At 41.1% G+C, this 115343-nt stretch carries 118 protein-coding genes and 1 tRNA gene (1 of these 119 running past the window's edge); 80 read left to right on the plus strand and 39 right to left on the minus strand.

Going from position 1 to position 115343, the window contains the following annotated elements:
* Positions 1–51: 51 nt before the first annotated feature.
* The 4 genes from B2727_RS07730 to B2727_RS07745 all read left to right on the plus strand — a co-directional run bounded on the left by B2727_RS07730 (position 52) and on the right by B2727_RS07745 (position 2782).
* Positions 52–444, plus strand: a complete 393-nt coding sequence (locus B2727_RS07730) for a DUF2007 domain-containing protein (protein WP_033134719.1) — start codon at positions 52–54, stop codon at positions 442–444.
* Positions 445–550: 106 nt separating this feature from the next.
* Positions 551–898, plus strand: coding sequence for a GFA family protein (locus tag B2727_RS07735; RefSeq protein WP_004802593.1), 348 nt, complete (start codon positions 551–553; stop codon positions 896–898).
* A gap of 22 nt (positions 899–920) precedes the next feature.
* Positions 921–1484 carry a DUF4256 domain-containing protein gene (locus B2727_RS07740; RefSeq protein ID WP_033134718.1) on the plus strand — a complete coding sequence of 188 codons (564 nt, stop codon included), beginning with the start codon at positions 921–923 and terminating at the stop codon, positions 1482–1484.
* A 134-nt stretch (positions 1485–1618) separates the two neighbouring features.
* On the plus strand, positions 1619–2782 hold the full coding sequence (locus B2727_RS07745; RefSeq protein WP_004802595.1) for an acyl-CoA dehydrogenase family protein: 1164 nt from the start codon (positions 1619–1621) through the stop codon (positions 2780–2782).
* A gap of 60 nt (positions 2783–2842) precedes the next feature.
* On the opposite strand, the gene B2727_RS07750 is transcribed toward B2727_RS07745, so the two are convergent.
* From B2727_RS07750 to B2727_RS07770, 5 genes are all read right to left on the minus strand, one after another.
* Positions 2843–3580, minus strand: coding sequence for a hypothetical protein (locus B2727_RS07750; protein WP_033134717.1), 738 nt, complete (start codon positions 3578–3580; stop codon positions 2843–2845).
* A gap of 17 nt (positions 3581–3597) precedes the next feature.
* The gene (locus B2727_RS07755; RefSeq protein ID WP_005149651.1) at positions 3598–4215 is read right to left on the minus strand and encodes a DUF6915 family protein; all 618 of its coding nucleotides are present in this window, start codon (positions 4213–4215) and stop codon (positions 3598–3600) included.
* Positions 4216–4334: 119 nt separating this feature from the next.
* Complete coding sequence (locus tag B2727_RS07760; protein WP_033134716.1) at positions 4335–4844, minus strand: GNAT family N-acetyltransferase; 510 nt, start codon at positions 4842–4844, stop codon at positions 4335–4337.
* Between the two features lie 21 nt (positions 4845–4865).
* Complete coding sequence (locus tag B2727_RS07765) at positions 4866–5249, minus strand: DUF2750 domain-containing protein (protein ID WP_033134721.1); 384 nt, start codon at positions 5247–5249, stop codon at positions 4866–4868.
* Between the two features lie 11 nt (positions 5250–5260).
* Positions 5261–5860, minus strand: coding sequence for a TetR/AcrR family transcriptional regulator (locus B2727_RS07770; protein WP_033134715.1), 600 nt, complete (start codon positions 5858–5860; stop codon positions 5261–5263).
* Positions 5861–6055: 195 nt separating this feature from the next.
* Between B2727_RS07770 and B2727_RS07775 the strand changes: the two genes are divergently transcribed.
* From B2727_RS07775 to B2727_RS07800, 6 genes are all read left to right on the plus strand, one after another.
* Positions 6056–7864, plus strand: a complete 1809-nt coding sequence (locus B2727_RS07775; RefSeq protein ID WP_033134714.1) for an acyclic terpene utilization AtuA family protein — start codon at positions 6056–6058, stop codon at positions 7862–7864.
* A gap of 10 nt (positions 7865–7874) precedes the next feature.
* Complete coding sequence (locus B2727_RS07780; protein WP_016162545.1) at positions 7875–8750, plus strand: SDR family oxidoreductase; 876 nt, start codon at positions 7875–7877, stop codon at positions 8748–8750.
* A gap of 2 nt (positions 8751–8752) precedes the next feature.
* Complete coding sequence (locus tag B2727_RS07785) at positions 8753–10366, plus strand: acyl-CoA carboxylase subunit beta (RefSeq protein ID WP_004802603.1); 1614 nt, start codon at positions 8753–8755, stop codon at positions 10364–10366.
* Positions 10367–10480: 114 nt separating this feature from the next.
* Positions 10481–11641 (plus strand): acyl-CoA dehydrogenase family protein, encoded by a 1161-nt coding sequence (locus B2727_RS07790; RefSeq protein ID WP_167250062.1) that lies wholly within the window; start codon positions 10481–10483, stop codon positions 11639–11641.
* Between the two features lie 10 nt (positions 11642–11651).
* Positions 11652–12482, plus strand: a complete 831-nt coding sequence (locus B2727_RS07795; protein WP_033134712.1) for an enoyl-CoA hydratase/isomerase family protein — start codon at positions 11652–11654, stop codon at positions 12480–12482.
* An 81-nt stretch (positions 12483–12563) separates the two neighbouring features.
* The gene (locus tag B2727_RS07800; protein ID WP_033134711.1) at positions 12564–14522 is read left to right on the plus strand and encodes an acetyl/propionyl/methylcrotonyl-CoA carboxylase subunit alpha; all 1959 of its coding nucleotides are present in this window, start codon (positions 12564–12566) and stop codon (positions 14520–14522) included.
* A 31-nt stretch (positions 14523–14553) separates the two neighbouring features.
* Here B2727_RS07800 and B2727_RS07805 read toward each other — a convergent pair whose 3' ends face one another.
* The 10 genes from B2727_RS07805 to B2727_RS07850 all read right to left on the minus strand — a co-directional run bounded on the left by B2727_RS07805 (position 14554) and on the right by B2727_RS07850 (position 22428).
* Entirely contained in the window at positions 14554–15027 is a 474-nt protein-coding gene (locus tag B2727_RS07805; protein ID WP_033134710.1) for a hypothetical protein, read from the minus strand.
* Between the two features lie 116 nt (positions 15028–15143).
* Positions 15144–16073: a lipase secretion chaperone gene (locus tag B2727_RS07810; RefSeq protein ID WP_033134709.1), complete on the minus strand. Its 930-nt coding sequence runs from the start codon at positions 16071–16073 to the stop codon at positions 15144–15146.
* 12 nt (positions 16074–16085) lie between these two features.
* Positions 16086–17429: a sphingomyelin phosphodiesterase gene (locus tag B2727_RS07815; RefSeq protein ID WP_033134708.1), complete on the minus strand. Its 1344-nt coding sequence runs from the start codon at positions 17427–17429 to the stop codon at positions 16086–16088.
* Between the two features lie 358 nt (positions 17430–17787).
* Positions 17788–18207 (minus strand): roadblock/LC7 domain-containing protein, encoded by a 420-nt coding sequence (locus B2727_RS07820; protein ID WP_004652554.1) that lies wholly within the window; start codon positions 18205–18207, stop codon positions 17788–17790.
* Positions 18208–18229: 22 nt separating this feature from the next.
* Positions 18230–18772: a GTP-binding protein gene (locus B2727_RS07825; RefSeq protein ID WP_004802616.1), complete on the minus strand. Its 543-nt coding sequence runs from the start codon at positions 18770–18772 to the stop codon at positions 18230–18232.
* A gap of 8 nt (positions 18773–18780) precedes the next feature.
* Positions 18781–19749 (minus strand): hypothetical protein, encoded by a 969-nt coding sequence (locus B2727_RS07830; RefSeq protein WP_004802619.1) that lies wholly within the window; start codon positions 19747–19749, stop codon positions 18781–18783.
* A 154-nt stretch (positions 19750–19903) separates the two neighbouring features.
* Entirely contained in the window at positions 19904–20263 is a 360-nt protein-coding gene (locus B2727_RS07835) for a hypothetical protein (RefSeq protein ID WP_004802620.1), read from the minus strand.
* A gap of 387 nt (positions 20264–20650) precedes the next feature.
* Complete coding sequence (locus tag B2727_RS07840) at positions 20651–21313, minus strand: hypothetical protein (protein WP_033134445.1); 663 nt, start codon at positions 21311–21313, stop codon at positions 20651–20653.
* Between the two features lie 15 nt (positions 21314–21328).
* On the minus strand, positions 21329–21754 hold the full coding sequence (locus B2727_RS07845; protein ID WP_004802623.1) for a ClpXP protease specificity-enhancing factor: 426 nt from the start codon (positions 21752–21754) through the stop codon (positions 21329–21331).
* 14 nt (positions 21755–21768) lie between these two features.
* The gene (locus B2727_RS07850; RefSeq protein WP_005206356.1) at positions 21769–22428 is read right to left on the minus strand and encodes a glutathione S-transferase N-terminal domain-containing protein; all 660 of its coding nucleotides are present in this window, start codon (positions 22426–22428) and stop codon (positions 21769–21771) included.
* Positions 22429–22554: 126 nt separating this feature from the next.
* On the opposite strand from B2727_RS07850, the gene B2727_RS07855 reads away from it, so the two are divergent.
* Positions 22555–22953: a hypothetical protein gene (locus B2727_RS07855; RefSeq protein ID WP_033134446.1), complete on the plus strand. Its 399-nt coding sequence runs from the start codon at positions 22555–22557 to the stop codon at positions 22951–22953.
* A gap of 64 nt (positions 22954–23017) precedes the next feature.
* Here B2727_RS07855 and rpsI read toward each other — a convergent pair whose 3' ends face one another.
* Positions 23018–23404, minus strand: coding sequence for a 30S ribosomal protein S9 (gene rpsI, locus B2727_RS07860; RefSeq protein ID WP_004775642.1), 387 nt, complete (start codon positions 23402–23404; stop codon positions 23018–23020).
* A gap of 12 nt (positions 23405–23416) precedes the next feature.
* Complete coding sequence (gene rplM, locus B2727_RS07865; RefSeq protein WP_004802631.1) at positions 23417–23845, minus strand: 50S ribosomal protein L13; 429 nt, start codon at positions 23843–23845, stop codon at positions 23417–23419.
* Positions 23846–24112: 267 nt separating this feature from the next.
* On the opposite strand from rplM, the gene B2727_RS07870 reads away from it, so the two are divergent.
* The 36 genes from B2727_RS07870 to B2727_RS08045 all read left to right on the plus strand — a co-directional run bounded on the left by B2727_RS07870 (position 24113) and on the right by B2727_RS08045 (position 56813).
* Positions 24113–24742 carry a hypothetical protein gene (locus B2727_RS07870; RefSeq protein WP_033134447.1) on the plus strand — a complete coding sequence of 210 codons (630 nt, stop codon included), beginning with the start codon at positions 24113–24115 and terminating at the stop codon, positions 24740–24742.
* Between the two features lie 77 nt (positions 24743–24819).
* Positions 24820–25788 carry a 4-hydroxythreonine-4-phosphate dehydrogenase PdxA gene (pdxA, locus tag B2727_RS07875; RefSeq protein ID WP_033134448.1) on the plus strand — a complete coding sequence of 323 codons (969 nt, stop codon included), beginning with the start codon at positions 24820–24822 and terminating at the stop codon, positions 25786–25788.
* 31 nt (positions 25789–25819) lie between these two features.
* Entirely contained in the window at positions 25820–26632 is an 813-nt protein-coding gene (gene rsmA / locus B2727_RS07880; RefSeq protein WP_004802636.1) for a 16S rRNA (adenine(1518)-N(6)/adenine(1519)-N(6))-dimethyltransferase RsmA, read from the plus strand.
* Positions 26633–26637: 5 nt separating this feature from the next.
* Positions 26638–27477 carry a symmetrical bis(5'-nucleosyl)-tetraphosphatase gene (locus B2727_RS07885; RefSeq protein WP_033134465.1) on the plus strand — a complete coding sequence of 280 codons (840 nt, stop codon included), beginning with the start codon at positions 26638–26640 and terminating at the stop codon, positions 27475–27477.
* A 156-nt stretch (positions 27478–27633) separates the two neighbouring features.
* Positions 27634–28905: a glycosyltransferase family 4 protein gene (locus tag B2727_RS07890; RefSeq protein WP_033134449.1), complete on the plus strand. Its 1272-nt coding sequence runs from the start codon at positions 27634–27636 to the stop codon at positions 28903–28905.
* Positions 28906–28943: 38 nt separating this feature from the next.
* Complete coding sequence (locus tag B2727_RS07895) at positions 28944–29495, plus strand: phosphatase PAP2 family protein (RefSeq protein WP_033134450.1); 552 nt, start codon at positions 28944–28946, stop codon at positions 29493–29495.
* 96 nt (positions 29496–29591) lie between these two features.
* A complete protein-coding gene (gene iscX, locus B2727_RS07900; RefSeq protein ID WP_004652532.1) occupies positions 29592–29792 on the plus strand; it encodes a Fe-S cluster assembly protein IscX in 201 nt (66 codons plus the stop codon).
* 107 nt (positions 29793–29899) lie between these two features.
* On the plus strand, positions 29900–30331 hold the full coding sequence (gene ndk / locus B2727_RS07905) for a nucleoside-diphosphate kinase (protein ID WP_004652531.1): 432 nt from the start codon (positions 29900–29902) through the stop codon (positions 30329–30331).
* A 121-nt stretch (positions 30332–30452) separates the two neighbouring features.
* Positions 30453–31688, plus strand: coding sequence for a 23S rRNA (adenine(2503)-C(2))-methyltransferase RlmN (gene rlmN / locus B2727_RS07910; protein WP_005206346.1), 1236 nt, complete (start codon positions 30453–30455; stop codon positions 31686–31688).
* Between the two features lie 17 nt (positions 31689–31705).
* Complete coding sequence (gene pilW / locus B2727_RS07915; RefSeq protein WP_004802644.1) at positions 31706–32512, plus strand: type IV pilus biogenesis/stability protein PilW; 807 nt, start codon at positions 31706–31708, stop codon at positions 32510–32512.
* Positions 32503–33297 (plus strand): helix-turn-helix domain-containing protein, encoded by a 795-nt coding sequence (locus B2727_RS07920; protein WP_004802646.1) that lies wholly within the window; start codon positions 32503–32505, stop codon positions 33295–33297. Before pilW ends, B2727_RS07920 begins: the two co-directional genes overlap by 10 nt.
* A 22-nt stretch (positions 33298–33319) precedes the next feature.
* On the plus strand, positions 33320–34435 hold the full coding sequence (gene ispG, locus B2727_RS07925; RefSeq protein WP_004802647.1) for a flavodoxin-dependent (E)-4-hydroxy-3-methylbut-2-enyl-diphosphate synthase: 1116 nt from the start codon (positions 33320–33322) through the stop codon (positions 34433–34435).
* Positions 34432–35724: a histidine--tRNA ligase gene (gene hisS / locus B2727_RS07930; protein WP_005206344.1), complete on the plus strand. Its 1293-nt coding sequence runs from the start codon at positions 34432–34434 to the stop codon at positions 35722–35724. Before ispG ends, hisS begins: the two co-directional genes overlap by 4 nt.
* Positions 35725–35753: 29 nt before the next feature.
* Positions 35754–36452: a YfgM family protein gene (locus tag B2727_RS07935; RefSeq protein ID WP_004802650.1), complete on the plus strand. Its 699-nt coding sequence runs from the start codon at positions 35754–35756 to the stop codon at positions 36450–36452.
* Complete coding sequence (gene bamB / locus B2727_RS07940; protein ID WP_004802651.1) at positions 36452–37594, plus strand: outer membrane protein assembly factor BamB; 1143 nt, start codon at positions 36452–36454, stop codon at positions 37592–37594. The genes B2727_RS07935 and bamB overlap by 1 nt, the downstream gene beginning before the upstream one ends.
* Before the next feature lie 176 nt (positions 37595–37770).
* The gene (gene der / locus B2727_RS07945; RefSeq protein WP_004802653.1) at positions 37771–39180 is read left to right on the plus strand and encodes a ribosome biogenesis GTPase Der; all 1410 of its coding nucleotides are present in this window, start codon (positions 37771–37773) and stop codon (positions 39178–39180) included.
* A gap of 250 nt (positions 39181–39430) precedes the next feature.
* Positions 39431–40045 (plus strand): beta-ketoacyl synthase chain length factor, encoded by a 615-nt coding sequence (locus tag B2727_RS07950; RefSeq protein WP_005206342.1) that lies wholly within the window; start codon positions 39431–39433, stop codon positions 40043–40045.
* On the plus strand, positions 40030–40851 hold the full coding sequence (locus B2727_RS07955; protein ID WP_085942831.1) for a lysophospholipid acyltransferase family protein: 822 nt from the start codon (positions 40030–40032) through the stop codon (positions 40849–40851). The genes B2727_RS07950 and B2727_RS07955 overlap by 16 nt, the downstream gene beginning before the upstream one ends.
* On the plus strand, positions 40835–41095 hold the full coding sequence (locus B2727_RS07960; protein ID WP_005206340.1) for a phosphopantetheine-binding protein: 261 nt from the start codon (positions 40835–40837) through the stop codon (positions 41093–41095). Before B2727_RS07955 ends, B2727_RS07960 begins: the two co-directional genes overlap by 17 nt.
* A gap of 11 nt (positions 41096–41106) precedes the next feature.
* Positions 41107–41355: an acyl carrier protein gene (locus B2727_RS07965; protein ID WP_004802664.1), complete on the plus strand. Its 249-nt coding sequence runs from the start codon at positions 41107–41109 to the stop codon at positions 41353–41355.
* Complete coding sequence (locus tag B2727_RS07970) at positions 41352–41903, plus strand: septation protein IspZ (protein WP_033134451.1); 552 nt, start codon at positions 41352–41354, stop codon at positions 41901–41903. Before B2727_RS07965 ends, B2727_RS07970 begins: the two co-directional genes overlap by 4 nt.
* A 6-nt stretch (positions 41904–41909) precedes the next feature.
* The gene (locus tag B2727_RS07975; protein ID WP_033134452.1) at positions 41910–43583 is read left to right on the plus strand and encodes an AMP-binding protein; all 1674 of its coding nucleotides are present in this window, start codon (positions 41910–41912) and stop codon (positions 43581–43583) included.
* A gap of 10 nt (positions 43584–43593) precedes the next feature.
* Complete coding sequence (locus B2727_RS07980; protein ID WP_005206337.1) at positions 43594–44334, plus strand: glycosyltransferase family 2 protein; 741 nt, start codon at positions 43594–43596, stop codon at positions 44332–44334.
* A complete protein-coding gene (locus B2727_RS07985; protein WP_033134453.1) occupies positions 44334–45266 on the plus strand; it encodes an acyltransferase in 933 nt (310 codons plus the stop codon). The genes B2727_RS07980 and B2727_RS07985 overlap by 1 nt, the downstream gene beginning before the upstream one ends.
* A 25-nt stretch (positions 45267–45291) precedes the next feature.
* Positions 45292–46833: an HAL/PAL/TAL family ammonia-lyase gene (locus B2727_RS07990; protein WP_033134466.1), complete on the plus strand. Its 1542-nt coding sequence runs from the start codon at positions 45292–45294 to the stop codon at positions 46831–46833.
* Between the two features lie 9 nt (positions 46834–46842).
* Positions 46843–47271, plus strand: a complete 429-nt coding sequence (locus tag B2727_RS07995; RefSeq protein WP_004802675.1) for an acyl-CoA thioesterase — start codon at positions 46843–46845, stop codon at positions 47269–47271.
* Positions 47264–47941: a LolA family protein gene (locus B2727_RS08000; RefSeq protein ID WP_033134454.1), complete on the plus strand. Its 678-nt coding sequence runs from the start codon at positions 47264–47266 to the stop codon at positions 47939–47941. Before B2727_RS07995 ends, B2727_RS08000 begins: the two co-directional genes overlap by 8 nt.
* Positions 47916–50228: an MMPL family transporter gene (locus B2727_RS08005; protein ID WP_004802678.1), complete on the plus strand. Its 2313-nt coding sequence runs from the start codon at positions 47916–47918 to the stop codon at positions 50226–50228. Before B2727_RS08000 ends, B2727_RS08005 begins: the two co-directional genes overlap by 26 nt.
* A gap of 25 nt (positions 50229–50253) precedes the next feature.
* Positions 50254–51543 (plus strand): NAD(P)/FAD-dependent oxidoreductase, encoded by a 1290-nt coding sequence (locus B2727_RS08010; RefSeq protein WP_033134455.1) that lies wholly within the window; start codon positions 50254–50256, stop codon positions 51541–51543.
* Position 51544: 1 nt separating this feature from the next.
* Positions 51545–52099, plus strand: a complete 555-nt coding sequence (locus tag B2727_RS08015) for a DUF3261 domain-containing protein (RefSeq protein WP_033134456.1) — start codon at positions 51545–51547, stop codon at positions 52097–52099.
* Positions 52096–53289: a beta-ketoacyl-[acyl-carrier-protein] synthase family protein gene (locus tag B2727_RS08020; RefSeq protein WP_033134457.1), complete on the plus strand. Its 1194-nt coding sequence runs from the start codon at positions 52096–52098 to the stop codon at positions 53287–53289. Before B2727_RS08015 ends, B2727_RS08020 begins: the two co-directional genes overlap by 4 nt.
* Positions 53290–53721, plus strand: coding sequence for a 3-hydroxylacyl-ACP dehydratase (locus B2727_RS08025; protein WP_033134458.1), 432 nt, complete (start codon positions 53290–53292; stop codon positions 53719–53721). It begins immediately after the preceding gene.
* A 14-nt stretch (positions 53722–53735) separates the two neighbouring features.
* Positions 53736–54461: a 3-ketoacyl-ACP reductase FabG2 gene (locus B2727_RS08030; RefSeq protein WP_033134459.1), complete on the plus strand. Its 726-nt coding sequence runs from the start codon at positions 53736–53738 to the stop codon at positions 54459–54461.
* Positions 54461–55684 carry a beta-ketoacyl-ACP synthase gene (locus B2727_RS08035; protein WP_033134460.1) on the plus strand — a complete coding sequence of 408 codons (1224 nt, stop codon included), beginning with the start codon at positions 54461–54463 and terminating at the stop codon, positions 55682–55684. Before B2727_RS08030 ends, B2727_RS08035 begins: the two co-directional genes overlap by 1 nt.
* Before the next feature lie 18 nt (positions 55685–55702).
* Positions 55703–56137: a hypothetical protein gene (locus B2727_RS08040; protein ID WP_033134461.1), complete on the plus strand. Its 435-nt coding sequence runs from the start codon at positions 55703–55705 to the stop codon at positions 56135–56137.
* A gap of 22 nt (positions 56138–56159) precedes the next feature.
* A complete protein-coding gene (locus B2727_RS08045; RefSeq protein ID WP_033134462.1) occupies positions 56160–56813 on the plus strand; it encodes a 4'-phosphopantetheinyl transferase family protein in 654 nt (217 codons plus the stop codon).
* Positions 56814–56835: 22 nt separating this feature from the next.
* Here the strand turns inward: B2727_RS08045 and B2727_RS08050 are convergent, their stop codons facing one another.
* A complete protein-coding gene (locus B2727_RS08050) occupies positions 56836–58302 on the minus strand; it encodes an NCS1 family nucleobase:cation symporter-1 (protein WP_033134463.1) in 1467 nt (488 codons plus the stop codon).
* A gap of 192 nt (positions 58303–58494) precedes the next feature.
* Here B2727_RS08050 and B2727_RS08055 point away from each other — a divergent pair, with 192 nt between their 5' ends.
* Entirely contained in the window at positions 58495–59208 is a 714-nt protein-coding gene (locus B2727_RS08055; RefSeq protein ID WP_241345109.1) for an aspartate/glutamate racemase family protein, read from the plus strand.
* A gap of 121 nt (positions 59209–59329) precedes the next feature.
* Here B2727_RS08055 and secF read toward each other — a convergent pair whose 3' ends face one another.
* The 7 genes from secF to queA all read right to left on the minus strand — a co-directional run bounded on the left by secF (position 59330) and on the right by queA (position 67075).
* Positions 59330–60298 (minus strand): protein translocase subunit SecF, encoded by a 969-nt coding sequence (secF, locus tag B2727_RS08060; protein ID WP_005322364.1) that lies wholly within the window; start codon positions 60296–60298, stop codon positions 59330–59332.
* A 10-nt stretch (positions 60299–60308) separates the two neighbouring features.
* On the minus strand, positions 60309–62210 hold the full coding sequence (gene secD / locus B2727_RS08065; RefSeq protein ID WP_004802699.1) for a protein translocase subunit SecD: 1902 nt from the start codon (positions 62208–62210) through the stop codon (positions 60309–60311).
* Positions 62211–62261: 51 nt separating this feature from the next.
* Positions 62262–62591, minus strand: coding sequence for a preprotein translocase subunit YajC (gene yajC, locus B2727_RS08070; RefSeq protein ID WP_004802702.1), 330 nt, complete (start codon positions 62589–62591; stop codon positions 62262–62264).
* A gap of 108 nt (positions 62592–62699) precedes the next feature.
* Positions 62700–63830: a tRNA guanosine(34) transglycosylase Tgt gene (tgt, locus tag B2727_RS08075; protein WP_005206304.1), complete on the minus strand. Its 1131-nt coding sequence runs from the start codon at positions 63828–63830 to the stop codon at positions 62700–62702.
* A 399-nt stretch (positions 63831–64229) separates the two neighbouring features.
* Positions 64230–64799, minus strand: a complete 570-nt coding sequence (locus B2727_RS08080; RefSeq protein ID WP_004802705.1) for a LemA family protein — start codon at positions 64797–64799, stop codon at positions 64230–64232.
* A 31-nt stretch (positions 64800–64830) separates the two neighbouring features.
* Positions 64831–65859, minus strand: coding sequence for a hypothetical protein (locus tag B2727_RS08085; protein ID WP_241345110.1), 1029 nt, complete (start codon positions 65857–65859; stop codon positions 64831–64833).
* A 178-nt stretch (positions 65860–66037) separates the two neighbouring features.
* Positions 66038–67075 (minus strand): tRNA preQ1(34) S-adenosylmethionine ribosyltransferase-isomerase QueA, encoded by a 1038-nt coding sequence (gene queA / locus B2727_RS08090; RefSeq protein ID WP_241345111.1) that lies wholly within the window; start codon positions 67073–67075, stop codon positions 66038–66040.
* A 180-nt stretch (positions 67076–67255) separates the two neighbouring features.
* Between queA and B2727_RS08095 the strand changes: the two genes are divergently transcribed.
* From B2727_RS08095 to B2727_RS08155, 13 genes are all read left to right on the plus strand, one after another.
* Positions 67256–67342 (plus strand) — tRNA-Leu (locus B2727_RS08095).
* 188 nt (positions 67343–67530) lie between these two features.
* Entirely contained in the window at positions 67531–68901 is a 1371-nt protein-coding gene (locus B2727_RS08100; protein ID WP_125297719.1) for a tyrosine-type recombinase/integrase, read from the plus strand.
* A 593-nt stretch (positions 68902–69494) separates the two neighbouring features.
* On the plus strand, positions 69495–70370 hold the full coding sequence (locus B2727_RS08105; protein WP_125297718.1) for a hypothetical protein: 876 nt from the start codon (positions 69495–69497) through the stop codon (positions 70368–70370).
* A gap of 128 nt (positions 70371–70498) precedes the next feature.
* Entirely contained in the window at positions 70499–70735 is a 237-nt protein-coding gene (locus tag B2727_RS08110; RefSeq protein WP_125297717.1) for a transcriptional regulator, read from the plus strand.
* A gap of 14 nt (positions 70736–70749) precedes the next feature.
* Complete coding sequence (locus B2727_RS08115) at positions 70750–71067, plus strand: helix-turn-helix transcriptional regulator (protein ID WP_087535654.1); 318 nt, start codon at positions 70750–70752, stop codon at positions 71065–71067.
* Entirely contained in the window at positions 71064–71624 is a 561-nt protein-coding gene (locus B2727_RS08120; RefSeq protein ID WP_125297716.1) for a hypothetical protein, read from the plus strand. The genes B2727_RS08115 and B2727_RS08120 overlap by 4 nt, the downstream gene beginning before the upstream one ends.
* Positions 71605–71925, plus strand: a complete 321-nt coding sequence (locus tag B2727_RS08125; protein ID WP_171425362.1) for a hypothetical protein — start codon at positions 71605–71607, stop codon at positions 71923–71925. The genes B2727_RS08120 and B2727_RS08125 overlap by 20 nt, the downstream gene beginning before the upstream one ends.
* The gene (locus tag B2727_RS08130) at positions 71918–72460 is read left to right on the plus strand and encodes a hypothetical protein (protein ID WP_125297715.1); all 543 of its coding nucleotides are present in this window, start codon (positions 71918–71920) and stop codon (positions 72458–72460) included. Before B2727_RS08125 ends, B2727_RS08130 begins: the two co-directional genes overlap by 8 nt.
* Before the next feature lie 4 nt (positions 72461–72464).
* Positions 72465–72800, plus strand: coding sequence for a CHC2 zinc finger domain-containing protein (locus B2727_RS08135; protein WP_125297714.1), 336 nt, complete (start codon positions 72465–72467; stop codon positions 72798–72800).
* The gene (locus tag B2727_RS08140; protein WP_151790271.1) at positions 72797–75334 is read left to right on the plus strand and encodes a DUF927 domain-containing protein; all 2538 of its coding nucleotides are present in this window, start codon (positions 72797–72799) and stop codon (positions 75332–75334) included. Before B2727_RS08135 ends, B2727_RS08140 begins: the two co-directional genes overlap by 4 nt.
* Before the next feature lie 62 nt (positions 75335–75396).
* The gene (locus B2727_RS08145) at positions 75397–76053 is read left to right on the plus strand and encodes a hypothetical protein (RefSeq protein WP_241345112.1); all 657 of its coding nucleotides are present in this window, start codon (positions 75397–75399) and stop codon (positions 76051–76053) included.
* A gap of 947 nt (positions 76054–77000) precedes the next feature.
* The gene (locus tag B2727_RS08150; protein WP_125297711.1) at positions 77001–77474 is read left to right on the plus strand and encodes a HEPN domain-containing protein; all 474 of its coding nucleotides are present in this window, start codon (positions 77001–77003) and stop codon (positions 77472–77474) included.
* Positions 77475–77616: 142 nt separating this feature from the next.
* A complete protein-coding gene (locus tag B2727_RS08155; RefSeq protein ID WP_241345113.1) occupies positions 77617–78204 on the plus strand; it encodes a recombinase family protein in 588 nt (195 codons plus the stop codon).
* 24 nt (positions 78205–78228) lie between these two features.
* Here the strand turns inward: B2727_RS08155 and B2727_RS08160 are convergent, their stop codons facing one another.
* Positions 78229–78546: a DUF6388 family protein gene (locus tag B2727_RS08160; protein ID WP_125297709.1), complete on the minus strand. Its 318-nt coding sequence runs from the start codon at positions 78544–78546 to the stop codon at positions 78229–78231.
* A gap of 459 nt (positions 78547–79005) precedes the next feature.
* Between B2727_RS08160 and B2727_RS08165 the strand changes: the two genes are divergently transcribed.
* The 6 genes from B2727_RS08165 to B2727_RS08190 all read left to right on the plus strand — a co-directional run bounded on the left by B2727_RS08165 (position 79006) and on the right by B2727_RS08190 (position 86491).
* On the plus strand, positions 79006–79236 hold the full coding sequence (locus B2727_RS08165; protein WP_241345114.1) for a hypothetical protein: 231 nt from the start codon (positions 79006–79008) through the stop codon (positions 79234–79236).
* Between the two features lie 139 nt (positions 79237–79375).
* Entirely contained in the window at positions 79376–80170 is a 795-nt protein-coding gene (locus B2727_RS08170; protein ID WP_241345115.1) for a hypothetical protein, read from the plus strand.
* A 341-nt stretch (positions 80171–80511) separates the two neighbouring features.
* Positions 80512–81783, plus strand: coding sequence for a sensor histidine kinase (locus B2727_RS08175; protein ID WP_033133846.1), 1272 nt, complete (start codon positions 80512–80514; stop codon positions 81781–81783).
* A 72-nt stretch (positions 81784–81855) separates the two neighbouring features.
* Positions 81856–84603, plus strand: coding sequence for a bifunctional [glutamate--ammonia ligase]-adenylyl-L-tyrosine phosphorylase/[glutamate--ammonia-ligase] adenylyltransferase (gene glnE, locus B2727_RS08180; RefSeq protein WP_033133890.1), 2748 nt, complete (start codon positions 81856–81858; stop codon positions 84601–84603).
* Between the two features lie 30 nt (positions 84604–84633).
* Positions 84634–85560: a branched-chain amino acid transaminase gene (locus B2727_RS08185; RefSeq protein WP_004652473.1), complete on the plus strand. Its 927-nt coding sequence runs from the start codon at positions 84634–84636 to the stop codon at positions 85558–85560.
* 175 nt (positions 85561–85735) lie between these two features.
* Positions 85736–86491: a hypothetical protein gene (locus B2727_RS08190; protein ID WP_005206212.1), complete on the plus strand. Its 756-nt coding sequence runs from the start codon at positions 85736–85738 to the stop codon at positions 86489–86491.
* A gap of 86 nt (positions 86492–86577) precedes the next feature.
* Here the strand turns inward: B2727_RS08190 and B2727_RS08195 are convergent, their stop codons facing one another.
* The 3 genes from B2727_RS08195 to B2727_RS08205 are packed head-to-tail and all read right to left on the minus strand — an operon-like array spanning position 86578 to position 89686.
* Positions 86578–87603, minus strand: a complete 1026-nt coding sequence (locus B2727_RS08195; RefSeq protein ID WP_033133847.1) for an NAD-dependent epimerase — start codon at positions 87601–87603, stop codon at positions 86578–86580.
* Positions 87600–88769 (minus strand): nucleotide sugar dehydrogenase, encoded by a 1170-nt coding sequence (locus tag B2727_RS08200; protein WP_033133848.1) that lies wholly within the window; start codon positions 88767–88769, stop codon positions 87600–87602. Before B2727_RS08200 ends, B2727_RS08195 begins: the two co-directional genes overlap by 4 nt.
* Before the next feature lie 35 nt (positions 88770–88804).
* Positions 88805–89686 carry an ATP-grasp fold amidoligase family protein gene (locus B2727_RS08205; RefSeq protein ID WP_005206207.1) on the minus strand — a complete coding sequence of 294 codons (882 nt, stop codon included), beginning with the start codon at positions 89684–89686 and terminating at the stop codon, positions 88805–88807.
* 375 nt (positions 89687–90061) lie between these two features.
* Here B2727_RS08205 and B2727_RS08210 point away from each other — a divergent pair, with 375 nt between their 5' ends.
* The 3 genes from B2727_RS08210 to B2727_RS08220 all read left to right on the plus strand — a co-directional run bounded on the left by B2727_RS08210 (position 90062) and on the right by B2727_RS08220 (position 92803).
* Positions 90062–91060: a Stealth CR1 domain-containing protein gene (locus B2727_RS08210; RefSeq protein WP_033133849.1), complete on the plus strand. Its 999-nt coding sequence runs from the start codon at positions 90062–90064 to the stop codon at positions 91058–91060.
* Positions 91061–91063: 3 nt separating this feature from the next.
* Positions 91064–91822, plus strand: a complete 759-nt coding sequence (locus B2727_RS08215) for a glycosyltransferase family 25 protein (RefSeq protein WP_005322391.1) — start codon at positions 91064–91066, stop codon at positions 91820–91822.
* 69 nt (positions 91823–91891) lie between these two features.
* Positions 91892–92803 (plus strand): glycosyltransferase family 32 protein, encoded by a 912-nt coding sequence (locus B2727_RS08220; protein ID WP_033133850.1) that lies wholly within the window; start codon positions 91892–91894, stop codon positions 92801–92803.
* A gap of 18 nt (positions 92804–92821) precedes the next feature.
* Here B2727_RS08220 and B2727_RS08225 read toward each other — a convergent pair whose 3' ends face one another.
* Positions 92822–93718, minus strand: a complete 897-nt coding sequence (locus B2727_RS08225) for an LPS biosynthesis protein (protein ID WP_033133851.1) — start codon at positions 93716–93718, stop codon at positions 92822–92824.
* A 77-nt stretch (positions 93719–93795) separates the two neighbouring features.
* Entirely contained in the window at positions 93796–94698 is a 903-nt protein-coding gene (locus B2727_RS08230; RefSeq protein WP_004802739.1) for a hypothetical protein, read from the minus strand.
* Between the two features lie 259 nt (positions 94699–94957).
* Between B2727_RS08230 and B2727_RS08235 the strand changes: the two genes are divergently transcribed.
* The 4 genes from B2727_RS08235 (at position 94958) to B2727_RS08250 (ending at position 99693) form a co-directional block, all read left to right on the plus strand.
* Complete coding sequence (locus tag B2727_RS08235; protein WP_241345117.1) at positions 94958–96781, plus strand: HAD-IA family hydrolase; 1824 nt, start codon at positions 94958–94960, stop codon at positions 96779–96781.
* A 386-nt stretch (positions 96782–97167) separates the two neighbouring features.
* Complete coding sequence (locus tag B2727_RS08240) at positions 97168–97980, plus strand: glycosyltransferase family 25 protein (RefSeq protein WP_081406954.1); 813 nt, start codon at positions 97168–97170, stop codon at positions 97978–97980.
* Complete coding sequence (locus tag B2727_RS08245) at positions 97977–98750, plus strand: glycosyltransferase family 25 protein (RefSeq protein ID WP_033133853.1); 774 nt, start codon at positions 97977–97979, stop codon at positions 98748–98750. The genes B2727_RS08240 and B2727_RS08245 overlap by 4 nt, the downstream gene beginning before the upstream one ends.
* A gap of 136 nt (positions 98751–98886) precedes the next feature.
* Positions 98887–99693, plus strand: a complete 807-nt coding sequence (locus B2727_RS08250) for a glycosyltransferase family 25 protein (RefSeq protein ID WP_033133854.1) — start codon at positions 98887–98889, stop codon at positions 99691–99693.
* A gap of 24 nt (positions 99694–99717) precedes the next feature.
* Here B2727_RS08250 and B2727_RS08255 read toward each other — a convergent pair whose 3' ends face one another.
* The 4 genes from B2727_RS08255 to B2727_RS08270 all read right to left on the minus strand — a co-directional run bounded on the left by B2727_RS08255 (position 99718) and on the right by B2727_RS08270 (position 103667).
* The gene (locus tag B2727_RS08255; protein WP_033133855.1) at positions 99718–100584 is read right to left on the minus strand and encodes a lysophospholipid acyltransferase family protein; all 867 of its coding nucleotides are present in this window, start codon (positions 100582–100584) and stop codon (positions 99718–99720) included.
* Positions 100585–100588: 4 nt separating this feature from the next.
* Positions 100589–100810, minus strand: a complete 222-nt coding sequence (locus B2727_RS08260; protein WP_004802750.1) for a hypothetical protein — start codon at positions 100808–100810, stop codon at positions 100589–100591.
* Positions 100811–100970: 160 nt separating this feature from the next.
* Positions 100971–102752 carry an aspartate--tRNA ligase gene (aspS, locus tag B2727_RS08265; RefSeq protein ID WP_005322405.1) on the minus strand — a complete coding sequence of 594 codons (1782 nt, stop codon included), beginning with the start codon at positions 102750–102752 and terminating at the stop codon, positions 100971–100973.
* Between the two features lie 144 nt (positions 102753–102896).
* A complete protein-coding gene (locus B2727_RS08270; RefSeq protein WP_033133856.1) occupies positions 102897–103667 on the minus strand; it encodes a DUF4184 family protein in 771 nt (256 codons plus the stop codon).
* 202 nt (positions 103668–103869) lie between these two features.
* On the opposite strand from B2727_RS08270, the gene B2727_RS08275 reads away from it, so the two are divergent.
* The 4 genes from B2727_RS08275 to B2727_RS08290 all read left to right on the plus strand — a co-directional run bounded on the left by B2727_RS08275 (position 103870) and on the right by B2727_RS08290 (position 109834).
* Complete coding sequence (locus B2727_RS08275) at positions 103870–105126, plus strand: O-antigen ligase family protein (RefSeq protein WP_033133857.1); 1257 nt, start codon at positions 103870–103872, stop codon at positions 105124–105126.
* A 224-nt stretch (positions 105127–105350) separates the two neighbouring features.
* The gene (gene znuD / locus B2727_RS08280) at positions 105351–107429 is read left to right on the plus strand and encodes a zinc piracy TonB-dependent receptor ZnuD (RefSeq protein ID WP_033133858.1); all 2079 of its coding nucleotides are present in this window, start codon (positions 105351–105353) and stop codon (positions 107427–107429) included.
* A 106-nt stretch (positions 107430–107535) separates the two neighbouring features.
* Positions 107536–108999: a phospholipase D family protein gene (locus B2727_RS08285; protein WP_096089478.1), complete on the plus strand. Its 1464-nt coding sequence runs from the start codon at positions 107536–107538 to the stop codon at positions 108997–108999.
* Between the two features lie 25 nt (positions 109000–109024).
* Entirely contained in the window at positions 109025–109834 is an 810-nt protein-coding gene (locus B2727_RS08290; protein WP_033133859.1) for a hypothetical protein, read from the plus strand.
* An 85-nt stretch (positions 109835–109919) separates the two neighbouring features.
* Here B2727_RS08290 and B2727_RS08295 read toward each other — a convergent pair whose 3' ends face one another.
* Complete coding sequence (locus B2727_RS08295) at positions 109920–110357, minus strand: hypothetical protein (RefSeq protein WP_004802764.1); 438 nt, start codon at positions 110355–110357, stop codon at positions 109920–109922.
* A gap of 179 nt (positions 110358–110536) precedes the next feature.
* On the opposite strand from B2727_RS08295, the gene B2727_RS08300 reads away from it, so the two are divergent.
* Positions 110537–111028, plus strand: coding sequence for an RcnB family protein (locus B2727_RS08300; protein ID WP_005322417.1), 492 nt, complete (start codon positions 110537–110539; stop codon positions 111026–111028).
* A gap of 153 nt (positions 111029–111181) precedes the next feature.
* Positions 111182–111532: an RcnB family protein gene (locus B2727_RS08305; protein WP_033133860.1), complete on the plus strand. Its 351-nt coding sequence runs from the start codon at positions 111182–111184 to the stop codon at positions 111530–111532.
* A gap of 41 nt (positions 111533–111573) precedes the next feature.
* On the opposite strand, the gene B2727_RS08310 is transcribed toward B2727_RS08305, so the two are convergent.
* From B2727_RS08310 to B2727_RS08320, 3 genes are all read right to left on the minus strand, one after another.
* A complete protein-coding gene (locus B2727_RS08310) occupies positions 111574–112071 on the minus strand; it encodes a phosphate-starvation-inducible protein PsiE (RefSeq protein ID WP_005206182.1) in 498 nt (165 codons plus the stop codon).
* A 122-nt stretch (positions 112072–112193) separates the two neighbouring features.
* A complete protein-coding gene (locus tag B2727_RS08315) occupies positions 112194–113975 on the minus strand; it encodes an acyl-CoA dehydrogenase C-terminal domain-containing protein (RefSeq protein WP_004652441.1) in 1782 nt (593 codons plus the stop codon).
* A gap of 162 nt (positions 113976–114137) precedes the next feature.
* Positions 114138–115343, minus strand: partial view of an acyl-CoA dehydrogenase C-terminal domain-containing protein gene (locus B2727_RS08320; RefSeq protein ID WP_033133861.1) — the 3' portion only. The gene runs 597 nt beyond the window's last position; only the last 1206 of its 1803 coding nucleotides appear in the window; its start codon lies off the right edge, out of view; the stop codon is at positions 114138–114140.

Genomic DNA, 115343 nt, shown 5'->3' on the forward strand with positions numbered 1-115343 from the left:
TTTTTTATGGCGTGGAATTTTATATACTGGTTGTTTTAAGGGCTTTCTGATATGACTTGGATCGTAGTACAAAGCTTTTCATTTCCCTATGAAGCTCAAATTGCTAAAACTCAGTTAGAAGCAGCTGAAATTCCTGCGCGTATTGAAAATGAACATACCATTAATATGGATTGGCTTTACTCCAATGCTTTAGGTGGTGTGCGATTGTTAGTTCCTGAAAGCTATGCAGAAGAAGCTAAGGCATTACTTGCTCAAGATTTTAGCCAAGACTTAGAACAACAATTTGGAGCAAGTGAAAGCTGTCCTAAGTGTGGCAGTATCGATATACAACCTTATACAGAAGGTAAACGCCCCGCTTATGTAGTTTTCTTATTGCTTGGTTTTCCACTCTTTTCGTATGAAAATGGAATGAGGTGTCGACAATGCCAATATTTTTGGACCTGAGCATGCCTAGACTTAAGATATGAAGTCAACAATTGATCAACAGAACATCATTTGAATTAAAAAAGTAATAAGATAAAACAATATAAAATTAAAAAAGGAAAATAAGATGGAATATAAAGGAAGTTGTCATTGTGGAAAAATCACTTTTGTTGCACAAGGTGATTTGACTGAAGCAATGTCGTGTAACTGCTCGATCTGCCAAAGAAAAGGTTCTTTATTGTGGTTCTTACCGACAGATAAAGTTGATATCTCAGTTCAAGAAGATGTTTTAACTCGTTACCAATTTAATAAGCATGTGATCGACCATCATTTTTGTAAGATCTGTGGTATTCATCCTTATGCAACAGGTATTGATCCGCAAGGGAATCAGATGTATGCCATTAATATTAGATGTATCGAAAATTTAGATTTGGAAAGCATCAAAATCAATCACTTTGATGGCCGTTCGGTTTAACACTCAAATTCAGAGAATAAAAATGACCAAGAAAAAACAGCTAAATGCTGAACAGACGATTGTGTTGTTCGAGATATTAAAAAAGCGTTTTGAAGCCAATATGCATCGGCATCATGAGGTGAATTGGGGGGATATCGAGGAACAGTTGAAACAGCAACCTGAAAAGCTATGGGTATTGAATCAGATGGAAGAGACTGGAGGGGAGCCAGATATCGTTTCGCTTGATTCTGAACCAAGTGAGATCATCTTTTATGATTGTGCCGTAGAAACACCAAAAGGGCGTAGGAGTCTTTGTTATGATCGCGCTGCTTTAGATGCACGTAAAGAACATAAGCCTGAAAACAATGCGGTCGATGTAGCCGAAGCCATGGGAATTGAATTGCTCACAGAAGAGCAATATAGGCAGTTACAGTCGATTGAGCATTTTGATTTAAAAACCTCGAGCTGGGTCAGAACTCCAGAAGATGTACGCAAATTGGGCGGTGCAATTTTTTGTGATAGTCGTTATGGCCGCGTCTTTACCTATCACAATGGTGCTCAATCCTATTATGCGACCCGTGGATTTCGTGGCCGATTAAAATTATAGTTTTATAATTCGAACTTGCTTTTGGCATGTTTTTTTAAGCTTTGATTTTGCCAAGCGCTTGCTTGGTTTTTCTGATTTTGCTACTTTAGTGTTCATTCAATAAACAATGATCAATAATTGCTAGGAAGCAGAATATGCACCTTAATCCTTTGTACTACAACGAGCAGCATCTTGAATTTGCCAAGAGCATTCGACGTTTTGTTGAAAAAGAAATTTCGCCTTTTATCAATGAATGGGATGAAAGTGAAACCTTTCCGCGAGAGCTCTATAAAAAAGCCGCAGATATTGGTTTGTTGGGATTAGGTTTTGAAGAGCAGTATGGGGGAATTGCGGGAACAGATGCATTTTATACCTTGTTATCTTCGATTGAGATTGCAAAATGTGCTTCGGGTGGCTTAGCGGCTTCGTTACTGTCACATACCATTGGTGCGCCACCAATCCAGCACTTTGCCAACGAAGAGGTTAAAGCTCAAGTACTGCCTCAGATTTTGTCAGGTGAAAAAATCTCGGCATTGGCGATTACTGAGCCAGGCGGTGGGTCAGATGTAGCTTCGCTTAAAACCAAGGCAGTACGTGAGGGTGATTATTTTCTGGTGAGTGGTGAAAAGACCTTTATCACTTCAGGGATGCGAGCAGATTATTATTCAGTGGCAGTGCGTACTGATCCAAATGCCAAAGGGGCAAATGGTATTTCAATGCTTCTCATAGATGCGCATAGTGCAGGGATCAGTAAAACCAAACTGGATAAGATGGGATGGTGGGCATCTGATACGGCACACCTGCATTTTGACAATGTTAAAGTGCCTGTCAGCCATTTATTGGGTCCTGAAAATATGGGCTTTCTGGTGATTATGAATAACTTCAATATGGAGCGTTTTTTCCTTGCTGCCAGTAGTTATGGTTTTGCCTTGACTTGCTATGAAGAGGCATTGGATTGGGCACAACAACGCCAAACCTTTGGTAAGCGTCTGGTTGATCATCAGGTGATGCGTCATAAGTTAGTGGATATGGCCACGCGACTGACTGCAACGCGTGCTTTACTCGAGGATACCGCTTATCGTTTAGGCAAACCTGAATTGCAGGGTAGTGAACTGATTGCCCAGATTTGTATGCTGAAGAATGTTGCCACTCAAACTATGCAATTCTGTGCCGATGCTGCGGTACAAACACTCGGGGGCATGGGCTTTATGCGTGGTACTAAGTCCGAGCGGATCTATCGTGAAGTGAAGGTGAATATGATTGGCGGTGGTGCAGAAGAAATTATGAAGGATTTAATTAGTAAACAGTTGGGCTATTAAAACTGTTTCAAACATCATTCAAAGTGCGGTCAAAACACCGCACTTTTTCCGGTTTAAAATTTATTCTAGTTCAGCCAACTCTTCTAAAGAAATCTGACGGATTTCAAAGATAGGTTGTTTCAGAAATGAGTTCAGTGCTTTGATATCAATAAATTTTATGTTGTCGAGTGCAATACCTTCGATACTATCTTTTTCAGCATCATAGCGAATATCTGAAGTCTGTTCGATAAACTGTTTCAATAATAATGGACTATCACTTAACTCTGAAAGTGGTTTGTTCATCAAGGCTTCGAACTCATAGTCCATCGCATAAATATTGGATTCCCAAGATACATCACTAAAATTCTCATCTTGACTAGAGACAATGCTGCCAGTCTCATAGCCAGAGAAATAGTCTTCTTCTGAATTGATCCAAAGTACATAGCAAGGTTGTGTCGCATCGATTTCTAAGAGTTGATACCAGACGATACCTGAAATTTGGGCAAATTCGAAAGCATCATCTTCATTCAACTTTGGAATTTCACCATCTTCGATATCAAACTTTTTGCCTGTTTTTTCTAATACCAAAGCTTCAAGTTTTTCGTAGATTTCATCATTTACTTCGCCATTGCCGATGTCATAGTTACAGAGTTCATCATAATATAAGCCCTCAACAACTAAGGTTTTATAGGCCTTTTCTGCTTCAACTTTATCTGTATAAATCTGTTTGATTGCCCCAGTAGAAACGCAGTTGGTCAGATGCCATTCGTCATTATAGGCAAAGTCATTTTGACGAATCACGTATTGGATATTGCTCATTTTTATTTCCCCTTAAGTTAAGCAATTTTAGTTTTTAATTCTTGCAGCTTAGCTGCACTAGGCGGCACAGTCATGCCATTGTCCATCCAGAGTTCAAAACGCATCGGATTAAAAAAGAAATCGGGACGAATATCAAAATCAATAAATTTGGCTTCACCTTTTCCCATCATCGGAAGAATGGTATTGATAAACCAACTATTGTGGGTGATCAGTAACGACTTTAATTGTCCCGTCACCGATAAAGGAGAGAGTAGTGTTGCTGATAGCTTTGGGTCGTCAATCACATCAGCATGGAATTTCTCTAGGCGTTTTGCTAACCCATCTGTAGGGATATCCTGCATCGCTGCAACAAAATCGCCTAAAGTTGGAATAAAGCGGTGATGGAAATCAACCAATAGGTGATCTTTTTCACACAGGTCTTTCACTTCAATGCTATTTCCTGCACTATTTTCAAAGTGATGTCCAAAGATCGGGATAATGACTTCCTGAACACCCCAAAAGGTATGCAAGATACGATGGCGATTGTCGGTACACAACATTTTGGTGCTGTCGATTAGAGCATGAATATCAATATAATCTTCAAGCTCGCCCCCACGACGTTTCACCGAAATATTGGCATGTTGTACTGGATTCATTTTCACGAATTCTTATAATCATTTGATGTTTAAGAACAATAGCAGCTTTCTGATACAACGAATATAGATAAATAGACGTGAGCGATAAGCTGTGTCGTGCTTAAATTAGAATCAATTTTTTAAAATGCCTGATATTTTTTATCAGTCCAATCGGCATTTAAAATTGCCCAACGCTCATGATCTTTCCATTCTTTTCCACCAACACGCAGGTATTGGCGAGAAAACCCTTCTTTTATAAAACCTGCATTTGCGACAAGGCGAATAGAGGACATATTGTCTGGTTGGATATTGGCTTCTAGTCGATGCAGATTCAGTGTTTGAAATGCTTCGTGTAAAACCAGTTGCAGCCCTTGTCGCATATAGCCTTGTCCGGCATAAGGAGAAAAGGCTTCATAACCCAAGTAAGCAGAATGGAAGTAACCTCGAACGATATTGGAGATATTAAAGGTGCCAACAATGGCATGATTTTCTTTCAAGCAGACAAAGTAACGATGTTCTTGTGCGAGATATTGTTGAAAGTCTGTTGGTGGATAAGTCCAAGGTTGATGCAGTTGAATACTCTTTTGGTAGGCAAGTTTGATTTCAGTTAAATCGCTGGGTTGAGGCTTACGCAAATAGATATACGGCATTCTCTTCTTTCTGCAGTTGGCTTATTCGTATTGCTTTAATTCATTTTCTAATTCTTCTTTTAAGTCGAGTGGATCTATAATCCAAACAGAAATATCTAAATTTGGTAGTACCCCAATTTTTATACCATCATCATTTAGATTCTGTAACCATTTTTCGATAAAATTATTCAGATCGACTTTAGTTGGTGTGAAAGAAGGATAAATTTCACGGAAGGAGGTCGCGTAGTCAGCATGTGGCCATACAGGTAAGTATTCTAAATTTTCTTGGGGTGTAAGGATAAGATAATTTGTATGTTCATCTTCTAATATCCAGAGTTCTTCCCAGTCACATACTTTTGAAACAAAATGCTCGTAACGTTGTTTAGTCGTTAAAGAAAATATATTTTCAATTTGTTTAGGATGCATTCGATAACTCATTATTTCACCGCCATTTCCCAAACCATTTCAGTCAACTCATCAATTTTGACTTTACCCTCAGGTCTGTACCACGTCACCGTCCAAGAAATCGAGCCACCAAGCAAACGACGCCAAATAAACGCATCGTGTTTCACTTTGCCTTGAGCACGTAATTTTTCAATCACATCCAGCCAGACTTGCTCATATTCATTACGCATTTTCAGCAGGTAATCTTGTTTTTCTTTAGAAAGGGCAAACCATTCGTGTACCAATACCGCCATAGCTGCACCAGTATCGCCAGCAATGGAAAGTAATTCAGCTTTGATGAGATGGCGTAATTGTTGTTCAGGAACGGTTGAGCGTTCAGCTGCTTCTTTTAAACGGGCAAAGTTATAAATGATAGTTTGTTCCATCACAGTCGCCAGAATTTCATCCTTGCTTTTAAAGTGATGAAACAGGCTTCCTGATTGAATGCCAATAAATTCACCAAGTTGACGAACCGTGGTTTTGTCATAACCTTGCTTATAAAACAGATAGGCAGCACCTTGCAGTAAACGTCCACGTGGACTGTCATCAAAACAAACAATCTTGGGTATTTGCTCAATTGAGGTTGCGATCATGCCTATCCGTCTATCCCGTTTAATCCAAAGTCTATTGTAACAAAAATCATTTGATGCATTGTCTTATCTTTTTATAACAAGCATTTGCTTGAGTTTGTCTATTTTTGCCAATACAGCATAGCATTATGTACTTTACAAACCAAGCACTTGCTTGGTAATGTTAAGGCGTTTTTAGCAATAACAATGAGAAAGCGCATGACAACTGTCAAACAGGATGACCAGAGGGTAGTCAAAATCGGGTGTGCATCAGGCTTCTGGGGCGATACCAACACTGCTGCATTTCAGTTGGTGCATCTGAGTGATATTGATTATTTGGTCTTTGATTATCTGTCAGAAATCACCATGTCGATTATGGCGAAAGCGATGATGATTGATCCAAGTCATGGTTATGCTTTGGATTTTGTCAGTCGAGTCATGGCACCCCTGATCAATAAAATTGCTGAGAAAAAAATAAAAGTGATCAGCAATGCGGGTGGGGTAAATCCTTTGGCTTGCCGTGATGCCCTACAAAAAATTATTGATGAAAAAGGCTTGGATTTAAAAGTTGCAGTGGTTTTGGGTGATGATGTATTACCCAAGCAGGCTGAATTACTCACCCAGAATGTTAAGGAAATGTTTAATGCTGAAGCCTTACCCGCACATGTTGCCAGTAGTAATGCCTATCTCGGTGCTGTTGCGATTCGTGATGCGCTCGACTTAGGGGCAGATATCGTAATTACAGGCCGTGTGGTCGATTCGGCGGTTGTACTGGCACCTTTGCTGCATGAATACAAATGGTCACTCGATGATTATGACAAGCTGGCACAAGGCTCATTGGCAGGACATGTGATTGAATGCGGTGCACAATGTACAGGTGGAAACTTTACCGATTGGCGCCTAGTTCAAGGTTTTGACAATATGGGCTTTCCGATCGTAGAAGTCAGCGCTGATGCTTCATTTATCGTAACCAAGCCGAAAGGGACAGGTGGCCTCGTTTCAACTGCAACCGTAGCAGAGCAGATTGTCTATGAAATTGGCAATCCGCAAGCCTATCTTTTACCTGATGTGAGTGCTGATTTTAGCCAAGTGCATTTAGAGCAGGTGGGCGAACATCGAGTCAGAGTGACGGGTGCCACAGGTCGTGCACCGACCCAGCAATATAAAGTCAGTGCCACCTATGCTGATGGTTATCGTGTCTTGGTCAGTTTTTTGATTGCAGGTCGTGAAGCGCCAGAAAAAGCTCAAGTGATTGCCGATGCCATTATCAACAAATGTGAACGCGTTTTGGCACTGCGTTCAGTTCCTCCTTTTATTGAAAAGTCAGTTGAGATTCTTGGCATTGAAAGCACTTATGGCTCACATGCTCGAATCAAGGACAGCCGTGAGGTGGTGGTTAAAATCGCTGTTAAACACCTGTTTAAAGAAGCCTGTATGTTCTTTGCTTCGGAAATTGCTCAAGCTTCAACAGGCATGGCACCTGCATTGGCAGGTATTGTTGGAGGTCGACCTAAGGCATCCGCTGTGGTGAAGCTGTTCTCGTTCCTGATTGATAAAGATCAATTAAAAGTAGGAGTCGATTTTGCAGGACAGCGTTATCCCGTTCAGATCCCCGTTGGACAATCTTCACAGGATTATGTGCAGCATCTCGTTGGTGACGTAGCCGTATACCAAGGTGATGAGGTTGAAGTTCCTCTCGTTGAAGTTGCACATGCACGCAGTGGAGATAAGGGCAATCACAGCAATATTGGGGTGATCGCGCGTAAGGCTGAATATTTGCCATGGATTCGCGCTGCATTAACCGAAGCTAATGTCGCAGCGTATATGCAGCATGTTCTAGATCCTGAAAAATCAAAAGTGATTCGTTATGAAATGCCAGCCATGCATGCACTGAATTTCATGTTGGAAAATGCATTGGGTGGTGGTGGGATTGCCAGCTTGCGGATCGATCCACAAGGGAAGGCTTTTGCTCAGCAACTATTAGATATGCCGGTGAAAGTGCCCGCACAATTGTTAGAAAAATATTAAGGATATAAAGATGAGTTATCAATCAATTTTCAGGGCAGATGCATTTGCTGACAAAGTGGTGATCGTCACAGGTGGTGGTTCTGGTATTGGCCGTTGTACTGCACATGAATTGGCTTCTTTAGGCGCACAAGTGGTGATTACAGGGCGAAAAGTTGAAAAACTGGAAAAAGTCAGCCAAGAAATTCTGGAAGATGGAGGCAAAGTCCATTTCATCGTCTGTGATAACCGTGATGAAGAACAAGTTAAAAACATGATTGCTGAAGTGTTGGAAAAATTTGGAAAGCTCGATGGTTTAGTCAATAACGCTGGGGGACAATTTCCTTCTGCATTAGAGAATATTTCTGCCAATGGTTTTGATGCCGTGGTCCGTAATAACCTACATTCTACCTTTTACTTGATGCGTGAAGCTTATAACCAGTGGATGGCAAAGCATGGTGGTAGCATTGTTAATATGACTGCCGATATGTGGGGAGGTATGCCGGGAATGGGGCATTCAGGCGCAGCACGTTCGGGTGTTGATAACCTGACCAAAACTGCTTCAGTAGAATGGGGTAAATCTGGGGTACGTGTTAATGCAGTTGCACCGGGCTGGATTATTTCTTCGGGCATGGATAACTATAGTGGTGATTTTGCCAAAGTCATTATTCCAAGTTTAGCGAGTAATGTTCCATTAAAACGGATGGGCACCGAGTCAGAAATCTCTTCAGCGATTTGCTATTTACTTTCAGATGCTGCTGCTTTTGTATCTGGTGTCACCCTGCGTATTGATGGGGCAGCTTCACAAGGTACACGCATGTACCCACTGGCAGATGCGACCAATAATGAAGCCTTTAATGGTTTCCATCGTGCTTTTATTCCTGACATATTCAAAACAGATGGAGAATAAACATGAGTATTCTTCGATCTGAAATTACGGTGGGTAGTGAACAATACCAGCAAAATCGAGAGGCATTATTAGCGCAGTTGGCTGAAGTGCGTGCGGTGCAGCAAAAAAGCATCGATAAATCTTATGCGGCAAAACCCAAGTTTGATAAGAAAGGCAAAATCTTGCCGCATGAGCGTATTCGGTTGCTGTTAGATGCCGATTCACCTTTTGTCGAGTTATGTGGCTTAGTTGGCTACAACATGCATGACGATAAAGATGGTTCCGAAGCTGGCGGTGGTGTGATTGCAGGCATTGGTTTTGTCAGCGGTGTACGTGCGCTGGTTTCTGCCAGTAACAGCGCGATCAAAGGTGGCACCATGTCACCGATGGGGGTGCATAAAACCTTGCGCCTGCAAAAGATCGCTTTAGAACAAAAATTACCGATGGTGACTTTGACCGAAAGTGGTGGTGCAAACCTGAACTATGCGGCTGAAGTATTTACCTATGGCGGTATGACTTTTGCCAATCAGGCACGCTTATCTGCAGCAGGGATTCCGCAAGTTGCAGTAGTACATGGTAATGCAACCGCTGGAGGCGCTTATCAACCGGGTTTGTCTGATTATGTGATTGCGGTGCGCAAGCAAACAGAAATGTTATTGGCTGGCCCACCGCTGTTATTGGCAGCAACAGGGGAAGTGGCAACTGCGGAAGAACTGGGCGGTGCAGAAATGCATACCCAAGTGTCAGGTGTGGCGGAATATTTAGCTGAAAATGATGCTGATGGGATTCGCTTGGCGCGTGAGATTTTTGAGCATCTGAATTGGAAAGAACAAACCGCACAATCCAATCAGAATTATAAAGAGCCGCGTTATGCTGCTGACGAGCTATTAGGTATTGTTCCGCAAGATCCAAAGCAACCTTTTGATATGAAAGAGATCATTGCACGGATTATTGATGATTCAGATTTTCTCGAATTTAAACAAGAATATGATGCCTTAACCGTATGTGGTTGGGCCAAAGTGGGTGGACAACATATTGGTATTATTACTAATAATGGTCCGATTACCCCACAAGGGGCGGCTAAAGCAGCGCAGTTTATTCATCTGTGTGAGCAGACCCAACGACCGCTTTTATTCCTGCATAACACCACCGGTTTTATGGTCGGAACCGATGCAGAGCAGAACGGGATTATTAAACATGGTTCCAAGCTGATCCAAGCGGTTGCCAATGCGACAGTACCCAAGATTTCGATTGTGGTGGCAGGCTCTTATGGCGCGGGTAACTATGCCATGTGTGGTCGTAGTTTGTCCCCGCAATTTATCTTTGCATGGCCAAACTCTCATGTCGCAGTAATGGGCGCAGCACAAGCAGGTAAAGTCTTGCGTATCGTAGCTGAGGGCAAACAAAAAGCCTCGGGAATGGAACCGAATCCGCAGATGCTGGATTTCTTGGAACAAAGTACTGCGATGAAATTGGAACAACAGTCGACGGCTTTATTTAATACCGCAATGCTGCATGACGATGGCATCATCGACCCAAGAGATACCCGTAAAGTATTGATATTTTTATTACAAACCATTTATGAAGCACAACAACGTGAATTAAATCCAACACGATTTGGTGTGTCGAGATTTTAATTTTTAACACCCTCATCCTAGCCTAGCCTTCTCCCAGAGGGAGAAGGGATTCCCTCTCCCTTTTGGGGAGAGGGTTAGGGAGAGGGGCAAAACAAATTTTAAGGAACAAAAACAATGAAATTTACTGCAGAACATGATGCTTTACGCCGTACCACACGCCAGTTTGTTGAAAATGAGCTGAACCCTTTTATTCCAGAATGGGAAGAAGCAGGCCGTTTTCCGATTCATGATGTATTTAAGAAAATGGGGGACTTGGGCTTATTGGGGATTTGTAAACCTGAAGAAAATGGCGGTTTAGGACTCGATTATTCATACAACCTTGTGGTGGCCGAAGAGTTAGGCCGCGCTGCTTGTGGTGGCGTACCCCTAGCGATTGGTGTGCAAACTGATATGGCAACGCCTGCACTGGCACGTTTTGGCAGTAAGGAACTACGAGATGAGTTTTTAAATCCTGCCATTCGTGGTGAATATGTTGCGTCGATTGCAGTCTCGGAAGTGCATGCTGGTTCTGACGTGGCAGCCATCAAAACCACAGCAAAAAAAGATGGTGATGATTATGTGATTAATGGCAGCAAGATGTGGATCACCAACTCATTACAAGCTGATTTTTTCTGTTTGCTTGCCAATACTTCTGATGACAAACCACATGTCAATAAATCCATGATTATTGTTCCTGCCAAGACAGCTGGGATTAGCTTTTCAGAACCATTAAATAAATTGGGGATGCGCTCCACCACCACGGCACAGGTCTACTTCGACAATGTGCGTGTACCGCAACGCAACTTGGTTGGGGTGGAAGGCATGGGCTTTATGATGCAAATGATGCAGTTCCAAGAGGAACGTATGTGGGCCTGTATCAATGCAGTAGGTGGCATGGAAAAAGTCATTCAGCAAACTATTGACTACACCAGAGAACGAACCACTTTTGGTCAGCCTTTAATTCATAACCAGTATGTACATTTCCGTTTTGCTGAACTGATGACAGAAGTCGCGGCATTAAAAGCCTTAACCCTTCAAGCCTGTGAACAGCATATTGCGGGTGAAGATGTCACGTTAATGGCTTCAATGGCGAAGCTGAAAGCAGGGCGATTAAGCCGTGAAGTGGCAGACAGTTGCCTGCAATATTGGGGTGGTAATGGCTTTATGTGGGATAACCCAGCATCGCAACTGTTCCGTGATGGCCGCTTAGGTTCGATTGGCGGTGGCGCAGATGAAATCATGTTGGGGATCATTTGTAAGCTCACCGATATTCTGCCGAAGAAACAGAAAAAATAGGAGCAGAAGCATGACAGTTGCAACTTCTCTTGCAGGTTTAGTGTTAGATGACAGCATTCAGTTCGAACAGCAAGGTGGCATTTTAACACTATGGCTAAATCGTCCTGAAAGCCGTAATGCCATGAGTTTAAAGATGGTCACTGCCATTCAACAGGTGTTTAGCCAGATTGCTGATGATGTATCCATTCGTGCTGTGATTTTACGCGGTCAAGGTGGGCATTTCTGTGCAGGTGGCGATATTAAGGATATGGCAGGGTTAAGAGTTGAAGCGGCCAATACGGATAGCTTACAGCCTTATGTGGATTTTAACCGTCGTTTTGGTGCCATGATTGAACAAGTGGATCAAGCACCGCAAACCGTCGTGGTGGTTTTGGAAGGAGCAGTACTCGGTGGCGGATTTGGTCTTGCCTGTGTTTCAGATATTGCCATCAGCCGTGATACCGCTCAGTTTGGCCTACCTGAAACAGGTTTAGGTATTTTACCTGCACAAATTGCGCCTTTTGTAGTGAAACGGATTGGTTTGACTCAAGCCCGCCGTTTGGCATTATTGGGTTTACGTTTTGATGGCAAGACGGCTTTAGATTTAGGTGTTGTTCATCAAGTTGCACAAGATGATGTTGAGCTTGAACAACAGCTTACAGAGATAATTCAGCAGATTAAACGTGCTGCACCATTGGCTTCCCGTAACACCAAAGCTTTATTGCATCGGACACTGAATGAGCCTTTAGAGCAGCTTTTGGATGATGCGGCACAACAGTTTGCTCAAGCAGTCGGTGGCGCAGAAGGACAAGAAGGTACCATGGCTTTTATTCAAAAACGTAATCCAAATTGGTTTGACTGAAATTTCCCTAATCCCTGTTTAAAAAGAAGGGCGTTTATCCTTTAGAAGGGGGACGGGGAATTTAATAATAGAGATAAAACAATGAGTTTTTCAAAAGTCTTAGTGGCAAACCGTGGTGAAATTGCTGTTCGTGTGATGCAAACAGCCAAAGCAATGGGCTATCAAACGGTTGCGGTGTATTCAGATGCAGATGCCAATGCCCGTCATGTCCAGCTGGCGGATGAAGCTGTTTATATCGGTGCATCTAAAGTTTCCGAATCTTATTTGTCCATTGCCAATATTATTGCAGCCTGCAAAAAGACAGGTGCGGATGCGGTACATCCTGGTTATGGATTTTTGTCTGAAAATACTGATTTTGCTCAGGCTTGTCTTGATCATGACATCACTTTTATTGGGCCAACCGCTGCCGCCATCGAGCTGATGGGCAGTAAACGCCTTTCTAAAATTGCCATGATTCAAGCTGGCGTACCGTGTGTACCTGGTTATGAAGGCGATCAGCAAGACCTTGATTGTTTGGCTGAACAAGCTGAGAAGATTGGTTATCCTTTAATGGTCAAAGCATCAGCAGGTGGTGGTGGGCGCGGTATGCGTCTGGTCCAACACGCTGCTGATGTATTCGAAGCATTAAAAACAGCACGTTCGGAAGCAGAAAATGCCTTTGGTTCGGGTGAATTGATCTTAGAGAAAGCGGTGATTGCTCCAAGGCATGTCGAGATACAGGTCTTTGGAGATACACATGGCAATTATGTGTATTTATTTGAAAGGGATTGTTCGATTCAACGCCGTCATCAAAAAGTCGTCGAAGAAGCACCTTGTCCAGTAATGACACCTGAACTACGCCAAAAAATGGGTGAAGCAGCTGTTGCAGCAGCAAAGGCTTGTGATTATGTCGGGGCAGGCACGGTCGAGTTTCTGCTTGATCAATCAGGTGAATTCTATTTCTTGGAAATGAATACGCGTTTGCAAGTCGAACATCCAGTCACTGAAATGGTCACAGGATTGGATTTGGTGGAATGGCAATTGCGTGTTGCCAATGGCGAAACCTTGCCTTTACAACAACATGAATTGACCCTAAACGGGCATGCGATCGAAGTTCGTTTATATGCAGAAGATCCACGTCAGGACTTCCTGCCACAAACAGGTAAAGTATTGCGTTGGCAAGCGGCGGGTGCTGATGGTAGCTTACCCAATGTCCGTATTGATCATGGCATGCTAGAACACGGTGAAATCAGTCCTTTCTACGATCCGATGGTGGCAAAAGTGATTGCTTATGGCAAGACCCGTCAGGATGCGATTCGCCTACTTACCAAAGCGGTTGATGATTGCGTATTACTAGGTGTGAATAGCAATAAGCAGTTTCTTGTCAATTTGTTGCGCCATCCGATCATTGTGGCGGGAGATACCAATACAGCATTTATTCAACAACACTTCCAAGATGATATTAGCCTGCATCAACAAGCTTTGCCGCTTGAAACTTTAGCCGTTGCAGCAGCACTGTTTACCCAGAAGAATAAGCAGCAAGTGGCTTGGCAAACGGGTGTCGGTATGCCGTTTCCACTGAAACTGAAATATGCCGATCAGCAGATCTTGCTGCACGTACAAAATGATCAGCAGCAGGTTAAGGTTGAGTTCTGTGATCAACAAGCGACAATCAAGATTGTAAGCATCAGTGATGTGCAGATTGTTTATAGCTGTGAAGGTGTTCGACGTAAGCTTGCCTATGTATTTGATCAGGATCAACTATATTTGGATGCAGCTAATGGTAATGTGCTGATTGAAAATATCACCTATGCAGCACCAGAAGCGGCAGAGGTAGTGGGTGATGGTAAAATTCGTGCACCAATGGATGGGGCGATTGTGAATTTGCTGGTCAATGTCGGAGATTCGGTAACAAAAGGGCAAACCTTATTGGTGCTCGAAGCGATGAAGATTCAGCAGCAAATCAAATCCGATGTTGATGGTGTGGTAGATGAGTTGATTGGTCAAGTCGGTCAACAAGTGAAAAAACGTCAATTGTTGTTAAACCTCAGCACGACTTGAGCGTAATCAAATAGAACAAAAAAGCGAGGTGTTATGCCTCGCTTTTTAATAAGTGTAATACAGCATCTAAAGAATGCTCTGAATTCCCTTGTAATTCTTGTGTTGCAAATTCAGCCAAGGCCTGTTCATGTGCTAACAAATAGTGGAGAAAGTCTTGCGTGTTGGCATCTGCATGTTGCTGCATCCGCTCAAAAGTGACCATAAACGGTTGTGTACCTTGTTTCAGTAAATGCATGGCCAGTTTCCAAGGTAATTTAGCCATCGCAATGCCTGATGCTTTGGCCTGTAACTTAACATGCAAACGAATTGTGGCTGTTTGACCTTGTTGGATTAAGAACTGCTGTAACTTGCGTAGAGTTTGGGTCTCCAGTTTGGCAAGCGTTTGCCATTTCTGTTGCTGCTCAATCGAGCGTGCATGTTTGGCTGCATTTAAAAAGATCAGTTCACCCAATATTTCTGATTCAAGTGCAGTGTTAAGGTCTTGTTGATATTGTGGATAATGCATTCCTTTGATTTCCATGAATAACAGTCGATGGGTTAATCTATTATAAATAGCATAAAAAATATTCAATATAAGCACTTAAACCATCTATAGCTGTCATATAGATGGTTTAAGCTCAATTAAGTAAACATTTTCAAACGTAAACTTTCTAAACGGCTTTGATATTGCTTTTGCCATTCTTCATTTGAGAGTTGTGCTTTTAACGGTTCCATCTCTTGTTGTAACTGCTGCACAGCCTGCTGATATTGATCAACTTGTTGCTGTTGTTGGGTTTCACGTTGTTCACGCTGCTGTACGTCTTGGCGTTGCTGCTCAGTTAGATAGCGCTGTTGTAACATCTGTTTTAAGCGTTGTGTTTCAGCAGGACTATGCTGCCCTTGATGAATTAAACCGAGTGCTTGTTCATAAAGCCCCATTTTATTTTCTTGTTGAGTTGCATCAGGATACTGTTTTTGCAGCTCCTCAAAGGCTTTTAAACGTTGTTCAGCACTGAGTTTCTGATTCTGTGCCAAATCATTGTAGGCAAAACGATAATCTGCATACTGACGCTCTTGCCCAAAGCCCAGCATCGCTTCGGCTTGCCCCAAGGTCTGTTCTCTCAGTTTCCACAATGCATCAAAGCGTTCTTTTGGCGATAACGACGTTGATAACACGGTATTTTGCATCTGCTGTTCATATTGCGGCATGCGTTTTAATAAGCTCTCAGCCAAATGTGCAAAGTTTTGATCTGGGTAATTGGCTAAAGCTTTTGCTAAAGCTGCGTTACAGTCGGATATAGGGCAGTTGGCTTTAAAATTATTGAGAAACTCGGTGATATTGCCGGGTTGCTGTTGAAGTATTTTTAATTGTTTTAAAAGTGACTCTTGAAAAACTTCGTCCTTGGTTTTGTTTGGCATGCCTTCATTACTCACCTGTGTTGATGAATCTTGAGATGATGCGGTGGATTTGGTTTGTTGAATTGCAGCGGAAGAGGCAGTGCTCTTCCAAACTACAATCCCAACCAAGACCACGACAACAATAAGCATTGTCAGCAATAGTCTTTTATTCATACCGAATTCCGTTTATGGGCCGTAATTAAATTGCCCCATCACAGGGAAGTGATCTGAAAGATCCCATGTCATATACAGTGGGTCCGCTGTGGTACGTAAGATACGCACATCGTTACGAGACTGAGTCGGTTGACGGTGGTTATTTGATGCCACCACATAGTCTAGATATTCGACTGTTGCACCACCTGAACCTGCTGCTCCAGCCAACTTATTCACGCGTGGGTCAAAGGTCGATTCAGTATAACCTGTGCTTGGTGCTGCGGTCGCATTCAGATTGGTTAACATGTCTTGATAATCTTGCGGCCATAACAGTTTATTCACATTGAAATCACCGCCCATGAGCACGGCATCAAAACTTGGGATATTTTGTTGATTTACCAATTGGCGAATTTGTTTGAACTGAACCTGACGCAATGCGCGTGCTGCATCGGTATCAAAAGAAGCAGTATGCGTAGAGGTGACATGATACGCCTTACCATTCTTAATGATTTCTGCATACAGCACACCTTTATCCGCAAAACAATCAGTTCCTGTACAGTCTGGATAAATCAATTGTGCTGTTTTGACGATTGGATAACGGCTCACAATCACCAAGCCACTATCAAACAAGTTATAGCCAGAACCGACTGGAATATGGGTTTGATATGGGTACTGTTGTGCCAGTTGATTCAGCATGCCTGTACGCGATGAAGCAAAGGCTTCTTGCATCATAATCACATCGTAACCGTTTAAATGATTTGGTAATTCAGCCAAGCGTTCGCTGATTTTACTCGCCACCATCGGGAGGGCATAAATATTGTAAGTCAGTACCTTGAGCTCATCGGCACTGGCTGAAACAGGCTCTTGAAGCGTGTTTTGATGAATGGTGTAGTGGAAATCATCATAGCCCCCCGTGTACTCAGCTTTTACTGCTGCTTGTGCAGATAAACCGCCATAAGTTGTACTAATACGATGCACATCACGATCTGAATACCATGGTGATGTTGTGGTCGCCGTTTGAATCCCATGTTTAATATTACTACCTGACCAAGTTCCCGTCATGGTTTGTTTTAAAGTGACTTGTGAATTGCCACTGCTGAGAACGGTATCAAAGTTATAGGTTTTACCGGATTTGATCCCAGTATAACGGTTGATGCGTAATACCCGTTTGGTCTCGTAGGGTGCAAGTTGAGTCGCTTCCTGCGCCCATTCATTGCCTTGCTGTAAGCTTGCCCCAGTTTGATTGACTTGTATTGATACGGTTTGTGGCGTGGTATTGGTCACAAACACGTAGGAATCAGCCAAGGTCTGTTGGGTAGAAAAACCACTGATTAAGAGCGCGACCCCTGCGCCTAGTTTTAAGCTCTTCAGCTTCATCTTTATCTCTCCATAGTGCTTAATAATGTCTGAACAAATACAATCGGATGTTGTTAAAATTATTCATTTGTGAAAATTTTATGATTGTTATTTGTTCGAAAATTATAATAATGAAAAAATATTGCTAAATCATTTAAATTTCTAACCGCTCATCTGATGTTTTAAAAAACAATATTTTATTCCATATTTTTGGCTGAAATAGGGATTTTTTAACAGATTGGGATAGTTATTTAGTGAAATATATGAAAATTAATGATTCAAAAAAGAAAATTGAAAAGTAATCTATTTATTATAGGGGTTATAAATGAACAAAATCTGACAAGCTGGCGGTGCCTGTCAGATTTTGTGATGAGAAAAATTAAGCTTGGTCAGCGTCGACGATTGCACTGCTGGTTTGTTTCAAACTATAGAGCAGTTGTCCTAACAAGACATCTTTATTACTTAAAGTCACCATGACCATGGGATGATGAGGGGCAGGGATTGAGGTCAGAATGGCCTTACCATTTTCAGCATCCAAGGTAATACTTTGGCAGCCTGTCAACTGGATTTCATTGAGAAAAGCAGTGACCATTGCCAAGATTGAACTACTGACAGCTGCCAGTTTGGTGCTGTTATAAGGGTTCTTCTTGTAAATGGAGGCAAGCTCAAAGCCATCGGTAGAGCAGAGCATAATATAATCGACGCCTCGGATATTGGTTAAAATATCGTTGGCCTGCGCTTTAGCAAACTGAATCAGCTCTTTGGGTGCTGTACGTTGCTGACTAGGAATACTGAACATAATTCTTCTCTTTATAAAGTAATTAGTTTGTTGCTTTTAAATTGACTTCTAATGCTGCTATGAGAGATTCAATCATCAGCAAAATATGTTCTTGTTTACGGGCATCAATAAAAAATAAGGGATATTGGTAGTCATTTTGAATTAACCACTCGCGATAGATCGTGGTTGGTTGCCCCTTGTTTTCATCCACGTGGGTGATGCCGATTGAAATATTTTGGGTATAGTCCTTAAAGGTATCCAAATACCCCTCAAGTTCTTCGATTGGTACTTTACTGTTGTGGTCAACCAATAAAATAACGCCCAAAGCGCCTTGGCAAATCACCGGCCAAATAAAATCAAAGCGTGATTGGCCTGGGGTGCCATATAAGCCTACTTTTACACCGTCATCTAAAGTAATCTCACCATAATCAATACCCACCGTAGTTTGCATTTTATTATGGGCCTGACTATCTGTATTGAATGCTTCGGTCGCGAGGACAGGAATTTCTGAAAGCGATTTGATTGCTTCGGTTTTACCTGCGCCCATGCTTCCTGCAAATACAATTTTATATTGTTGGAGAATCATATCAATCCTTAAAGCCCAAAGCGGCGTCTGATCTTGCCGAAAAATTTATTTAAAAAGCCTTGTTGTTCAATTGTTTGTTCAGTCTTTTCAATTCGTAGGTAATGACTTTCTGAAGCAGGGATAATGCCGCCATTGTCAGAAATAATGCAGGCAGCGATAAATTGTTGAACCGTTTGAATAGGAAGTTTTAATTGTGTTGCAACTTGATAGAGTTGGGCTCCTTGTATAAAGCAAGCAGAAAGCAATAAAGTGGTTTTACGGTCAGTGCCTTGAGCTGGCTGTGGCCAATATTCAATTTTGTAGTATTCATTTTCATTTGGCGCTAAACGCTGAAACTCGAGTGAATGCCAGAACAGGTTCCATAACCAATCTTGCAGGTTATATTCAACTTTGCGAGAAACTTTGGTGAAGTTTGAGGTGGTCGCAAATTCATATTTAAAACTATGGTTGGTTTGCGTGTGGGTGCGGGTTGGTTCTAGCCATGCAATTTGACTCCGCGTATCAATAATGGCCAAAGTACCGTGATCATCAAACAAATGTAGACGGGCATTTTCAGGATTTAACATGTCGGTTAAATACTTTTCATTGATAGCATTATGTGTAGAGGTCGATTCGATCTTCGGTTGTTGCGCCTGTTGATGGGTGATATAGCTTAAAAGGCGGAGATGAATCCAGTTTTTTAATGCATCAGTATGCTGAAAAGGCAAGTAAAGCGTATTGTGTTCTTCTATATGTTGTGAGCCTTCTCCTTTTGAAATTTTTAAGCAGGGAAGTTGTTTTTGTTCTAAAATACGTTGAATACCTTCGGTTTCAAAAAAATTTTCATTTATTAATAATAAGTCGATATTAGGATCGGCAATATTGATCCAATTAATGCCAAATTCATGAGGTATTGTTTTTCTAAGTTCTATTTTTAACTCATCTGAAACTTTTAAACTTATACCTGAAATTGCGATATTAATGCAATGTCCATTCATAGTATCACTTTAATATTTTATAAAATATTGGACTGCACAAAATTAGTCTAATACTAAAGACTGATAATAGACCGCTTGCATATTTATATTTTCTTATAATGAAAATATTAAATATACAAGAAGTCTAATATATTAAGTATTTTGAAATTTAGAATTAAGCAAAGTCTAATTCTTTTTCAAATGTTTTTAATTCGTGGCGAGCCATCGCAAGGTTCGATTTACTGCGGTCTAATACGAGATAAAGGAATAAGTTGCCATTGCTTTCTAATGGACGGATTAAGTGGTATGCCTTGCCCAGTGTGATCAGAATATCTTCGATGTCATCGTTCAGTTTTAGTGAGTTAGCTACACGGCGTTTTGCTCGAATAACTTCGGTATTACCCGCAGCTGCCAATTCTAAGTCGATTGAACCCCCACCTTGAGTTGCTAGCGCCAAACCACTCTCTGTATCTACTAATGCTGCTGCAACGAACCCATCAATATTTGTTAAGCTTTCTAATGAAATTTTAGCCATGATTTTATCTCTACTAATACATCTTTGTTTATGAAGTTATATTTGCCACTTCTGTTTTTGATTAGTTTTCAAAAGTAGTTAATCTCATTATAGGAAACTCTTTTATTAAATCAATCATACTTTAAAATAATTGAATTGACCGATTTGCTAATAATTGACAATTTTTGTCAAACAAACAAATAAAAATACTAATTGAGGATTGAATTTTATTTTTAGTGTGATTTTATTCACATTAATATCGGGTTTTAAATACCTGCTTTGATTGTAAATAAATGTAAATTATTTTTAATTAATATAGGTACATTGATTTTTTAAATAAAATTAAATTAATAATAAGTCTATGATAAAGAAAGCAATCGTGCTTTCTTTATCATTTAAATGGTGAGCTTAAACGGAAACCAATTGGCAATATGAACAATACAAAAAGATCAGAATGACCAATGCCACGAAAGGCGAAACAATATAGGCCCAAGTTGGAGTTTCTGGAATTTCGACTTCGATCGTAGGCTCATCATCATGCGCAACGGGTTGTGCTTGATGAACCATTTGATTGAATTCTTGCATCGTCGCTTCAAGTGATACTTCTTGCTGAATAACTGGCTTCGAGCCGAGTAATTCGGTGAGTTGATTGGTTGACCAAACCCAGTCTTCTGCTTGTCCAGATAGATGCTCAATCTGACCCAATAAAAGTTCTGTTAGCCCTGTTTGCCCAAAGCTGCCAGTCTGATCAAGCTGTTTCAATTCAGTTAATTGTAAGGCCAGTACATCTGACAGGCTTTTTTCCAATTCGGTTGCTTTAAGTGCCGATTGATTATGAGCTGAGGTGGTGAGATGGCGAGCAACCTCTTGAATGTAAAGAGGATCGGCAGTATGGACTTCTTGATAGAGTTTCTGTGGATTTTGTTTCCATAGACTAATCAATTGTCCAAGTGCCAACACGTTTACTTCATCAATATATTTTTGTTTTTCTTTAAGAGAATATTGACCAAAAAGTTGTGGTTTTTGAATTTTTATTTGTTCAGAAAAATATTGAACTAAATCAAATGCCATCGTGACGATCCTCGCTTAATCTAAAATTCTTAGTGAAGGTTTCTTTTTCGTTGGTTCAGTTTCTTGCTTTGTTTCATCGATTGATGCCGCTGTAGAGTCTTCGATTTCTGCATATTCAGAAGCATCAAAAAACAAGCCTTGACCATTTTCTCTTGCGTAAATACCTAATACAGCACGAATCGGCACATAAATTTCTTTTGCAACGCCACCGAAGCGAGCAGAGAAGGTAATCGCTTCATTACTCATATGTAGCTGATGAATGGCATGTGGAGCAAGATTTAAGACAATTTGACCATCCTTCACAAATTGTAAGGGAACATCAGTATGGGGTTGCGTCGCATCCACCAATAAATATGGTGTCAGTTGGTTATCGCAAATCCATTCATAAATGGCACGAGCAAGATATGGGCGTGTAGGTGTAAAAGTTATTTGCTCAGACATAATTGAAAAACTTATTAAATCGTAGAAATCAATTCATTGTAGCTGTTTTTTTCTTGAGCTGTCATTGATTTAATGAACGATGGTCGGCTAAAGATACGATGGCAATACAAGAATATAGGTCGACAGTGCTGTGCAGGGAGTTCAACCCCCATACTTTTTAGCCTTAGGAAGATTGGAGCGAGCATACAATCTAAAATTGAAAAAGTTTCCGACATAAAAAATGGAAAATGCTGAAACAGAGGGGTGAGAGAAATTAGGGTGTCCCGAAGTTCCTTCTGTGCTTTTTGCTTTTGCTGTGGGTCTATCGTATCCGTATGTCTTAGCATATGATCGGCAAGCTTGAACCAATCTTGTTCAAAGCGCCAAATGTATTGGCGTTGCTCGGCACGCGCCATCGGGGCATCGGCATAGAGTTTATTTTGACGATAGCGATCATCTAAATATTCAGCAATGACATTGGCTGAAAATAGCTTTAGGTTTTGCTCAATCAACATTGGAAGTTGATTGTAGGGATTGAGATCAGCTAAATCCTCATCCTCATGATCTGTAATAATCAGTTGGTATTTGATTTGTTTTTCAGCAAGTAAAAAACGAATCCAGTGTGAGCGGAAATCATCTGCATGACTATAAAGCGTAATGCCTTGGACAGGGGTTGGGGGATTTTCTAAAGACATAAGTCCAAAAAATTATGGTTGACTGTTTAGAATACTAAAATTAACGTTGGAAATCACTTAAAGCTGAACAATATGCATGTTACAGAATAGATTTATGATTCAATAAGTTCAAAGAGGGAAAATAGAATGAAGCGAGATTACCTGATTGTTTTGTGTGGAGCGTTGTTACTGGCTGGTTGTGCTAGCTCACCTACAGGATCTGAGCAAGACAATGTCTCATCAGTAGAGAGTGAGGCCGCTGCCGATGCGGTTATTGCTGATGCGGCTGATGATGATAGTGGGCAACAATATGGTGGGATCAAAAAACAGTATGTGGTCAAGGGGTGTCAGGTTACTCTTTATAATGATGGTCCAGTCCAGATGGTTCATGAAAAAACAGGTCAACCGTGTAATGCACCGATCCCGAAAGATCATCAATTTTCTAAAGTGAGCAAGACCTATACACAGAATGGCTGTAAGATCACTGAGTTCGCTTCTGCCGATGGTGCTGGTGATGCGATGATGGATTGTTCTAAAAAGAAATGATGAAACGCAGGCAATAAAAAAACCTCGGATAAATCCGAGGTTTTTTGTCCGATTCGTAAAACGATTAACGTTTAGAGAATTGAGGACGTTTACGAGCTTTACGTAAACCAAGTTTCTTACGTTCAACTTCACGAGCATCACGAGTAACGAAACCAGCTTGACGAAGAGCAGGTTTTAAGTTTTCGTCAGCAGCGATCAATGCACGAGTAATACCGTGACGGATAGCGCCTGCTTGACCACCGATACCACCACCTTTAACAGTGATGTAAAGGTCAAATTTTTCAGTAACTTCTAAAAGCTCTAAAGGCTGACGCACAACCATACGAGCAGTTTCACGACCGAAATATTGCTCAAGCGTACGGTTGTTAATTACGAGTTTACCTGTACCAGCTGATAAGAAAACACGTGCAGTTGCGGTCTTACGGCGACCTGTACCATAATTAGTAGCCATGTGCTGTATCCCTTAGATGTCCAAAACTTGTGGCTGTTGAGCAGTATGAGGATGCTCAGTACCAGCGTACACTTTCATTTTTTTGATCATTGCATAACCAAGAGGACCTTTTGGTAACATACCTTTAACAGCTTTTTCTAAAACTGCTTCAGGTTTGTGAGCAATTAACTTCTCGAAGTTAGTCTCACGGATACCACCAGGGAAACCAGTATGGCGATAATATTTCTTATCAAGCGCTTTTTTACCAGTCACTTGAACGTGTTCAGCATTGATTACAACGATGTAGTCGCCTGTGTCAACGTGAGGAGTATAAGAAGTTTTGTGCTTACCGCGTAAACGACGAGCGATTTCAGTCGCAAGGCGACCTAAAGTTTTGCCAGAAGCATCAACAACATACCAGTCGTGTTGAACTTCAGCTGGCTTAGCGCTGAGAGTTTTCATTTAAACCACTACCTATTATAGTTGGTTTGGACGATGAAATCTGTCCAAACAAAAGGAGACCGAATTCTACATGAGTTTATAAAAGCACACAAGAAAAATTAGCCGGAAATGCCAGAATTTGCTGCAATGTGACTGGTTTGGGAATTAACGCACACTGAATGAAATAGCACATTATTTGTCTTGTGAGGGGGCTGGATTTACCCTATCATTTTTATTCCAATTATTTGAAATAAATAGAAGTATTTACCTCTTCTCTCGGGGAATTTGATGAAGTTGTCGTTTTCTACAAAAATTGTTGTAGTCACATTATTAATTGGCGTTTGTTCAACACAAACCAATGCACGACGACTTTATAAATGGGTAGATCAGACCAGCGTCACCAATTATTCAGAATTTCAGCCCAAAGAGGGCACCAGCCGTAAGCTTGAGGTGCTGGAAAGTCGTGGCAACGATCATGTTGACCCTTCGATGGCTGTGACTGCAGAAATGAAAGCGATTGAGATTCCTGTCGATCAGATGAATTTACAAGGGCAAGCGACCAATACAACGGCACAGCCTGTTCAGCAACCAACCACACAAACGGTTGTCAAACAAGGATCAATCGCAGCACCATATATACGCCCAGTCAGTGTAGTGGTTGCGCCAACGCCTGTGGAGAAGAAAGAGACTCAAGTTGTACAAGTGGCTGAAAAGAAAGAAACTGTTAGCAACCCATTGGCAGATAAATCCGCGAGTGCTGTAGCAGTCCCTGAGAAAAAAGAAGAAGCAGTGATCGTACAGGCTGAGAAGAAAGTACAGCCCAAGATTAATCCTTGGACACGCAAGGTCGAGTTTGTACCTTCGAATCTAGTGCCACAAAACTTACCCAAAGCGACAACAAATCCCGAAGTAAAGTAAATTATAAAAAATGAAGGGCTATAGCTCGTTTTAGATTTTGGTTACACTAGAGGTAATCAAAAAGATTGGCGATACCTATGCTCCCTTTATATGTCACTTCAGGCGAACCTGCAGGAATTGGCCCAGACATCTGTCTGAGTTTGGCAGAGCGTGTAGATGAACGGCCCATTGTTATTTTGGCTGATATGCAAATGTTGCAGCAACGCGCCAATCTTTTAGGTCTTGATGTTGAACTGATTGCTTATCAAGGACAGACTGAATCTAGTTTGCAGGGACAACTTTTTGTTGAACATGTGCCTTTAGCTAAGCCTGTTGTGTTGGGACAATTGGATTCAGCCAATGCGGCTTATGTATTGGAACAATTACGTCGTTCAGCCGATTGTGCGATGTCAGGACAGAGTGTTGGTGTGGCAACAGCCCCAGTTCAGAAGTCGATTATTAATGAGGCAGGCATCACGTTTAGTGGGCATACCGAATATTACCAAGAGTTTGCAGGTATTGATCGTGTGGTGATGATGCTGGCAACGAAAACATTAAGAGTTGCCTTAGCGACGACACACTTAGCCTTGCGTGATGTGCCTGATGCCATTACCACAGAGCGTTTGCAGCAAGTGATTGATATTTTGATTCATGATTTAAAAACAAAATTTAAAATCGCTGCACCACGTATTTTGGTTTGTGGTCTGAATCCGCATGCCGGTGAAGATGGCTATTTGGGTCGAGAAGAAATCGAAGTGATTAATCCTGTGTTAGAAACCTATCGCGCACAGGGGATTAGCATGAGTCTCAGTTTACCTGCGGATACCTTATTTACCCCAGAAAACCTAAAAGATGCCGATGCTGTTCTGGCGATGTATCACGATCAAGGTCTACCTGTGTTAAAATCACAAGGCTTTGGTGAAGCAGTTAACATTACATTAGGCTTGCCATTTATTCGGACTTCGGTCGATCATGGCACAGCACTTTCTCTTGCAGGCACTGGACAGGCGAAAGCATCAAGCTTACATGTCGCAGTGGATTTAGCACTTGATTTAGCCCGTCAGTGATGGGCAAGAAATTATTCACGTTGGAATTATTATGTATCAAATTAATGCCCTGAACCCTAAAGATGAAGGGCATCAGGCCCGAAAACGTTTTGGTCAAAACTTCTTACATGATCAACGTGTGATTGCCAAAATTGTACGCTCAGTGAATCCGCGTGCGGGCGAAAATATTGTCGAAATCGGACCGGGTTTGGCGGCATTGACTTCACCTTTAATTGGCGAATGTGATGCGTTGACCGTGGTTGAGCTGGATCGTGATTTGGCCGCGGGTTTGCCGGGTCGTGTGCCACATCCTGAGCGTTTGACCATTATTGAAGCCGATGCGTTGAAATACGACTTCACACAACTGTTTCAAGACGGCCGTCCACTGCGCGTAGTAGGGAACTTACCATATAATATTTCAACGCCACTGTTGTTCCATCTCTTGGAGTTCGGTGACAAAGTCAAAGACATGCATTTCATGTTGCAGAAAGAAGTGGTGGATCGTATTACCGCAACGCCAAATACCAAAGAATATGGTCGTTTATCGGTGATGATTCAGTATTACTGCAAGCCAACCTTCTTATTTGAAGTACCACCGGGCTCATTCAATCCGCCACCGAAGGTAACTTCAGCCGTTTTCCGTTTAGAGCCGTATGCAACTAAACCGATTGTGGCAAAAAATGAGAAAGCTTTAGCGCGATTAGTGGGTCATGTATTTACCCAGCGTCGTAAGACCTTACGCAATAGCTTAAAAGGCATGTTGGTGGAAGATGGCTTTGAGAAAGCAGGCGTTGATCCGATGGCACGTCCAGAAACCTTGAGCCTAGCTGACTTTGTTGCACTTTCTGATCAGATGGTGGCTTGATGTCGATGTCTAAGCGCTATAACTATGTCATTGGTGATGTACAAGGTTGTTTCGAAGCACTGAAAGCGTTGTTAAAAGAAATCCGCTTTGATCCAGACCAAGACTTTTTATGGTTTGCAGGGGATCTGGTTGCACGTGGTGAAAACTCGGTGGGTGCATTACGCTTTATTAAAAAACTGGCGGATCGTGGTGCTGCTGCAACGGTATTAGGTAATCATGACTTAACCTTGATCGCCTGCGCCCGTGGTTTTAAAAAGGCCAAAGACAAAGATCATACTCAAGAAGTGATTGATGCTATTGATGGTGATGAGCTGATTGATTGGCTGCGTAAACAGCCATTAAGCCTATCTCCGAATGCACAGACCTTGATTACCCATGCAGGTGTGCCGTGTATTTGGAATGCCGAAAAAACGGTGGTATTGGCACAAGAAGTCCAGCAGGTAGTGGGTCATGATGATCTCTCGGTTTTGGATGGCTTTCTTGCCGAGATGTATGGTTCACAACCTGATCTATGGTCAGATGAACTCACAGGTATGGCACGCTTACGCTGTATTACCAATTATCTCACTCGAATGCGGTTAACTGATGCAACAGGTCGTTTAGAATTTGATTTTAAAGATGCACTCGATGCACCGATGCCTGAGGGTTTCCAACCATGGTTTGAGTTTGAAAGTCAGGCAGCACAGACCCATCAGTTGATTTTTGGACATTGGGCGGCTTTGCAGGGCAAGACCATTAGCGCTCAAATTCAAAATGTCGATGGTGGCTGTGTTTGGGGGCAGCAATTGATGGCGTTCCGTTTGGAAGATCAACACATGTTTGCGGTGGATAATCCTTTAGCTTGATCAGTCTGTGATCTCTTTTAGATGCCCATTTTTATACTAAAATTGGGCATTTTTTATTTTAAGACTGTCAAAAAACTGTCATAGACTGATCATTAAAGTGTCAAAAAATGCTTTTAAGCTGAAAGCATGAAAATAACGACACAAATGGATGGCGATATGCAGAGTACATACGCGACATCTCTATTCAAGCAAGAGTTTCCTGAAAATTTTAAATTTTACTTTAAAAGGAAACAACTCAAAAATAAACAAGATGAATTGTCTGAACTTCGTGATTTAGTTCGTCCTCGTCTCCGAATTGCCATTGTAACCGAAACATGGCCACCAGAAATCAATGGCGTGGCGCTGTCGATGATGCAATTGTGTCAAGGTTTACAGCGACTAGGGCATAAAATTTTATTAGTACGACCAACCCAAAAAGCAGTCTGTACCGAATTTCACCCTGAACAAGAATGTTTGGTGATGTCACAGCCGATTCCGAAATATCCAAGTATTCAGTTTGGTTGGCCGCAATATATTAAAGTGTCCAAAGCCTTTGAAAAATTTGCTCCAGATGTGGTGCATATCGTCACAGAAGGGCCTTTGGGTTTGACCGCCTTACAAGCAGCAAAATCAAGAAAAATTGCAGTCTCCAGTGGTTTCCATTCAGCCTTTCATGATTTTAGCCGTTTCTTTGATCTGGCTTTCTTGGTTAAGCCAATTCAACGTTATTTAACGTGGTTCCATAACAGTACCGATGTGACCTGTGTACCAAGTCAATATACCGAACAAGCTTTACGTGGCTTTGGTGTGACTTGCCCATTGGTGGTGGTCGGGCGTGGTGTGGATACTGAAAAATTCTCGGCCAAACATCGTTCACAACAACTGCGCCAACAATGGGGTGTCGATGCCGATACCCGAGTGATGTTGTATGTCGGACGTTTATCACCCGAAAAAGAAGTCGATGTGCTGATTAAAAGCTTTCATGCATTACAGGCGCAACAAGGCAAAAATAGCAAATTTGTAATTGTCGGTGATGGCCCTGATCGTGCCCGTCTAGGCAAGATGGCACAATCGGATGACATTATCTTTATGGGCAGTTTGAGTGGTCGTGAACTCTCAGCCGCGTATGCCAGTGCCGATGTGTTTGCCTTTGCCAGCCAAGCCGATACTTTTGGTAATGTGGTCTTAGAAGCGATTGCCAGCGGCTTAGCGGTGGTAGCTTATGATTATGTCTGCGCCCATCAGCATGTACAACCGAATGTTACTGGCTGGTTGACTCCATTAGGGCAAACAGATCATTTAATTCAGTCGATTTGCCAACTACCTGCCTTGCCGCAATTACGACAAATGGGCTTATTGGCCAGTGAAAGTGTGCAGCAAAGTAGCTGGCAGTTCCCAGTACAACAATTAGAACAAGCATTGTATCAAGTCGTGAGGAGTCTCCCATGATCGCGACTTAAGCTACTCTCAAAAAGAGGAGAAATCGTATGAATCTTCAAAATGCTAAAATAAAAATACTTGATTTAGATTTAAAAGGGTGTGTCTACCTCAATCATCTCTCTCAGTCACAACGGATCGCTTTATTTTTTAAAACGATCAGTCGTTTGGGGGATGGACCATTTTGGTATGTCATGTTGTTGTCTGTATGGGCAATGCAAGGTTTGGCATACGGTCTGCAACTATTGTATGTGATTGCAGCAGGTTCTGTTGGAACCTTGATCTATAAGTTTTTAAAAAATAAAACCACCCGCCCAAGACCCTATCAGGTGCATCAGGTGATTGTGTTGGGTGAGCGACCACTCGATCATTTTAGTTTTCCATCAGGTCACACTTTGCATGCAGTGATGGTGACCATCATTTTGGGTTATATTCAACCTCTACTATTGCTGTTAATGCTGCCATTCACGATTTTGGTTGCCTTATCTCGAATGGTACTCGGTCTGCATTATCCAAGTGATGTGATTGTGGGTGCGATGATTGGTGCATCGGTTGCCAGTGGGATTATCTTATTCGCGCCAACTGCCAATATCGCTTTGTAAGGTGTTTTATCTCGAATTTAGCGACAGAACACTATCTCTTAATTTGTATGATTTGTTAAAGTACGCTCAATTACACTCATTTATTTAGGTTGTCATATGGGCTTACGTTGGACAGATACGATTGATATTGCGATTGAACTCACCGAAGCGCACCCAGATGTAGATCCACAATGGATTCGTTTTACCGATTTGCATGCATGGGTTTGTGCTTTGCCTGACTTTAGTGATGACCCAAATAAGTCAACTGAAGGTTTGCTTGAAGCCATTCAAATGGCATGGCTGGATGAAGTTCGTTAAAAATTCGTCAGAAAACGCTTAAGTTTTGCATATTCAAGCTGATTATTAGCGATGACATCGGTATAATGCGGCAAATTTTTTAGTTTAAACCATAATAGGAGTCAATCATGGCGATTGAACGTACTTTATCTATCGTAAAACCAGATGCAGTATCTAAAAACCACATCGGCGACATCTTTGCTCGTTTCGAAAAATCAGGTTTGAAAATTGTTGCAACTAAAATGAAACACCTTTCTCAAGCTGATGCTGAAGGTTTCTATGCTGAGCACAAAGAACGTGGTTTCTTTGCTGACTTAGTTGCATTCATGACTTCTGGTCCAGTGGTTGTTTCAGTTCTTGAAGGCGAAAATGCAGTTCTTGCTCACCGCGAAATTTTAGGCGCTACAAACCCTAAAGAAGCTGCTCCTGGCACAATCCGCGCTGACTTCGCTGTAAGCATCGACGAAAACGCTGCTCACGGTTCTGACTCAGTTGCTTCTGCTGAGCGTGAAATCGCTTACTTCTTTGCTGATAATGAGATTTGCCCACGCACTCGTTAATCCAAAGTATTCAGACCAGATAAGTGGTATACTACTTATCTGGTTTTTTATTTCTTATAGCTTGTGTTGTGCGAATAATGCACAGCATTTTTTAGCGTCGATATTGTTTAGGTAAATATACATGAGTTCTGCAGTGGTCGTTTCATCAGAAAATTTAGATGAAAAACAACAGTCTGTTTCTACGCCTGTCGTTCATGCTGCCGAGAAAAAAGTAAATTTACTTGGCATGTCTCGAGCTGAATTAGAAAAATTCTTCGAAGACTTAGGCGAAAAGAAATTTCGTGCGGGTCAGGTCATGAAATGGATTCATCAATATTTTGTGACTGATTTTGCTGAGATGAGCAATATCTCAGGCAAATTACGAGAGAAACTCGAAAAGATTTGTGAAATTAAAGCACCTGATGTGGTACATCGTAACTATTCGAAAGATGGAACCCGGAAGTGGGTGTTCCGTGTAGGAGATGGTGAAGGTTCTTTGGTTGAAACCGTATTGATTCCTGCGGAAGATAAAACAGGTGCACGTAAGACCTTGTGTATTTCATCACAAGTGGGCTGTGCATTGGATTGTTCATTCTGTTCGACGGGTAAGCAAGGTTTTCAACGTGATTTAACCCCAGCTGAAATCATTGGTCAGTTATGGATGGCGAACTATTCCTATATGGAAGAGGTGCCAGTGGCTGAACGTGAACGTACCGTGACCAATGTGGTGATGATGGGTATGGGCGAACCTTTACTCAACTATGATGCTGTACTCAGTTCTATGCAGCTCATGCTAGATGATTTTGCATATGGTATGTCAAAACGCCGTGTGACCTTATCGACGTCAGGTGTCGTACCGAAAATTGATCAACTGGCGCAAGATATCGATGTTGCTTTGGCGATTTCCTTACATGCACCAAATGATGAATTGCGTAACGAACTGGTGCCGATTAATAAAAAATATCCATTACAACAGTTAATTGCGGCTTGCCAACGTTATCTCGCTAAAGATGGTAATGAAAGCTCACGTCGTCATGTCACCATCGAATATGTGATGCTCGATGGCGTCAATGATAAGCCTGAGCACGCACAACAATTATTAAAACTGTTAAAAAATTTACCGAGTAAGATCAATCTTATTCCATTTAATCCGTTCCCGCATGCGCCTTATGGTCGCTCGAGTCGTAACCGAATTATTGCCTTCCAAAAAACTTTGTCGGATGCTGGATTTGTGTGTACGATTCGTCAGACACGTGGTGATGATATTGATGCTGCGTGTGGACAATTGGTAGGACAGGTTGCTGACCGTACTCGTCGTGCTGAACAATGGAAAAAGAAAGTGGCGCAACAACAAGAAATTTTGCGCACACAAGGATAATACTTGGGGAAAAGGCGTTGAATACCACTCGACCAAAAACGATTATTGCGACAGCTGTTGTGTTTACTTTACTTGGCTTAACAGCATGTCAATCAACATCTTCAACATTAAAAAAAGATCCAGAAAAAGCAGTGCAAGTCCGGACCCAACTTGCAGCTGAATATATTCGCAATCGTGATTTAGATGCAGCTAAGCGTTCGCTTGACCAAGCTCTAAAGGTTGATTCACGTGATGCCAATGCCAATATGATGATGGGGATTTTGCTGCAACAAGAAGGTAGCAAGACCAATATGGAAAAAGCAGAAGCTTATTTTAAGCGTGCAATTTCCTCAGAACCTGATAATGCTCAAGCGCGTAATAATTACGGTACATATTTGTATCAAGAGCAACGCTATAATGATGCCATTGAGCAATTTACTCGTGCGGGTGCAACCTTAGGGTATGAACAGCGTTTTCAGTCGTTGGAAAACCTAGGACGAATCTATTTGAAATTGGGCGATGTTGCGAATGCTGAAAAATCATTCAAACAAGCGCTACAAGCGAATCGAAATGCAACCATTTCAATGTTAGAGTTGGCGGAAATTTTCTATTTGCAACAAAATAATAGAGATGCGTCGCAACTATACGAACAATATGTTCGTAACGTGGGACAGAAAAACCAAGGTGCTCGGGCACTTTGGATTGGTCTACGCATTGCTCGAGCGAATGCGGATCAATTAGGAATGCAAGTGTTAGTCAATCAGCTACGTGCGCTATTTCCTGATAGTCCAGAATATCAACGTTATTTGCAATTACAGTACAGTACTGAGGCCGTATGGAAATAAATCCAAATTCACATCAGCCAACTGGCTCAACCTCGCCATCGTCAACCTTAGGAAATATTCAACGACCTGGTGAGTATTTGCGTCAAATTCGTATTGCACAAAAGAAAGAAATTGAAGAGATTGCAAACGTATTGAATATGCCTGTCAAAACATTGACAGCATTAGAGCAAGATGATTATAAATCATTACCTGAAGCAACTTTTATCAAAGGTTATTATCGAGCTTATGCAAAGCATTTAAATGCAGATGCTAGTGCGATCATTCAGCGTTTTGATGAAATCTATGTTAATGATACTGGACTGAAAGCTAGCCATGCCTTGAATAATTCTCCGATTAAAATTATGGGGAAATTATCAGGTTCGAAAAGCGTGCGTAACCGTATCTGGTTAAAACGTATTGCAATCGTTGCGGCTGTTGCAGTTTTAGCATGGTTGGCAGTTATGGCGGTGCAGAATTGGACATCAAGCCATAAAGATGAAGATGATGTACCGAAGATCAAAAATTCGGATGTTCAGATTTTGCCGATGGGGAATACCACCACTGCAACATCTGGTGACCAATTGGTGTTGAATTTTAATCGACCAACTTCTGTGCATATTGTCGATGCAACAGGTAAAGTATTGGCAACAGGTCGTCAAGCATCGACTTTGACTTTAAGTGGCGAATCGCCATTTCAAATTCGTTTAGATGACGCGACCGCAGTCGCATTGACTTTAAATCAGGAGCAAATCTCCTTGTCTCCATATACAGTCAATGGAAAAGCAGAATTCCGTTTGTCTCGTTAATGCCAAAGAGTAGAGCTATACGATGATTGTGAATCCAATTAAACGCCGTCCAACACGAAAAATCCGTGTTGGTTCCGTGTATGTCGGTGGTGATGCCCCGATCAGTGTTCAAAGTATGACCAATACTGAAACCTGTGATGTGGATGCAACTGTGGCGCAAATCCAGCGCTGTGCAGATGCAGGTGCAGATATCATGCGTGTTTCGGTGCCGTCGATGGAAGCAGCAGAGGCGTTTGGCGCGATTCGTAAGCGCGTTTCTGTACCTTTGGTGGCAGATATTCATTTTGATCATCGTATTGCTTTAGCGGTTGCGGATTATGGCGCAGACTGTTTACGGATCAATCCGGGTAATATCGGTTCGGATCAGAAAGTACGTGAAGTGGTTGCTGCGGCAAAACATCATGGTATTTCGATTCGTATTGGTGTCAATGCAGGTTCTCTGGAAAAAGATTTACAAGTGAAATATGGCGAGCCAACAGGGCAGGCCTTACTTGAATCGGCAATGCGTCATATCGACATTCTAGACCGTTTAGATTTTCATGAGTTTAAGGTCAGTGTCAAAGCATCGAATGTGTTCCTGACTATGGATGCCTATCGTCTGCTGTCTCAACAGATCGATAATCCGTTACACCTTGGTGTAACTGAGGCAGGGATTTACCGTACTGGTACAGTCAAATCGGCAATTGCTTTGGGCGGACTGTTGATGGAAGGCATTGGCGATACCATGCGCATCTCGCTTGCAGCTGAACCAGAAGATGAAATTAAAATCGGTTTTGATATTTTAAAGTCGTTGGGCTTGCGCTCAAACGGGATTAATTTTATTGCTTGTCCAAGCTGTTCACGTCAGGAATTCAATGTGATTCAAGTGATGCAGGCCTTGGAAGAGCGTTTAGAAGATATCCGTACCCCGATGGACTTGTCTGTGATCGGATGTAAAGTGAATGGTCCAGGTGAAGCCAAAGAAGCGGATATCGGGATTGTAGGTGCATCACCTCGTTCACTGGTCTATCGAAATGGTGAAAAGAGCCATTTAATTGATACAAATCAGCTGGTTGATGAAATTGAAACAATGGTTCGTCAACGTGTTCAAGAGCTTGAAGAAGCAAAATCTAAAGTCATTATTCGTAGTTCATCATGAGTTCAATCGTCGCTATCAAAGGTTTTAATGACACCCTTCCAACGCAAACTGCGGCTTGGAGAAGTCTGGAACAACAACTTGCATCGTTAATGGATGCATATGGTTATCAACAAATCCGTTTGCCAATCGTTGAGCAAACAGGTCTATTCAAGCGTGCCATTGGTGATGCGACTGATATTGTTGAAAAAGAAATGTATACCTTTTTCGACAAAGGTACACCGCCAGAATCACTGACCTTGCGTCCTGAAGGAACGGCAGGTTGTGTGCGTGCGATGTTAGAGCATAACTTACTGCGTGGTGCGACACCGCGTGTATGGTATCTCGGGCCTATGTTCCGCTATGAAAAACCACAAAAAGGTCGTTATCGCCAATTCCATCAATTTGGTGTGGAAACTTTTGGTGTCGCAACGCCGGATATTGATGCTGAAATCATTTTAATGACCGCACGTTTATGGAAACGTATGGGTGTGGCTGCGAATGTTCGCTTAGAGTTAAATACTTTAGGTGAAAGTGATGAACGTGCAGAATATCGTGCGGCTTTGGTTGAGTTCTTAAACCAGCACAAAGATGCGTTGGATGAAGATTCGCAACGTCGTTTAACGACGAATCCATTGCGTATTTTGGATTCTAAAATTGAATCAACGCAAAAGATTTTGGAAAATGCACCGAAGTTGCATGATTTCTTAAAAGAAGATTCAATTAATCACTTTCAGCAATTACAGCAATACTTAACGGATGCTGGTGTTGAGTTTGTGATTAACCAAAAGCTCGTTCGTGGTTTGGATTACTACAACAAAACGGTATTTGAATGGACCACCACCATGTTGGGTTCACAAGGGACGGTTTGTGCTGGTGGTCGCTACGATGGCTTGGTTGGACAGCTCAAAGGTAAAGCAGATCAGTCTGTACCAGCGGTTGGTTTTGCCATGGGGATGGAGCGTTTGTTGTTATTGGTCGAGCAAGTTGCGCAAACCAAAGATGTCCGTGATTGTGAAGTGTTTTTATTGGCTGAGCCGGCGTATCAAGCCAAAGCCTTGGTCTTGGCTGAACAAATCCGTGACCAGTTAGAAGCAGCGAACAGTTCAATCCGCTTAAAAACTGGATCTCAAGGTAGCATGAAAAGCCAAATGAAAAAGGCCGATCAATCAGGTGCAACCTATGCAGTGATCTTGGGCGAGCGTGAGTGGGAATCTCAGCAGTTATTGGTGAAAGAGCTTGCAACGGCTGAACAGACACAAGTGGCTTTAACTGAACTGACGCCATTTTTTATCGAAAAATTTAAACAATAAATTGCACAATTTAGGAAAAGGACAATCACATGAGTTTAAGTGATGATGAACAACTCGACCAGTTAAAGTCGTTTGCCAAAAAATATGGTTCTGCAATGATTAGCGGAATTCTCATTGCCTTGATTGCCTTTTTCGGATGGGAATATTGGCAAAAGAAAAACCTTGCTGAAGCCCAGAACCAAACAGCAAAGGTACAGAAATTGATGGATGAAGCGAAAGCGGCATCAGGTCAACCAAATGCCTTTGCCAGCTTATCTGAAGCGGCGGATAAAATTGTGAAAGATGATGCGGATTCAGCACAAGCGATTCAAACACAATTTATCATGGCGAAACTTGCTTATGACAAGCAAGATTATGCTGCTGCTGAAAAAGCCTTGAAGAAAGTTGAAACTTCAAAAGTTAAAGATGCTGGTTTAGTTCAAATTGTTAAATTACGTTTAGCGGATGCGCAATTGGCGCAAAGCAAATACGATGAAGCGTTAAAAACCTTAACGAGCGTGACTGATCCTGCGTTTAAGGCGACTGCTGATGAACTTCGCGGTGATATTTTTGTTGCGAAAAAAGACAATGAATCTGCGCGTAAAGCATATCAAAGTGCATGGGATAACCTACTCGAGCGTAAACAAGAACGTCAGCTTTTACAAATTAAACTCGAAAGTGTTGGCGTTTTAGTAGATGATCCTGAGTTTGAGCGCCCGATCTTAGATACCAAAGTGGATGAGTCTTAATGCAGAATAAACTAAAATTACCTTTGGCAATTGCAATTGCTTCAGCTTTACTCGTTGGTTGTTCAAGCAATAAAGTAAAAGAAGCAAAACCGAATCCATTGCCAAAAATCACGCAAGAACAAAATTTAAACCTTGTGTTTTCACAAAGTGTCTCGTCTACTGATGCTGCGGAAGCTTTACGTTTGCAGTTGGATACAGACAATGGCGTGATTTTTGCGATTGACCCAGATGGTCAGGTTTCTGCATACAAAGGTAAACAGCGTCTTTGGAAAAGTAAAATTACCAAACAAGAACTCACTGCTGGTGTAGAAGCAGGTGAGGGAATTGTGGTGAGCGGTAATCGCAAAGGTCAGTTATTTGCTTTAGACCAAGCCACAGGTGAACAGAAGTGGACCGCAAAATTGTCAGGTGCCATTTTATCTCCGTCTCTGATCCAGTCAGGTCGTGTGATTACGATTGCCAATGATGGTACGGTATTTGCGCATGATGCAGCGACAGGACAACAGGTTTGGGCGTATAAGCTACCGAATGTTCAGTTTAGTTTGCGTGGTCAACCAGCACCTGTTCGCTTAGATGAGCGTACTGTGCTAATTGGTTCTGCCAATGCCTATGTTTATGCTTTGGATATCATCAGTGGTGTACCGCGTTTCCAACGTCGTGTGGCGATCAGTGAAGGTCGTTCTGACATTCAGCGACTAGTGGATGTTGTGGGTGATCCAGTGGTTTCAGGTCAATATTTGGTGACGACGAGCTTCCAAGGTCAAGTGACCGTGACCGATCTTGCAACACAACGTGTGGTGTGGAGCGAAGATGCGAGCAGTACCAATAGCGCTGAAGTTGCGGATGATAAAGTTTTCGTTGCGACCACAGATGGCAAGTTGAATGCATATAACTTGGCAACAGGTGAGCTGGTTTGGCAAAATGAAGAATTGTTGAATCGTAAGCTTAGCAATCCTGTGATGCTAGGACAAAACCTTGTTGTGGGTGATTTGGATGGTGTGATTCATCTGATTAATCCAGCCTCAGGTAAGCTAATTGGTCGTGCAAAAACCAGTGGTGAAGTTCGCTCATTACGTGTGATTGACAATCAGCTTTATGTCGCAACACGAAAAGGTGCATTAACCATTTGGCAGAATCGTTAATTTTGTTTTAGCTTGTGGTAAAATGCTCAATTAGCTATTGCTAATAAAAGAATGATCGGGGTATTTGTTTAAACAAAACCCCGAATTTTTATTGTGATTACTTGATCACCAAAATCTTCCATACTGTTTCTGATACGATGTCATCAACGATGGCTCGTCTGAATTAAGGTTAATCTATGAAACCCGTTATTGCGCTCATTGGTCGTCCAAACGTCGGAAAATCAACGCTATTTAACCAAATCACCAAAAGTCGTGATGCTTTGGTTGCTGACTTCGCTGGTTTAACTCGTGACCGCAAATACGGCGATGCGGTTTATCAAAATAAATCGTTCATTGTTGTCGATACGGGTGGTATTGGTGAGAACGAAGGTGGTATCGACTCTTACATGGCCGAGCAGTCGAAAACTGCGATTCATGAAGCAGACATCATTGTTTTTGTCGTCGATGCGCGTGCTGGTCTCTTGGCGTCAGATGAGCAAATCGCTCGTGAACTTCGTACTTTAGGCAAGAAAGTATATCTGGTTGCCAACAAAGTAGATGGTGTACATGCTGAAGCTGCTCTGGTTGAGTTTTATAAGCTTGGTATGGGGGAGCCATTACAAGTTGCGGCGAGCCATGGACGTGGCGTACAACAGATGCTCGAAGATGTCTTGGCTGAGGTTCCAGAAGATGAGAATCCAGAAGAACATGACAAAGCTACAGGTTTACGCTTAGCCATTATTGGTCGTCCTAACGTCGGTAAATCAACCTTGGTTAACCGCCTATTGGGTGAAGATCGTGTCGTTGCATTTGACCAACCGGGTACAACACGTGACTCGATTTATATTCCTTATGAGCGCGATGGTCGTCAATATACTTTGATCGATACAGCAGGTGTACGCCGTAAAGGTAAAGTAGAGGAAATGATTGAGAAATTCTCAATCGTGAAAACCTTACAAGCGATTAAAGATGCGCATGTGATTGTGGTGGTACTAGATGCCCGTGAAGGGGTGGTCGAACAAGATTTACATTTGATTGGTTATGCGCTTGAAGCTGGCCGTGCCATGGTGATTGCGATCAACAAATGGGACAACATGACCGAGTATGATCGCAAGCAATGTAAGTTGGATGTAGACCGTCGTTTTGACTTTATTCCTTGGGCCAAAGTTCATTTAATTTCGGCATTGCATGGCACTGGCGTAGGTGAAATGTACCCAACCATCCATCGTGCTTATGACTCATCACATTTAAAAGTTTCTCCTGCGAAACTGACTCAGATTTTGAATGATGCGACTGAAGCGCACCAACCGCCGATGATTGGTGGTAAACGTATTAAAATGCGTTATGCCCATATGGGTGGACAGAACCCACCAACCATCGTGATTCATGGTAACAAGGTAGACAAAACACCTGCGGATTATCGTCGTTATCTTGAGAATGTGTTCCGTAAAGTTTATAAACTGGAAGGAACGCCGGTTCGTGTAGATTTCAAAACATCGGATAACCCATTTGAGGGGCGTAAATCTCAAGTCGATGAGCGTGTAGCGGCACGTAAACGTCGTTACGTTCAGAAGTTCAAGAAAGCGGAAAAGAAATTCAAACGTTAAGCTGGTCTTGATGATAAAAGCCCAAAGTTTGCTTTGGGCTTTTTTGCTGCTATTCTTTTATTAGTTAATATAAACAATGCATATTTTTGTTTAGTTTGGCTTGGCTTTGGGTTTTATTTAAAATAAATAATATAAGTTGTTGAAATGTAATAAGAATTATTTTTTGTTAAATTTCGCACCAGTGCTATAATGCCACCGCAAAATTTCTACAAATTGATTATTTTTTAAACCATATTGGATTGTGCATTGCATGTTGAAACTCCATATAACGCAGCCTCAGTTGATTGATGCACAGCAAAACTATGCTGCGTTGGACGCTATTCCAGCCATGCAGCGTCGCCGTCTATCTGCATTGGCAAAAATGGCATTAAGCAGTGCTTTGACAAGCTTAAATGGTCAACATGTTGATTATATTGTATGGGTTTCCCGATTTGGGGATGAACAAAAAACCTTGGATATTCTCCAAGACGTATTACAACAACAAACACCATCACCAACACAATTTTCAACCTCAGTTCATAATGCAATTGCAGGCTTGTATTCGATTCTATGTCAGGATGCGACGCCCTCGACAAGTTTAAGCTGTGAATGGACGGAAGCATTGATTGAGGCTTATGCAATTTTAAAGTCAACAACTACCGCACAACGTGTGTTAGTGGTGGCATATGATCAAGCTTTACCGAGTGTTTATGCTGATACGGTTGAGTTCCCCGCATTTGCTTTGGCGACCGTTGTGAGTTTAGAAAATCCCAATCTGGAAGTTTTACAGCTCAGTGGCTCGGAATCATTAGAAAGTTTAGCTTTTTACCAGTTTTGGCAGGCTGCAGAAGTAGGTCAATCTGTGTTGAGATGGAAAAAATGTTAAAGCTGAATCAGATTAAACAGAAAGCCAATTATGCTTGGCGTGTTGCAGCAACAGGTTTCAGCTTTGCCAGTTTTGGTGCCGGTGGGGTTGGGATTGCAACCATTGTGGCACCCTTGGTTCATTTAAGCAGCCGCAATCCAGTTGTACGTCAGCAACGTGCACAGCAAGTCATTCATTACAGCTTTAAGGGCTTTACTGAAATGATGGTCAAACTTGGCGTCATGACCTATTCAGTCGAGGGGCTGGAAAAACTGCAACATAGCCGCCAAGAGTTGGTAATTGCCAATCATCCGACCTTGATTGATGTGGTGGTGATGATTGGATTGATGCAGCAGGCCAATTGTGTGGTGAAGCAATCGCTTTGGTCAAATCCGTTTACTCGTGGTCCAGTACGTAGTGCGGGTTATATTTTAAATGCGGGTTCGCAGCAGTTTATTGAAGACTGTGTGCTTCGATTAAAACAGCAAGGTGCAGCTTCATTACTGATTTTTCCTGAAGGAACGCGAACCGAAAAAGGCGAATGTCTGAATGAGTTCCAACGCGGCGCTGCAAATATTGCGATTCGTGCCAATGTGCCGGTACGTCCAGTTTTGATTAGATGTACACCCTCGACCTTAACCAAAAATGAAAAATGGTATCATGTGCCCGCACAGCCTTTTCATATCGAGATTAAGGTACTGGATGCAATTGAAGTCCAAGATATCTTGGCAGATTCAGACGTATCACCGAAACAGGTGCGTCAGTTGAATCAAGGTTTTTATCAAATTTTTAATAATGAGTTATCGAAAAATGAGCAATCTTGCTGATGAATTAAAGCAAATGATTATTGATGTTCTCGCGCTTGAGGATATTGGCATCAGTGATATTGAAACTGAAGCACCATTGTTTGGTGAGGGTTTGGGCTTAGACTCAATTGATGCGCTCGAGTTGGGCTTGGCATTGAAAAAACGCTATAACATTCATTTGAATGCAGAATCAGATGAAACCAAACAACATTTTAAATCAGTTCAAAGTTTAGTGGCTTTGGTTGAAGCTCAGCAAGCAGGTTAAGGAGTAGATCAATGTTAACTCAAGAACAGGTGCTGGCAAAGTTAAGAGAGTGGATGCAGGATTTATTCGAAATTGAACCTGATGATATCCAACTTGATTCCAATTTATATGAAGATCTCGATGTAGACAGTATTGATGCTGTCGATCTGGTGGTTAAAATTAAAGAACTGACTGGTAAACAAGTCAAGCCTGAAGATTTTAAAGCAGTCAGAACCGTACAAGATGTTGTTGCTGTCATTCAGAACATGACCGCTGAATGAGACATCTCATTAGAGGGGGATTGATCACTTTTTTTGTGTTGTACCCCTTTATTGTTGGATGGAGCCTGTCGCATGGACAGTTCATCTGGGTCAGTATTTTACTGATCGTTTTGGGTGTGAGTCGCTTGCTGAGCGCCAAAAGAGATTTGATGTTACCACTGACTGGTTTAGCCATTATTTGTGGTGGATTGAGCCTGATTTTAAAAGATCATGCTTGGCTCAAGCTTTATCCTGTGGGTATGAGTCTTGGTGCGTTGATCATTTTTGCACTGACACTGTATCGACCACCGTCCATGATTGAGCGTTTTGCGCGTCTGGTTGAGCCTGATCTGCCAGCCTCTGGTGTAGTATGGACACGGAAAGTCACTGTGGTTTGGTGCTTCTTCTTTGCAATAAATGCCATGATTGCACTGGCAACGGTATTTGCACCCATGAAATATTGGATCATTTATAACGGCTTTGTGTCTTACCTATTGATGGGAATCTTATTTCTCGGTGAGTACATCTTGCGAAAAAAACATCAACGTTTAAATCAAACGGCCCCTTAAAATATTATGCCTATTTCTTTTTATAATGATGCTGATTCAGCGAATGCGTTGTGTATTAGCTCTGAATTAAAAACAATTTCTTATGCCGATTTTTGGCAAGACGTCGCTGAACAAGCCGCCGCAATCAGGGGATTGAGCCAAGAGACTTGGGCATTGTGGGAACAAGATAGTTACCAGTTTTTGCTATTATTTTTTGCAGGCTTATTGGCCAATAAAAAAATCATTTTACCTCCCAATCGTGTTCGAGATTTAGAACAACAATTGGCCCAGCAACAGATTTACTTTCTGAGCCGTCAACCTGTTGCTGCGACTGTGAATGTAGACGAAAGCTTTTCGCAACTGATTCGTATACAAGATGATGATTTTTTAAATCAGGCTGAGATCATATTCTTTACCTCAGGTTCAACTGGTGAACCGAAAAAGATTGAACGTACTTTGAAGCAACTGCTCAATGAAGTGATTGGCTTAGCCAGTAGTTTTCAGTTCAAGCAGAAAAGCGTTGCTATTGCAACAGTCAGTCACCAGCATATTTATGGATTACTGTTCAAACTGCTTTTACCACTCGCAACAGGACGCCATTTTTTTAATCCGCAATTGGCTTTTCCTGAAGATGTCATTCAGGCTCAACAGCGTTTAGCCCAACAAGGGTGGAGCAACTATCTGATTTCCAGTCCTGCTTTATTGAAACGCTGGGCGCAGGATCTGGTCTTGCAGCAGTGTGAACTAGTGTTCAGTTCGGGTGGCAAATTAGATGCAGGTGTCCGACCACATTTGAATGTTCCGATTGTTGAAGTACTCGGGAGCTCAGAAACCGGAGGCATTGCACATCGTCAATATGATGATGCGGCATGGACAGCTTTTAATAATGTTGAGATTCAGATTGCTGCAAACACCCAACTCATGGTGCAAAGTAACCATGCGGGCGAGTCTGGCTGGATCATCACAGGTGATGCTGCAGAGTGGATTAAGATTGACAATAAGCAATTCAAACTTTTAGGTCGCTTGGACCGTATTATCAAGTTGGAAGAAAAGCGCTTGAGTCTGGATGCGATTGAACACAGTTTGAATACTTTGCTGGAAGTAGAGCAAAGCCACACACTCTTACTTGAACATCAGCATCGTCAAATTCTGGCAGCGATTGTGGTGCTCAGTGTCGAGGCTCAACAGCAATTAATGACGATAGGTAAAGCCGTTTTTGTCAAACAGTTGAAGCAGCAGTTACAGTTTCAGCTGGAAAGCATTGCCATTCCGCGACAGTGGCGTTTTTTGAGCCAGATTCCGCAAAATACCCAGTCAAAACGCGATAAAAATTATTTAAAAGCATTATTTAGCCCGATGTTACAGCCTGTCGTGTTATCTCAATGGCAACAACAGGATGAGCAATATTTCAGCCTTGAATTTCCTGCTGAACTGGAATGTTTTAAGGGGCATTTTCCAACCCAACCGATTTATCCAGGTGTGGGACAAATTGGCTTTATTCAGCAGTTTGCCAAGAATAGTTGGTCTGATTTACAGTGGTGTCAGGGGTTTGAGCAATTGAAGTTTCAAAACCTGATTCGTCCTTATGCGGTGGTGCAATTAAAATTAAGTCGTAAATTACATAAAATCAGCTTTGAAATCACCTCAGAGCAACAGGTCTTGGCTTCAGGGCGCTTATTGTTTGCGCTTGAACAGGTTTAGGAGTCCGCTGATGTTGAACTATGGCATTGTTATTCCTGTGTATAATCATCCGCACTATCTTGCTGATCTTGTTGAGTATCTGGAACAATTTCAATGTCCGATTATTCTCATCAATGATGGCAGTGATGCCGAATGTACGGCGATTCTGCATCAACTGGCACAACAGCATCCATTGGTTGATCTAGTGGAACATCAGACCAACCAAGGCAAGGGGCAAGCGGTCATGACTGGGCTGCAACATGCTTTCCAGTTAGGAATGACACATGCACTGCAACTAGATGCGGATGGTCAGCATTGCTGGGAAGATGTGCCGAAATTTATCGAACAGTCGCAGCAACATCCCCAAGCGATGGTGATTGGACAGCCGATCTTTGATGATTCAGTGCCGAAAAAGCGTCTGTATGGACGTTATGTCACGCATTTCTGGGTCTGGTTAAACAGCTTGTCTTTCGAAATTAAAGACAGTATGTGCGGTTTCCGGGTCTATCCCTTGGCGAAAACGATAGCTGTACTCAATGCTGCTCAATTCCAACCTCGAATGGGTTTTGATAGTGAAATTTTGGTCCGCTTAAAATGGGAAGATACCCCTTTTGTGAATGTGCCTACACGGGTAATTTATCCTGAACATGGTGTGTCACATTTTAATGTGTGGCGTGATAATCTAGGCTTAAGTCAGGCACATGCTCGATTATTTGCAGGGATGCTGCTGCGCTTTCCAAAACTGATTTGGCATAAGTTTAAGGCGGACTGATGACGATACCGCAAACTTCGCAGGATACATGGCATCAAATTAAGGAACGAGGCGGACTGTTGCCGCTGATGCTGATGCTTGGATTTTATCGCTGTGGCGGACGTTGGTTATGCCGTGTGGTACTGTATTTTATTATTATGTGGTATTGGCTGTTTGCGGTAACAGCTCGACAGGCTTCTTTACAATATTTACAGCGTTTGCATCAATTTGCAGGGTCTCAGTCACCGTTTACAGCAATGCCGAACTGGATGAATAGCTATACGCATTTCATGCAGTTTGGTGAGTGTATTCTGGATAAAATTGAGGGCTGGTTAGGGCATATTCCTGAGCAAAAACTGCAATTGTTTGGGCATCAGCACTTCCAGCAACACTACCAAAAAGGCGCGATTATTGTGGTGTCGCACTTTGGCAATATTGAGCTACTGCGGGCGCTAAAGTCAGAGCACCCACAAAAAATTAATGTACTGGTGTATCAAAAGCATGCCTCACAATTTAATCAGTTTTTAAAAAAAATTAATGATAAGGCTGATGTCAATTTAATTGCAGTAGATGAACTTGGCATTGAAACAGCGATGCTGTTACAGGAAAAGATGGAGCAGGGGGAGTGGGTGATCGTGGCGGCGGATCGGATTCCTGTGCAGTCGGATCGAGTGCAAAGCATCCAGTTTTTGGGACATGAGGCTGCATTACCACAAGGGGCATGGATTTTGGCCAATTTACTCAAAGTTCCGGTGCTAGCCGTATTTTGTTATCGCGTCCAGCAGAAGTTTCAGGTGCATATTCATGCGATTGCCAAGCAAGTGGATTTACCGCGTAAAACCCGATTAAGCAGCATGCAGCAGATCACCCAATCCTATGTCGCCGTATTAGAACAACATTGCTTACGGGCACCGTATCAATGGTTTAATTTTTATCAGTTTTGGACAAAATAACGTGAATGCAAGTCAAAGTGAAGCAATGCTCAAGCCGGTTCTGATTGTCGGCGAGCAGCCACTCAGTATTGAAGATGTGGTGGCGGTTGCTCGACAACAGCGTCAAGTGGCTTTACCGACAGCAACAGCTTGGCGTGAATTGATTCAGCGCGGTGCAGATTTTCTGGATCAGTTGTTGCTGGATGAAGGCGTGATCTACGGCGTTACCACAGGCTATGGGGATTCATGTCTGGTTGAAATTCCGATGCATCAAGTCAATGAATTGCCTTTGCATCTGTCTCGTTTTCATGGCTGCGGTCTCGGTGAAAATCTGGATTTGATCACTGCCCGTGCGGTAGTGGTGACTCGTCTTTGTTCACTTGCACGAGGTTATTCGGGGGTGTCTTTGGCCTTGCTGGAGCGTCTGGTCTGGATGCTGAATGAAAACATTATTCCAGTGATTCCATCGGAAGGCTCTGTCGGGGCAAGTGGTGATCTGACGCCTCTGTCCTATATTGCAGGTGCTTTGGTTGGTGAGCGTGATGTCTATGCACAAGGCAAGATTGTGCCGATTGCACAAGTCTATGCAGAGCAAGGCTTGGACGCCTTGGTGTTACGCCCTAAAGAAGGCTTGGCACTGATGAATGGTACCGCGGTGATGACGGCGATTGCCTGCTTAAACTATAAAAAAGCAGAGCAGGTGGCATTGGCCAGTACCTTGATTACCGCTTTGAATGTGTTGGCCTTAGAAGGTAATCCAAGTCATTTTGATGAAGTCTTATTTGCCCAAAAACCGCATCAAGGTCAGCAACATATTGCCCAGCAATTACGTGAATGGCTAAACAGTGAAGTGCAGACAGCACACCAAAGTCCACGTTTACAAGATCGTTATTCTTTACGCTGTGCGCCGCATATTATTGGTGTGTTTGAAGATTCAAAAACATGGTTGCGTCAATTTATCGAAAATGAATTAAATTCCAGCAATGATAATCCGCTGATTGATCCTGTGAATTTACGGGTGCTGCATGGCGGGCATTTCTATGGCGGGCATATTGCGCAAGCTATGGACAGTTTGAAGATTATGATCGCCAATATTGCCGACTTGATGGACCGACAAATTGCACAGCTGGTCGACCATAAAATGAATCATGGCTTAGCACGCAATTTAACGGGTGCCAGTGCCGAGCGCCTGCCTTTGAATCATGGTTTTAAAGCGGTACAAATTGGGGTTTCGGCTTGGACCGCTGAAGCCTTGAAGCATACCTTGGCCGCGTCTATTTTCTCACGCTCGACCGAATGCCATAACCAAGACAAAGTCAGTATGGGGACCATTGCCGCCCGAGATGCGACTCGGGTCATTACCTTGACGCAGCAGGTTTTGGCGGCCTTATGCTGTGCCAGTGTACAGGCCGTGCATTTGAAAGGTGTTGAATCTCAACTAAGCCCGCCTTTAAAAGCTTTTGTTGAGTGGACCTTACAAAGTTTTGCACTACTGCAAGAAGATCGTCCTTTACAAACTGAACTACAACAGATTATTGATCGTTTCGACAACTTTGAATTGTTCAATCAATTCCAACAACAGGTCTAGGAGCGACAGATGCAGGCAGATGTAATCATTGAAATCCCGTTTCATGATGTGGATACCATGAATGTGGTCTGGCATGGGCATTATTTAAAGTATTTCGAAATTGCACGTTGTAAGTTATTGGAACAGTTTAATTATAACTATAACCAGATGAGAGCATCGGGCTATGCGTGGCCTGTGATTGAAAGCCATGTGCGTTATGTGCAGGGGATTGAGTTTGAACAGAAAATTAAAGTTCGTGCGATTTTAAAAGAATGGGAAAACCGTTTAAAAATTGAATATCTGATTCTTGATGCGAACACTGGACGACGTTTAACCAAAGGCTATACCACGCAAGTGGCTGTGAATATGGAGACCCGAGAAATGTGTTTCCAGTCACCGCAAATTTTATTGGATTGTTTAAATGCATGGGATGCGTTTAAGGAGCACCCGCATGGTTAATTCTGGTTTTTTGAATCTCAATCGCCTTGTTGCATTGATGCAACAGCGTGCTTGCTGGTTATTACTCAGTGTTGTTAGTGTATTGTTTAGTTTGAGTGTTTCCGTATCGGCACATGCGGATCAGGTCTCGACAATTTTTAATCAGCTTGCTAAAAGTGAACTCATTCGCGCCGATTTTGAACAGCAAAAAAAGTTGGCAAGTTTAAACAAGACTTTTGTTTCCAATGGCACACTGACCTTTGCGAAATCAAATGGTATACTTTGGCAAATTAAACGACCTGTGCAAGCAGGTTTGATCGTAACCCAAAAGAAACTCATCCAGAAAACACAACGAACCTATAGCCAGATCCAGATTGACCAATCGCCTTATAGTTCGGTTGCGACCTTATTTTTGCAACTGATGTCGGGTGATGATAAAGCCTTGGCGAAGAATTTTAATGTGTTATCCGCCAATTACAGCCCGACAGGATGGAATATCGCGTTAACACCTAAATCAGCGCTATTTAAAAAGTTGTTCCTGAGAATTGATGCGCAAGGACAACAGTATGTGAATAAGATTGTGATTCAAGAACAGGCCAATAATAGCACCACGATTTTATTCCGTAATCAAACCACTCAACCGAATCAACTGACGGCTGCTGAAGATGCGCTTTTCCAATTGGCAAAATAAATTTACTGCCATCTGGTTAGTTCTTTTAACCATTGTTGGACTTGCGCTGGCAGTGGCATGGGTCAAAAAAGAGATCCATATCCAGACCAATATTTTTGCTTTGCTGCCTGAAACGCAAAAAAATCCTGAGCTTGCTAAAACACAGCAATATATGAGTGATCAGCTCAATGAAAAAGTCTTTGTTGTTTTAGAAAGTCAGGATCAACAGGCCTTAGCGCAAGCCACTCAGTTGTTTCAACAGAAGTTACTACACAGTGACCTGTGGCAACCGCTTCGACCACAGTTGGATTTAGCACAGTTTTCCAAACAGCTATATCAACATCGGGCAGGTTTGCTGAATCAACAAGACCGACAGTTTTTGCAACAGCAGGATTATGAGGCACTGACCGAACAAAGCCTGATGCAGTTAATGAGTGTCGGGATGCCGATTACCGCGACCTCACTACAGCAAGACCCTTTATTGCTGTTTCCACGCTATATGTTGAGTGTGGCCAATCAGCTTTCAAGCAATGTTGAGCTGGAAGATGGTTTTGCAACCATTCATGATGAGCAAAAGACCTCACGCTTATTGGTTCTGCAATTAAAACAGAGTCCTTATAACATTGATTATCAGGAACAGGTCAGCGCTTGGATTGAACAGTTGCAGCCTGAGCTGAATAAATTGCAGGTTCAATCGCATTGGACGGGGACCATTTTATTTTCTAATTATGGAACCCAGTCGGCCAAGCAGGAAATCTCAACCATTGGCCTCGGTTCGACCTTGGGCTTAATCCTGTTGGTCTGGTTTGGCTTCCGTTCATTCCGACCGCTCATTACTGAATTTATCGCAGTGTCGACGGGGAGCTTATTGGCATTTGCGGTGACACATCTGGTGTTTGGTGAAATCCATCTGATGACCTTGGTTTTTGGCGCCAGCCTGATTGGGGTGTGTGTCGATTTCTCTTTCTATTTTATGGCAATGCAATCGCAGCATCGTAAACTGGATGGATTTAGGATTCTTAGACCGTTGCTGCCAAGCTTATTTATGGGCTTAATGACCACGGTTGTGGCCTATATTTTTCTGAGCTTTACGCCGTTTCCTGCCTTTAGGCAAATTGCGGTATTTTCAATTGTCGGTTTGGTCGCTGCTTGGATCACCAGTGTATTGCTCCTACCGCGCTTAGCTCCGCTGAATGCACAAGCTGCAATTCGACGCTTAGCTTGGATTGGAATGGCCAGACAATGGTTTCAGCAACATCAAAAACTACGCTATGGCTTTATTTTGAGTATCTTGCTGATTGGAGGAGGCAGCCTATTTGCTCTGCAATCCAATGATGATATTCGAAACTTGCAAAGTATGGATGCCAAGCTGAAACAGGAAGATCAATATATTCGTTCCTTGTTTGCCCAGCAGCAAAGCAGTGATTATTTTGTTGTGCGTGCACACTCCAGTGCTGAGCTTGAGCAGCATGAAGCACAATTGATTGATCAATTGCAGCAATTGCAAACTCAGGGGCAGATTGACGGTTTTCAAGCTTTGGGACAATGGATTCCGCCTTTGGCCCAGCAGCAACAAAATGTGCAACTACTTCAGCAGATTCCTGCAACCGCATTGAAAAAGTATGCGGAAAGCATGGGTTTAAATTTTGCGGATCTACTGCAATGGCAACAACAATTGCAGCAGCAACCTTTACTCACAGCACAGGTGTTTCAACAACATCCCTTGGCATTTTTACAGCTCAGTCCTACCGAGCGTCTGGTTATGGTTCGTGGGGTGAAGCAGGCGCAGCGATTAAAGCAATTGGAATCCGCACAGATTGATTTCCAACAACCCGTCAGCACACTGTCTAGTGCGTTTGCACAGCATCGTCAGCAAGCGCAGCATTTATTGATCTATGCCTTATTGGGATTGGCGCTGGGTTTGGGCTTGGTCTATGGCAGGCGTTCGATTATGCCGCTGGTTTTGCCTGTGACTTTGGCGCTGATCAGTACCTTTGCGGTACAGGCATGGTTGGGTGTGGAAATTAACTTGTTCAGTATTATGGGAACCTTCTTGATCATTGGGATTGGTGTGGATTATGCGATTTTCTATCGGCATGGACATGACCATCCACAGGTGGTTGGCATGGCGCTGTTTTTGTGTATGATGTCGACCTTATTGGGCTTTGGACTCTTATCATTGAGTCATACTTATGCGATTCATTGCTTCGGTCTAACCGTTTTATTGGGTGTGATCTTTTCATTTGTTTATGCAACTTTGCTTACACCAGCTGATCAGCACCATATTGTGAATTTAGAAGAGCATTAAAAATTTTAATTTTTTGGGGGCAATGATGATACAAACAGCCGATGTGGTAATTATTGGTGCTGGACCTTCTGGCAGTTCAGCCGCAGCCTTGCTTCGTCAAAAAGGTTATGCGGTCACGGTGATTGAAAAACAATATTTTCCACGCTTTTCAATTGGTGAATCTTTATTACCGCAGTGCATGGTGTTTTTGGAAGAAGCGGGCTTATTAGAAACCGTACGGGAACATGTTCAATCCCGCGCATTCCAGTTTAAAAATGGCGCGGCATTTTTGTGTGGTGAAAAACGTAGCCATTATGATTTTACTGAAAAATTCAGTGCGGGGCCTGGCACCACTTGGCAAGTTCGCCGAGCTGATTTCGATCACTTACTGGCTCAACAAGCGCAGCAATACGGCGCAGATATTCGTTTTGGACATGAAGTTGTTGCGATCGATGTTGAGGTGGAACACCCAGTTTTAACCGTGCTAGATGAGGCACAGCAGCGCTATCAGATTCAAGCCAAGTTTTTATTGGATGCCAGTGGTTTTGGCCGTATCTTACCGAAGTTTCTAGATTTAGAAAGCCCATCCAATTTCCCAGTGCGTCGTGCCTTGTTTACCCATATTGAAGATGGGGTTGGCGATCGTGCTGATTTTGACCGTGACAAAATTTTAATTACCGTACATGAAAAAGACCGTCGTGCTTGGTATTGGCTGATTCCTTTTGCCGATGGTCGTGCTTCCTTTGGTGTGGTGGCAGAGCAGGATTTCTTTGATCATTATCAGGTTGAAGATGCCGCTCAGAATGAACCAGATTTGTTATTGAAACGGATTCTAGCTGATGATGCTGCGTTATCTGAGGTCTTAGCACAGGCGAAATTTGATACGCCTGTACGTACCTTGGTTGGTTATTCGGCAAACGTCAAACATTTGGCTGGTCGGAATTATGCCTTGCTCGGCAATGCAGGAGAGTTTCTCGACCCTGTATTTTCATCGGGAGTGACCATTGCATTAAAATCTTCCAGTCTGGCAATTCCTTTAGTTGATCGAGTGTTGCAAGGTGAACAGGTGGATTGGATGCAGGAGTACGAATTACCGCTGCGTAAAGGGATTAAAGTGTTTCGTGCTTATGTCGAGTCTTGGTACGAAGGCGAGTTTCAGGATGTGGTATTCGCAAGTAATCAAAATGACAACATTCGTCGGATGGTTTCATCATTACTGGCTGGTTATGCATGGGATGATCAAAATCCGATTCATAAAAATGCCAAACGCCGTTTAAGCACCTTGGCCGAGTACTGCCGTGAAGGCGTCGCGCAAGAGAAAGCCTTAGAGGTTTAATATGCAACGGATCTGGATCAACATATTATGCTGTAGCATGTTGCTGTTGAGTGGCTGTCAACTGACGCCCCATGCACAGGGACTAAAAAGCAGTCATTGGCCAGCACAGCAATATCAACGACAAGATCAAGTTGAAGTGCAGTGGAAGGATAAAAGCTTTAGCTTCTTACTGTATCAACAGCAGCAAGGTCAGCAACTCAGTCTGCTTGCTTTGGGTTTAACCGGACAGCCTTTGTTCCAATTACAGTTTGATGGGCAGCAGGTCAAAGTACAGCAACGCATTGATCAGATGCGTTTACTGCCTTTTGAGTTTGTGGTTCGAGATCTGTTATTTGCGACCTATCCTCATTTTGCTCAGTTAGGACAACAGTCTGTTCAGGTACAACAATCTGCAACGCAACAGCAAGTTTTTATTGCTGAAAAGGCTGTACTAGCAATTCAAACTCAAGACAATAGCATTGAGCTTGATAATCTACAGGTACCGTATCGCATGACCTTGAGCCCGATTGAAAATACCTTGAATGGTGATCAATCTGAGCAAGGAGTGCAGCCATGAGTCAATCTTTATCTCAGTTGCAAGCAGTCGGTATTCCCCTCAGTGTCGGGTTATCCGCATTAGGTCAGGATATTCAGCACATCCGTGAAGGTTTAGCGACTCCTGACAATACCCTGACACGGGAAGCAGGTTTTTTAGCGGATCGCGCTGTTTGGGTTGGACGCTATGCAGAGGCATTGATTGAGACTGTGCCTGAATCGCTAAGTCGATTTGACTCGCGGAATCTGCGCTTTGCTTTGACTGCGCTGCAAAAAATTGAGACAGAACTTCAACAGCAGATTGCCAGCATTGATCCAACTCGTTTAAGTATTGTAATGGGTACCTCGACTTCGGGAATATCCGACAGTGAGCTGTTACTGAAACAGTATTTTGATGGGAATGCTGCCATTGAAATTATGCATCAACCGCAAGAAATGGGTTGTCTGGCAAAAGCTCTGCAACATTATCTAGACTGGCAGGGCGCTGCTTATACCATTTCGACAGCCTGTTCTTCCAGCGCCAAAGCCTTTGCCGCAGGGCAACGTTTAATTCAGGCGGACTTAGCTGATGCCGTATTGGTCGGTGGGGTGGATACCTTATGCCAACTGACCTTAAATGGTTTTAACAGTTTGGAAAGTTTATCGGCAGATATTTGCCAACCCTGCGGTATCAATCGTGATGGTATTAATATTGGCGAAGCCGCGGCTTTATTTTTACTGACCAAAGCCTCCGCACCGATCATGTTATATGGTGTGGGTGAATCGATGGATGCATGGCATATTTCTGCGCCGCATCCTGAAGGTCTAGGTGCAGCGACCGCGATGCAGCGCGCCTTGGACAGTGCAGCGATAACAGCGCAAGAGGTGGGGTATATCAATTTGCATGGAACTGCCACACCGCAAAATGATGCGATGGAAATCAAGGCTGTTCGACAAGTCTTTCAAGGCTTGAATGTGCCCTTAAGTAGCACCAAGCATAAAACTGGACATTGTTTGGGAGCGGCGGGTGCGATAGAAGCTTTTATCTGTACTCAACTGTTAAAAGATCAAAGCGGCTTGCCTTTGCATCAACAGGTTGAGATTGATCCTGAGTTGGCGGATCAAAACTATGTCACAGATGCTCGGCAGACCGAGAATATTCGTTATGTGTTGAGTAATTCTTTTGCCTTTGGTGGCAGCAATATCAGCTTGTTATTTGGGGTGCAGCACTAAATGAAATTAGATGCGATTGAATATATTCCACATCAACAACCTATGGTCTTTATTGATCATTTGCTCGAAGTCAAAGACGGTTATGCGATTGCCGAATTGACCATTCGTCCTGAATTAATGTTCTGCGAGGCAGTGGGTTTACCTACATGGGCAAGTATTGAAATTATGGCGCAAACCATTAGTGCCTATTCAGGTTGGATGGGGCAACAATTACAGCAAGCACCAAAAGTGGGGTTTTTGTTGGGAACACGCAAGCTGCAGTTACCCTTTGCGTATTTTGCGCTTGGACAGACCTTAAGAATTCGGGTCGAGCAGCAATATCTGCATGAAGGCCTGGGGCAGTTTTCTTGCGAGATTGATGGTGCTGAGCAGGTGATCAGTGCCTTACTCAGTGTTTATGAACCGACTGATCAATCGACATTGGCATTATAGTTTTAGGAACAACAATGAGTAGAAGAATATTGGTCACGGGTTCAAGCCGTGGCATTGGTAAAGCAATCGCATTACAATTGGCTCAGGCGGGTTTTGACGTGACCATTCACGCCCGTTCACGTGAGGCTGAGGCAGCTCAGGTGGTTGAGCAGATTCAAAAGCTTGGGCAAAACAGCCATTATTTATTATTTGATGTGAATGAACGTGAGTATGTCAAAAGTTTATTAGAGCAAGATGTTGAACAGCATGGCGCTTTCTATGGCGTGGTACTGAATGCAGGTCTCACCCATGACGGTGCTTTCCCTGCATTGACAGATCAGGATTGGGATGAGGTCATTTCGACCTCTTTAGACGGTTTTTATAATGTGCTTAAACCCTTGATCATGCCGATGATTCACCTACGCAAAGGTGGGCGAGTCGTGACGCTTTCTTCGGTCTCAGGCATTATGGGTAATCGTGGACAGGTGAATTATAGTGCAGCAAAAGCAGGCTTGATTGGGGCAACCAAGGCATTGGCTTTGGAGTTGGCCAAGCGCAAAATCACGGTGAACTGTGTGGCACCTGGCCTGATTGAAACGGAAATGGTCACCGATGAAGTCAAAGAGCATGCATTAAAAATGATTCCAATGCAGCGCATGGGGCAGGTGGATGAAGTGGCGGCTGTGGTGAAATTTCTCTGTTCTGATGAAGCCTCTTATATTACCCGTCAGGTGATTTCGGTCAATGGAGGACTGATTTGATGAAGCGTGTTGTGGTTACAGGCATGGCAGGAATTACCTCGCTGGGTGAAAATGCGGATGACATCTTTGCCCAATTTCATGCGGGTAAAAGCGGTATTTGCTATATGTCCGAGTGGGAGCAATATCCAGATTTAAGAACCAAGCTTGCAGGCCCAGTGACAGGTTTTCAAGTCGCCAAGCATTTTAATCGCAAAGTGACACGAGGCATGGGGCGTGTCGCATTAATGTCAGTTATCAGTGCTGAGAATGCCTTGCAAGATGCAGGCTTAATCGGTCATGAGATATTAAATAGCGGTGAAGCCGGCGTGGCCTTTGGCTCATCTGCTGGCAGTGTGGATGCGGTGCGCGAGTTTGGCAATATGCTGATTGATCAAGACATGAGTAAGATCAATGCCACCACCTATATCCGCATGATGTCACATACCAGTGCTGTGAACATGACCGTTTATTTCGGTCTGAAAGGGCTCACCTTGCCAACCTCGAGTGCATGCACCTCAGGTTCAATGGCGATTGGTCAGGCCTATGAAGCGATTAAATACGGTAAACAAACCCTGATGTTGGCCGGTGGGGCGGAAGAGCTGAGTGCCGCAGGTGCCGCCGTTTTTGATGTTTTATTGGCGACCAGTGGGATGAATGATCATCCTGAAAAATCACCACGACCGTTTGATACACGACGAGACGGCTTGGTGATTGGCGAGGGCGCTGGTTGTTTGATTCTCGAAGAATATGAACATGCCAAGCAGCGCGGCGCCACCATTTACGCGGAGATCATTGGCTATGCGAGCAATACCGATGGGCAGCATGTGACCAAGCCTGATAGTGAGCGGATGGGGCAATGCATGCAAATGGCATTGAAAGATGCCCAACTGGATGCCAGCCAGATTGATTATGTCAATGCGCATGGCACTTCAACCGATCAAGGTGATATTGCTGAAAGCCTAGCTACGGCAAGAATTTTAGGGCGTAAACCGATTAGCTCATTAAAAAGCTATTTTGGGCATACCTTGGGGGCGTGTGGGGCAATTGAAGCTTGGTTGGGTATAGAAATGATGCAGCGAGGACAATTGATTCCAACGTTGAATCTGGATGAAATTGATCCACAATGTGGTGATTTAGATTATATTACCCAGCAAGTGAGAGCGAGTGAGATCAATATCATGATGAGCAATAACTTCGCTTTTGGTGGGATTAACACCTCACTGATTTTTAAACGAACAACATAACAAGCAAGGGGCATCATAATGTCAATCAAACAATTATTCTTAGCAACTGTATTAACGACTGGTTTTGCTTCATCTGTTCAAGCTGCGGATACCGTGCATAATCTGGATTTTAAAGCGGCGGTAGACCGTGCAGTTGCTGATGGAACGCTAGATGGAACAGTAAAGTTTTATCTTAAAGGTACTAAATCAGGTGGAAAAGTATTAGAACAAGATATCGTCACCAATCAGAAAACCAATGGTTTTGGTAAGTCAGCTGAAAAGTCATGTGATTGGGTGCTTCGTTCGGCATTAATCCAGTTAGACAAAGCAGCAAAAGCGCGTGGTGCCAATGCAGTGACCAATATCGTGAGTTATTTTAAAAAGAATGAATCACAAAATTCGACCACTTATCAATGCTATAAAGGTATGGCAGTGGCGAGCGTTGCACTGAAAGGCGATATTGTGAAGTTTTAAGTGATTTGATCAGGTTAAGCCAATGACGCTACGTGAAATTGAAATCCATGTTCAGGCATTGGCACAACTGGTTGAAAAGCCCAAAACCGATTTTGCTGATTTAAGCAGCTTTAACCATTATAAAAAACAGCAGATCAGGGACTATCGTAATCATCTGTTGGCGCAACGACTGCAAAGTGATGTTGCTGCGCTCAGTTTTTCCAAACATGAACATGGTAAGCCCTTTCTAAGTTCGCATGCATTACATTTTAACCATACCCATAGCCAGCAATATTATGCCTTGGCGATGAGTGAACGGGTCAAAGATCTTGGGATTGATGTCGAAGAATTGGATCGTAAAGTGCGTTTTGATGCCTTGGCAAAACATGCTTTTCATACCGAAGAATACCAAACTTGGCTGCAGCAAGATCAGGACCCAGAGTATTGGCTGCGGGTCTGGACCACAAAAGAGGCGGTATTGAAAGCGTCAGGCCTTGGTATTCGTTTAGACCTGAATAGTTTGAATACGCAGGTGCATCCATTCAATCATGGGGGTATGTGTTCTCACCCCTTAATCGGTCACTTTGCCTATCAACATTTTATTCTCAATCAGAAGATGGTACTGACCGTGGCATGGCGGGCAGAGCCATCGTGTCGTGGTTTCCAGTTTCCACGCATTCAGATCATTCAGCATTAGAGAACAACCACCATCAATACAGTCATTGATGGTTTTGAGGAAGATTCAAGTTTTGTTGATGACGGATACTTTTTGCTTTTATAACGACACTTTCCCGAGAGAGGCTATAGTAAAAACTGCTGCCAAGAATCACCCCAATAAACCAGTTGAAGGGTGCCAAAAACTGAAAACTCGGAATAAGAACCAACAGCAGGCCGATACTGACTGCTGCCACTAAGCTCATCACCGCTTTTTTATTGATGCCTTTTTGATAGTAATAGGCTGCAGAGGGTTGATCGCTGAATAAGTCATCGACCCGTACTTTTTGTTTGTTAATCAGATAAAAGTCAGCAAGTAGAATACCAAACAGTGGACCGATAAAAGCCGCTAAAGTATCAAGGGTATAGTGAATCAGTTCTGGGGAATTAAATAAATTCCATGGGGTGATAAAGATGGAACCGATCGCTGCAATCATGCCTGCTCTGCGAAAATTAAGAAAACGAGGCGCGAGATTAGAGAAGTCAAAACCTGCCGAAACAAAATTCGCCACAATATTAATGCCAATGGTCGCGGTTAATACCGTCAATAAACCGAGCACCACCACCAATCCGTTATCGATCATGGCAACCGTTTCGAGTGGATCATGTACCATTTTTCCAAAAACACTAAAGGTACCTGAAACAATCATCACCACAATGATGGCAAAGAAAATAAAGTTAAACGGCAGTCCCCAAAAGTTCCCTTTTTTAACCTGTTGCATATCTTTGCCATAACGGGAGAAATCACCAAAGTTGAGTAAGGGACCAGAGAAATAAGACACCACCAATGCAATGGCCACAATAGTTTGCATGATCTGCTGATTGACGCTGAGCTGTTTATCACTGAGATTAAAGGAAATATTATGCCAACCCGCTTTCCACACCAACCATAATGCCAGCGCTAACATCACCACATAGACCATTGGACCTGCCCAATCGATGAAGACCTTGATGGTGTCCATGCCTTTCCAGAAAACCAATGCTTGTATCGCCCAAATAAAACCAAAACAGATCCAGCCAATCGTACTTAGACCTGCAAACTCTGTCAGTGTAAGCGGGTGTAAGGCTGGATAGAACTTAAGTAGAATCATCATCAGGGCATTGGATGCCAACCAGGTTTGAATGCCGTACCATGAAACTGCAATCAGGCCGCGAATTAAGGCAGGAATATAGGCCCCATAAATCCCGAAGGCTTGGCGAGAGATGACGGCATAGGGAACCCCTGAAATTTGACTGGGTTTTGCGACCAAGTTCGCCGCAACTTGGACGATCACGATACCAATGAGTAAGGCAAGCAGAACTTGCCAACTGGCAAGACCGAGTGAAAATAAGCTCGCTGCGACCACATAGCCACCCATACTATGCACATCGGACATCCAAAAGGAAAAGATGTTATACCACGTCCAATTTTGTTGCGCAGGGATGAGGTCTTCATTGGAGAGTTTAGGACTATAGTTCGGGTTATCGCTCATGACGGGTCTTCAAGATAAACAACTGTTCAGACCAGTTATGCAGAAATTAAGCCAACTTCTTTTTATTGGTTTAAATTTGTTATTAATTTATTGATTATATTTGTTTAAATATTTAATTTTAGATTTTAACTGTTCAGACCAGTTGGATTGAAATATGATCAATCTTATTTTTTGAATTAAAAATGTGCAGAAATGAGAAACGTGACTCGAATTCAGATCATTAATCCAAATACCTGTGTCGAAATGACCGCATCGATTGCTGAGGCTGCAAGTCGGGTGGCCGCGGCAGATACCGAAATTATAGCCCAGTCTCCAAAGAATGGTGTTCCTTCAATTGAAGGACATTATGATGAGGCAATGTCTGCCATTGGAGTGCTGGAGTTAATTCAACAAGGGAAAGCACAACAGGTCGATGGGCATATTATCGCCTGCTTTGGTGATCCAGCCTTGCATGCGGCTAGAGAATTGGCTCAGGCGCCTGTGATTGGTATTGCCGAAGCAGCATTTCATATGGCCAGTTTGGTGGCAACAAAATTTTCGATTGTGACTACCTTAGCCCGAACCAAAATTATTGCTGAACATTTATTGCATCAATATGGATTTGAACGAAAATGCGCACAGATTCGATGCATAGATCTACCTGTATTGGCATTGGAACATGATAAGCAAGCGGCATATGAAAAATTATTAGAGAGTTGCCAGCAAGCTAAAATACATGATGGGATTGGTGCAATTGTATTGGGCTGTGGCGGCATGGCCGAGATGGCAGATCAGGTCAGTCTAGAGCTTGGCATTCCGATTATTGATGGGGTTCGGGCTGCGGTAAAACTGATTGAAGGTTTACACGGTTTAGGCATTCAAACCAGTAAGTGGGGAGATTATGATTATCCCTTAATAAAAGGATAATTCAGTGCAACTGTATGTGAAAATATGGATGATAAACGTCTGTTTAAGTTTGGATTTGCTTTGATACCCATACAAAAATGCCAGCATTTCGCTGGCATTTTTAGTTTCAAGAAGAACAGATTTAAGGAATCTGATCTTCTTCAAATTCAGGTTTAACTTGAACAATAAAGTCCTGACGATTCAGACCACGCCATAAAGCGTATGCTGTACCGATATAGATCGATGAGTAGGTACCAACAAAGATACCGACAAACATTGCCATAGAGAACCAGTGTAAGCCATCACCGCCTAAGAACATCATGGCAAGGACCACGAGTAATAAGGTCATCGAGGTGTGAATGGTACGACGTAAGGTTTCTGTCAGCGCAATATCTACGATTTCACGAGGGCTTGCACCACGAATTTTGCGGAAGTTTTCACGGATACGGTCCGATACAACGATGTTATCGTTGAGTGAGAAACCGATTACCGCAAGTACAGCCGCAAGTACGGTTAAGTCGAATGGCCATTGGAACAGCGCGAAGGCACCAAAAATGATGATAATGTCATGGAATAATGACATTACAGCGCCGACTGCCATTTTAAACTCAAAGCGAACGGTGACGTAGATCAACATTAAGATCAATGCCAGCGCAACCGCACCCGCAGAGCGGACATAGAGTTCATTACCCACTGCACCACCGACAGAGTCCACTTTGTGAACTTCTACGGTGTTGTTCGGTAATTGAACCGCTTTGGTGATGCTATTGCTCAGGTCTTCAACATTCAGGTCTTCTTGTACTGGCATACGTACGATGAGGTCAGTACTACTGCCTAAAGTTTGTACCACAGCATCTTTAAAGCCTGCACGATCAAGTGCTTGAACCACTTGAGCAGGTTGAACTCCTTGCTTGTAGTTTAATTCAGCCGAGATACCACCAGTAAAGTCCAAACCAAGATTGAGACCTTTCGTTACGATAAAGAAGATACTGGCAATGGTAATCAGAATCGAGAAGATAGCCGCAGGTTTGGCAATCTTCATGAATGGGATGATTTTTAGATCATCTGGGCGACCGTATTGCTTTGAGTCTTGTTGAGTCAGATCAGTCATGTGAATCTCCTTAAATACTCAACTTGTTCAAATTACGGCGTTTGCCATAAATGAGCTGTACGATTGCACGGGTTACTGTAATTGCAGTAAACATCGAACAAATAATACCAATCATCAAGGTGACTGCGAAGCCTTTGATCGGACCTGTACCAATCGCGAATAAAATAAACGCAACAATGAACGTGGTTAAGTTCGAGTCAAGAATGGTGTTATAGGCCCGATCATAACCGGCCACAATCGCCTGTTTGGGCGAGGCGCCCCAGAGCATTTCCTCTCGTATTCGTTCACAGATCAGGACGTTGGCATCAACCGCCATACCAATGGTAATTACGATACCTGCAATACCCGGCAAGGTGAGGGAAGCTCCAATCCAAGACATTACCGTTAAGATCATGGCAAGGTTAAAGACCAAGGCAAAGTTCGCGATTAAACCGAATAGACGGAAGAACACGATCATCCAGATCGCAACCAGCAAGAAACCGATTTGGGTCGATAATACGCCCTTATCAATGTTTTCTTGACCAAGGCTTGGACCCACGACACGTTCTTCAACGAAGTACATTGGCGCAGCCAAAGCACCTGCACGAAGCATCAAGGCAAGCTCAGCCGCTTCTTGTGGTGAATCTAGACCAGTAATACGGAATTGTGAACCCAATACCGCTTGGATCGTCGCAGCGTTGATTACCACAGATTCGGTATATGGGGTGCGAACTTCGGTTTGAACACCTGTATTTGGATCAGCAACATAAGAGATCTTTTGTTTATTTTCGATAAACAAAACGGCCATGCGCTTGCCGACAGCACCACGAGTGGCATCTGCCATCAACTTACCGCCAGAAGAGTCTAGGGTGATGTTTACTTCAGCACCACCAGAGTCTTGGCTAAAGCCAGAACTTGCGTTTTGAACACGTTCACCGGTCAAAATACGGTTACGTTGTAACAGCAATTGACGACCACTGTCTAAAGACTGATAAGCAAAGACTTCAGTCCCCGGAGGAAGTGGTTGACCATTATATTTACCTGTATATGGGTCAATATATTGATCATTACTATCCGCGACCAAACGGAACTCTAAGTTCGCCGTACGACCCAAGACACGCTTTGCTTCTGCGGTATCTTGCACACCCGGTAATTCAACCACAATACGGTTGCTACCTTGGGTTTGTACCAGTGCTTCAGCCACACCGAGTTCGTTAATACGGTTACGTAAAGTGGTTAAGTTTTGATTCACTGCATAAGATTGAATTTCCTGACGACGAGTGTCGGTATAATTCAGTCTTAAGGTTGCACCAGATGAGGTTGCAACTGCTTGCTGAGTAAATTCATTACCATTACGACGTAAAAAATCGGCCGCTGCATCACGGTCTGCATTGCTGGCAAACTGGACGGTAATGGTATTGTTATTTAAAGCAAGGTTGTTAAATTTGATTTTGTTATCACGGAATTGACGACGCAAATCAGTCGCTGATGTTTCCATACGCTGACTAATTGCTTTATCCATGTCGACTTCGAGCAAGAAGTGTACACCGCCACGTAAGTCTAAACCGAGTTTCATCGGTTTCGCCCCAATTTTTTGCAACCACTCAGGTGTGGTTGGTGCAAGGTTGAGGGCAACTACATAGTCATCACCTAAATCACGGCGTAACACTTCTTTGGCTTTTAACTGCGCTTCAGAAGAGCTTAAACGTAATAATGCCGCGTTATTGGTAAAGCTATTGTCGTGACTGCTAATGTCGGCAGTTTTTAAAATCTGCTCAGCTTTTTGCACGATCGTCTGATCAATTTTTGTGCCTGCTTTTGCCCCAGAAATTTGGACAGCAGGTTCATCTGGATACAGACTTGGAAGTGCATATAACGTACTGATCACAAGTACCACAAGGATCAGTAAATATTTCCATGCAGGGTAACGCATTCGCTTTCTTCTTAAATGAAAAAGTCGTGCTGAGGCACGACTATTTTATGATTAAAGGTTATTTAATGTGCCTTCAGGTAATACTGAAATGACACTCGCACGTTGGATTTTTACCTCAACACCGCGAGTGAGTTCAACTACTGCAAAGTCACCTTCAAGCTTGGTAATTCTCCCCATTAAACCACCAGCAAACACGATTTCGCTGCCTACACCCAAGCTTTCGATTAAAGAACGATGTTCTTTAGCACGTTTTGCCTGAGGTCTCCAGATCAAGAAATAGAAGATTGCGATGAATACCGCGATCATCAATAAGTTTGCCATGAGGCTTGGACCTTGTGTCGCAGCAGGAGCCGCGTGAGCAGTAGAGATGAAAAAACTCATTTCGATTTCCTAAAATTAAAAGGCAAAAAATTAACAATAAATTCCAATTCGTTTTGCAATGTACCTTGTCTTGCGATCAGGCGCAAATCTTGATGCAAATCGTTCTGCTTAGTCTTCTGGACATGCTGGAACTTCTAATCCACGACGGGCATAAAAGTCCTGAACGTATTCATCAAATGTGCCATTATCCAATGCATCACGCATACCTTGCGTCAGGCGTTGGTAGTAACGCAAGTTGTGGATGGTGCCAAGCATTGATGCCAGCATCTCACCACACTTCTCTAAATGATATAAATAGGCACGAGTAAAGTTTTTACAAGTGTAGCAATCACAATGTGGGTCTAAAGGCCCTTTATCATGGCGATATTTACTATTACGGATTCTGACCAGACCATCGGTGACAAAATAATGACCATTACGAGCATTACGGGTTGGCATCACGCAGTCAAACATATCGACACCACGACGAACCGCTTCTACGATGTCTTCTGGTTTACCCACACCCATTAAATAGCGAGGTTTATCCTGTGGCATTTTGTTGGGTAGATAATCAAGCACCTTGATCATTTCTTCTTTCGGTTCACCGACCGATAAGCCACCAATCGCATAACCATCAAAACCAACTTCTAACAAGCCTTTGAGTGACTCGTCACGTAGGTCTTCGTACATCCCACCTTGAATGATGCCGAATAAGGCATTTTTATTGTTAAGCGCATCATGATGATGCGTTTTACAACGTTTGGCCCAGCGTAAAGAAAGTTGCAATGATTTTTGCGCTTCTTCATGGGTGGCAGGGTAAGGGGTACATTCATCAAAAATCATCACGATATCTGAGTTCAATACATGTTGGATCTCCATTGAAATTTCTGGAGACAAGAACACCTTGGAACCATCAATCGGAGAGCGGAAGGTGACACCTTCTTCTTTGATTTTACGCATTGCGCCCAAGCTAAACACTTGGAAACCGCCTGAGTCAGTCAAAATTGGTTTATCCCATTGGATAAACTCATGCAGGCCGCCATGCTCTTTAATCACTTCCAAACCTGGACGTAAGTAAAGGTGGAAGGTGTTTCCTAAGATAATCTGTGCTTGAATTTCTTCAATATCACGTGGGAGCATGCCTTTAACCGTACCGTAAGTACCCACAGGCATAAACACAGGGGTTTCAACCACACCATGTTCTAAAGTAAGTCGACCACGACGGGCGCGCCCCGACTGGCCTAATTTTTCAAATTTCATGTAATAACCTGAGCAAGATCGAAGTGCTACTTTGATTGCAGCGCAAGGAGGCGAAAAAACAGTTCGCTGATCGAAAGCGGCTATTTTCCCCGATTATGGCGTGTAGTTCTACTACTAAATGTAGCGAGAGATAAAATAGATTTAGTTTGATAAGTTTTGAGTGATATTTGCTCGAATGTTGATGAGCAAATACTGATTTAAGTGAATAAGGTTTTTGCATTTTGTAATGCGAAATTTGTGAGGGAATTTGCTATCGAGATGGCGGCATGGATGCCGCCGCGTTAGACTACGGTAGCAGGGATGTACCGTCAGTCTATGAGTAGCGATTAAAGCTGTGCAAGGGTTTTTGCTGAAATGAGTGAGATAACGGTAAGATGCTAAAATGTTATAACTACCGCACTAAAAATTCGGTTTATAGTCAAAATTTTCAGTCGCCAGATTATCCTTAAACGGGCGAATCGCTTTCTTGGATAAAGTCAGGGTATTGATCAAGTTGTTTGGAAACACTTCGATCTGGTTATTAAACAATTCCACGTTACGGTTAAAGATGGTGATTGCCGCACCGACGTTCTCGTTTTGCTCCTGAATATCATCCATCATCTTGCTATACAGCGCATCGGCTTTCAGTTCGGGGTAATTTTCGACCACCACATTCAGACTACGAATCAGCTCCTTACTCATTTTCTCAATTTGTTGTAACTGAGAAATATCCGTGTCATTCACATTCAGATTGAGAATCTGTTGGCGCAATTCGGTGACTTTTTCTAAAGTCGATTTCTCGAACTGGGTGTATTGATCCAACGTTGCTTCCAAGGCTTCTAAGGTCTTTACTTTTTGACGTTCGAAGTTGGCCACTTCTGACCATGCCCGTTTGGTGGCATTAAAATAACGCACGATATTATTACGGATAGAAATGCCCCACACGATCAGTGCGACAAAAATTCCCAAGAAGATCAGTAAACCTGTCATCGCCATTCCCCTTATTGTTATTGCTCAATGATTAGCGAATTAAATTCAGCATGAGTTGTTGAAACTTATGATATTGCGGCATGGTCATGGTTCTTAAGTGTCCACGTAATGCTGGAATATCCTGAATGTCACTGCGTTTACTGGCGGTTTGGAAAAGATTTTGTTCGCCCACGTAACACATGATTTGCTCTTGATGATGATAAATTAAATCACCTGTAAAATGTTGAAAAAAATCATGTAGTTTTAAGGTGAGGCTCGGGCTGATTGCTTTGGCAAGTTGGTGTTGATCAAGACCAAAGATATTCAATTCTTGATTAATCAAAATATCACTGCTTTGCCATGAGCTGGTGTAGGGCGCAAAGAAACGAGCGCGTTGATTGCTGACGGCAATCCCTAAGGCTGGCATTTGAAAAATAAATGCACCCCACAAATCTTTATGGATTTCTTTAACGATTTTTTTATCACGACTCTGATCCTGCAGGATCGGCATTTCGCTGACATAGTGATACTGAAATAGTAGAACCTGATGTTCTGTGTTGCCATCATGCCATGTGGTCGATGCGTATTGGGTAATCTCGTTGGCTTCATTACCCCGATTAAATAGGGGGAAATGTTGCTTTAACTTACTGATCACCAAAAGGGGCTGCGCTTGAATGGGTAAATAAGCTGGGAGTTGTTGGAACTGTAAACCATAGCGTAATACGGTCATGCGTTCTTCTAGATAGTTAATGACGCGTGTTAATGGTTGTTGTGGTTCATAGAGCAAATAGGCCAGAAAACCTGTCAAAAATGCCCCGAGTAGGCTCCAGATATATTGAATATATGGATGTAGAAAATAACCAAAGATTAATGTGCCTACGCTGATCAATGCGAATAAATAGGGCAGTACATTAAAAAAACGCAGGCTGTGATCGTCACGCCAAGGATGCAGTGCATCTAGTAAGGCTTGATCGCTATGTGCTTTCTGCCCAACCTCCCAAAGCCGAGCAATATTGCGAAAAACCTGCGCATTTTTTTTACGTCTGATATGCAGCGCTTGTTGTACAGTGTCGATTGGCATGGAAATAATCGTTTCATTATAATGGGGTGGTCTTGTCTGAATTATGCGTTAAATTTCAGAAACTAAGAAGCCTATAATCTGAATCTAGCTGTGTTTTATTATTTTGAATGAACGGCTTTTACCAAAGCATTTTTATAGGAAAAATCGACTAAACCGTAATTTAGTCGATTGATCAGTATTAAGCATCGAGCTTATCCACCAACATCGCATCGCCATAACTAAAGAAGCGATAACGTTGTTCTACTGCATGGGTATAAGCCGCCAAGATATTGTCTCGATTCGATAGTGCTGAAACTAACATCAATAAGGTCGATTCTGGTAAATGGAAGTTAGTAATCAAACGATCTACGATGCAGAACTGATAACCTGGATAGATAAAGATTTGCGTATCACCTGTCCAAGCTGCAATTTGACCTTGATTGGCTTGTGCTGCGCTTTCTAGGGCACGGGTCGCCGTGGTACCCACTGCAATGACTTTATTACCGCGTGCTTTGGTGGCCAAAATCAGGTCAATCGTGGCTTGCGGTACGTCACACCATTCACTGTGCATAATATGATTGGTAATGTCTGTAGTACGCACAGGCATAAAAGTCCCTGCACCGACATGTAGCGTGACAAAGGTTTTTTGCACGCCTTTGGCTGCTAGTTTTTCTAATAAGCCTTGGTCGAAATGCAGACTGGCTGTTGGTGCTGCAACGCTGGCAATTTTTTCAGGGTCGTGGAACACGGTTTGATAACGTTCAGTATCAATCTCTTCCGCTTCACGGTTGAAATAAGGTGGAATCGGCAGTTGACCGTATTGATCCAGCACCGACAAAATCGGTTGTGAAAACTTCACCACAAATAGGTTTTCGTGGCGACCTTGTACGGTGACAGGCACCGCATCTTCACCGATATACAGTTCTGCGCCAGCTTTCGGTGAGTTGCTTGATTTGATGTGGCAATGGGCAGTGTGGGTATCCAACATGCGCTCAACCAGAACTTCGATTGCCCCGCCTGTAGCACGTTTACCTTTTAAGCGTGCTTTCATGACTTTGGTGTCATTCAGTACCAGTAAATCACCGTCTTCGAGTAGGTCGAGAATGTCGGTAAAGACGTGGTCGTGATACTGACCTTGCGCATCGATATGCAGTAGGCGAGATGCGCTACGGCTGTCTAATGGATAGCGAGCAATAAGTTCATCAGGGAGATCAAACGAAAAGTCGGAGAGTTGCATACATCTAAAACATTGCAAAAATTGGGCGTAGTATAGTCTTTTTTGCGTTTTCTCGCTGAGTTAGCGTGTTTATAAGCAGAAAAATATCTGAATGATTTAAAAGTGAGCAATAAGCGTGAGTTAGTGTTTGACAATAAAATCAAACAGGTTATTATACGCAACACAAAGCATCGCACTCTTCCCGAGGTGGTGAAATTGGTAGACGCGGCGGACTCAAAATCCGCTGTCAGAGATGACGTGTCGGTTCGAGTCCGACCCTCGGGACCACAGATATAAAATTATATGCCAACATACAGCATATAAACTTCGAAAGCCCTGATAATTCAGGGCTTTGTTGTTTTTAAATGTCGAAACATACAAACATATACCACTATACAGCGTAGAATAATAAGGATACATTTGAGGATATATTCACTGCGGTCAACTTCCGTATCCTCATTCGGAGTGAAATCCTTATGGCTAAACAGATTAAGCCACTTTCTTCTACTCAATGTGATAGCGCAAAACCTAAAGAAAAAGATTACAACTTGTATGATGGGCAAGGTCTGATTTTATTTGTCCGTAAAAATGGTTCAAAGGTCTGGAGATTCAAATATAAACGTCCTAATGGCAAAGATGGATTAATGACATTGGGCAACTACCCAGCCCTTACTTTAAAAGAAGCTCGGGAACGTAGAGCCATTTATTTAAATCAATTAGCCAATAATATTGACCCCATAAATCAAATAAAAATTGAAGAAGCCAAAAATAGCGATGAGTTCAGTTTTGAACGTATTGCACGTGATTGGCATGAGGCTTATGTAGCTACTGGCAAGTGGAATCAAGCTACGGCAAGAAAAGCCTTAAGTAATTTTGAAATGTACGTTTTCCCAGTTATTGGTAGCAAGCCAATAGACACGATTAAAACCCGAGATTTGTATAACGTCCTGAGTAAGATTGAAGAAAAGGGCTATTTAGAAATCGTGAGTAAAACACGCCAAAGATTTTCGGGAATTTTCGCTTATGCCATCACTAAGGGATATATTGACCTTAGCCCAGCCGTGGCGTTGAGTGATGCAATCACGATTACAAGAAAAACTAAGCACTATCCTAAATTGCCATTGGCACGATTACCTGAATTTTTTATTCGTTTAAGGAATGATGGAGGCAACCCAATTACTAAGTTGTGCTTAGAATTTGCCCTACATACTTTTGCCCGATCTAGTGAGCTACGCTTTGCTCGCTGGAATGAATTTGATTTTGATAAAAAGATATGGACCATACCGCCTACAAGGGAATTGATTGCAGGATATAAAGATTCTCACAGAGGCGCAAAGATGAAAGAAAAGCATCTTATTCCTTTATCTCCACAAGCATTGAAGCTCATAAAAGAAACACAAGTCTATAGCGGTATTTCCTTAAATGTATTTCCTAACAGTGTAGATATGGCTGGCTTTTTGAGTGAAAACACAGTCAATGACATGATAAGGCGTATGGGTTACAGCACCCAAGATGATGTATGTATTCATGGCTTTAGGGGGATGGCTTGTGGTGCATTGATTGAAAGCACTTTATTCACTGAGGATGCAGTAGAGAAGCAAATGAGCCACCAAGAACGTAATGGCGTAAGATTGGCTTATATGCACCATGCGGAGTTTATGGAAGAACGTAGAATGATGCTTTGTTGGTGGAGTGATTACCTAGAAGCCAACCAAGAGAAATTTATTAGCCCGATGGAGTTTAGCCTTTCATTGATGGAGCAGGCAAAGCAGGGCGTAATTAACATTAAATATGCGAAGTTGATTAAGCTTAAATTGGCTGAAATGACAAATTCATTTATTGCTTAATTAGGCGAAAATGGCATATGTAAAAACAGTTTTTAACTTGTGGATTTTGCCCAAACTCTAATTTTTATGTTTTACGGATATAGTGCTTTTTTGAGTGTTACAGGTGTTACTAGGTTACACTATTGTTTTATAAGGGTTTAATTTTTAAAAGCTGTAACACTTTTTATTTTGTAGGTTACATATTTGTTTTTGTTGAATTATTTTAAGTTCTAGAGCGTTTGTTTTGTGGCTGTAACCTACTTTTGAATTGGGTTTTACGGCATAAAATGAATACGTTTTATTGAATAAAATACTGTTTTATAAGTATTAAATTTTAAGTTTGGCTGTAACCAATTTTGTAACCTATTTTTTGATGAATTTTGTATATGGTAAATTGAGTTACAGAATAGGATATTGCCAATCATATAACTGGAGGAAGACTGAGAAACTTGGATAAATATCTAATCAATTGACAATAATGACGGCTTTTTGAGTGATACTTTGTGTTTTGCATTAGCAAGATCGGTGATTGAATTATTCCATGAATATGCTTCTATACACCACTAAATCAAAATCTAATATACTTAAATATCAAAATTGAGTGGTCTTAAATTATGAAATATTTAACTGATGATGAGCAAAACAGCTTTATTTCAAATTTAGACAATAGCTTATGGTTTCATTGGTTTTTAATTGTTGGTGATGTAGTTAAGTTTTATTCATTGCAAGAAACTAATGAGGCAGTAGTGGTAAGTCAAGATTTTCTTATTGATTTACTTAAGTATGATGAAGATAATATTGAATTATTCAGAAATAAATTCAAAAAATATATTAAAAATAACAATGGTGAATTTAGATCGTTAGGTGTATTTCCTGAATACTTTCATCCTAGGGATAAGAAAATAAGAAATATTGAGGTGGATGTAATAAGAGTAAAGTTAATGCTAGAACAAGATGAAGGTATAAGAAATGAATTGCTAAAAAAATTAAATAAGTTTGAAGAGTTGGATAATCCTGAATATAAAGCTTTGACGAAAATTCAAGAAGCTGAAAATTGCTTTTTTTGGGCTATTAGATCATTAAGATTACATTATAAAAATGAAAAAATGAAAGATTTTATCGGATTACCCAGAGCTATGTTTTTACACGGTTATGCATGTGGATTGTTGGGAATTGATAGTGGCGTATATACAAAGCTAAATGAGGATAAAACCGCACAGGAAAAGGGTGGAGAAGTTCTTAAGAATAAAGCACAACTTGCAGAATTAAAACTTATATACCTTTGGAAACAACGATTTAATAATAGTGAACTAACGGCAAAAGAAAAAATAAATATGACTAGTTTTGCTAGATATATATTAAGGCATCCTAGTTTAATTTGTGACTCAAATGGCATTGAAATAAAAGATAGTGAAGGAAATCCGTGGTATGGAGTTGAAAGTACCATTACTAGAAAACTAGGTAATTTTGAAAAAACATGTAAGGGCTAGCTAATACATGTATTTACTAGACCTTAATTACACAAGCTAGCTTATATTGTTACAAGCTAGCTCATATATTTTTTGTATTAAAAATCAATAACAAAATAGTCCTCATAAACCGATATGAGGGCTTATAAATGCAAATTCATGCTTTACCTACTCACGCACAACCGCTACGAGTATCTCAAAAAACCACTTGTCAGATGCTAGACCTCACAGCAGAGGGATTACGCAAACTGATAGCAAAAGACCCAACATTCCCTAAGCCTTACAAAGCTGGTACTACACGCCAAGCCCCTGTTTATTTCGACTATGCAGAATTGGTGCAATGGCATAAAAGCCAAAAGCAAGCAAATGATGTGCGGTCGGTTTAGGTGGGGGAATAGCCATGCTTAAACAACAATACTTAAGGGAAGAACAACCAAGTACAGAGCGCTTTTATCGTATGAGCGACCTTGCCAATATTCCTGAACGCCCCGCACGTATTCATCAATATAAATCAGGTATTAACAAAGGCAAAACCCGAGTGATCGGAGAGCGTCAAGCCAGTAAAGGCTTGATAGGTGTATCAGAGAAAACTTTATGGGAATGGGTGCGTAAAGGTGAATTCCCCCAACCCATCAAATTAAGCCCGACCATTACCGTATGGCGTGCAACAGATATAGCTGAATGGATGAAATCAAAAGAAATGGAGTGTTCAAAATGATTACGCATTTTCCAACGGATTACTCCCCTGATTTACAGCAACAAATACAGCCAATCTATTGTTCTCATAAATTGTCATGGTTGACGCTTATTTGTTATTACCACCATGATGAAAATGACAATAGACGACCATTATTAAGTTTAGATGGGGATAAGTTGTTTATCAAAGATGTACTTTCGACAGACCAATTTATTGATTTAAATCCATTAATTGATAGCTATGCTAAAAATTATGATGTTGTATTTATTTCATTTAATGCACATATGTTGAAATATATTTCACTCATGGCACAAATTAAACCACTGGGCATAAAAATTCTTTGTGCGAATAAAGATACATCCATTGAAACGCCTCATTTAACAATTGATGGGCATGATATGGAGTTTTTTTACCAAGAAATAACACCTGAATGCTTTACTTTTGATGATGCTGTTAAATGGTTTAAAGACAAACATGGTACGGCAAGTGTTATTGAATTTAGCGGATTAGCAATTCGTCAACTGGTTGCACTTGGTCAGCATACTAAGGAGGGTTCACGTGAAAACAATACTTTCTAAGCCCCATACCCTTGCAAACCAACTCAAAGCTTTATATTCTAAATCTGCCCAACAAAAAGCAGTTGGACTAGTCTTGGCAGACTATCAATTCTCAAAGCGCACAGTCCGCTATAAGGGCTTTTTTTTGTGCGTATTATCTCTATGCGTTCGCATTTTATGGCGAAGCTGGAGAGGGACACGTTTACGTGTGCAAGTGACTTTGAGAGCTTGTCTGCCAACCCTTTTCAGCTTTGCCACCAATTACTTGGCAGTAAATGGCAAAGCTCTTTTAATCTCAAAGGAGCGCATTAATCATGCCTAATCAAATTACTAATACCCAAAACAAAATATTTCAGGTCCTTTCAGAGCTGGATAAACCAGTTAAAGATTATTTCTTTTGCTTGAAGGAAATTCAGGCTTTACATGATGCTGTGATCTATTCCATAGGCTGTGAAAGTAATCACCAGTTTAAAAATGAAATCAAAACAGCACATTCAGCTTTATATGCTTCACTTCAAATTATTAATCCGTGGATTATCCAATTAGATGAGCGAGCAGATGCTATTAGTGATATTGCAAAAAATGACAATCCAACAGCTTTAGTTCACACCATTCTGAATGATTTTCAAAAACTTGATGTCGATGCACAGCATTTGATAAATCTTGCCAAAATCGCTTGTGATCAATCATTACAGATTGATCCAGCAACATTTAAAATTTCGGGGATGGGTTTTAGCACTATTCAACTTATGATCAGTGCAATCCAACGCATGACCATCCAATTACAATCCGATATTTTCGCTGAATGTGATGTTTTAGGTGAGCTATACCCTACGATTTTTAAAGTAGAGGTGTAGTCTTATGAAAAAAGCGCACCCTACGCTAGGGAAATACCGCAACACCAATAACGATAAACCAAAGAAATTTGGCTTAAATCGGGCATTACTTCCTGATCCTATCGAATATTTAACAGCTAGAGGCTACGCCGTCAAAGGTCGTGGCGAATGGCGAGAAATGATTTGTCCTTTCCATGATGACAGTACCCCAAGCCTACGCATAAACAGCAGTAAAGGTTGCTTCAAGTGTATGGCTTGCGAAGCCAAAGGCGGTGATTTGATTGCATTTCACCAACTGCTTACAGGCAAGTCTTTTATCGAGGCATGTAAAGACTTAGGCGCATGGGAGAATGACAAATGACTGAATTTTTAGATTATCAGGAAGTCCAAGAACAAGCTTTTATCCATGCTCAAAAGCTGGCAGAGCGTGAGGTTAAAAACGGTTATCAGTTTGAGTATCTATTCAGCTATACCAATGGTCACGGCATGCCTGTTTATTGGAAAGTGAGAGCCAAAAATCACCATACTGGTGATAAATGGATACGTGTATTCTCAAGTGGTGAACGTGGTTTTAAATTTGGTGATCCTAATTTCACGGAATTGTACCCAATAGGGCAAGGTAAAAAGCCTTTATATGCCTTAGAACAAGTGCTAAATATCCCCGAAAAGCAGCCTATTTATATCGTTGAGGGTGAACAAAAAGCTGACTTTATCAATTCATTGAGCTTAACTGCAACCACATGCGGAGGCAGTGGCAACACGGACAAAACTGACTTAAAACCACTTGCGAAGCATTCAATTATCATATGGGCAGATAATGATAAGGCTGGGACCAAGTTTTTTAATGAAATTGCCCAGCAACTTGATGTATTGGGCTGTGATGTTCGATATATCGTTTTAGATGGGCTGAATTTGCCCGAAAAAGGCGATGTAATGGATTGGGCAGAGTTACGCAAGCAACAAGGGCTAAGTACCACGGCAAGCGATATTACAGCCTTAATCACAGCACAGTATCAACCACCATCACCAAGCGATAATTTACCTGATGGTATGCTTGCAGAGCCAATGGAGTGGGAAAACGGCAGTTTTGAGGTACACGATAAAGGCGTGTTCTATATCGAAAAGCTAAAAAATGGTGAATATCGGGAACGCTTTATATCCAGTCCAATTCTAGTGACAGCCAAAACTAGAGATAACACCAGTAACAACTGGGGGCGTTTATTGCAGTGGCAAGATGATGCTTTCATTCACCACAATTGGGCTGTTCCAAATGAGCTATTTCAAGGTGATGGTACAGAATCACGCAAAGCCTTATCCAATCAAGGCGTGATTATTACACCTGACCGCAGAGGCAGAGAGCTTTTTCAAATCTATTTAATGAGCTATCCAGTCGATAAATTTGCCTTATGTGTGGATAGTGTTGGCTGGCATGGTCATCGCTATGTATTGCCAACTGAAACTTATAGCAATCCAGCCACTAAGCATGATGAAGTGATTGTTTATCAGCGTACCGATGGGCTAGACAACCGCTTTCAATTCAAAGGTGAATTAGAAACGTGGAAAAATGGCGTAAGTCTATTACTCGAAAGCCATTCAAAACTTGTATTTAGCGTAGCGTGCGCCTTTGCTGGGCAATTGCTAGAACCATTGAATCAACAAGGCGGTGGCTTTCATATCAATGGCACATCATCAAAAGGCAAAAGTACCGCTATTTACCTTGCTTGTAGTGTATGGGGGCATCCTAAAGAGTATTACCGTACTTGGCGATCTACAGGCAATGCATTAGAACAAACAGCCTTTATGCATAATGATGGTTTTTTGGTATTGGATGAAATTGGCGAAGCCAGTGCAAAAGATATTGGGCAAACCGTATATATGCTTGCCAATGGTCAAGGTAAGGCACGTATGGCAAGAACAGCGATTACCAAAGCTCCACAGCAATGGCGTGTTTTGTTTTTATCCAGTGGCGAAAAGACCTTTAAAGAGATTCTGAACGAAATAGGGCAAACGGCTAAACTCGGACAAGAAATCCGATTGCCTGAAATTAGCTTAGATGCTTGTGAATATGGTGTATTTGATCTTGTGGATTTTGCCCCTGATGCTTCACAGCAAGCCAATATGCTGTATGAAAACTCAATCAATGCTTATGGTGTGGCTGGTAAAGCGTGGCTTGAGTATTTGACTAATGATAAAGGTCAAATGACTGAAACAGCTTTAAAAATGTATCAACAGTTTAAAGCCAAAATTACCCCCGACAATGCACAAGGGCACATTGCCCGAGTAGCTTCACGTTTTGCAGTTGTCGCCGTGGCTGGTGAGCTGGCAACACAAGCAAATATTACAGGCTGGAAAAAGGGTAGAGCTTTAGAGGCTGTAATCAGTGTATTTAAGACCTGGTTAAATAGCTTTGAAATGGTCGGGGACTTTGAAGATCGGCAGATACTCCAGCAAGTCAGAGCATTTTTTGAGGCGAATGGGAATAGCCGTTTTGATACCTTAATTGAGGGCAATAAGCGGGCTAGCTATGGCAATTCAGATCATGCCGATGATGCCAGCACCGATACCAAGAGCTTTAGAGAAAAAACCATGTATCGAGTGGGCTATAAGGTTGTAAATGCCCAACAGCGTGAAACCTTGCGTTATTTGTTCTTTAAAGAGCAATTTAAACAGGAGCTTTGTACTGGTTTTGACCCTAAGAAAGTAGCAAAAGTACTTAAAAAACATGGCTGGTTAGATTGTGCCAATGGCAAAACAACCAAACAGGAACGGACTCCCGAAAGTAAAAATCCAGTTTGGCTATATGTGTTCAACACTTCAATGTTTAGTTATGACATTGAGAAAGCTACCAATCCATATACGAATGACGTAAACACAGGCACAACTATAGATATTTAACTCAATTACAGGCTGTACGAGTGTTTAACGCCGTGCAGTCTTTTTATTGGTGATCTTAAATAATGAATATTGCACAGTTAATTAGCCAAGTTTTACAGCACTATGGCGCAAGTCTTGAGTTAATCAACAATCAAGTTTTACGCTTACATCATTCTGATGATATCCCCCAGCAAAGCACAGACCTTGTACGTAAATACAAACCACAGCTAATACGCCGTTTACGGCTTCAATCATGTTATGAGCTATTGGAGCATATCCAGCAAGAGGGTGCAGAAATAGAGCTAATAGACAGCCAAACCGTGCGTTTACATCATGCAGAGCGCATCACAGATATTGAAATACAGAAAGTAAAACAGTCTAAAGCAGAAATTATCGAAATACTGAGTAATTCGACAGCATCCAATTCCGAAATATTAGACCAAGATATACAGCAAGAAGTGATACAGACCTATTTTGAACGGCTGGAGCGACACCGTAGCAACTTGTGTAAGATTAATAATCCTGTAGAAAATGCCCTTGTTAAACCTGAGCATATACGGCAAGACCTAATACAGAAATTTCTAGTGAATCAGGAGCAAGCCCAGCATTTTATTAATGCTCTAATTGAACAGAACATCTTTTATTACGACAGTAATTTTAGATTCTATTTATTTCCTAATTTCATCCATCCAGCAATGACCGCTTTTCAGCAACACAATCACTTTGCCCAAACTAACTAAAACATTTTTAGTTGAAAATTTGCGCCGTGAGGTGGCAAGGGCGAGGTTACTTATTCCGAAATTTTGGCACTGTTTTGTAATGTAGTCTTTAACTGGAGTAGATCGGACTTAAAAAGGCTTGAATTTTTATCCATATTTACTAGTTCACTCCATATTTTTATTTACTTTTATCTAAAACGATCTTTTTTTTATAAATGAGAAAGGAGGGCGGTGTCCGCTTAAGGCAAGTTAAGATGTTTTTCATGCCCCCCATATCCTAAATCGTAACCCATGTAACACGATTCAAAGCCTCAATGTGTTACAGATAAATTTATATAAAACAATCTTGTAACCTGTGTAACACTTGTAACAACTTGAAAATGGTAGATATCTGTGGCAGGGTAAATATAGCTGTGTTGATTAGATTTATCTGCACTAAGATATTGATATATATAATATTATTTAAGTAAAAGTTAATTTATACGTTATTGATATTCATACATATTTATATTGAGATTAGAAAAAATTTATATAAAACAGTCTTGTAACCTATGTAACAACTGTAACATCCACAAAATTAGTCATTTTATATATTGGCAAAACATACCATTTTTTAGAGTCACTAAGTTTTTTGCACCAATAAGAAACACAAAATGATACCCCCTCCCTACGACTTTTGACCAAGAGAAAATTTCATGGGGGGACGGTCTTTTTATATGTGAGGTTAGCGACTTTTGACCCCATATCCCCATTGCTGGGCTAGCTAGTCAAATGAATCTTGATAGTGGTTAGGTGACTGCATGTCAGTCAAAAATTTTGGAAAGGTATTTCCCCTTGCCAAAGGGAACATCACGGCAAAACCATCAATGTGGTTTTAAGAGTTAACATAGGCAGAAAATACATTTCATAATGTTGCTTTGATAGACTAGTACTTTAATTTTTATACAAAGATTTAAAGGTTGTGTTAGATGGTAGGAAGAATTAAAGATTCAAATGACGAAGCTATATTTTGGCTTGATCAAGCCTTTGCTTATTTCGAAAGTTCGCAAGTGCTTGAGGAGTCTGAATATGAAAATAAAGCCATTCCATTGATTACATTACAATCATTCAGTGTTGAATGTTCATTAAAGTGTTTTCTTTTATGCTGTAACGGAACTCTTGTTAGAGGACATGGGGTCGCAAGCTTATTTAATAAGTTACCCCAACAAGTAAGAGATGATATTAATGTTAAATTTTTTAAATTACATGAGTTAGATTTCAATAAATGTATTGGCGAAATAGATAATGATTTTGTTGATTCTAGATATTTTTTTGAGGAGTTTAAAAAGTCTTATGTTGGTAGGACTTTCTCAACAGGTTATCTAGAAGCTATTGCTCGATTTTTAGTTGATTATGCAAAACAGAATGAAGCTTTTTTGAAATCATTTAACTCTAAGGTATAAGATCAGCCTATCATTAGACTATACCCAAAAGATAATTTGATAATTATATTTCGCAATCTATCATTTAACTTATTTACTTAGTTAAATGATAGATTTATCATAAGTCATATTAAATGATAGCTATATGATAAAGGCTGATGATATGACAATTAGAATATATGTAAGAGCAAGTACCAAAGATCAAGATGCAGAACGAGCATTGAGTGATCTTGTCTCATTCAGCCAAAGCTATGGCGATCAATACCATACATACATAGAAAACTATTCAGGTACGAAGCTAGAACGCCCAGCGTTAAACCAATTACTTACAGAGGCACATAAAGGTGACATACTTTTAGTCGAAAGCGTGGATAGACTTAGCCGACTATCACAAGATGATTTTGCAATTCTAAAAGATAAGATCAAGGCTAAAGGTTTACGTTTGATCGTTGCCGATCTGCCGACCACACATACAAGCAATGGCGGAATGACAGGCGAGATATTGAATGTGATTAATGCCATGCTCATTGATCTATTGGCAACAATGGCAAAACTAGATAATGACAAACGTAAAGAAAGAATCAAACAAGGCTTAGCACGTTCGGGATATGTACCGACTGGAAAGAAAGCCAATACAGCGAAACATGAACGCATTAAACAATTATTGAGCAAAGGCGACATGACAAAAGAAGAAATTGCAAAGGCTGTAAGTGTAGGAATTGCAACGGTTTATAGAGTGGCTAAGGAGTAATGGAATCACTCCTTTCATTAATACTTATTGAATACTTTCAATAAGTATCTGGTTTCTTAATTCTTTTAATGTTTTAGCTTCATCGGCAGGGAGTGTAATTTCTATTGCATAATCAATGCTGTCTTTGTTTAAGCTTTTGGCTTGCTTAACAAACAATTCAAGTAGAGTTTGATGTTTGTATTGTTCAAATGTAATGCCGATAGCTTCAGCAATGTTAGGATTTAGAATATCTAACTGTGCCTTTACATTCTTGTTTTGTGCAAATTGTTCATGGGCTTTTTGTAAGACTTCTTTGATTTGCTTTTCGTATGCTAAACGTTTTTCTGTTTTTCCATTATTCATGTGTCACCTCATTATTGTTTAAGATCATAAAATAGCTACTAAAACAGCAACAAGCAAGGTAAAACACTTTAAAAATAATGATTTACTATTTTTACTGCAAGATTGTATTTTAATAACTCTAAGTTGAATGACGTATATAATAATAAGGATATGGTTGAGGATATAATTATAATAATTCAAATATAAGTAATTTATATCAATATCTTATTGATATTACCGAGTCCGACCCTCGGACCAAGATTCAAAGACCCCAAGCTGGTATTAAAGGCTTGGGGTTTTTTCATTTCAGGCTGTTATACTTTTTTACGGTATTTTGCGGGAATATTGGGTATAACTTTCTGCCCAGTTTCCACCCGATATTTAAAGATAGAAAATAAGCATAACCAATTATTTACGAGCAAATCTATTTATCAACGTCCTAATAAAAATGGAAGGCAGATGTTGAACTAAATGGTGTACATGCGACCAAGACTGGGGCTTTCTCAGAAAAACTTCTCTGCATTGTTTAATAAGAAAATGATGGCTGTTTTTCGCTATGAAAAGAGTGAAAGGGTCATGAACCAAGAGGATTTGGAAGCTTTACATCATGAGAGTGTGGGTATTTGGTTTTTATTAACTGGAGAGCATGTTCGTCCTGATCTGCTTGCAGACGATGCAAAAAAGCTGTTAAAACTTTGGGATCAGGGTTGACCCATACACAGCATGCAACTTTGCTGACCTTAGTGAGAAATTTTGCTGAGAGTTTTGGAAAAAATAAATAGATATGTGAATGAGTAAATCTTAGTTTACTCATTCAATTTTAAATTTTTGGCTATATAAGGAAGAATTTATGCAACCTGATGATATAAAAAATTTAATTGCTTTCAGTGGATTGATTGTCTCTGCAATAGTTGGAATACCAATGCTTTATTTCAAAACAAAAGAGCATAAAAATCTGCATGAACAAACACTTACTAATAGGTTTAAAGCAAGTATGGAGTACGATACAAATTTTTTTAAAAATAGCAAAAATAAGCAGTATTCAAAAAATGTAAATGATGCAGCAGCCCAATCATTAGTTGGTAGTGAGAATGTTGATGCTTTTTTAGTTAATTTACTTTTGGAGTTTCACGAAAGAAATTTAGTAGATATCAATGAAATGATGTTTCTTTTCAAGGATGGTTGCAAATATGGTTACCTAAAATACGAAAAAAATACCAATATTAATAAGAGTTTAGATGAGCGAGTGATCGAGAGTTTTAGATTTTATTTCAGTAAGAAGAATTCCAAAATCTACTATATAAATCAAGAGAAAATAAGTAAAAGCAGAAGCCTAACTAAGAAATTATTTTTCATTACTTTTTGGGTTTTAATTTTTTATTCAATGTTTTTTTTCTATATGGTTTTAAATTCTAAAAGTTTTTATGATCTTATATTTCCTTTAATTTTTGGAGTTTTAACATTTTTCTTAGCATTTATTTTTCCCAACTTAAAGTTCTCTATGGAAAATACGAGTAAATTTTTAGAGAAGTTTTATGAGGCATATGAAAACTATGTTGAACAGAATAATAATGAAGAATTAGAGTTTGATGCTAAAAAACAATCTAGCGTGTCAAACTACAGTGAATATAGAAGAAGATATTAGTAATTTTATTTCGATAAATATTATTCTGACCTTAGTGTTTAAAAGCTATTGTTGTTAAGATGGTAGTAGGTGTTATTAAAATATTTGAACGAGTCGAATTTGCTCTTGAATAATCAATAGAGTTGTAGCGAAATAATAGACAAAGTAATAGGGATAGCTCATCTGTTGTTAATTTTAGACTAGATCTAAGTTAAAATTTAATGAAATTTCACGTTTTGTTGCGAATTGATTGAATCAACAATTGCCTTTTCTGTTAAAGTTTGTTAATACTAAGTGATAGTTTTCACATTTTTTTTATAAAACGTAAAGAACCGTATAACGAAAATATTCGAGAGGCGGGAATGACGATTCAATTATTAGAACTACAGCAAGCCGAAAAGTTAAGTGCTTGTAAAATCTCTCTTTCTTTGGGGCTAACTTCAGAGCAGAATTTGCTTGAGCAATTTTTACAGTTCAACCGAAAACTGATGCAGGCCAGTACTGCATTACTGTCATTTCACCAAGAACCCTATCTGTGGCATCGTTGCCCTGAAAAACTCAAAGCCATTGATTCTGCAAAAATTACTAAAAGTCTAAATACGCTATTTGTGAATGGAGATCTGGTTGATAGCGATCATCCGCAATACTCAACCTTACTGGCATTCCTTGCACCACTGAAAAAGAAAATCCAAACTGCGGTTGCTCTACATCTCAGGCATCCAGATCAAACTTCACTGGGTTATATCATCCTGTTTGATGAAGCTGCACAAGGCTTTAGTGACTTGCAAAAACAACTGCTGCAAGAACATTGCATCAACTTCATGCAACAACTGGAATTGAAGTTTAACCATGACGAGCTGAAAGAATTATACGAACAAGAAGCTGCACTCAATTTTAGTAAAACCAAATTCTTTTCGATTATTTCCCATGACTTACGTGCACCATTTCATGGGCTATTAGGCTTCTCGGAAATATTGGCGAAAGAACGTGAAACCTTAGATGAATCCAGTATTCAGAATATTGCCGACTATCTTTATGATACTTCGCAATCGACTTATAACTTATTGGAAAGCTTACTGAATTGGGCGATGGCCGAAGGTGGGCGGTTCGTCTATCACCCCATCAACTTTAAGCTGCGCCAGATCACCAATATCGTGACCGATATTCTTAAAACTTTAGCAATTAAGAAGAATATTCAACTGATTAATGAAGTCGATGAAAATCTTAAAGTCTATGCTGATATGAATATGATCACCTCGGTGATTCAGAACTTGGTGTCTAATGCGCTGAAATTTACCGATGTCGATGGTACGGGCAAAGTCTATATCCAAGCACAACATAAAGGCACTTATGTGGAAGTCTATGTCAAAGACACCGGTCTTGGTATGACTCAACAACAAATCAACGATTTGTTCCAGCCACGGATTACTATGAGTTATAAAGGCACTGCAGGAGAGAAGGGTGCAGGTCTGGGCTTAAGCTTGTGTAAGCGCTTTGTGGAAATGAATTTGGGTGAAATCAATGTCAGCTCCAATGAAGGCGAAGGTACGGTGTTTACCGTGTTGCTGCCAATCGAACGTGAACAGGTTGATTTATGTACGGATCAACAAAAAAGCAAAGCGAAATTAGTCTAAAGAGATTTTAAAGATAAGCTTGTAACTGATATAACTAACCTAGATGACATGACATCAGTCGAGTTTTTTTATATGAATGCGCAACAGCTACAAAAAACCTTAGTTGCAAGCCAATATGCTGAACAAGTTTTAAATTTATACACATTACAATTAGAACAAGACTATTCCGAAGATCAATTTCTGGACTCGCTGTCGACCGAAACCATCTATCAAAAAGTGCAACTGGCTGTGGCTGAGGTCAGCGATGAACAATCATGGATGAAAGCCTTACGCATACTCCGTGCCAAGCTGATGTTTCGCTGGATTTGGCAAGATGCCAATCAACTCACCAATGTGGTGACACTAACACGTGAGCTATCAGATTTTGCTGATGCCAGTATTTGTGCCGCCAAAGCTTTTGCATTACCGCCTTTATTAGCCAAACATGGCGAGCCAATTGGTTATTCAGGTCAGTTACAAGATCTGATTGTGATTGGTATGGGCAAGCTCGGTGCGCAAGAGCTGAATCTTTCTAGTGATATTGACCTGATTTTTGCCTTCGATGAACAAGGCGAAACCAATGGGCGTAAATGTATTGATGTACAGCAGTTCTGCATTCTGTGGGGACAGAAGTTGATTTATCTGCTCGATCATATTACTGCTGATGGTTTTGTATTCCGTGTTGATATGCGTTTGCGTCCGTGGGGCGATGGTTCAGCCTTGGCGATTAGCCATAGTGGCCTAGAAAAATATCTGAGCCAGCATGGGCGTGAATGGGAGCGCTATGCCTGGATTAAGGCGCGGGTGATTACCGGTGGCAAAGCGGGCGAAGAGTTGCTAGACATGTCACGTCCCTTCGTATTCCGTCGTTATGTCGATTATTCCGCTTTCGCCGCCATGCGTGAAATGAAGGCCATGATCGAACGCGAAGTCATGCGCCGTAATATTGAAGAGGATATTAAGCTAGGCGCAGGCGGGATTCGTGAAATCGAGTTCATCGTGCAGGTGTTCCAGTTGATCTATGGCGGATCGAAGCGCGAACTACAAGATCGTCAATGTCTGGTCAATTTGCATCATTTGGGTGAAGCGGAGCTGCTGGATCAGCAAGCAGTGATTGATCTGGAAGATGCTTATTTATTCCTAAGACGAGTTGAACACGCTATTCAAGCCTTGAATGATCAGCAAACCCAATCTTTACCCACTGAGCCTGAACAGAGACAACGGATGTTGGATACGCTTGGCTTTGCTGATTGGGCTGCCTTCTTGGATGTGTTGAATCAGAAACGTGACAAGGTCAAAGTCCAGTTTAAGCAGTTGATTCAGGAAAAAGAGTTTGCTGAGCCAGTTGATGATTTTGTGCAGCTTGAACAAAAACTTAATGCCGTATTGGATGATGATGCCAAGAATTTAATTCAAAACTTTTGGCATGGTCAGGCATTACGCAAAATCCCAGCCAGTGCCTTAGAGCGTTTAAAGAAATTCTGGCCACATTTGATCGAAGCGATTTTACAGTCGGATCAACCACAAATGGCGCTATTGCGTTTGATGCCATTGGTTGAATCGGTGCTACGTCGTACCGTCTATCTGGTGATGCTGATGGAAAGTCGTGGCGCGTTACAGCGACTGGTCAAGATGGCAACGGTCAGTCCATGGATCTGTGAAGAACTGGCACAGTATCCAGTGTTGTTGGATGAATTCCTGTCCATGGATTTTGGTCTGCCACAGCGCAAAGATTTGGAAGATTCATTGCGTCAACAATTGCTACGCATCGAGATTGATCAAGTTGAAGATCAGATGCGGGTACTGCGCTTATTTAAAAAGAGTAATGTATTGACTGTTGCCGCCAGTGATGTACTGGCAGAAAGTCCGTTGATGAAAGTCTCCGATGCCCTGACTGATATTGCTGAAGTCAGTGTACAAGCGACTTTACGTTTGGCTTATGAGGCGGTTGCACAGCGTCATGGCTATCCAGTTGGAAATGATGGACAGCGTTGCAGTCTCGATAACAAAGGCTTTGCCGTGATTGCCTATGGCAAATTGGGTGGCATTGAGTTGGGCTATGGTTCAGATTTGGATTTGGTGTTTATCCATGCCTTTGAAGAGCAAAGTGAAACCGATGGCCGTAAGGGCATTAGTGGGGCCGAGTTTGCGATTCGTGTGGCACAGAAGTTTATGTCCTTGATGACCACACAAACCTTGGACGGGCGTGTCTATGAAATTGACACTCGTCTGCGACCATCAGGTGAAGCGGGGATGTTGGTCACCAGTTTAAAAGCTTATGAGCAATATCAACAAAAGAGTGCCTGGTTATGGGAGCATCAAGCTTTGGTGCGTGCTCGCTCAATTGCAGGAGATCGTGGATTATGCACGCAATTTGAACAGATTCGCTGTCAGATCCTGACCCAAGTACGTGATGAAAATGTGGTGCGTGAAGAAGTGTTGAAAATGCGCCAAAAGATGAAAGATCATTTGGGATCATCTTCTGAGCAAAAAAAACATGGGATTTTTCATTTAAAACAGGACTCAGGTGGTATCGTTGATATCGAATTTATGGCACAGTATGTTGTGCTTGCATGGAGTGGGACGAATACAGATCTCGCCCATTTTTCCGATAATGTAAGAATTCTAGAAGATGCTGCTAAAGCAGGCTGCTTATCCAGTGAAGATGCCACAGCATTAATACACGCTTATCTCCGTGAACGAGCTGAGAGCCACCGTCTAGCGCTTGCAAATCAATCTATGCAAGTCAATGCTGCGGATTGGCACGATACCCGCGAGATCGTTTGCAAGTTATGGCAAAGATTAATTGATCCAACTGCGCAAGCATTGGAAAGTGAATAATTGTGTAAAAAAGAAAATGGAGTATGTGCGATGAGTTTGGCTGATCGTGATGGTTTTATTTGGCAAGATGGAAAATTAGTTGACTGGCGTGATGCAAAAATTCACGTCTTAACTCACACACTACACTACAGCATGGGTGTCTTTGAAGGCGTCAGAGCTTACGAAACCCCAAATGGTACAGCAATCTTCCGTTTGCAAGATCATACTAAACGCTTATTAAATTCAGCAAAAATTTATCAGATGAATGTTCCATTTGATCAAGCGACATTAGAACAAGCACAAATTGATGTAGTGCGTGAAAATAAATTAGCATCTTGCTATTTACGTCCATTGATTTGGATTGGTTCTGAAAAACTCGGTATCGCGGCAACAGACAACACCATTCATGCCGCGGTTGCAGCATGGGGCTGGGGTGCATACCTTGGTGAAGAAGCAATGGCACGTGGTATTCGTGTGAAAACCTCTTCATTCACGCATCACCATCCAAACGTGACCATGTGTAAAGCAAAGGCATGCGGTAACTATACCGTGTCGATCTTGGCACATCAGGAAGTGGCACGTTCAGGTTATGACGAAGCAATGTTGCTTGACCCACAAGGCTTTGTTTGCCAAGGTGCGGGCGAGAACGTATTCCTGATCAAGGATGGCGTGTTGCATACCCCTGATTTAGCCGGTGGCGCGTTAGAAGGGATTACCCGTCAAACCGTGATTACCATTGCTAAAGACCTGGGTTATGAAGTGGTTGAACGTCGTATTACTCGTGATGAATTCTACATTGCAGATGAAGCATTCTTTACAGGTACTGCTGCGGAAGTAACCCCGATTCGTGAATATGATGACCGTGAAATTGGTTGTGGTTCACGTGGTCCGATTACCACTGTGATTCAAAAGACTTTCTTTGATGCAGTACAAGGTCGCAATGACAAATATGCACACTGGTTAACTTATATTAAATAAGCTGTAATCGTGCACAAAGGCGAAGCTTAGGCTTCGCTTTTTTATTGACGAATTAATACTAAAAAAAACAATCCGCTCTATGCTAAGATGAGCGTATATTCAGTGCATATGATTGAACACTTTTGTTTTTTTGGACAAAGTGTAGCCTCGTATCTCAAGCATTTAAGGTTTTCAGATGGTAGATATTCAACAAAATTCGGCAACTCATGAAGACAATGTGATCTTGTGCATGAAGTGGGGAACCAAGTATGGTGCTGAGTACGTCAACCGTTTGTATAACATGGTCAAACGTCATTTGACTCTGCCTTTTAAAATGGTGTGCTTGACTGATCGTACCGAGGGCATTGATCCGAATGTTCAATGTTTTCCAATTCCATCTCTAGATTTACCTGCTGGTAGCCCTGAGCGTGGCTGGAATAAACTCTCGACTTTTGAACCTGATCTGTATGGCTTAAAAGGCAATGCTTTATTCCTCGATTTGGACGTGGTCATTATTGATAATATTGACTGCTTCTTCCAAGCGGAAGGTGAGTTCTTGGTGATTCACGACTGGAAACGCCCTTGGCGTATCACAGGCAATAGTTCGGTTTATCGTTTTAAACTGGGTGCTTTTCCAGATATCTTGCCGTACTTCCGTGCAAACTTTAAAGAGATCAGTCAAAAGTTCCGTAATGAACAAGAGTACCTGTCTTGGTTTGTGCATAAAGAAGGCAAATTGAGTTATTGGAATAAAGAGTGGTGCAAAAGCTATAAATACCACTGTTTAAGACGAGTGCCATTTGCATATTTCCAGCCGCCTATTAAACCAAAAGGCGCAAAAATCATTATTTTCCATGGTGAGATTAATCCACCTGATGCGATCAGTGGTGGTGGTGGTAAGTGGTATCGCTATGTATTGCCATCGGATTGGATTAAAGAGTCTTGGCAATAATCCAAGTGTTATTCATCTTGAAATTGAATAGATGAATAGGATAAAAAAATCAGGCGGAATGCCTGATTTTTTTGCTTTAGGAGTTATTAAATATTGTGATATTGGCGATACCAATCGACAAAGTTTTTCACTCCATCAACCACTGAAGTAGCTGGTTTGTAGTCCACATAATTTTCTAGCGCAGAACTGTCGGCAAAGGTATCTGGTACATCGCCAGGCTGAAGAGGAAGCAGGTCTAAAATTGCTTCTTTACCTGCTGCTTTTTCAATCGCCTGAATATATTCAATCAGTTTTACCGTACGGTTGTTACCAATATTGAAAATTCTAAACGGAGCATTGCTGGTGGATGGATTTGGATGGTTACTGTCCCAAGTCTCATCAGGGGTCGCAATCTTGTCGCTAGTACGGATAATCCCTTCAACAATATCGTCGATATAGGTGAAGTCGCGGGTGTGATTGCCATGATTAAACACAGGAATCGGTTTGCCTTCAAAAATATTCTTGGTGAACTTAAACAAGGCCATATCTGGACGTGTCCACGGACCATACACGGTGAAGAAACGTAAGCCAGTGGTCGGTAATTTAAATAAGTGGCTGTAGCTATGTGCCATTAATTCATTGGCGCGTTTGGTTGCAGCATAGAATTGTAGCGGATGATCTACACCATGTTGTTCGCTAAATGGCATGGTGGTGTTGGCACCATAGACACTACTGGTGCTGGCATAGGTTAGGTGGGGTGTTGCGGCGTAACGGCAGGCTTCCAAAATGTTGGTAAATGCAATTAGGTTGCTCTCCACATAGCTATGTGGATTTTCAAGTGAATAGCGTACACCGGCCTGCGCGGCCAAATGAATCACACGCTCAAAACGATGATCTTGGAAGCATTGATCCACCACGGCTTTATTGGCGAGATTGTCACGAATCAGTGTGAAACTGCCTGTATCGTTGCGCTCAGCCAGTAGTTGTAATTGCTGAGCACGGGCCTCTTTCAGGGATGGATCATAATAATCGTTAAAATTATCAAAACCGACCACATCATCACCGCGTTCCAGCAGTTTTTTTGCAACACTAAAGCCGATGAATCCAGCAGCACCTGTGACTAGAACTTTCATTCATCGCCTCCAAAAATATCTCGGGTATAAACTTTATCTTGTACATCTAGCAATTCATTGGAGAGGCGATTGGCAATAATCACATCACAAGATTGTTTGAACTCATTTAGATCTTGAGTGACTTTAGAGTTAAAAAAGCTGTCTTCGTGAAAGGTCGGTTCGTAGATAATGATTTCCAGACCTTTGGCTTTTAATCGCTTCATCACGCCTTGAATCGCTGAAGCACGGAAATTATCTGAGCCACTTTTCATCACTAGCCGATAGATTCCCACCGTGCTTGGGTTTCTTGCCAGAATCGAATCCGCAATAAAATCTTTACGTGTTCGATTGGCATCCACAATCGCTTTAATCAGATTGCTAGGTACGTTGTTATAGTTGGCCAATAACTGTTTGGTATCTTTCGGTAGACAATAGCCGCCGTAGCCAAAAGATGGATTGTTATAATGACTGCCAATACGAGGGTCGAGACAAACACCGTCAATCACTTGTTTGGTATCTAGGCCAAAGCTTTGTGCGTAAGTATCCAATTCATTGAAGAAGGCCACCCGCATCGCCAGATAGGTATTGGCGAACAGTTTAATCGCTTCAGCTTCAGTTGAATGGGTCAGCAAGACTGGAATATCCTGCTTGATTGCACCTTCTACCAGTAAGTCTGCAAATTGCTGGGCACGTTCAGACTGTTCCCCAACGATAATACGCGATGGGTAGAGGTTGTCGTGCAGCGCTTTACCTTCACGTAAAAATTCAGGTGAGAAAATAATGTTTTCAGTCTGATATTTATTTTTGACTTGCTCGGTGAAACCCACAGGAACTGTAGATTTGACGATCATGGTTGCATTGGGGTTAATGGCCAGTACATCCTGAATGACGCTTTCTACACTTTGCGTATTAAAGTAATTGGTTTGAGGGTCATAGTCAGTTGGGGTGGCAATAATAATAAAATCAGCATTTTGAAAAGCCTGCTGTTTATCGGTAGTCGCCGTGAAATTGAGCTGTTTTTCTTTTAAAAAAAATGAAATATCATGATCTTGAATCGGTGATACTTTGTTGTTCAGTAAATCTACTTTACTTTGTAGGATATCCAGGGCAATGGTTTCATGGTGTTGTGCAAATAGCATTGCATTTGACAACCCGACATATCCTGTTCCAGCAATCGCTATTTTCATAAGTACCTAACAGATTCGATATACATGATGGACGGCTAATAGGATAACCAGAGTGAGCCTAATTTTAAATCCCATTCTACAGGTGTAATCACCATTCGTCCTGCATTTGGAGTGAGCGTGATTTCACTAAAGTACACATGATCTTGAGAGAGTAAGAAATCTACTCGGCTATAACCATACGCAAAACAAAGCTTTTCTGACAGTTGAATGATCTCTTGCAATTGTTTCGGTGCAGCTAATGCGGATGGTGAATTATCTTTTAGATCGACCCGAAATGGTTGTAACTGCCATTGTGTATCATACATATTTGAGTAGTCGTTGCCTTGAGCATCTTGGACATCAATTTCTAGATATTCCGGACGGCCTTCAAAACAGTGCACACGACACGTGGTAATGGCAGATTGACTGGCAGGATCGACATAGAGCTCTACATATTCTTCAACTAGTACTTTAGGGCAAATATCTTTGTAGTGCCATTCACGCTTTCTAAAATACATATTCATTTTAAGATGATTTTTGATTTTAGCGGTTGCTGCTTCGACACTAAACTTGCTTTTATCGCGACAGACCATGGCGCTGCCACTGTCATGAGTGCATTTTAAAACAAATTGATTGGGTAACTGGTTAAAATCAATCTCATCAATACATTTGTAAATGCCAATCAATGGAACAAAATAGGCATCACCAACCTTTGCTGAAACCAACTGTCTGACTGCACATTTATCTGCTAATTTTGTGAACAGGGGGCTCCGCTCGAAAATCATTCGGGCAGTGACTTTTTCATTGAAGCTTTTTGGCGAGCAAAAATCAGGGGTATAACCTAATTTGCAGATAAACCGTTTAGTGAGATACGCTTTATCTGAAACAAATTTAGTTCTAATTATTTTTGCTTGATACTCAAAGTAGTTATAAATCATCAGTCAAAAGATTAAATCCCGTCAAAGTAACCTGTAATTATAATAAAAATACCCAAATTCGTCTAATAAAAATGTGGTGGTTTTAGGTGTAAAATGATTCCAAAAGGTTTGATTTTGTTAGGGATTGTCAGGGGTTAAGCTGATGTTAATAAAGCCACTAAATAAGGTGGAATTATAGATCTGCTGATTACCTCATCGATATTAAAATTTAAACAATTATAATATATTGATTTATATGGAATGATTGCACAATGAATACCTCCGCTATTACGAAAAGAGACTGACTGTGAACAGATCAGTGGTGTTATCATATGCTCCTAGATTAAACATGTTTGGCCGTATTTTCGGGCTTTCGGATCGTTTAAGAGTGAATTGATGAGTGAAATGATGCAACCGGTTGATGTGGTGATTGCTTGGGTGGATGGCAATGATCCGAAGTTGAAACAGAAGCGCATGCAGTATCAGGGCAAAACACAAGCTTCTGATGCCGTTAGTGATACCCGTTTTGCCAGCAACCATGAAATTTATTATAACGTTGCATCTATTTTAAAATATGTCCCATTTTGTCGACATATCTATATTGTGACAGATGGTCAGCAACCGCAATGGATTGATGACTTTGTTCAGGATGGGATTTGTGAGGCGGGTAAAATTCGAATTGTTGATCATCGTGAAATATTTATGGGGTATGAGCAATACTTACCTACTTTCAATACACGTTCGATTGAAACCATGCTCTGGAATATTCAGGGTTTATCCGATTACTTTTTCTACTTGAATGATGATTTCTTTTTTAACGCGCCAGCACAATTAGAAGATATTCTGATTGATCAGAAAATGGTGATTTACGGGCATTGGCAAAGCAGTTTTGTGCTCAAGGCCAAGCTTTGGTATCGTCAGGTTTTAAATCAATATTTTTCCAAGCCGATACAACCTAAACATATGATTGCGCAAATGTTAGGTGCAGATATGCTTGGATTTAAAAAGTTTTTTGAGATTCACCATTATCCGCACGCGGTTGACCGTAAAATATTACAAGATTATTTACTTGCTCATCCTAAGTTTCTAGAAAAACAGATTCAGTCTAAGTTCCGCAGTGTCGAACAAATCAATCCGATTTCATTGATGAATCATTTGAAAATTCAAAAGGATGAGGCCTTGTTAAAGCCTGACCTTGAGATTGCCTATTTGAAAAATGAAAGCAGTTTAAGCAGCTTCTTGCAAAGCTTGGGTAATGAACAGATTAAATATGGGTGTATGCAAAGTCTGGATCAATTGAGTGATGCGGCAGCGGCAGAAATTTATGCAGCTTTAAATCAAAAATTGGCAGGCTATATCCCGAAAGTTTTATTGGCTGAAACGGCCAAAGGATAAATGATGAAAGTTGAAACTTATCTAATTAACCTTGATGGCAGTGATCAGCGTCTGGCGAGTGCGACCGCACAATTACAGCAACAGGGATGGCCGTTTACCCGTTTTTCGGCCTATGATGGGCGTGGTAAGGCCTTATCAGAGTTTAAGCAATATGATGATGCCGAAGCTCAACGAATTTTAGGTCGTAGTCTGATGAATTCAGAGTTGGGATGTTATCTGAGCCATTATGGTTGTGCTGAAAAGTTTCTTGAAAGCGACGCTGATTATTTGGTGGTGTTAGAAGATGATATTCAGGTTTTGCCCAACTTTAAACACAAGCTTGAGTCGCTCCTCAATTATCTGGATCAGCATAAAGAACTGGATTGGTATGTGGTCAATATGGCGGCGAAAAAGAAAAAACTCGCCAAAGATATTGTACAGATGGATCAATACAACCTGTGGCATGCTTATTATTTCCCGATTCGTGGGGTTGGGCTGCTTTGGTCGCGTAAAGGGGCGGAAGAGTTTGTAAAACTTGGCAAACAAATACATGTGCCTGTCGATATCTTTTTCCAAGGTTGGCTCAGCAAGAATGGAAAAGGTCTTGGTGTATGGCAGCCTTTTGTTAAACCTGCTGGATTGGACAGTGATATTTTGGGTACGGTTGCAACACAGGGTATTCAGCGTAAAGACTTGGAAAAGCGCGATTCGTCTCATGGTCTAAAGAAACAGAAACGAATGTGGCGTGACCGTTTTTATGCTTTTAAGCATCTTTACTTTTAATTAAATATTCTGGGCAAATCACTTGAGTAAAAAGCTGAGGTGATTTGAAGATATGGCTGAGTGATCTGTATGAAAATATTTAAAAAAATATTCTATCTCTTAAAGTTCTATACGATGTATTCGAACAAAATGAGAGGGATTAATGATGCCATAGACAATGAAGCAGATCTGATTGTACTTAATCCGACTATTTCTGATGCACTCATTCCAAAGAAAATCTGGATGTATTGGGAAGGACCACTGGCTGGATTTGTGGAAAAATGTGTTGAACAGGTTAAAAAGACCAATCCGGATTATGAGGTTCATTTTCTCACGCCAGATACAGTGAAAAGCTTTTGTGATATTGATTTTACTCGTTTCCCAAAGGCAACGCCGCAACAAAAGGCCGATTTGCTTCGTTTTGAGTTGATTTATCAATATGGTGGTATTTGGTTGGATGCAAGCATCCTTGTTTATGAAAGCTTAGACTGGATTCAGGAACTGATTGCGAAGAATCATACCAACAGCTTTGCCTATTACCGTGCCAAGAATACAACACTTAAAGATTTTCCCGTCTTAGAGAATTGGTTATTGGCCAGTGCAGAGAAAAATATTTTCTTTAAAGAATGGTTTGATGAACTGGCGAAAGCGATTGAAATGACGCCTAAAGCCTATCTGCAAAAATTGAAAGAAACAGAACTTGATTATCAAGATATGTTTCAACAGATTGGTCGTCTGGAATATCTAGTGGCCTATGTGGCCTGTCAGAAAGTGATGCGTCATCATTTGCCGAGTATGTGCTTAATTAACTGTGATCAAAATGCGCTGTATTTTCAGGTAAAGCACCAATGGGTGAAAGAAAAAGTGCTGATCGATATGGCAATCAATTACCCGCCTCAGCAAATGCCAAGGTTGATCAAGCTTGCAGGAAAGGAAAGAAAAACCCTGAGTCATTATTATGAAAAAGGCATGTATCTGGAAGGTTCATTACTCGATATTTAAAGCAAGAGCTTTCAGTGTTTAAAGCAAGGTTCTCGGGTCAATCTTCTCAAATGTTTGTACAGCACTGCTTTGAGACAGGTTAAAAACTTTAATTTCTTTTTCTCTAAATAGTGTTGCAGCGACATCAAAGGCTTGAAATACATCATCGACATGATGATTTAGGGTTGTTGGTTGCTGTCCGCCAATACTTTCATAAAAACGTGGCTGAGAAAAATTATTCATGTCTAAACCCGCAATATAGATTTCTTTATACCCCAGCGTAAAGAGAATCTGAAGGGCAACATAAGCCACGGTAAAATAGTCAAAAGTACCTTTATAGACATCGAGTGAGAAACCCATGCCTTTGTGAATAAAGAAGTCAGTTTCATTTTGATCAAAGTGTCTAGCATGGTCTAGAAAGGTTTCGACTTGACCATCGGTAATTGTTTCAATGGTTTTGATCTGACAATGAATATCTTCAATCCGAACGTGTCTTAAAATCAGGTCTAGGCAACGTGGTGTGGTGTAAAAGGTGCAATCGCTATTTAAGACTTTTTGGACCAGATCGAAACGGCAGTTCACAAAGTTATGGTCAATAATGACATAACTAGAAAATGGAATTGAATCAAATGCGATAGCGCCATTTACACCGATATAATCTCGATCACTTTGATGCAGAATTTTGGAATCTAGTTGTTGAATAGAAGGGCCTGTCGCCACCAACATGCATTTTTTATGAGAAATTTTTGCTGGAAGGCGATTATTGGACACCAGTTTTTTCTTAAAATAAATTTTCTCAATACGATTCTGTGAATCGCGCTCCACGCTATAAAGTGGCCAGTAGCGACGATTATGTTTTGCTGCTTTAGGGAATAAAAGCTTATAAACCAATTTATAAATACTTCTAGAAATACGATCTGAAAAGAAGTGAACCATTTAAAAACTCATTTATAAAATCATTGAGACGAATGAAACTAGATAACTTGGTTTAGGTCATCTAGTTTCGATTGATATTAGTCGTCTAAAGAAAAGCTTTTCTTTTTCAATTTGGTTTTTAGACTATGTAATGAACGAGCAAACCAATTTCTATCTTCTGGGCGAGTTACTTTGTTGCCGCGATAATGAATTTGGGTCGCTTTAGAAAAATCACCAAAGGGCTCAATGCGATAGTTCTCTGGGCGATAACCCGCTGCAATGGCTTCTTGATAATATTGGTCGAACAGTTCAGTCAGGTCTTCACGTGGATGCGGCATGATTTTACCGTCGAACCAGTGTTTTTGCCCTTCAGCCTCTAAACGAGGTAAGGAGTATTTATGGCTGAATTGTGTGCCCATATCTGAATAATGCAAGATTTTGATTTGATCAGCAGCCAGACCTTCACCATCAATATTATTATAGGAGTCTTGATAGGGCTGAACTAACTTAGGTTGATCTTTTAACAGCTGCATCAGCTTTTTATGGCTTTGCGGATCCGCTTGAATATCCTTTAATGAAGGAAGGTATGCTTTGGCTTTCTCACAATCCCAAACACACGTACACAGTCTGGCTGAGTTTTTACCGCCTTTGGCAATCACGATTGCTTCATCTTTTTTAGGATGTGCCCATAACTCCGCAATATCACATAACACCACAACATCCGCATCCATATAAATGGCACGGCCTTCGAAATTGCATGACTCTGGGATTGCCCATCTAAAACCTGAAAAAGGGGTCGCCCAATGTTCTGTATGCCAGCCTTCGTCTGTTTGCTGATTGGTATACCATGGACTATTTTGATCGTGGCTAAGCTGCATCCATACAATTTCAACAGGATGTTTGGTATGCTTGCGGACACTATAGTCCAGAACCATCATTTGTTCTAAGTCGCAGTTATTGGGGTCGCAACCAACAAAAATTTTAATTGTGGAGTTAGACATGACTAGCTTCCATTTTTAAGGCTTTATTCATAATTATAGTCTAAAAAGAGGGGCTTTTTTTGAAATATTTCTCTACTTCTGGTTATATTGTAAAGTGATTATGTGAGGCAATGTAATGATAATAAATACATTTATTGAAAAGGCAAAGAGGAAAATTGCCCAAGCAGAGATTGTCTCTTTTGATATTTTTGATACCTTATTGCTACGTCCGTATTTATCTCCACGAGATTTATTTTTACATATCGAGATTGATCAATGCTTGGAAGGTTTTGCTCTGGCTCGAAGAGAGGCTGAATTTAGAGCGAGAAAGAAAAATCCAGATCGACAAGAGATCTGCTATGACGATATTTATAATGAAATTGAGGCTGAGTTTAAGTGCGCCAAAGAAATTGAATTAAACTGGGAATTTATGGTTTTACAGCCGAACCCAGAAATGAAAATACTTTGGGATTATGCTCTTGAATTAAATAAAAAAGTTATTGTAATTTCGGATATGTACCACTCATTTGAGAGTTTACAGAAATTACTGATTAAAAATGAATTTCATGCTTTTGAGCATTTATATGTGTCTAGCAGCTATGGTAAAACCAAGAAAAAAGGCACACTGTTTGAGCAGGTCTTTTCTGATTTAAAGGTGAGCGCACAAGATATTGTTCATATCGGTGATAATAAGAAAGGAGATTATAGAGCGCCTGCGAAACTAGGTGTCCAAGCAATTTTATATAAACAGGTTGCACAGCAGTTCTTAGCTGTTGATGAACGGGTAAGACGATTTACAGAACAAGGCACGCTCAATTTAGGCAAGAGTATTTTGGTCGCAATGCTAGCAATGCGGTGGTTGAACCAGTCATTGGTACAGAATAGGCGTCCATATTGGCAAGAGATTGGTTATGGCTATGCTGCACCTCTGGCTTATGGTTATAGTAAATGGATTGAAACTACAGCACTAGAAAAAAAGCTAGATCATCTTTTGTTTGTTGCTCGAGATGGCTATTTACTGCAAAAGGCTTTCAAACAATTTCATGTTGGTGGAATTAAAACCAGTTATGTATATGCACCACGCCTACTCAATCTGGTTTACCGACTTGATTATGAGAAGCAGAATATTGAAAGTGCTAAAGCGATTGTCGATTTTTATGCGCATAAATATGCAGATATTGCTGCATTAACAGAAGGGCGATCTTTTAACAAAGCCAGTCATTATCACGATTTTATTCAAGAGCATAAACATCATTTTGAACAGCATGCTGAGCAAATGTACGCTGATTATCATCATTATATTGATATGATCATAGGCAAAGATGAACAGGTCGGAATAGTTGATAGTAAGACCGTTGCTTTGACCTCTCAGAAAATGTTAGAAGATGTATTACAGCGTCCAATCAATGGTTTTTATTGGTCTACGTTATTGCCGTATCGCACTAAAAAATATGCATTCGATACATTTATTCCCAATAATTTAAATACTTTAGACTCAAATGTATTTACTAAAAACTGGAAATTTGTTGAGTTGCTTTTAAGTTCACCTGAGTTTCCAATTTATGGCGTTTCGATGAAGGGGCAGCCGATATATAAAGATAATCCAAGTAAGGATGAGCGTCTCATTAAGGAAAACTATGCAGAAATTGTTCAGGGAGCTGAAGCATTTTTTGCAGATATAAAAGCTATTTTTGGTCAAACCAATCTTTATCTAGAAGGTGGAGATCTTGTCGCGTGGACCAATATCTTTTGTGACTATCCACGTGGCGTTGATGTTGAAAAAATGACAGAGGTTCGGTTAGCCGTTGATGTTTCACATCATCGCGCTATACCACTATTTTCGATGAAGACCTCGTTGGCAGATTTCCTTAAACAGCCTAAAACAACCTTAAATATATGGAAGGGGTTAGTTTGGAGAACCCCTATACAATCATTGCTTTTACATGTTTTTAAGCCATTAAAGGTGAAGAAAAGTCATGCTAAGCACATTAAAATCGGTGTTCTGCCATATCTTAAGACAAGATATTTTATCTGGACATTGTTATTGTTTAAGCGGTTTTCGCTGCAATTAACCTTAGGAAATTATAACAAACATCATTCTTGAGTTTAAAAGGCGCTGGTCGTGCCCTATGTGGAATTGCCAGCTCTTATCTTTTAATTTGAATAAGAGCATATAGTTTGGGCCTGTTTTTAGTGTCGGTGCTGCGGGGGAAATTTATCTTCTTGTCAGTAATTTGTTGTCTTTATTTTTATTCTGGAAAAACTAGTGTTTTAAAATTTAATTTATAGCTTTGATTTTATTTGATTTATTGTGGTTCTATTTTGGGTTTTGTAATCTTGTCTGTGTTCGCTGTGAGAAGAAAAAAATAACTATTTTTGAAATGTTGATGCTTATCCATAACTTACATGTTGTTAGCTTAGGCAACAGTCAGGCAAGATTGAAATCATGTACATCATAATCAAAAACAAGTATTCTTAGCGCCTGTAGGTATGTCGCCTAATTTGTCTGAATTACTCCTATCCCATATGAAAAAGTTTGTTGTCAGTCTCTCAAGCGCAATCGAGCGCCGTAATCATATCTCATCTCAATTTGAGAGACAGGGAATAGAGTTCAGCTTTTTCGATGCAATAACTCCTGATGTGGCCGCATATGATGCACAAGCCATGAATCTTAGTGTGCATGAAAACTATATTGCCAAAGGTGAACTTGCCTGTTTTATGAGCCATGTACATTTATGGAAGAAGATTGTCGATGACAATATTCCCTATATGGCAATTTTTGAAGATGATATTCATTTAGGGGAAAAGGCTAACAGGTTCTTAAATCAATCTGACTGGATCGAACCAGACTGGCATCTCATTAAGTTAGAAGCATTTACGCCGAAAGTGATATTGGGGGCTAAATGTAAAGAATTCCCGCAAGAAGGGCGAGAAATCTATAGGTTAATTGGAAAAAACTTAGGAACTGCGGGCTATATCCTGTCATTGCAGGGCGCAAAATTTTTATTAAATGAAATTGAAAAGATTGACTATATTATTCCCTTAGATAACTTGATGTTTGAGCATGTTGTTAAAGATCATAAGTTTATAATGTGTCAAATGCAGCCCGCACTGTGTATTCAAGACACCATATTGCATTATAGATCAACCAATATTCAGCTTAAAAGTCAGCTCACCTCGGAAAGAAAAAAGAGGATGAGAGCCAATAAAGCCAATGGTCTGCAGAAGATTTTTTTAGAATTGGTTCGTATTAGCACCCAATTAAAAATTATATTTTTTGCTCGTCGGGTAACATATAAGTGAAAACTTTTGTCATCAGTTTACAGTCCGCAGCTGATCGTAGAATACATATTGAAGAACAGTTTGGGGAAAAAGGAATTTCATTTCATTTCTTTGATGCCATCGAACCTCCTCTGGTCGATCTCCAAGCTGAAAAGATTGGCCTTACGCTTCGTCAAGGTGATTTAAGCCGAAATGAATTGGCTTGTTTATTAAGCCATGTATCGTTGTGGCAAAAAGCTGTTGATGAAGAAATGTCAGCCATTGCAATTTTTGAAGATGATGTCCATTTGGGAGATGATGCTGAGCTACTCTTAAAACAATCAGACTGGTTAAAGGTTGATATTGTGAAGCTCGAAAAATCTTACGATAGTGTTATCTTAGATTTAAATAAAACCCAAATCTTTGATCATAAAGATTTTATTTTAAGACGTTTGAAAAACCCCCATCTTGGAGCAGCAGGCTATATTCTCTCTTATCAGGGAGCAAAGGCATTGCTTGAGTATATGAAAGAACAACCTGTTTTAGATCATGTTGATCAAATTGTTTTTCGAAAATATATTGCTGAAGGTCAGCTTGGTATCTATCAATTAAATCCAGCATTATGTATGCAGGACTATTTATTAAATCCACAAAATCAAAAGTTTAAAACAACACTTCAATGGCGTAATAAACAAAAAATTAAGTCCAGAGGATTACAGAAGTTATCTCGTGAGTTCAAGCGTCTTTTGACTCAATTGAAAGAATTTCCTTATAAAACTAAATTAAAGTTTACAGTGACTAATAAAAATTAAACTATGGTATTGTTTATTAATGGATTATCTTTGTTGATTTGCACTGTGAAATAGTATGAATATTCCTTTGAGGTTTATTTCATATATTTTAATTGTATAATTCTGCTGTTTTTTCTCAAATATGATGGCTTTCTAAATGAGTGTTTTTGTTATTAGTTTGGATTCTGCAATTGAGAGAAGACAACATATAAATGCAGAGTTTAAAAAATATTTAGTTGATTTCCGCTTTTATGATGCAATTACACCAGTTACATCTGATGATGCAGCAAAAAGTGTAGGAATTGATTTGGCTCGGCGAGGAAGCTTAACGAAAGGTGAAGTTGCATGCTTGTTAAGTCATATTATGTTGTGGAAAAAGATTGTTGATCTCGACTTAGACTATATGGCAATTTTTGAAGATGATGTGTATTTAGGTGAGAATATACAGTGCTTTTTCAATGACTTTTCATGGATACCCAAAGATGTTCACATTATCAAATTAGAAGCTTTTGATAAAAAAGTTGATCTGTCTTTTTTCTTAAAATTATCAAAAAATGGAAGAAGCTTATATCATCTTAAAGGGATGCATTTGGGTGGGGCGGGTTATATTTTATCAAAAGCAGCGGCTGAGCATTATCTTGAACTGATTGCAAATATGCCAGAATTGGTTCCTGTAGATCATATTCTGTTTGGTCGGAATGTTAAAAAGGGGAAGTATAAAGCTTACCAAATGACGCCTGCAATTTGCGCTCAAGATTTTTATCTAAATGATAAATATCATAATTTTGGAAGTCATCTCGAAGAAGATCGCGCGGTTCGGCATCAGGCCGAAAAACTAGCAAGACTTCAACAAAAGCAGCAAATGACTGTATTTTTCAAAATCAAAAAAGAGATTTTAAGATTGTTTTTGCAAATTTTGAAACTTAAGGACCTTTCAGCTTATCGTACAGTGAAGTTTAAATAGTTTTAAGACGCTTGAAACCCATACTCATTTGTAAGCAGATTCAGATTTTCCGCCTCTAAACCGTTTATAACCCCACATATATTCAGCAGGAAAGCGGTTAATCATCTGTTCAACGGCTTGATTGAGTGCGGTTGTGGCAACTTCGATATCTCGATCATACAGTTGCGGATCATTCAGGTCATCACAATACACATCAAAACCTTCACCATCTTCACGACGGAAACAGCTTAATCCGACTAGGCGACATTGGGTTTTTTGTGCCATTTTACTGGCCAGTGTGCTGGTGAGACATGGAACTCCAAAAAAAGGAACCACAACACCACCAGACGGGTCTGGGACATGATCGGGCAAGATGACACTGAAGCCACCTTGTTTTAGGTTTTTAAACAAGGCCTTTACACCAGACGCGTCAGTAGGAACCAAAGTCGCATTGAGGCGTTGACGGGCATGTAAGGCAAAAGCATTAAAGCCAGAATCTTTCATGGGTTTGTACATGATGGTTGGAATACCATATTGATGTACCCATGCATTCATCATTTCCCATGTGCCCAGATGCGGGGTAATAATCAGTGCGCCTCTTGGATCACTGAGCGCATCGGTTAATACGTCCAAATGATGTACCGTATGAATCTGTTGGATGCTCCATTCAGGTGGCATTGCCCAACATTTACCAGATTCAATATAACTGAGGCATTGTTTGGTGACGCTTTCTCTCGCGAGCTGTTCTTTTCGTTCTAGACTAAGTTGAGGGTAGGCTAGCCCTAAGTTGACTCTGGTTTTCCACAGCATACTTTTATTCGGATTTTGATTGATAAAGTATGCCGCCACTTTTGCGATACTACGTAAAAGTGCTAAAGGGAGAATACGAAGTAGGGTAGTGTAAAACGACATGATCTTAGTCTTGTTTATCTACGTTGCCTTTAAGGACCATATAGATTAATGCGACAAAAATCAGTAGAGCACCCGCCAAACTACTGACACAGAAGTATAAAATGCGTTGATTGGTGTCCATATTGAAGAGTTCATTTGCCAAGATGTAACGCATGAAAAACCATTGAGCAAGTGAAAATACAATAAGTACAATTGCATGTCGACGTACATCAGGACGCATTGCCATAAGACGGATCTCTCAATAAAAAGCAGCCTATTATGCCACTAGCGGACTTGTTCGCAAAGTATAAATTACCTCACCTAACCTCTCCTAAAAGGAGAGGGATTGTATGGATATAAAAAACCCTGCATGAAGCAGGGTTTTTGTTGAAGCATAAACTCAAGGTTTATTTTTCTTCAGCTTTTGGCTTTTCGCGTAAACGAATACCTAAGTCGCGCAATTGATTTGCTTCAACTGGTGCTGGTGCTTGAGTCAATGGACATTCAGCTGTCTTGGTTTTCGGGAATGCAATTACATCACGAATCGAAGAAGCACCTGTCATTAACATGATCAAGCGGTCAAGACCAAATGCCAAACCACCGTGCGGAGGTGCACCATAGCGTAATGCATTCAATAAGAAGCTGAATTTCTCTTCTGCTTCTTCTTCACCAATACCTAAAGCTTCAAAAATTGCTTTTTGCATTTCTAAAGTATAGATACGAAGTGAACCACCACCGATTTCAGTACCGTTCAGTACCATATCGTAGGCAACAGAAAGGGCTTCACCTGGATTGCTCTTCACGTCTTCAACACTTGATTTTGGTAGCGTGAATGGGTGGTGAACAGAAGTCCATTTGCCATCATCCGTTTCTTCGAACATTGGGAAGTCAACAACCCAAAGTGGTGCCCACTCACACGTTGTCAGTTTCAAGTCATGACCGATTTTCACACGAAGTGCGCCCATCGCATCATTTACAACTTTAGCTTTATCCGCACCAAAGAACACGATGTCGCCATTTTCAGCGCCAACACGTTTTAATAGATCCAGCACGATTGGCTCGATGAATTTAACGATTGGAGATTGAAGACCTTCGATGCCTTTTTCAAGTTCGTTGACTTTGATGTAAGCCAAACCTTTTGCACCGTAGATGCCTACGAATTTGGTGTATTCGTCGATTGCACTACGTGGCAATGAACCAGCACCAGGAACACGTAAAGCAACGATACGACCTTTCGGGTCTTTTGCAGGGCCAGCGAAGACTTTGAACTCTACGTCTTGCATTAAGTCTGCAACGTCAACCAATTTCAATGGAATACGCATATCTGGTTTGTCAGATGCATAGTCACGCATTGCGTCGGCATAAGTCATACGTTCAAACTTATCGAATTTTACATTCAATAATTCATTGAACATTTTAACCGTTAAGCCTTCCATTAAATCCATGATGTCATCGTCACTCATGAACGATGTTTCAACGTCGATTTGGGTGAATTCAGGCTGACGATCCGCACGTAAATCTTCGTCACGGAAACATTTCGCAATTTGGTAATAACGGTCGATACCACCCACCATCAACAACTGTTTGAACAATTGTGGTGATTGTGGAAGTGCGTAGAAGCTACCATTTGAAACACGACTTGGCACTAAATAGTCGCGTGCACCTTCTGGTGTCGCACGTGTCAAGATTGGGGTTTCAACGTCTAAGAAACCATGATCTTCAAAATAGTTACGGATCAAGTTGGTCACTTTAGAACGGAAACGCAAGCGCTCTAACATTTCAGGACGACGGATGTCCAAGAAACGGTATTTCAAACGAATTTCTTCTGAAATATTGGTGTTTTCGTCATTCAATGGGAATGGCGGAGTATCAGAAGCTGCAAGAACTTCGATGTCTTTACCTAAAACTTCAATCTGACCACTCACCATGTTGGCATTTTCAGTACCTTCATAGCGACGACGAACACGACCTGTAATTTTTAATACAAATTCTGAACGTGCTTTATCTGCTGTTGCGAATGCTTCAGGCGTATCTGGATCGATCACCACCTGTACGAGACCATCACGGTCACGCATATCAAGGAAAATTACACCGCCATGGTCACGGCGACGGTGAACCCATCCGCATAAAGTAACGGTTTGATCGATTTGGGCTTCTGTTAAAGAGCCACAGTAATGAGTGCGCATCATATTGAATTATGTATCCAAACTATATTGGCTGTAGAAGGTGAATGCGTAAACAGCGCACCACCAATGAAGGGGAGATTATGCCTTGTTGAACGTATAGTCTCAAGTCTTAATGTTTTCAAGCGAATTTTAAAGCAACACTTCTACTTAAACTGATTTCAGACGAGCGATCCAATCAAAAAATAAAAACAATAGGCAGGCTACGGTAAACCAGCTTAGGCTTGCCTGTGTAAATTCATTAATCGATTTGCCTATATAAAAATAGCGTTCACTATTCCATAGATCAGCGCTGATCTGTTGGCTGTAGTCTAAGACTGCGATTAGTCCTACGATGATTGAAACACTGAAGCTGAGTAGTGCAAAAGTTTTTATTTTGGTTGAAACAGGATGGTTATGTTTATGCCTAAGGTAATAATGCCAAGACATGACCAGAATGATAGGTAGGGTGAGCACTGATGAGGCAATTTGTAAGACAAAATGCAGGGGATAACTTAAGCCAAGAAGTGAAATGTTTTGGGCAAGCGTTTCTTTGAATGCAAATGTTCGAAAGTCGAGATGAGTAAGTCCATCCCAAATTAAATGTGTAGCAATACCTATGCTAAGGGCAATACAACTCATCAAGATAAAAGTTAAGGCATGATCAAAGGAACTGACTTTTAGCGGATGATGAATACCTAAAATGCGGTAAATCACAGGGCGATAGATCAGATACCACAGTAGACAGAAGAGCAATCCGATTGGAAGATTGGGAAATAAAAGACCTGCCCATTGGTGGGTTAAGTTGATATTTTCTTGTGTAAATAATCGATAGATATCTGGTGTCATACAGCCAATTGCTAATGCTGCAAGTGGTAAATGGCCTTTGCTTAATTTGGATAAAGGAGGGGCAAGTACTGCATGAGAAAGAGTGAAAGGCATAATAAAAAAAGCATTATAGATAATAAAATCTTACGCGAAAGAATAGTAAATAAATAATCAGATTTGTAAATAGGCTGACCGATCATACTTGTTTTTTACAATGTTGTATTGTAGGTGTGTTTTTGCTTAAATAATGCAATGAATTTTGGTCTATTTTGATGGTTAATCAGTTTGCAGATGTTGATGAGGTTTAAATTTTGTAATGGGGTGTAATTTAAATTTTTTGGGTGAGAATAAAGTTGCAAAACTTATCTCGTTGACGATATTGATTCTATTTTTTTATTATATTTTTAATGAAAAATTTAGAGTTTGGTATGTTTCAATTATCTATACTTTAATGTTTGCCTATGTTTTTATTAAAAATAAAAAAATAATCATGAATATGCCCTTGATGCTATTCTGTCTGATTAGTTTTTTTACTTTTAGCTTAAGTTATTATCTTTTTGATCGGTTGGATGTTATTCCACAAGATGGCCCACATAGAACATATAAAAATATTGTTAATCAGTATCTGTGGGTAATTCCTTTCTGCTTTTTACCAACGATCTATCATTATTTTAGTTTTAAAACTAAACACTTTTTTGCTGTCTTATATATTATTATTGGCTTCTTGCTGGTCTATAGTTGGATTGTCGGGTTTCAACTCGATTTCCACCGTGGGTTGCTGGCAGATTTTTATAATCCAATTATATCGTATGATATTGTGTTTGTTTCTTTAAGTATTTTAGTTTTTGTTTTTTCATTTTATTTAAAATCGAGATCCTCATATCTGATAACAACTATAAGTTTATTGACTTTATTTGTGTTTATACTACATGGTTCTAGAGGGACATGGTTGGTTATACCATTTTTACTGTTATTTTTAACGTTATTTTATTATAAAACTCAGAAGAAAAAGCTACTTTTTAGTGGGTCACTGCTTTTAATCTTTTTGATTGTTAATGCTGTTATTCCAAATTCACCTGTATTTAATCGATTTGATGAGTTTCAAAAAGATAAGACTCATATCGAAAACCATAGCTATAATAACAGTACAGGTTCTAGATTGGTGATGTGGCACAATGCAATTGAACTATTTCAACAACAACCTGTTATCGGTGTTGGTGTTTATGGTGTTGAAAAGGAGCATTGCCATCTAGCTGAGCAAGGTATTTTACCAAGTTGTTTTCAGCATAAGCATAATATTTTCTTTCAAGATCTGGCTGCTAATGGCTTGATTGGTTTGGTAGGTCTTATTATTTCATTGCTTACGCCACTGATATTCTTCTTCTCTCAATTTTTTAGCAGAAATGAATTGGTTAGGAATTTGGCACTTGCTGGATTTTTATTTGTATTTTCATTTCTCTTGAGTGGATTAACAGAATATTATTTATTCTTTCCCCATGTCACTTATATATTCTTTTTTATAACGGCCAGTTTAATGAGCTTTATCATATTGAAAGACAAAAATAAGCTTTGATAAATTAAGCAGAATTCAACCGGCATATCGAGAGATAATGTCGGTTTTTTTTATATAAAAATTAGACTGATATGAGGGATAACGTTTCTCGTACGCTGGAGGTCTTTCATTGAATCATGGAGAAGCAGTGTAGCAAATGTTCATTGTTGCAGTGTTTTTTATTGCAAAATAAATGAAATGTTATAATATAACAAAAACAACGATCGACTGATTCGAGACCCGATATGTCATTTCCACAGAATATTTTGACCTTATCTATTTTAGCTGTTGTATCTGTATCTACTTTTGCAGCAGAAAATGAGCAAGTGACAAGCTTAGAGACAATACGAATAAAAGCACATCCATTAGAGCAAACATCGAAAGATTTTGCGGTTGCCGATACCGTCGTAGATCAAAAACGCTTGCAACAGGGCGCTGTCACCATTGGTGAAGCATTGAGCAGTGAACCTGGGATCTATTCCAATCAATTTGGCGCGGGTTCAAGCCGTCCTGTGATCCGTGGTCAAGATGGCCCACGGGTAAAAGTTTTGCAAAACTCCTCTGAAAATATTGACGTATCAACTTTATCTCCTGACCATGCAGTGACTGTAGATCCTGCATTAGCGCAACAGGTTGAAGTGATTCGTGGACCATCGACTTTGTTGTTTGGTGCAGGAACAGTGGGTGGTTTGGTGAATGTGACGGATAGCAAGATTCCAACCAAAATGCCTGAAAATGGTTATGAGGGAAATGTGGGCTTACGTTACAACACTGGCAGTGATGAAAAACTGGCAACGGCTGGTGTAACAGTTGCTTTGGGTGATCAAGTGGCCTTACGAGTTGAAGGCTTAAATCGTGAAGCCAATGACTATATCGCGCCGAACTATGTGCACGAAGGTGAGAAAGAGCGTCGTGTCGGTAATACCTTTGCCAAAGGTGAAACGGTGAATGTCGGTTTGTCTTGGATTTATGATCGCGGTTTTACGGGAATTTCATATAGCAATCGCCAAGATAAGTATGGTCTACCTGGACATAGCCATGAATATGAGAGCTGTAGTGCTCATCTTTCAGGACGTCCTCATTTACATTGTGGCGACCATGATCACGAAGATGGCGATGATCATGACCATGGTCATGACGATCACGACCACGATCATGCACATGAGGCAGGCCCTTGGATTGATCTAAAATCTGAGCGTTATGATGTCCGTACTGAATTGAATGATCCGTTTGCAGGATTTAAAAAGTTACGTGCTCAGGCCAGCTATACTGATTATAAACACGATGAAATTGAAGAAGACACCATCGCGACTCGCTTTAAAAATAAGGGTTATGATGGCCGTTTAGAATTGGTACATAACCCAATTGGGCCATGGGAAGGGGTAATTGGAACCCAATATGGTCAACAAAAACTGGAACTCACCGGTGAAGAAGCATTCTTGGCACCCAATACCACGAAGAAGTGGAGCATCTTTGGTTTAGAGCATGCACAATTTAATGATGTCCATGTTGAGCTGGCAGCACGCGCAGAAAAACAAAAAATTGATATTGATGACTCAAGCAAAAAAGATTTCGACGGTTCAGCCTTTTCTGTTTCTGGCGCTGCCAACTGGGAGTTTGCGCCCAACTACAAACTCTCTTTGGTGACTTCACATCAAGAACGTTTACCTTTAGCGCAAGAGCTCTATGCCAATGGTGGACATTTTGTGACCAATACCTATGAACTAGGTAATGATCAATTGAAGAAAGAAAAATCCAATAATGTGGAACTCGGTTTCCATTATGACAATAACAAGTTTGATTACCATGTGCATGTCTATCACAACTGGTTTGATGACTATATCTACGCTCAAACTTTAGACCGTTATAAAGATTTCCGCTTGGTGCAATACGCCCAAGATCAGGCACGTTTCTATGGTGCAGAGGCAGAAGCGGGTTATCAGATCTCGGATATGTATAAAGTCGGTGTATTTGGTGACTATGTGCGCGGCAAGATCGACAATGAAAATGCCCCACGTGTCCCAGCAGGTCGTCTAGGAACAAAAGTAAATGCGGACTTTGGCGATGGCTTTAGCGGTTCAGCTGAATACTATCATGTGTTCCAACAAGACAAGATTGCGGCTTATGAAACTGATACGCAAAGCTATAACATGCTGAATTTAGGTGTGGCTTACACAGGTAAATATAGTAAGGCTACAGATTATCGTGTTTATCTGAATGCCAATAATTTGCTCGATGATCAGGTGTACCAACATGCATCATTCTTATCAACGATTCCACAAGTGGGACGTAATTTCACGGTTGGGGTGAATTTTAACTTCTAAGTGAAAATTTAATTTTTGATTTTTTAAATGATCACCAAATTAGCATTGAAAAATCAAAGCATAAGCTCTAGCCTTAAGCCATTAGGCTAGGGCTTTTTTTGTTTATATGCGTATCTTCCAACGAATCCATCGAAAATTAAACTGGTCAGGTCGACGTTACATGGCAGTCATATTGTGTATTTTTGCGATTGGATACATTGCTTCGGCAATCTATCACACCGTAAAACCACTCCCAAAGGGATTGGATTTTACTGGGCAATTACGTCATGCCAATGTGAAATTCTTAGCCGATCAGACTTATATCGATGCGCAAGGTCAGCAACAAGTAGATCAGCATATTTTCAAAGAAGTGTTTCAGTTGATTGATCAGGCACAGAGTACCATTGTGCTGGATATGTTCCTGTTTAATCAGGAAGTGGGTAAGTCGACAGTCAAACAGTTTCCTTTAATGCAAGAGCTCACCGATGCCTTAATCGTGAAGCGTCGTTTGCATCCAAATGTTGAAGTTGTAGTGATTACCGATCCGATTAATTCGATTTATGGTGGGTTAACGCCAAAGCATTATCTACAACTACGCCAAGCAGGTGTGGATGTCATCGAAACTGATTTAAAGCCATTGCGTGCTTCGAATCCATTGTGGTCAGGTTTTTGGTATATCTGTTGTCAGAACTTGGGCAATAATCCTGAAGGTGGCTGGTTAAGTAGCCCATTTGGCAATGATAAAATTACTCTGCGTAGTTATCTGGAATTGTTTAATTTCAAAGCCAATCACCGTAAAACCTTAGTGGTTGATACGGTTGACGGATGGAAAAGCTTAGTAACTTCGGCCAATCCGCATGATGGTAGTTCGCATCATAGCAATGTGGCTTTGGTGGTGGATGGGCCAACAGCGATTGATGTGTTACAAACCGAGCAAGCTGTGGCCAATATGTCTAAAGGTTCGAGCCCATTTGTGATTATGGGCGGGCTAGCCGAAGATAAAACATTACCACAAGTGCAAGTGCTGACTGAAAAAGCGATTTATGAAGCCGTTCTGAAAATGATTCAGGCTGCTAAAAGTAAAGAGCATTTGGATATGGCGATGTTCTATTTATCAGAACGTAATATCATTGATGCACTCAAGCAGGCGCAACAACGTGGTGTCAACATTCGTATTATGCTTGACCCGAATAAAGATGCGTTTGGTCGTCAAAAAAATGGCATTCCCAATCGTCAAGTGGCTTCGGAACTGAATGCTGTCGGTATTCCAATCCGCTGGTGTGATACACGTGGCGAACAATGTCATAGCAAAATGCTGCTTAAATCAAATGCCCAGCAAGCAGAGATCATTCTCGGTTCAGCTAACTTAACCGCACGTAATTTAAAAAATTATAATCTTGAAACCGACATGCGCGTGATTGGTGCAGCACAAGCACCTGTGTTTAAAGATGCGGGACAGTATTTTGATGTAGCATGGACCAACGCCAATGCACGTCAAATCACGGTGGATTATGCAAAATATGCTGATGAGTCAAAAGTAAAATACTGGATTTATCGTTTTATGGAATGGTCTGGCTTATCTACTTTTTAATTCAGCATAACGAGGGTTCTACGCAATGGCGAAAATTAAACTGAATATTAGACAGAATGAGCAGATTGATTTAGAGGTACATCAATTTAATCATTATGCAGATATTGTTGAAATTCAAAGTTGGGCAGAACTCTTAGAATGTTATCGCTCCCTTAAACAAGATGTTTATCCTAAAAAAGTGTTTCTAGTTTTAGATGACGCCGCACAAGCAAAATATACTTCGATGCATGCGGTCGAGGATGACCGTCTGTATGTCGATTTTAGTGACGACCTCAAGGGAATTGAAGTCAATGATCCACGGTGGGAGCAAACTTATCAAAATGTTTGTGTTCCAAAGCAATTGCAGCATTATCTTCAACAGTTGAATGATCCCGCACAGCAGCAGCGTTTTGAAAGCCTAGCTGAAAAAATGCAGCATTATGATGAAAATGACTTAGAAGCACTGCTTTATTTCAATCAACATCTATTGATTTCATTAGACAGTGTTATCGCAGTTAAAGTGGCTGATATTGAAACTGAAGCTTTGAAACTGGCGATGCTACCAAATGGCTATTTTTCTTGTGATTTTGATCCCTTCGAGAATTATGCGCTGATTCAGAAAATGCAGCACTATGGCTTCGAATTTATCGGACTTGGAGCAGCCTTATTGGGATGGACTAAAACCCCAGATTTTAAAGCTGAAAAGATGAATGATTTAATTCAGGATTTGGCTTTGATTTATCCTTTAGATTTTGCTCATCAAAAGGCAATGAAAGACCTGATTTTAAAAAATGATTATCTGATTTTACCTTATTCAGAATCCCCACAAGAATATTTGGGTTATGACTTATCGTGATTCATAACGAGAGTTCAACAAGCTGAATGTGGATGTTTATTTGCGATTCAGCTTGTTGAAAGACCTACATCCTCAAGAAAAAAAATTAAGGGCTTGGAGGAATCAATTGATCTAAATCCTTATCAGCCATTTGCTCGAGTTCACTTAAATCGGTTTTGATTTTCCACTGACTTTCATCATCCACAGGATTCGGTAAGCGTGCTTCTAGCCAGTCACAGACCACATCTGGAGTGAATTCTGGATGATTGCACTGAATGACCCAAGCCAAAAAATCTTTGGCTTCACCGTTCATATAGGGTGGTGGAGACACTGGGAAGAACTGAGTCGGTAAACGCTCATTGGTGGATAAATAATTGAGTACATGTCCAAGTTCTTGAACGGTTTGCCATGCCAACGGATGTTCAACATCAATATTAAATTTAAACCACCATGCGTGTTGACCATCTGCGCCATGTGCAACAATACGCGCTTCTTGCACGCTTGGCACTTTACAGAAGAATTGATAGAGACGATCAAAATTCATTTCAGCCACAGATGTTGCCTTAAAACCAAAAAAATGATTTTAGCATATCTCGGCGGAGCTGTAGCTCGCTGCTGTTTATCTTGGGAATTCAACAGCTAATCTGAAAAAATATTATTACAACAGTGGCGCTGAATTTTTATTCTAAAATAGACAGATACTCTGCTTTTAGGGAGATCACGATGAAGCAATTTCAACCTTATATTTATGGCTTGGCAGCTGTATTGAGCTATCTCCCAGTGATGAGCTATGCCGACAATGCTTGGAGTGGCTATAGTGGGGTAGAACGCCGCTCCTCTCATCAGACGACTCCTGCCTATCAGCCGCCAGCACAAGATCCATTTGCTTTTTCGAATCAGCGTTATACACCGACAGCGCCACCGAAAGGTTACTACTATCAACCCAATCAAAATAACTATTATCCTCATCCGAATCATCGACCGGGTGTCCGTGTCGAATATTATCCAGATACGCAATATGACCGCAGCTATCGCCGTGAGTCTTTTGTGGTGGGCAATGAATTACCGGGTGAGTTCCGCAGTGAGCGTTATGTGGTTCGGGACTGGGATTATTATTCCTTACGTGAACCCCCACGTGGCAGACATTGGGTTGTCGTGGATGGACGTTATCTTTTAGTGACTGATGATAATTTTACCATTGAGATTATTCGCTGATTTTTGATGGTTTTCTAAAATTTAATCTCTCGAGGATTCTCCATAATTTCTCGCTATTCATTACAAAGCTTTGCAATGTTGCGAGTTTTATTCATGCTTTCTCCTTGAGTTTTTCTTAATCTGATTTCAGATCGAAAAACAGAGGATTAAAGAATGAAGAAGACCGCAGTATTACTGGTATCAACACTTATGCTGGGTGTTTCTGCCTCAGCTATGGCAGATTCAAATCGTTGGAATCATGATCATAGAGATCGCTACGATAACCGCTATGATCATCGTGAACAGCCGCGTTGGTCAAATGGCGATCGTGGTAATCATTATGGTCAACGCATTAATTTCAAGCGCGGTGAGCGTTTACCCTCAGAATTCCGTAGTAACCGCTATGTGGTTTCTAACTATCGGAACCATCGTTTATATGAACCACCTCGTGGCTATAACTGGATGCAGGTACAGGGTAAATATGTGTTGGTGGACTCGAAATATCGTGTTTTCCGAGTTGCATAGCAGATGCAATAAAAAAGCAGGCCATATGCCTGCTTTTTTATTTATGCTAGTTCGTCATCTTGTGGTCGAGGTGTTTTGTTGGAAGGCAATTGTTGTTCTTGATCCTTGCCCCGAATCACAGAAGGGTAGTTCCATGACGCAAATCGGACCACCAAAATCGCCACCGCTAAAATCAAGATCGAACCTGTGGTAATCACCAAATCCATAGAAGCTTTATGATTGTGCTGAATATCGGCAATCAACAGGCGGGTGAGTGCAGTAATCGCGACATAAATCAAAAAACGCACCGGCATGTGATTGGTCTTGAAGTAAATCCCCACCATCGCGCCTAATTCTAAATAGATAAACAACAGTAAGATATCATCAATGGTGGCGTACTGTTTTACCGTTAGAATTTCAATCACGGTATGTACGGCTGACCATGCAATCATACAGCCGATAATAAATAAGGCTAAATAATGAAAGGCTTCAACCGCGTAGTGACCGAAGCGATCAAGTAGGCGAGGTAAGCCTTCAAGTTTCTCTTTAGAGTTCGACATAGCGATTTATATTCTCAACATGATCATTAGAATGTTATGCAAGTTTTATGCTGATTTGATTATAGCGATAAAAAAACTGCCTCAACCAAATGATTGAGGCAGTTTTTAACATCACGCCAAAATTAAGCTTGGTTGGTGAAGTAATCTTCGCTGAAGTTCATGATCAAGTCAGAACCTGCTTTGATTTTCGCTAAACGCGCATCTAATTCAGGCAAGATACGGTCTACAAAGTATTGTGCTAATGCAATTTTGTTTTGGTAGAAATCACCAGATTTGTCTTTTGCAGCAGCAGCGATTTTTGCAAACATATAGGCAAAGCTGAGTAAGCCTACTGCATGTAAGTAGTCAACCGCAGCTGAGTTCGGGAAGTCAACATTTTCAGCTGCTTGCTCAATGATGAACTGCGTGATTGCTTCGATTTCAGTTGCAGCATCTAATGTTGCATCTTTAATGAAGTTCAAGTCTGTGTCTAGGTCATTGGCAAAGTCACGGATTTCAGTGATGTACTCAGCAATGAATGCGCCGCCACATTTAATGGTTTTACGACCAATTAAATCTTGAGACTGAACACCGTTAGTCCCTTCGTAAATTTGAGCAATACGAAGATCACGGATACATTGTTCCATACCCCATTCACGGATATAACCGTGACCACCAAACACCATTTGTGCATCTAAGGTTGCTTGGAATGCAGTATCAGTGAGGTAAGCTTTTGCGATTGGTGTTAACAGTGCAACACGGTTGTTCGCTTGCTTCACAGCTTCTGCATCAGTCGAGAATTTAGTGATGTCTAACTGTTGACCGACATAAACAGCAAATGCACGTGATGCTTCATTATTCGCACGTACGTTGAGCAACATACGACGTACATCACCGTGCACTAAAATGCTGTCTGCTGGTTTATTTGGTGATTGAACGCCTGCTGCGCTACGGCCTTGCAAACGGTCAGTTGCGTATTGTGCTGCATTTTGATACGCAAATTCAGAAGCGCCCAGACCTTGAATACCCATCGATAAACGTTCGTAGTTCATCATCACGAACATTGCAGCAAGACCTTCGTTTTCTTTACCCACGAGGTAGCCTTTGGCGCCATCAAAGTTCATCACGCAAGTAGCAGATGCCTTGATACCCATTTTGTGTTCGATTGAACCAGGACCAACAGGGTTGCGCTCACCTAAAGAACCATCTTCATTTAACAGGAATTTTGGAACGATGAATAACGAGATACCACGTGAACCCGCAGGAGCATCAGGTGTCTTCGCAAGCACAAGATGAATGATGTTTTCAGCTAGATCGTTATCACCACCGGTGATGAAGATTTTAGTACCGGTAATGTTATACGTACCATCTTCATTGCGTTCAGCTTTAGTTTTGATAATACCTAAATCTGTACCTGCATGGGGTTCAGTTAAGCACATCGTACCTGACCATTCGCCAGAGTAGATTTTAGGTAAATAGGTTTCTTTTTGCTCTTGTGATGCATAGCTGTTTAACGCCATACCTGCACCTACAGATAGCAGCGGGTAGAGCATGAATGAAGGGTTGGTCGCGAATAACATTTCATCAGACAGTACAGTCAGCATTTTTGGCATTGCCTGACCGCCCCATTCTTCATCAGCACCTAAGCCGATCCAGCCGCCATCAGCGTATTGACGGAATGCTTCTTTGAAACCTGCTGGGGTGAAAACTTCACCATTTTCCCAACGTGCACCTTCTTCATCACCCGTACGGTTTAACGGATGTGTCACGTTTTGGGCAAACTTCGCCATTTCTTCTAAAATTGCTTCAGCTGTTGCGGCATCTACATGAGCCAGTTTCTCATTAGACTGCCAAAATTGTTCTGCTTTAAATACATCATTTAAGATGAATTTCATGTCTGCTAAAGGAGCATTGTAAATTGGCATAATCGTTCCCTTCTACGCACCGTTTCATGTGCAAAGTGATCAAATAAAACGAACAAATAAATTGAATCGTATAAATTTAGCATTGATTAAACAAAAAAAGGACGGTCAAAACTGACCAGTCCTTTTTCTGTGATGAACGTTGCATCTCATTCTAAACTATGTTTAGAAAGCGAAGTGTTCCGCATCAAGTTCAAACAATGGCGCAACGCCAGTTGAAAGTACGTCTACATGTGAGCGAATACGTGGCAAGATCTTCTTGAAGTAGAAGCGAGCAGTGGTCACTTTTGCATTGTAGAAGTCAACTTCAGTTGAACCTTCAGCTAATTTCTCTTGAGCAACAAGTGCCATGCGTGCCCATAAGTAAGCAAGCGTTACATAACCAGAGAAGTATAAGTAGTCAACCGCAGCTGCACCCACTTCATCTGGGTTTTGCATTGCACGCATACCGATTTGCATGGTGATATCGCCCCATTCTTTGTTTGCAGCAGCCAATGGCGCAATGAACTCTTGCATTGCAGCATTGTCTTTGTTTGCTTCAACAAATTTATGGATGATCTTGGTGAAGTCTTTCAACATCGCACCTTGAGTTTGCAAGACTTTACGACCTAACAAGTCAAGTGCTTGAATCTCAGTGGTACCTTCGTATAAGCAAGCAATACGTGTATCACGTACGATTTGTTCCATACCGTGTTCAGAAATGAAGCCGTGACCACCAAATACTTGTACACCGTGCTTCGCAGATTCAGAACCTGTTTCAGTTAAGAATGCTTTTGCAATTGGTGTTAACAAAGACAAGATGTTGTCAGCAAATTTACGCTCTTCTTCAGTTTCGCCTTTTTCAACGATATCTGCATATTGAGCCAATAAGTAAACCAACGCACGACCGCCTTCAGCAAATGATTTTTGCGTTAAAAGCATGTTACGAACAGCTGGGTGAACAATAATTGGATCAGCTTCTTTTTCAGGTGCTTTAGGACCAGAAAGAGAACGCATTGCCAAACGATCTTTCGCATACGCTAAAGCGCCTTGGAAAGAAGATTCAGATGCAGATAAACCTTGAACCGCTGTACCGATACGTGCTGTGTTCATGAAGGTGAACATGCAGTTTAAGCCACGGTTTTCAGGTCCGATCAAGTAACCTTTTGCTTGGTCAAAGTTAATGACACAGGTTGCGTTACCATGGATACCCATTTTGTGTTCGATTGAACCACAACGTACTGCATTACGCTCGCCAACTGAACCATCAGCATTGACGTGGAATTTAGGTACGATGAATAAAGAGATCCCTTTAGTGCCTTTTGGCGCACCTGGTAAACGTGCAAGTACGATATGGATGATGTTCTCAGCCATGTCATGTTCACCAGCAGA

The sequence above is a fragment of the Acinetobacter sp. UBA991 genome (assembly GCF_002292065.1).
Lineage (GTDB): Bacteria > Pseudomonadota > Gammaproteobacteria > Pseudomonadales > Moraxellaceae > Acinetobacter > Acinetobacter higginsii.

Bases quoted from the DNA above. Each gene is read 5' to 3' on its own strand.
- B2727_RS07730 (WP_033134719.1), top strand. From the start codon at position 52: ATGACTTGGATCGTAGTACAAAGCTTTTCATTTCCCTATGAAGCTCAA.
- B2727_RS07735 (WP_004802593.1), top strand. From the start codon at position 551: ATGGAATATAAAGGAAGTTGTCATTGTGGAAAAATCACTTTTGTTGCA.
- B2727_RS07740 (WP_033134718.1), top strand. From the start codon at position 921: ATGACCAAGAAAAAACAGCTAAATGCTGAACAGACGATTGTGTTGTTC.
- B2727_RS07745 (WP_004802595.1), top strand. From the start codon at position 1,619: ATGCACCTTAATCCTTTGTACTACAACGAGCAGCATCTTGAATTTGCC.
- B2727_RS07750 (WP_033134717.1), bottom strand. From the start codon at position 3,580: ATGAGCAATATCCAATACGTGATTCGTCAAAATGACTTTGCCTATAAT.
- B2727_RS07755 (WP_005149651.1), bottom strand. From the start codon at position 4,215: ATGAATCCAGTACAACATGCCAATATTTCGGTGAAACGTCGTGGGGGC.
- B2727_RS07760 (WP_033134716.1), bottom strand. From the start codon at position 4,844: ATGCCGTATATCTATTTGCGTAAGCCTCAACCCAGCGATTTAACTGAA.
- B2727_RS07765 (WP_033134721.1), bottom strand. From the start codon at position 5,249: ATGCATCCTAAACAAATTGAAAATATATTTTCTTTAACGACTAAACAA.
- B2727_RS07770 (WP_033134715.1), bottom strand. From the start codon at position 5,860: ATGATCGCAACCTCAATTGAGCAAATACCCAAGATTGTTTGTTTTGAT.
- B2727_RS07775 (WP_033134714.1), top strand. From the start codon at position 6,056: ATGACAACTGTCAAACAGGATGACCAGAGGGTAGTCAAAATCGGGTGT.
- B2727_RS07780 (WP_016162545.1), top strand. From the start codon at position 7,875: ATGAGTTATCAATCAATTTTCAGGGCAGATGCATTTGCTGACAAAGTG.
- B2727_RS07785 (WP_004802603.1), top strand. From the start codon at position 8,753: ATGAGTATTCTTCGATCTGAAATTACGGTGGGTAGTGAACAATACCAG.
- B2727_RS07790 (WP_167250062.1), top strand. From the start codon at position 10,481: ATGAAATTTACTGCAGAACATGATGCTTTACGCCGTACCACACGCCAG.
- B2727_RS07795 (WP_033134712.1), top strand. From the start codon at position 11,652: ATGACAGTTGCAACTTCTCTTGCAGGTTTAGTGTTAGATGACAGCATT.
- B2727_RS07800 (WP_033134711.1), top strand. From the start codon at position 12,564: ATGAGTTTTTCAAAAGTCTTAGTGGCAAACCGTGGTGAAATTGCTGTT.
- B2727_RS07805 (WP_033134710.1), bottom strand. From the start codon at position 15,027: ATGCATTATCCACAATATCAACAAGACCTTAACACTGCACTTGAATCA.
- B2727_RS07810 (WP_033134709.1), bottom strand. From the start codon at position 16,073: ATGAATAAAAGACTATTGCTGACAATGCTTATTGTTGTCGTGGTCTTG.
- B2727_RS07815 (WP_033134708.1), bottom strand. From the start codon at position 17,429: ATGAAGCTGAAGAGCTTAAAACTAGGCGCAGGGGTCGCGCTCTTAATC.
- B2727_RS07820 (WP_004652554.1), bottom strand. From the start codon at position 18,207: ATGTTCAGTATTCCTAGTCAGCAACGTACAGCACCCAAAGAGCTGATT.
- B2727_RS07825 (WP_004802616.1), bottom strand. From the start codon at position 18,772: ATGATTCTCCAACAATATAAAATTGTATTTGCAGGAAGCATGGGCGCA.
- B2727_RS07830 (WP_004802619.1), bottom strand. From the start codon at position 19,749: ATGAATGGACATTGCATTAATATCGCAATTTCAGGTATAAGTTTAAAA.
- B2727_RS07835 (WP_004802620.1), bottom strand. From the start codon at position 20,263: ATGGCTAAAATTTCATTAGAAAGCTTAACAAATATTGATGGGTTCGTT.
- B2727_RS07840 (WP_033134445.1), bottom strand. From the start codon at position 21,313: ATGGCATTTGATTTAGTTCAATATTTTTCTGAACAAATAAAAATTCAA.
- B2727_RS07845 (WP_004802623.1), bottom strand. From the start codon at position 21,754: ATGTCTGAGCAAATAACTTTTACACCTACACGCCCATATCTTGCTCGT.
- B2727_RS07850 (WP_005206356.1), bottom strand. From the start codon at position 22,428: ATGTCTTTAGAAAATCCCCCAACCCCTGTCCAAGGCATTACGCTTTAT.
- B2727_RS07855 (WP_033134446.1), top strand. From the start codon at position 22,555: ATGAAGCGAGATTACCTGATTGTTTTGTGTGGAGCGTTGTTACTGGCT.
- rpsI (WP_004775642.1), bottom strand. From the start codon at position 23,404: ATGGCTACTAATTATGGTACAGGTCGCCGTAAGACCGCAACTGCACGT.
- rplM (WP_004802631.1), bottom strand. From the start codon at position 23,845: ATGAAAACTCTCAGCGCTAAGCCAGCTGAAGTTCAACACGACTGGTAT.
- B2727_RS07870 (WP_033134447.1), top strand. From the start codon at position 24,113: ATGAAGTTGTCGTTTTCTACAAAAATTGTTGTAGTCACATTATTAATT.
- pdxA (WP_033134448.1), top strand. From the start codon at position 24,820: ATGCTCCCTTTATATGTCACTTCAGGCGAACCTGCAGGAATTGGCCCA.
- rsmA (WP_004802636.1), top strand. From the start codon at position 25,820: ATGTATCAAATTAATGCCCTGAACCCTAAAGATGAAGGGCATCAGGCC.
- B2727_RS07885 (WP_033134465.1), top strand. From the start codon at position 26,638: ATGTCTAAGCGCTATAACTATGTCATTGGTGATGTACAAGGTTGTTTC.
- B2727_RS07890 (WP_033134449.1), top strand. From the start codon at position 27,634: ATGCAGAGTACATACGCGACATCTCTATTCAAGCAAGAGTTTCCTGAA.
- B2727_RS07895 (WP_033134450.1), top strand. From the start codon at position 28,944: ATGAATCTTCAAAATGCTAAAATAAAAATACTTGATTTAGATTTAAAA.
- iscX (WP_004652532.1), top strand. From the start codon at position 29,592: ATGGGCTTACGTTGGACAGATACGATTGATATTGCGATTGAACTCACC.
- ndk (WP_004652531.1), top strand. From the start codon at position 29,900: ATGGCGATTGAACGTACTTTATCTATCGTAAAACCAGATGCAGTATCT.
- rlmN (WP_005206346.1), top strand. From the start codon at position 30,453: ATGAGTTCTGCAGTGGTCGTTTCATCAGAAAATTTAGATGAAAAACAA.
- B2727_RS07920 (WP_004802646.1), top strand. From the start codon at position 32,503: ATGGAAATAAATCCAAATTCACATCAGCCAACTGGCTCAACCTCGCCA.
- ispG (WP_004802647.1), top strand. From the start codon at position 33,320: ATGATTGTGAATCCAATTAAACGCCGTCCAACACGAAAAATCCGTGTT.
- hisS (WP_005206344.1), top strand. From the start codon at position 34,432: ATGAGTTCAATCGTCGCTATCAAAGGTTTTAATGACACCCTTCCAACG.
- B2727_RS07935 (WP_004802650.1), top strand. From the start codon at position 35,754: ATGAGTTTAAGTGATGATGAACAACTCGACCAGTTAAAGTCGTTTGCC.
- bamB (WP_004802651.1), top strand. From the start codon at position 36,452: ATGCAGAATAAACTAAAATTACCTTTGGCAATTGCAATTGCTTCAGCT.
- der (WP_004802653.1), top strand. From the start codon at position 37,771: ATGAAACCCGTTATTGCGCTCATTGGTCGTCCAAACGTCGGAAAATCA.
- B2727_RS07950 (WP_005206342.1), top strand. From the start codon at position 39,431: ATGTTGAAACTCCATATAACGCAGCCTCAGTTGATTGATGCACAGCAA.
- B2727_RS07955 (WP_085942831.1), top strand. From the start codon at position 40,030: ATGGAAAAAATGTTAAAGCTGAATCAGATTAAACAGAAAGCCAATTAT.
- B2727_RS07960 (WP_005206340.1), top strand. From the start codon at position 40,835: ATGAGCAATCTTGCTGATGAATTAAAGCAAATGATTATTGATGTTCTC.
- B2727_RS07965 (WP_004802664.1), top strand. From the start codon at position 41,107: ATGTTAACTCAAGAACAGGTGCTGGCAAAGTTAAGAGAGTGGATGCAG.
- B2727_RS07970 (WP_033134451.1), top strand. From the start codon at position 41,352: ATGAGACATCTCATTAGAGGGGGATTGATCACTTTTTTTGTGTTGTAC.
- B2727_RS07975 (WP_033134452.1), top strand. From the start codon at position 41,910: ATGCCTATTTCTTTTTATAATGATGCTGATTCAGCGAATGCGTTGTGT.
- B2727_RS07980 (WP_005206337.1), top strand. From the start codon at position 43,594: ATGTTGAACTATGGCATTGTTATTCCTGTGTATAATCATCCGCACTAT.
- B2727_RS07985 (WP_033134453.1), top strand. From the start codon at position 44,334: ATGACGATACCGCAAACTTCGCAGGATACATGGCATCAAATTAAGGAA.
- B2727_RS07990 (WP_033134466.1), top strand. From the start codon at position 45,292: ATGCTCAAGCCGGTTCTGATTGTCGGCGAGCAGCCACTCAGTATTGAA.
- B2727_RS07995 (WP_004802675.1), top strand. From the start codon at position 46,843: ATGCAGGCAGATGTAATCATTGAAATCCCGTTTCATGATGTGGATACC.
- B2727_RS08000 (WP_033134454.1), top strand. From the start codon at position 47,264: ATGGTTAATTCTGGTTTTTTGAATCTCAATCGCCTTGTTGCATTGATG.
- B2727_RS08005 (WP_004802678.1), top strand. From the start codon at position 47,916: ATGCGCTTTTCCAATTGGCAAAATAAATTTACTGCCATCTGGTTAGTT.
- B2727_RS08010 (WP_033134455.1), top strand. From the start codon at position 50,254: ATGATACAAACAGCCGATGTGGTAATTATTGGTGCTGGACCTTCTGGC.
- B2727_RS08015 (WP_033134456.1), top strand. From the start codon at position 51,545: ATGCAACGGATCTGGATCAACATATTATGCTGTAGCATGTTGCTGTTG.
- B2727_RS08020 (WP_033134457.1), top strand. From the start codon at position 52,096: ATGAGTCAATCTTTATCTCAGTTGCAAGCAGTCGGTATTCCCCTCAGT.
- B2727_RS08025 (WP_033134458.1), top strand. From the start codon at position 53,290: ATGAAATTAGATGCGATTGAATATATTCCACATCAACAACCTATGGTC.
- B2727_RS08030 (WP_033134459.1), top strand. From the start codon at position 53,736: ATGAGTAGAAGAATATTGGTCACGGGTTCAAGCCGTGGCATTGGTAAA.
- B2727_RS08035 (WP_033134460.1), top strand. From the start codon at position 54,461: ATGAAGCGTGTTGTGGTTACAGGCATGGCAGGAATTACCTCGCTGGGT.
- B2727_RS08040 (WP_033134461.1), top strand. From the start codon at position 55,703: ATGTCAATCAAACAATTATTCTTAGCAACTGTATTAACGACTGGTTTT.
- B2727_RS08045 (WP_033134462.1), top strand. From the start codon at position 56,160: ATGACGCTACGTGAAATTGAAATCCATGTTCAGGCATTGGCACAACTG.
- B2727_RS08050 (WP_033134463.1), bottom strand. From the start codon at position 58,302: ATGAGCGATAACCCGAACTATAGTCCTAAACTCTCCAATGAAGACCTC.
- B2727_RS08055 (WP_241345109.1), top strand. From the start codon at position 58,495: ATGAGAAACGTGACTCGAATTCAGATCATTAATCCAAATACCTGTGTC.
- secF (WP_005322364.1), bottom strand. From the start codon at position 60,298: ATGACTGATCTGACTCAACAAGACTCAAAGCAATACGGTCGCCCAGAT.
- secD (WP_004802699.1), bottom strand. From the start codon at position 62,210: ATGCGTTACCCTGCATGGAAATATTTACTGATCCTTGTGGTACTTGTG.
- yajC (WP_004802702.1), bottom strand. From the start codon at position 62,591: ATGAGTTTTTTCATCTCTACTGCTCACGCGGCTCCTGCTGCGACACAA.
- tgt (WP_005206304.1), bottom strand. From the start codon at position 63,830: ATGAAATTTGAAAAATTAGGCCAGTCGGGGCGCGCCCGTCGTGGTCGA.
- B2727_RS08080 (WP_004802705.1), bottom strand. From the start codon at position 64,799: ATGACAGGTTTACTGATCTTCTTGGGAATTTTTGTCGCACTGATCGTG.
- B2727_RS08085 (WP_241345110.1), bottom strand. From the start codon at position 65,859: ATGCCAATCGACACTGTACAACAAGCGCTGCATATCAGACGTAAAAAA.
- queA (WP_241345111.1), bottom strand. From the start codon at position 67,075: ATGCAACTCTCCGACTTTTCGTTTGATCTCCCTGATGAACTTATTGCT.
- B2727_RS08100 (WP_125297719.1), top strand. From the start codon at position 67,531: ATGGCTAAACAGATTAAGCCACTTTCTTCTACTCAATGTGATAGCGCA.
- B2727_RS08105 (WP_125297718.1), top strand. From the start codon at position 69,495: ATGAAATATTTAACTGATGATGAGCAAAACAGCTTTATTTCAAATTTA.
- B2727_RS08110 (WP_125297717.1), top strand. From the start codon at position 70,499: ATGCAAATTCATGCTTTACCTACTCACGCACAACCGCTACGAGTATCT.
- B2727_RS08115 (WP_087535654.1), top strand. From the start codon at position 70,750: ATGCTTAAACAACAATACTTAAGGGAAGAACAACCAAGTACAGAGCGC.
- B2727_RS08120 (WP_125297716.1), top strand. From the start codon at position 71,064: ATGATTACGCATTTTCCAACGGATTACTCCCCTGATTTACAGCAACAA.
- B2727_RS08130 (WP_125297715.1), top strand. From the start codon at position 71,918: ATGCCTAATCAAATTACTAATACCCAAAACAAAATATTTCAGGTCCTT.
- B2727_RS08135 (WP_125297714.1), top strand. From the start codon at position 72,465: ATGAAAAAAGCGCACCCTACGCTAGGGAAATACCGCAACACCAATAAC.
- B2727_RS08140 (WP_151790271.1), top strand. From the start codon at position 72,797: ATGACTGAATTTTTAGATTATCAGGAAGTCCAAGAACAAGCTTTTATC.
- B2727_RS08145 (WP_241345112.1), top strand. From the start codon at position 75,397: ATGAATATTGCACAGTTAATTAGCCAAGTTTTACAGCACTATGGCGCA.
- B2727_RS08150 (WP_125297711.1), top strand. From the start codon at position 77,001: ATGGTAGGAAGAATTAAAGATTCAAATGACGAAGCTATATTTTGGCTT.
- B2727_RS08155 (WP_241345113.1), top strand. From the start codon at position 77,617: ATGACAATTAGAATATATGTAAGAGCAAGTACCAAAGATCAAGATGCA.
- B2727_RS08160 (WP_125297709.1), bottom strand. From the start codon at position 78,546: ATGAATAATGGAAAAACAGAAAAACGTTTAGCATACGAAAAGCAAATC.
- B2727_RS08165 (WP_241345114.1), top strand. From the start codon at position 79,006: ATGCGACCAAGACTGGGGCTTTCTCAGAAAAACTTCTCTGCATTGTTT.
- B2727_RS08170 (WP_241345115.1), top strand. From the start codon at position 79,376: ATGCAACCTGATGATATAAAAAATTTAATTGCTTTCAGTGGATTGATT.
- B2727_RS08175 (WP_033133846.1), top strand. From the start codon at position 80,512: ATGACGATTCAATTATTAGAACTACAGCAAGCCGAAAAGTTAAGTGCT.
- glnE (WP_033133890.1), top strand. From the start codon at position 81,856: ATGAATGCGCAACAGCTACAAAAAACCTTAGTTGCAAGCCAATATGCT.
- B2727_RS08185 (WP_004652473.1), top strand. From the start codon at position 84,634: ATGAGTTTGGCTGATCGTGATGGTTTTATTTGGCAAGATGGAAAATTA.
- B2727_RS08190 (WP_005206212.1), top strand. From the start codon at position 85,736: ATGGTAGATATTCAACAAAATTCGGCAACTCATGAAGACAATGTGATC.
- B2727_RS08195 (WP_033133847.1), bottom strand. From the start codon at position 87,603: ATGAAAGTTCTAGTCACAGGTGCTGCTGGATTCATCGGCTTTAGTGTT.
- B2727_RS08200 (WP_033133848.1), bottom strand. From the start codon at position 88,769: ATGAAAATAGCGATTGCTGGAACAGGATATGTCGGGTTGTCAAATGCA.
- B2727_RS08205 (WP_005206207.1), bottom strand. From the start codon at position 89,686: ATGATTTATAACTACTTTGAGTATCAAGCAAAAATAATTAGAACTAAA.
- B2727_RS08210 (WP_033133849.1), top strand. From the start codon at position 90,062: ATGAGTGAAATGATGCAACCGGTTGATGTGGTGATTGCTTGGGTGGAT.
- B2727_RS08215 (WP_005322391.1), top strand. From the start codon at position 91,064: ATGAAAGTTGAAACTTATCTAATTAACCTTGATGGCAGTGATCAGCGT.
- B2727_RS08220 (WP_033133850.1), top strand. From the start codon at position 91,892: ATGAAAATATTTAAAAAAATATTCTATCTCTTAAAGTTCTATACGATG.
- B2727_RS08225 (WP_033133851.1), bottom strand. From the start codon at position 93,718: ATGGTTCACTTCTTTTCAGATCGTATTTCTAGAAGTATTTATAAATTG.
- B2727_RS08230 (WP_004802739.1), bottom strand. From the start codon at position 94,698: ATGTCTAACTCCACAATTAAAATTTTTGTTGGTTGCGACCCCAATAAC.
- B2727_RS08240 (WP_081406954.1), top strand. From the start codon at position 97,168: ATGTCGCCTAATTTGTCTGAATTACTCCTATCCCATATGAAAAAGTTT.
- B2727_RS08250 (WP_033133854.1), top strand. From the start codon at position 98,887: ATGAGTGTTTTTGTTATTAGTTTGGATTCTGCAATTGAGAGAAGACAA.
- B2727_RS08255 (WP_033133855.1), bottom strand. From the start codon at position 100,584: ATGTCGTTTTACACTACCCTACTTCGTATTCTCCCTTTAGCACTTTTA.
- B2727_RS08260 (WP_004802750.1), bottom strand. From the start codon at position 100,810: ATGGCAATGCGTCCTGATGTACGTCGACATGCAATTGTACTTATTGTA.
- aspS (WP_005322405.1), bottom strand. From the start codon at position 102,752: ATGATGCGCACTCATTACTGTGGCTCTTTAACAGAAGCCCAAATCGAT.
- B2727_RS08270 (WP_033133856.1), bottom strand. From the start codon at position 103,667: ATGCCTTTCACTCTTTCTCATGCAGTACTTGCCCCTCCTTTATCCAAA.
- B2727_RS08275 (WP_033133857.1), top strand. From the start codon at position 103,870: ATGGGGTGTAATTTAAATTTTTTGGGTGAGAATAAAGTTGCAAAACTT.
- znuD (WP_033133858.1), top strand. From the start codon at position 105,351: ATGTCATTTCCACAGAATATTTTGACCTTATCTATTTTAGCTGTTGTA.
- B2727_RS08285 (WP_096089478.1), top strand. From the start codon at position 107,536: ATGCGTATCTTCCAACGAATCCATCGAAAATTAAACTGGTCAGGTCGA.
- B2727_RS08290 (WP_033133859.1), top strand. From the start codon at position 109,025: ATGGCGAAAATTAAACTGAATATTAGACAGAATGAGCAGATTGATTTA.
- B2727_RS08295 (WP_004802764.1), bottom strand. From the start codon at position 110,357: ATGAATTTTGATCGTCTCTATCAATTCTTCTGTAAAGTGCCAAGCGTG.
- B2727_RS08300 (WP_005322417.1), top strand. From the start codon at position 110,537: ATGAAGCAATTTCAACCTTATATTTATGGCTTGGCAGCTGTATTGAGC.
- B2727_RS08305 (WP_033133860.1), top strand. From the start codon at position 111,182: ATGAAGAAGACCGCAGTATTACTGGTATCAACACTTATGCTGGGTGTT.
- B2727_RS08310 (WP_005206182.1), bottom strand. From the start codon at position 112,071: ATGTCGAACTCTAAAGAGAAACTTGAAGGCTTACCTCGCCTACTTGAT.
- B2727_RS08315 (WP_004652441.1), bottom strand. From the start codon at position 113,975: ATGCCAATTTACAATGCTCCTTTAGCAGACATGAAATTCATCTTAAAT.